This window comes from Providencia sp. PROV114 (assembly GCF_032704305.1).
In the GTDB taxonomy this organism is placed as follows: domain Bacteria; phylum Pseudomonadota; class Gammaproteobacteria; order Enterobacterales; family Enterobacteriaceae; genus Providencia; species Providencia rettgeri.
The window spans coordinates 2,709,938-2,825,280 of the sequence record NZ_CP120528.1 but is presented as its reverse complement, the minus strand read 5'-3'; the positions used below and the strand labels follow the sequence as shown (position 1 = coordinate 2,825,280).

At 39.6% G+C, this 115,343-nt stretch carries 102 protein-coding genes, 4 tRNA genes and 2 pseudogenes (2 of these 108 running past the window's edge); 55 read left to right on the top strand and 53 right to left on the bottom strand.

Annotation, left to right across the window (positions count from 1 at the left end; translation table 11 throughout):
- The 6 genes from P3L37_RS12660 to P3L37_RS12635 form a co-directional block, all read right to left on the bottom strand.
- On the bottom strand, nucleotides 1-1,350 hold the 5' portion of the coding sequence (locus tag P3L37_RS12660; protein ID WP_272573756.1) for an alkaline phosphatase. 297 nt of this gene lie to the left of the window's left edge; only the first 1,350 of its 1,647 coding nucleotides appear in the window; the start codon lies at nucleotides 1,348-1,350; its stop codon lies off the left edge, out of view.
- Nucleotides 1,351-1,583: 233 nt separating this feature from the next.
- Entirely contained in the window at nucleotides 1,584-2,753 is a 1,170-nt protein-coding gene (locus P3L37_RS12655; protein ID WP_272573755.1) for a 5-methyltetrahydropteroyltriglutamate--homocysteine S-methyltransferase, read from the bottom strand.
- 176 nt (nucleotides 2,754-2,929) lie between these two features.
- Nucleotides 2,930-3,880 (bottom strand): spore coat U domain-containing protein, encoded by a 951-nt coding sequence (locus P3L37_RS12650; protein WP_272573754.1) that lies wholly within the window; start codon nucleotides 3,878-3,880, stop codon nucleotides 2,930-2,932.
- A complete protein-coding gene (locus P3L37_RS12645) occupies nucleotides 3,871-6,204 on the bottom strand; it encodes a fimbria/pilus outer membrane usher protein (RefSeq protein WP_272573752.1) in 2,334 nt (777 codons plus the stop codon). The genes P3L37_RS12650 and P3L37_RS12645 overlap by 10 nt, the downstream gene beginning before the upstream one ends.
- A complete protein-coding gene (locus P3L37_RS12640) occupies nucleotides 6,161-6,886 on the bottom strand; it encodes a molecular chaperone (RefSeq protein WP_272573751.1) in 726 nt (241 codons plus the stop codon). Before P3L37_RS12640 ends, P3L37_RS12645 begins: the two co-directional genes overlap by 44 nt.
- Before the next feature lie 75 nt (nucleotides 6,887-6,961).
- Nucleotides 6,962-7,435: a spore coat U domain-containing protein gene (locus P3L37_RS12635; protein WP_272573750.1), complete on the bottom strand. Its 474-nt coding sequence runs from the start codon at nucleotides 7,433-7,435 to the stop codon at nucleotides 6,962-6,964.
- Between the two features lie 786 nt (nucleotides 7,436-8,221).
- Here P3L37_RS12635 and P3L37_RS12630 point away from each other — a divergent pair.
- From P3L37_RS12630 to P3L37_RS12615, 4 genes are all read left to right on the top strand, one after another.
- On the top strand, nucleotides 8,222-8,932 hold the full coding sequence (locus tag P3L37_RS12630; protein ID WP_410479549.1) for a GntR family transcriptional regulator: 711 nt from the start codon (nucleotides 8,222-8,224) through the stop codon (nucleotides 8,930-8,932).
- 207 nt (nucleotides 8,933-9,139) lie between these two features.
- On the top strand, nucleotides 9,140-10,114 hold the full coding sequence (fraB, locus tag P3L37_RS12625) for a 6-phosphofructose-aspartate deglycase (RefSeq protein WP_272573749.1): 975 nt from the start codon (nucleotides 9,140-9,142) through the stop codon (nucleotides 10,112-10,114).
- 55 nt (nucleotides 10,115-10,169) lie between these two features.
- Nucleotides 10,170-11,015, top strand: a complete 846-nt coding sequence (locus P3L37_RS12620) for a fructoselysine 6-kinase (RefSeq protein WP_272573748.1) — start codon at nucleotides 10,170-10,172, stop codon at nucleotides 11,013-11,015.
- 54 nt (nucleotides 11,016-11,069) lie between these two features.
- A complete protein-coding gene (locus P3L37_RS12615; protein WP_272573747.1) occupies nucleotides 11,070-12,389 on the top strand; it encodes an anaerobic C4-dicarboxylate transporter family protein in 1,320 nt (439 codons plus the stop codon).
- Nucleotides 12,390-12,434: 45 nt separating this feature from the next.
- Here the strand turns inward: P3L37_RS12615 and P3L37_RS12610 are convergent, their stop codons facing one another.
- Genes P3L37_RS12610 through dtnK form a run of 3 tightly spaced genes read right to left on the bottom strand, consistent with a single transcriptional unit; the run spans nucleotide 12,435 to nucleotide 15,434 of the window.
- Nucleotides 12,435-13,196, bottom strand: a complete 762-nt coding sequence (locus tag P3L37_RS12610) for a DeoR/GlpR family DNA-binding transcription regulator (protein ID WP_272573745.1) — start codon at nucleotides 13,194-13,196, stop codon at nucleotides 12,435-12,437.
- Between the two features lie 2 nt (nucleotides 13,197-13,198).
- Complete coding sequence (locus tag P3L37_RS12605; protein WP_272573744.1) at nucleotides 13,199-14,185, bottom strand: D-threonate 4-phosphate dehydrogenase; 987 nt, start codon at nucleotides 14,183-14,185, stop codon at nucleotides 13,199-13,201.
- Between the two features lies 1 nt (nucleotide 14,186).
- Entirely contained in the window at nucleotides 14,187-15,434 is a 1,248-nt protein-coding gene (gene dtnK, locus P3L37_RS12600; protein WP_272573743.1) for a D-threonate kinase, read from the bottom strand.
- A gap of 175 nt (nucleotides 15,435-15,609) precedes the next feature.
- On the opposite strand from dtnK, the gene P3L37_RS12595 reads away from it, so the two are divergent.
- The 8 genes from P3L37_RS12595 to P3L37_RS12560 all read left to right on the top strand — a co-directional run bounded on the left by P3L37_RS12595 (nucleotide 15,610) and on the right by P3L37_RS12560 (nucleotide 25,508).
- Nucleotides 15,610-16,758, top strand: coding sequence for an iron-containing alcohol dehydrogenase (locus P3L37_RS12595; RefSeq protein ID WP_272667312.1), 1,149 nt, complete (start codon nucleotides 15,610-15,612; stop codon nucleotides 16,756-16,758).
- Between the two features lie 17 nt (nucleotides 16,759-16,775).
- The gene (locus P3L37_RS12590; RefSeq protein WP_272573741.1) at nucleotides 16,776-17,660 is read left to right on the top strand and encodes a dihydrodipicolinate synthase family protein; all 885 of its coding nucleotides are present in this window, start codon (nucleotides 16,776-16,778) and stop codon (nucleotides 17,658-17,660) included.
- A gap of 91 nt (nucleotides 17,661-17,751) precedes the next feature.
- On the top strand, nucleotides 17,752-18,702 hold the full coding sequence (locus P3L37_RS12585; RefSeq protein ID WP_272573800.1) for a phosphoglycerate dehydrogenase: 951 nt from the start codon (nucleotides 17,752-17,754) through the stop codon (nucleotides 18,700-18,702).
- Between the two features lie 34 nt (nucleotides 18,703-18,736).
- The gene (locus tag P3L37_RS12580) at nucleotides 18,737-20,014 is read left to right on the top strand and encodes an MFS transporter (RefSeq protein ID WP_272573740.1); all 1,278 of its coding nucleotides are present in this window, start codon (nucleotides 18,737-18,739) and stop codon (nucleotides 20,012-20,014) included.
- Between the two features lie 401 nt (nucleotides 20,015-20,415).
- Nucleotides 20,416-21,267, top strand: coding sequence for an ABC transporter ATP-binding protein (locus tag P3L37_RS12575; protein ID WP_272667311.1), 852 nt, complete (start codon nucleotides 20,416-20,418; stop codon nucleotides 21,265-21,267).
- Nucleotides 21,264-22,079 (top strand): ABC transporter ATP-binding protein, encoded by an 816-nt coding sequence (locus tag P3L37_RS12570; RefSeq protein ID WP_272573738.1) that lies wholly within the window; start codon nucleotides 21,264-21,266, stop codon nucleotides 22,077-22,079. The genes P3L37_RS12575 and P3L37_RS12570 overlap by 4 nt, the downstream gene beginning before the upstream one ends.
- 107 nt (nucleotides 22,080-22,186) lie before the next feature.
- Entirely contained in the window at nucleotides 22,187-23,719 is a 1,533-nt protein-coding gene (locus tag P3L37_RS12565; protein WP_272573737.1) for an ABC transporter substrate-binding protein, read from the top strand.
- 13 nt (nucleotides 23,720-23,732) lie between these two features.
- Complete coding sequence (locus P3L37_RS12560) at nucleotides 23,733-25,508, top strand: ABC transporter permease subunit (protein WP_272573736.1); 1,776 nt, start codon at nucleotides 23,733-23,735, stop codon at nucleotides 25,506-25,508.
- A 196-nt stretch (nucleotides 25,509-25,704) separates the two neighbouring features.
- On the opposite strand, the pseudogene P3L37_RS12555 reads toward P3L37_RS12560, so the two are convergent.
- The 3 genes and pseudogenes from P3L37_RS12555 to P3L37_RS12545 form a co-directional block, all read right to left on the bottom strand.
- Nucleotides 25,705-26,369, bottom strand: a pseudogene (locus tag P3L37_RS12555) (IS110 family transposase); the annotation flags it as partial.
- 255 nt (nucleotides 26,370-26,624) lie between these two features.
- Nucleotides 26,625-27,818: a tyrosine-type recombinase/integrase gene (locus P3L37_RS12550; RefSeq protein WP_272573735.1), complete on the bottom strand. Its 1,194-nt coding sequence runs from the start codon at nucleotides 27,816-27,818 to the stop codon at nucleotides 26,625-26,627.
- 513 nt (nucleotides 27,819-28,331) lie between these two features.
- Nucleotides 28,332-28,700, bottom strand: a complete 369-nt coding sequence (locus P3L37_RS12545; RefSeq protein ID WP_109911072.1) for a MerR family transcriptional regulator — start codon at nucleotides 28,698-28,700, stop codon at nucleotides 28,332-28,334.
- 78 nt (nucleotides 28,701-28,778) lie between these two features.
- Here P3L37_RS12545 and P3L37_RS12540 point away from each other — a divergent pair, with 78 nt between their 5' ends.
- From P3L37_RS12540 to P3L37_RS12515, 6 genes are all read left to right on the top strand, one after another.
- Nucleotides 28,779-29,561 (top strand): SDR family NAD(P)-dependent oxidoreductase, encoded by a 783-nt coding sequence (locus tag P3L37_RS12540; RefSeq protein WP_004909680.1) that lies wholly within the window; start codon nucleotides 28,779-28,781, stop codon nucleotides 29,559-29,561.
- 412 nt (nucleotides 29,562-29,973) lie between these two features.
- Nucleotides 29,974-30,657: a hypothetical protein gene (locus P3L37_RS12535; RefSeq protein ID WP_004909682.1), complete on the top strand. Its 684-nt coding sequence runs from the start codon at nucleotides 29,974-29,976 to the stop codon at nucleotides 30,655-30,657.
- A 207-nt stretch (nucleotides 30,658-30,864) separates the two neighbouring features.
- Nucleotides 30,865-31,140 carry a GNAT family N-acetyltransferase gene (locus P3L37_RS12530; RefSeq protein ID WP_164529360.1) on the top strand — a complete coding sequence of 92 codons (276 nt, stop codon included), beginning with the start codon at nucleotides 30,865-30,867 and terminating at the stop codon, nucleotides 31,138-31,140.
- A 27-nt stretch (nucleotides 31,141-31,167) separates the two neighbouring features.
- Nucleotides 31,168-32,061, top strand: a complete 894-nt coding sequence (locus tag P3L37_RS12525; protein ID WP_222959836.1) for a pirin family protein — start codon at nucleotides 31,168-31,170, stop codon at nucleotides 32,059-32,061.
- A 258-nt stretch (nucleotides 32,062-32,319) separates the two neighbouring features.
- Nucleotides 32,320-33,078 (top strand): YnfC family lipoprotein, encoded by a 759-nt coding sequence (locus P3L37_RS12520; RefSeq protein ID WP_004909690.1) that lies wholly within the window; start codon nucleotides 32,320-32,322, stop codon nucleotides 33,076-33,078.
- A 16-nt stretch (nucleotides 33,079-33,094) separates the two neighbouring features.
- Nucleotides 33,095-33,523 (top strand): molybdopterin-binding protein, encoded by a 429-nt coding sequence (locus P3L37_RS12515; protein ID WP_109911076.1) that lies wholly within the window; start codon nucleotides 33,095-33,097, stop codon nucleotides 33,521-33,523.
- 53 nt (nucleotides 33,524-33,576) lie between these two features.
- Here the strand turns inward: P3L37_RS12515 and P3L37_RS12510 are convergent, their stop codons facing one another.
- Nucleotides 33,577-34,257 (bottom strand): Crp/Fnr family transcriptional regulator, encoded by a 681-nt coding sequence (locus tag P3L37_RS12510; RefSeq protein ID WP_162598817.1) that lies wholly within the window; start codon nucleotides 34,255-34,257, stop codon nucleotides 33,577-33,579.
- 133 nt (nucleotides 34,258-34,390) lie between these two features.
- On the opposite strand from P3L37_RS12510, the gene add reads away from it, so the two are divergent.
- Entirely contained in the window at nucleotides 34,391-35,416 is a 1,026-nt protein-coding gene (add, locus tag P3L37_RS12505; RefSeq protein ID WP_196718669.1) for an adenosine deaminase, read from the top strand.
- A 50-nt stretch (nucleotides 35,417-35,466) separates the two neighbouring features.
- On the opposite strand, the gene P3L37_RS12500 is transcribed toward add, so the two are convergent.
- On the bottom strand, nucleotides 35,467-35,910 hold the full coding sequence (locus P3L37_RS12500; RefSeq protein ID WP_110731836.1) for a hypothetical protein: 444 nt from the start codon (nucleotides 35,908-35,910) through the stop codon (nucleotides 35,467-35,469).
- 364 nt (nucleotides 35,911-36,274) lie between these two features.
- On the opposite strand from P3L37_RS12500, the gene P3L37_RS12495 reads away from it, so the two are divergent.
- On the top strand, nucleotides 36,275-36,565 hold the full coding sequence (locus tag P3L37_RS12495; protein ID WP_004909705.1) for a putative quinol monooxygenase: 291 nt from the start codon (nucleotides 36,275-36,277) through the stop codon (nucleotides 36,563-36,565).
- 60 nt (nucleotides 36,566-36,625) lie between these two features.
- Here the strand turns inward: P3L37_RS12495 and P3L37_RS12490 are convergent, their stop codons facing one another.
- Entirely contained in the window at nucleotides 36,626-37,204 is a 579-nt protein-coding gene (locus tag P3L37_RS12490) for an NAD(P)H-dependent oxidoreductase (protein ID WP_004909707.1), read from the bottom strand.
- Nucleotides 37,205-37,582: 378 nt separating this feature from the next.
- On the opposite strand from P3L37_RS12490, the gene dkgB reads away from it, so the two are divergent.
- Nucleotides 37,583-38,386, top strand: a complete 804-nt coding sequence (gene dkgB, locus P3L37_RS12485; RefSeq protein ID WP_109911079.1) for a 2,5-didehydrogluconate reductase DkgB — start codon at nucleotides 37,583-37,585, stop codon at nucleotides 38,384-38,386.
- 34 nt (nucleotides 38,387-38,420) lie between these two features.
- Here the strand turns inward: dkgB and yafC are convergent, their stop codons facing one another.
- Nucleotides 38,421-39,320, bottom strand: coding sequence for a DNA-binding transcriptional regulator YafC (gene yafC, locus P3L37_RS12480; RefSeq protein WP_004909711.1), 900 nt, complete (start codon nucleotides 39,318-39,320; stop codon nucleotides 38,421-38,423).
- 420 nt (nucleotides 39,321-39,740) lie between these two features.
- On the opposite strand from yafC, the gene P3L37_RS12475 reads away from it, so the two are divergent.
- The 4 genes from P3L37_RS12475 to fdnI all read left to right on the top strand — a co-directional run bounded on the left by P3L37_RS12475 (nucleotide 39,741) and on the right by fdnI (nucleotide 45,063).
- Nucleotides 39,741-40,064, top strand: a complete 324-nt coding sequence (locus P3L37_RS12475) for a YnfA family protein (RefSeq protein ID WP_004909715.1) — start codon at nucleotides 39,741-39,743, stop codon at nucleotides 40,062-40,064.
- 404 nt (nucleotides 40,065-40,468) lie between these two features.
- Nucleotides 40,469-43,516 (top strand): formate dehydrogenase-N subunit alpha, encoded by a 3,048-nt coding sequence (fdnG, locus tag P3L37_RS12470; protein ID WP_117162065.1) that lies wholly within the window; start codon nucleotides 40,469-40,471, stop codon nucleotides 43,514-43,516.
- Between the two features lie 10 nt (nucleotides 43,517-43,526).
- Nucleotides 43,527-44,414 carry a formate dehydrogenase subunit beta gene (gene fdxH / locus P3L37_RS12465; protein WP_004909723.1) on the top strand — a complete coding sequence of 296 codons (888 nt, stop codon included), beginning with the start codon at nucleotides 43,527-43,529 and terminating at the stop codon, nucleotides 44,412-44,414.
- Nucleotides 44,407-45,063 (top strand): formate dehydrogenase-N subunit gamma, encoded by a 657-nt coding sequence (fdnI, locus tag P3L37_RS12460; RefSeq protein WP_110732274.1) that lies wholly within the window; start codon nucleotides 44,407-44,409, stop codon nucleotides 45,061-45,063. The genes fdxH and fdnI overlap by 8 nt, the downstream gene beginning before the upstream one ends.
- Nucleotides 45,064-45,306: 243 nt before the next feature.
- On the opposite strand, the gene P3L37_RS12455 is transcribed toward fdnI, so the two are convergent.
- Together P3L37_RS12455 and P3L37_RS12450 are read right to left on the bottom strand one after the other, a co-directional pair.
- Nucleotides 45,307-45,873, bottom strand: coding sequence for a GNAT family N-acetyltransferase (locus P3L37_RS12455; RefSeq protein WP_109911080.1), 567 nt, complete (start codon nucleotides 45,871-45,873; stop codon nucleotides 45,307-45,309).
- Between the two features lie 2 nt (nucleotides 45,874-45,875).
- Nucleotides 45,876-46,316: a GNAT family N-acetyltransferase gene (locus P3L37_RS12450; RefSeq protein WP_004909731.1), complete on the bottom strand. Its 441-nt coding sequence runs from the start codon at nucleotides 46,314-46,316 to the stop codon at nucleotides 45,876-45,878.
- A gap of 220 nt (nucleotides 46,317-46,536) precedes the next feature.
- Here P3L37_RS12450 and agp point away from each other — a divergent pair, with 220 nt between their 5' ends.
- The gene (agp, locus tag P3L37_RS12445) at nucleotides 46,537-47,790 is read left to right on the top strand and encodes a bifunctional glucose-1-phosphatase/inositol phosphatase (RefSeq protein WP_272667310.1); all 1,254 of its coding nucleotides are present in this window, start codon (nucleotides 46,537-46,539) and stop codon (nucleotides 47,788-47,790) included.
- A 108-nt stretch (nucleotides 47,791-47,898) separates the two neighbouring features.
- On the top strand, nucleotides 47,899-48,375 hold the full coding sequence (locus P3L37_RS12440) for a GNAT family N-acetyltransferase (RefSeq protein ID WP_004909737.1): 477 nt from the start codon (nucleotides 47,899-47,901) through the stop codon (nucleotides 48,373-48,375).
- Between the two features lie 195 nt (nucleotides 48,376-48,570).
- On the opposite strand, the gene P3L37_RS12435 is transcribed toward P3L37_RS12440, so the two are convergent.
- The 11 genes from P3L37_RS12435 to ttrS form a co-directional block, all read right to left on the bottom strand.
- Entirely contained in the window at nucleotides 48,571-49,008 is a 438-nt protein-coding gene (locus tag P3L37_RS12435; RefSeq protein ID WP_004909739.1) for a universal stress protein, read from the bottom strand.
- A 199-nt stretch (nucleotides 49,009-49,207) separates the two neighbouring features.
- Complete coding sequence (locus P3L37_RS12430) at nucleotides 49,208-49,777, bottom strand: tetratricopeptide repeat protein (RefSeq protein WP_004255883.1); 570 nt, start codon at nucleotides 49,775-49,777, stop codon at nucleotides 49,208-49,210.
- A 563-nt stretch (nucleotides 49,778-50,340) separates the two neighbouring features.
- A complete protein-coding gene (locus P3L37_RS12425; protein WP_004909747.1) occupies nucleotides 50,341-50,748 on the bottom strand; it encodes an acyl-CoA thioesterase in 408 nt (135 codons plus the stop codon).
- A gap of 224 nt (nucleotides 50,749-50,972) precedes the next feature.
- A complete protein-coding gene (locus tag P3L37_RS12420; RefSeq protein WP_109911084.1) occupies nucleotides 50,973-51,161 on the bottom strand; it encodes a hypothetical protein in 189 nt (62 codons plus the stop codon).
- A gap of 111 nt (nucleotides 51,162-51,272) precedes the next feature.
- Entirely contained in the window at nucleotides 51,273-52,691 is a 1,419-nt protein-coding gene (locus P3L37_RS12415; RefSeq protein WP_004909751.1) for an NAD(P)/FAD-dependent oxidoreductase, read from the bottom strand.
- A gap of 273 nt (nucleotides 52,692-52,964) precedes the next feature.
- Nucleotides 52,965-53,753: a PhzF family phenazine biosynthesis protein gene (locus P3L37_RS12410; RefSeq protein ID WP_004909753.1), complete on the bottom strand. Its 789-nt coding sequence runs from the start codon at nucleotides 53,751-53,753 to the stop codon at nucleotides 52,965-52,967.
- A 157-nt stretch (nucleotides 53,754-53,910) separates the two neighbouring features.
- Nucleotides 53,911-55,440, bottom strand: a complete 1,530-nt coding sequence (locus P3L37_RS12405; protein ID WP_004909757.1) for a peptide MFS transporter — start codon at nucleotides 55,438-55,440, stop codon at nucleotides 53,911-53,913.
- 383 nt (nucleotides 55,441-55,823) lie between these two features.
- Nucleotides 55,824-57,050: a multidrug efflux MFS transporter MdtG gene (gene mdtG, locus P3L37_RS12400; protein WP_004909760.1), complete on the bottom strand. Its 1,227-nt coding sequence runs from the start codon at nucleotides 57,048-57,050 to the stop codon at nucleotides 55,824-55,826.
- A 651-nt stretch (nucleotides 57,051-57,701) separates the two neighbouring features.
- Nucleotides 57,702-58,646, bottom strand: a complete 945-nt coding sequence (locus P3L37_RS12395) for a Kdo(2)-lipid IV(A) acyltransferase (RefSeq protein WP_004909761.1) — start codon at nucleotides 58,644-58,646, stop codon at nucleotides 57,702-57,704.
- Nucleotides 58,647-58,704: 58 nt separating this feature from the next.
- Nucleotides 58,705-59,301, bottom strand: coding sequence for a tetrathionate respiration response regulator TtrR (gene ttrR / locus P3L37_RS12390; RefSeq protein WP_109911086.1), 597 nt, complete (start codon nucleotides 59,299-59,301; stop codon nucleotides 58,705-58,707).
- A 126-nt stretch (nucleotides 59,302-59,427) separates the two neighbouring features.
- Entirely contained in the window at nucleotides 59,428-61,185 is a 1,758-nt protein-coding gene (gene ttrS / locus P3L37_RS12385; protein WP_222959752.1) for a tetrathionate respiration histidine kinase TtrS, read from the bottom strand.
- A 254-nt stretch (nucleotides 61,186-61,439) separates the two neighbouring features.
- On the opposite strand from ttrS, the gene ttrB reads away from it, so the two are divergent.
- Genes ttrB through ttrA form a run of 3 tightly spaced genes read left to right on the top strand, consistent with a single transcriptional unit; the run spans nucleotide 61,440 to nucleotide 66,272 of the window.
- Nucleotides 61,440-62,177, top strand: a complete 738-nt coding sequence (gene ttrB, locus P3L37_RS12380) for a tetrathionate reductase subunit TtrB (RefSeq protein WP_036957869.1) — start codon at nucleotides 61,440-61,442, stop codon at nucleotides 62,175-62,177.
- On the top strand, nucleotides 62,159-63,205 hold the full coding sequence (gene ttrC / locus P3L37_RS12375; RefSeq protein ID WP_110731840.1) for a tetrathionate reductase subunit TtrC: 1,047 nt from the start codon (nucleotides 62,159-62,161) through the stop codon (nucleotides 63,203-63,205). The genes ttrB and ttrC overlap by 19 nt, the downstream gene beginning before the upstream one ends.
- Nucleotides 63,198-66,272 (top strand): tetrathionate reductase subunit TtrA, encoded by a 3,075-nt coding sequence (gene ttrA / locus P3L37_RS12370; protein WP_222959750.1) that lies wholly within the window; start codon nucleotides 63,198-63,200, stop codon nucleotides 66,270-66,272. The genes ttrC and ttrA overlap by 8 nt, the downstream gene beginning before the upstream one ends.
- Nucleotides 66,273-66,440: 168 nt before the next feature.
- On the opposite strand, the gene P3L37_RS12365 is transcribed toward ttrA, so the two are convergent.
- Both P3L37_RS12365 and P3L37_RS12360 read right to left on the bottom strand, forming a co-directional pair.
- Nucleotides 66,441-67,448, bottom strand: coding sequence for a nickel/cobalt transporter (locus tag P3L37_RS12365; RefSeq protein ID WP_272667309.1), 1,008 nt, complete (start codon nucleotides 67,446-67,448; stop codon nucleotides 66,441-66,443).
- Nucleotides 67,439-67,990, bottom strand: coding sequence for a DUF1007 family protein (locus tag P3L37_RS12360; RefSeq protein WP_231136563.1), 552 nt, complete (start codon nucleotides 67,988-67,990; stop codon nucleotides 67,439-67,441). The genes P3L37_RS12365 and P3L37_RS12360 overlap by 10 nt, the downstream gene beginning before the upstream one ends.
- 346 nt (nucleotides 67,991-68,336) lie before the next feature.
- Here P3L37_RS12360 and P3L37_RS12355 point away from each other — a divergent pair, with 346 nt between their 5' ends.
- Nucleotides 68,337-69,383, top strand: a complete 1,047-nt coding sequence (locus P3L37_RS12355; RefSeq protein ID WP_109911091.1) for a rhodanese-related sulfurtransferase — start codon at nucleotides 68,337-68,339, stop codon at nucleotides 69,381-69,383.
- 48 nt (nucleotides 69,384-69,431) lie between these two features.
- Here the strand turns inward: P3L37_RS12355 and P3L37_RS12350 are convergent, their stop codons facing one another.
- From P3L37_RS12350 to P3L37_RS12315, 8 genes are all read right to left on the bottom strand, one after another.
- Entirely contained in the window at nucleotides 69,432-70,025 is a 594-nt protein-coding gene (locus P3L37_RS12350; RefSeq protein ID WP_004909783.1) for a LuxR C-terminal-related transcriptional regulator, read from the bottom strand.
- 209 nt (nucleotides 70,026-70,234) lie between these two features.
- Nucleotides 70,235-70,489: a biofilm formation regulator BssS gene (gene bssS / locus P3L37_RS12345; protein WP_004909784.1), complete on the bottom strand. Its 255-nt coding sequence runs from the start codon at nucleotides 70,487-70,489 to the stop codon at nucleotides 70,235-70,237.
- Between the two features lie 223 nt (nucleotides 70,490-70,712).
- Nucleotides 70,713-71,759 (bottom strand): dihydroorotase, encoded by a 1,047-nt coding sequence (gene pyrC / locus P3L37_RS12340; protein ID WP_272667308.1) that lies wholly within the window; start codon nucleotides 71,757-71,759, stop codon nucleotides 70,713-70,715.
- A 211-nt stretch (nucleotides 71,760-71,970) separates the two neighbouring features.
- Nucleotides 71,971-72,046 (bottom strand) — tRNA-Asn (locus P3L37_RS12335).
- A gap of 256 nt (nucleotides 72,047-72,302) precedes the next feature.
- On the bottom strand, nucleotides 72,303-72,746 hold the full coding sequence (locus tag P3L37_RS12330; protein WP_109911092.1) for a universal stress protein: 444 nt from the start codon (nucleotides 72,744-72,746) through the stop codon (nucleotides 72,303-72,305).
- A gap of 21 nt (nucleotides 72,747-72,767) precedes the next feature.
- Nucleotides 72,768-73,013 carry a hypothetical protein gene (locus P3L37_RS12325; RefSeq protein WP_147318170.1) on the bottom strand — a complete coding sequence of 82 codons (246 nt, stop codon included), beginning with the start codon at nucleotides 73,011-73,013 and terminating at the stop codon, nucleotides 72,768-72,770.
- Nucleotides 73,013-74,071 carry an HlyD family secretion protein gene (locus tag P3L37_RS12320; protein WP_109911093.1) on the bottom strand — a complete coding sequence of 353 codons (1,059 nt, stop codon included), beginning with the start codon at nucleotides 74,069-74,071 and terminating at the stop codon, nucleotides 73,013-73,015. Before P3L37_RS12320 ends, P3L37_RS12325 begins: the two co-directional genes overlap by 1 nt.
- A 23-nt stretch (nucleotides 74,072-74,094) precedes the next feature.
- Entirely contained in the window at nucleotides 74,095-75,636 is a 1,542-nt protein-coding gene (locus P3L37_RS12315) for an MFS transporter (RefSeq protein ID WP_110731842.1), read from the bottom strand.
- 153 nt (nucleotides 75,637-75,789) lie between these two features.
- Here P3L37_RS12315 and P3L37_RS12310 point away from each other — a divergent pair, with 153 nt between their 5' ends.
- Entirely contained in the window at nucleotides 75,790-76,692 is a 903-nt protein-coding gene (locus tag P3L37_RS12310; RefSeq protein WP_109911095.1) for a LysR family transcriptional regulator, read from the top strand.
- Nucleotides 76,693-76,805: 113 nt separating this feature from the next.
- Here the strand turns inward: P3L37_RS12310 and P3L37_RS12305 are convergent.
- The 3 genes from P3L37_RS12305 to P3L37_RS12295 all read right to left on the bottom strand — a co-directional run bounded on the left by P3L37_RS12305 (nucleotide 76,806) and on the right by P3L37_RS12295 (nucleotide 77,855).
- A tRNA-Asn gene (locus tag P3L37_RS12305) sits at nucleotides 76,806-76,881 on the bottom strand.
- Between the two features lie 259 nt (nucleotides 76,882-77,140).
- Nucleotides 77,141-77,216: transfer RNA gene (locus P3L37_RS12300), tRNA-Asn, on the bottom strand.
- A 135-nt stretch (nucleotides 77,217-77,351) separates the two neighbouring features.
- On the bottom strand, nucleotides 77,352-77,855 hold the full coding sequence (locus P3L37_RS12295) for a YlaC family protein (RefSeq protein WP_004909795.1): 504 nt from the start codon (nucleotides 77,853-77,855) through the stop codon (nucleotides 77,352-77,354).
- Nucleotides 77,856-78,334: 479 nt separating this feature from the next.
- Here P3L37_RS12295 and cspE point away from each other — a divergent pair, with 479 nt between their 5' ends.
- The 4 genes from cspE (at nucleotide 78,335) to mgtA (ending at nucleotide 82,789) form a co-directional block, all read left to right on the top strand.
- Nucleotides 78,335-78,547, top strand: coding sequence for a transcription antiterminator/RNA stability regulator CspE (gene cspE, locus P3L37_RS12290; protein ID WP_004909801.1), 213 nt, complete (start codon nucleotides 78,335-78,337; stop codon nucleotides 78,545-78,547).
- A 102-nt stretch (nucleotides 78,548-78,649) separates the two neighbouring features.
- Nucleotides 78,650-78,841, top strand: coding sequence for a protein DsrB (gene dsrB / locus P3L37_RS12285; protein WP_004255792.1), 192 nt, complete (start codon nucleotides 78,650-78,652; stop codon nucleotides 78,839-78,841).
- 397 nt (nucleotides 78,842-79,238) lie between these two features.
- Nucleotides 79,239-79,937: an MgtC family protein gene (locus P3L37_RS12280; protein WP_004255789.1), complete on the top strand. Its 699-nt coding sequence runs from the start codon at nucleotides 79,239-79,241 to the stop codon at nucleotides 79,935-79,937.
- 149 nt (nucleotides 79,938-80,086) lie between these two features.
- Complete coding sequence (gene mgtA, locus P3L37_RS12275; protein WP_109911096.1) at nucleotides 80,087-82,789, top strand: magnesium-translocating P-type ATPase; 2,703 nt, start codon at nucleotides 80,087-80,089, stop codon at nucleotides 82,787-82,789.
- Between the two features lie 114 nt (nucleotides 82,790-82,903).
- On the opposite strand, the gene P3L37_RS12270 is transcribed toward mgtA, so the two are convergent.
- Nucleotides 82,904-83,215, bottom strand: a complete 312-nt coding sequence (locus tag P3L37_RS12270; RefSeq protein WP_004909809.1) for a DUF5339 domain-containing protein — start codon at nucleotides 83,213-83,215, stop codon at nucleotides 82,904-82,906.
- Between the two features lie 1,040 nt (nucleotides 83,216-84,255).
- On the opposite strand from P3L37_RS12270, the gene fliZ reads away from it, so the two are divergent.
- The gene (gene fliZ, locus P3L37_RS12265) at nucleotides 84,256-84,774 is read left to right on the top strand and encodes a flagella biosynthesis regulatory protein FliZ (RefSeq protein ID WP_004255757.1); all 519 of its coding nucleotides are present in this window, start codon (nucleotides 84,256-84,258) and stop codon (nucleotides 84,772-84,774) included.
- Between the two features lie 219 nt (nucleotides 84,775-84,993).
- Here fliZ and putA read toward each other — a convergent pair whose 3' ends face one another.
- Nucleotides 84,994-88,977 (bottom strand): trifunctional transcriptional regulator/proline dehydrogenase/L-glutamate gamma-semialdehyde dehydrogenase, encoded by a 3,984-nt coding sequence (gene putA, locus P3L37_RS12260; protein WP_272667306.1) that lies wholly within the window; start codon nucleotides 88,975-88,977, stop codon nucleotides 84,994-84,996.
- 498 nt (nucleotides 88,978-89,475) lie between these two features.
- On the opposite strand from putA, the gene putP reads away from it, so the two are divergent.
- Nucleotides 89,476-90,960 (top strand): sodium/proline symporter PutP, encoded by a 1,485-nt coding sequence (putP, locus tag P3L37_RS12255; RefSeq protein WP_109911098.1) that lies wholly within the window; start codon nucleotides 89,476-89,478, stop codon nucleotides 90,958-90,960.
- A 69-nt stretch (nucleotides 90,961-91,029) separates the two neighbouring features.
- On the opposite strand, the gene cycA is transcribed toward putP, so the two are convergent.
- Complete coding sequence (gene cycA / locus P3L37_RS12250; protein ID WP_109911099.1) at nucleotides 91,030-92,430, bottom strand: D-serine/D-alanine/glycine transporter; 1,401 nt, start codon at nucleotides 92,428-92,430, stop codon at nucleotides 91,030-91,032.
- Between the two features lie 255 nt (nucleotides 92,431-92,685).
- Between cycA and P3L37_RS12245 the strand changes: the two genes are divergently transcribed.
- Nucleotides 92,686-92,761 (top strand) — tRNA-Lys (locus P3L37_RS12245).
- Between the two features lie 14 nt (nucleotides 92,762-92,775).
- Here P3L37_RS12245 and P3L37_RS12240 read toward each other — a convergent pair.
- The 3 genes and pseudogenes from P3L37_RS12240 to P3L37_RS12230 all read right to left on the bottom strand — a co-directional run.
- Nucleotides 92,776-92,970, bottom strand: a pseudogene (locus tag P3L37_RS12240) (integrase); the annotation flags it as partial.
- A gap of 116 nt (nucleotides 92,971-93,086) precedes the next feature.
- Nucleotides 93,087-94,082, bottom strand: a complete 996-nt coding sequence (locus P3L37_RS12235; RefSeq protein WP_227024184.1) for an acetyltransferase — start codon at nucleotides 94,080-94,082, stop codon at nucleotides 93,087-93,089.
- 482 nt (nucleotides 94,083-94,564) lie between these two features.
- Complete coding sequence (locus P3L37_RS12230; protein WP_004909821.1) at nucleotides 94,565-95,017, bottom strand: hypothetical protein; 453 nt, start codon at nucleotides 95,015-95,017, stop codon at nucleotides 94,565-94,567.
- 1,647 nt (nucleotides 95,018-96,664) lie between these two features.
- Here P3L37_RS12230 and flhD point away from each other — a divergent pair.
- From flhD to P3L37_RS12165, 13 genes are all read left to right on the top strand, one after another.
- Entirely contained in the window at nucleotides 96,665-97,015 is a 351-nt protein-coding gene (gene flhD, locus P3L37_RS12225; protein WP_004909823.1) for a flagellar transcriptional regulator FlhD, read from the top strand.
- Complete coding sequence (flhC, locus tag P3L37_RS12220) at nucleotides 97,012-97,602, top strand: flagellar transcriptional regulator FlhC (protein WP_004909826.1); 591 nt, start codon at nucleotides 97,012-97,014, stop codon at nucleotides 97,600-97,602. The genes flhD and flhC overlap by 4 nt, the downstream gene beginning before the upstream one ends.
- 97 nt (nucleotides 97,603-97,699) lie before the next feature.
- A complete protein-coding gene (gene motA / locus P3L37_RS12215) occupies nucleotides 97,700-98,587 on the top strand; it encodes a flagellar motor stator protein MotA (protein WP_004909829.1) in 888 nt (295 codons plus the stop codon).
- A gap of 7 nt (nucleotides 98,588-98,594) precedes the next feature.
- Entirely contained in the window at nucleotides 98,595-99,512 is a 918-nt protein-coding gene (motB, locus tag P3L37_RS12210; RefSeq protein WP_004909832.1) for a flagellar motor protein MotB, read from the top strand.
- A gap of 103 nt (nucleotides 99,513-99,615) precedes the next feature.
- Nucleotides 99,616-101,685, top strand: coding sequence for a chemotaxis protein CheA (gene cheA / locus P3L37_RS12205; protein ID WP_196723434.1), 2,070 nt, complete (start codon nucleotides 99,616-99,618; stop codon nucleotides 101,683-101,685).
- Between the two features lie 16 nt (nucleotides 101,686-101,701).
- Nucleotides 101,702-102,199, top strand: coding sequence for a chemotaxis protein CheW (gene cheW / locus P3L37_RS12200; protein WP_004909833.1), 498 nt, complete (start codon nucleotides 101,702-101,704; stop codon nucleotides 102,197-102,199).
- Nucleotides 102,200-102,303: 104 nt separating this feature from the next.
- A complete protein-coding gene (locus tag P3L37_RS12195) occupies nucleotides 102,304-103,989 on the top strand; it encodes a methyl-accepting chemotaxis protein (protein ID WP_109911153.1) in 1,686 nt (561 codons plus the stop codon).
- 116 nt (nucleotides 103,990-104,105) lie between these two features.
- Nucleotides 104,106-105,674, top strand: a complete 1,569-nt coding sequence (locus tag P3L37_RS12190) for a methyl-accepting chemotaxis protein (protein ID WP_109911154.1) — start codon at nucleotides 104,106-104,108, stop codon at nucleotides 105,672-105,674.
- Between the two features lie 133 nt (nucleotides 105,675-105,807).
- A complete protein-coding gene (locus P3L37_RS12185; protein WP_004909839.1) occupies nucleotides 105,808-106,644 on the top strand; it encodes a CheR family methyltransferase in 837 nt (278 codons plus the stop codon).
- Nucleotides 106,644-107,711: a chemotaxis response regulator protein-glutamate methylesterase gene (locus P3L37_RS12180; protein WP_004909841.1), complete on the top strand. Its 1,068-nt coding sequence runs from the start codon at nucleotides 106,644-106,646 to the stop codon at nucleotides 107,709-107,711. Before P3L37_RS12185 ends, P3L37_RS12180 begins: the two co-directional genes overlap by 1 nt.
- Before the next feature lie 41 nt (nucleotides 107,712-107,752).
- A complete protein-coding gene (gene cheY / locus P3L37_RS12175) occupies nucleotides 107,753-108,145 on the top strand; it encodes a chemotaxis response regulator CheY (protein ID WP_004909843.1) in 393 nt (130 codons plus the stop codon).
- A gap of 24 nt (nucleotides 108,146-108,169) precedes the next feature.
- On the top strand, nucleotides 108,170-108,808 hold the full coding sequence (locus tag P3L37_RS12170; protein WP_109911155.1) for a protein phosphatase CheZ: 639 nt from the start codon (nucleotides 108,170-108,172) through the stop codon (nucleotides 108,806-108,808).
- 86 nt (nucleotides 108,809-108,894) lie between these two features.
- On the top strand, nucleotides 108,895-109,212 hold the full coding sequence (locus P3L37_RS12165) for a helix-turn-helix transcriptional regulator (protein ID WP_004909849.1): 318 nt from the start codon (nucleotides 108,895-108,897) through the stop codon (nucleotides 109,210-109,212).
- A gap of 51 nt (nucleotides 109,213-109,263) precedes the next feature.
- Here the strand turns inward: P3L37_RS12165 and P3L37_RS12160 are convergent, their stop codons facing one another.
- Together P3L37_RS12160 and P3L37_RS12155 are read right to left on the bottom strand one after the other, a co-directional pair.
- Complete coding sequence (locus P3L37_RS12160; RefSeq protein WP_109911156.1) at nucleotides 109,264-109,821, bottom strand: hypothetical protein; 558 nt, start codon at nucleotides 109,819-109,821, stop codon at nucleotides 109,264-109,266.
- Between the two features lie 15 nt (nucleotides 109,822-109,836).
- Nucleotides 109,837-109,977: a CcdB family protein gene (locus tag P3L37_RS12155; protein WP_227024189.1), complete on the bottom strand. Its 141-nt coding sequence runs from the start codon at nucleotides 109,975-109,977 to the stop codon at nucleotides 109,837-109,839.
- 283 nt (nucleotides 109,978-110,260) lie between these two features.
- On the opposite strand from P3L37_RS12155, the gene flhB reads away from it, so the two are divergent.
- The 3 genes from flhB to P3L37_RS12140 all read left to right on the top strand — a co-directional run bounded on the left by flhB (nucleotide 110,261) and on the right by P3L37_RS12140 (nucleotide 113,887).
- Nucleotides 110,261-111,412: a flagellar biosynthesis protein FlhB gene (gene flhB / locus P3L37_RS12150; RefSeq protein ID WP_109911158.1), complete on the top strand. Its 1,152-nt coding sequence runs from the start codon at nucleotides 110,261-110,263 to the stop codon at nucleotides 111,410-111,412.
- Nucleotides 111,405-113,504, top strand: coding sequence for a flagellar biosynthesis protein FlhA (flhA, locus tag P3L37_RS12145; protein WP_004909858.1), 2,100 nt, complete (start codon nucleotides 111,405-111,407; stop codon nucleotides 113,502-113,504). The genes flhB and flhA overlap by 8 nt, the downstream gene beginning before the upstream one ends.
- A gap of 191 nt (nucleotides 113,505-113,695) precedes the next feature.
- Nucleotides 113,696-113,887: a hypothetical protein gene (locus tag P3L37_RS12140; protein WP_231136804.1), complete on the top strand. Its 192-nt coding sequence runs from the start codon at nucleotides 113,696-113,698 to the stop codon at nucleotides 113,885-113,887.
- 174 nt (nucleotides 113,888-114,061) lie between these two features.
- On the opposite strand, the gene P3L37_RS12135 is transcribed toward P3L37_RS12140, so the two are convergent.
- The 3 genes from P3L37_RS12135 to flgA all read right to left on the bottom strand — a co-directional run.
- On the bottom strand, nucleotides 114,062-114,502 hold the full coding sequence (locus tag P3L37_RS12135) for a flagella synthesis protein FlgN (protein ID WP_110732275.1): 441 nt from the start codon (nucleotides 114,500-114,502) through the stop codon (nucleotides 114,062-114,064).
- Nucleotides 114,503-114,513: 11 nt separating this feature from the next.
- The gene (gene flgM / locus P3L37_RS12130) at nucleotides 114,514-114,816 is read right to left on the bottom strand and encodes a flagellar biosynthesis anti-sigma factor FlgM (RefSeq protein ID WP_004909864.1); all 303 of its coding nucleotides are present in this window, start codon (nucleotides 114,814-114,816) and stop codon (nucleotides 114,514-114,516) included.
- A 369-nt stretch (nucleotides 114,817-115,185) separates the two neighbouring features.
- Nucleotides 115,186-115,343, bottom strand: the final stretch of a protein-coding gene (gene flgA / locus P3L37_RS12125) for a flagellar basal body P-ring formation chaperone FlgA (RefSeq protein WP_110731850.1). 511 nt of this gene lie beyond the right edge of the window; only the last 158 of its 669 coding nucleotides appear in the window; its start codon lies off the right edge, out of view; its stop codon occupies nucleotides 115,186-115,188.

The following is a 115,343-nucleotide window of genomic DNA, read 5'->3' as shown; positions in this document are numbered from 1 at the left end:
GTTATCCATTAAGCCACCCAGTAAACGGCCGCGTGGATCATAGCTATACAGCACCACATCTTCACCCGTGTGACCATTTGTCGTGAAACCAATTTTGGCTCTTTGAGCAAGAATAGGGCCGATAACATAATTGAGTGCACCCGATTTAGCCCCCATGATGCTATTAACTTCTTCATCCGTTAAGTCATCTACGCCCAGCCATTGTGTTGCTAATGCGCGGATCTTTACAGCATCTTGTTTGGCTGACTGACTTTCGAGAATAGCTTCAAAACCTTCGCCAGTGACTTTTGCCTTTTTCAGCGGGTTAATGAAGCGGGTCCAATGGGTTTTATCATAGTTCTCTGAGGTAGAGCGGTCACCAATTGAAATACCCGAGTTACCGTGATCAGTCATCGCGACGATTAAGGTATTTCCATCTTTTTTAGCAAAATCAACCGCTTTAGCGACAGCATCATCGAAAGCTAATACATCACTAATAATACCAACGGGATCATTGGCATGGGCAGCCCAGTCAACTTTAGAGCCTTCAACCATGAGGAAGAATCCATCTGGGTTTTGCGATAATACATCAATGGCCTTCTGAGTCATTTGTGCCAGTGAAGGTTCAAGCGCTGCATCACGATCTAAATCATAGGAAAGCGCGGTGTGTTCATCAGTTTTACCGAAAACGCCAACAAGTTTCTTACCTGAAAACGCATCTAGCTGCTTCGGTGTATTGACAATGTTGTACCCTCGAGATGACAGTATTTTCGCCATATCTTCTTTATCTGCACGATTTTCAGGTTTGAGATATTTAGCCCCACCACCTAAAATAACATCCAGATTATTGTAGACAATTTGTTCTGTTAGATTGTCATAGCTTTTGCGCGAAGGGTCGTGGGCACTAAAGTCAGCGGGGGTTGCATGCATAAATTCACTTGTACTAATTATCCCCACGGAACGGCCACTAAGGCGTGATGCTTCGAGCAATGTAGCGACTGGACGAAGCTCTTCACCTTGACTTGGTGTTTTAACACCAGGCCAATCATATTTCTTACCCGTACTTGCAATATTGCCACTTTGGGACTTCCAGCCTGAAGAAATGGCAGAGCCTGCGGGGGCGGAATCTGCAATAGTCCCATCACCATTCCACGTCGTCATTAAACCGCTTGCTAGAGGATCAAGGGCAAGGGATTCGCCTTTATATAATCGAGCAAGTGTTGTACCAGTGACACTCATCCCATCTGGGATCATGACAATCACATTCTTAACGGTTTGAGGCTTCTCACTGGTATTCGCAGCGGCGGAGAATAGCGGAAAAGTGAGTGAAATTGAAATAGCACTATAAGCAAGTGACTTTAGAAAGCGCATAAATAATTTATTCCCTGTCGAAATAATAAAATTTGTGAGCTTGGAGAATAGGAAATAGATATTTCAGTATTATTAAGATGATTAAAAAAATAAAGATTAAGATTATTCTGATGAGAAGGTAATATATTAATATATGCCTTAAGGCATATAACCGTTATTTACTGATCCTTTGTGTAACAATAAATAGCCGGTTATTGCCTTAATCACATCTATTTAGGATGACCTCGTTACGCTTAATTAGCTGGCCATACTTCTTTGGCAATCTCATTCACTAAGGCTATTTTATCCCATTGCTGTTGCTCTGATAATGCATTCCCTTCTTCTGTAGATGCAAAGCCGCATTGTGTGCTTAAACATAATTGCTCTAATGGAAGGTATTTGGCTGCTTCATAAATACGCGAGATAACTTCTGCTTTCTTTTCTAGCTCCCCTGTTTTTGATGAAATGAGCCCAAGAACAACTTTTTTCCCTTGAGTTACGTGTGCTAAAGGTGAAAAATCGCCGGCGCGGTCAGTATCAAATTCTAGGTAGTAAGCGGAGACATTTTCTCGCCCAAAAAGAACTTCAGCAATGGGTTCATAGCCCCCGCTTGCAGCCCATGTTGAACGGTAATTTCCACGGCAGACATGGGTTGTCAAAACAAGGTCACTTGGTGCATTGAATACAGCTTGGTTATTCAATGTGAGCAAGGTTTCAGCTAAGGCTTTTACATCGTCGCTGATGACCGTTTGGTTCGGATGGCAATCACAGCTTGAATGTGCGGTTTTCTCTGCAATACCAGAATTGTGGTAACGCGAATCAACCATCATGCCCCATGTACAATCATCAAGTTGAAGATTACGGCAACCAGCTTGATATAATTCAATAATGAACGTCTGATATGCCTTAGCAATATCACTCATTAATGTTTCTTGTTCTGGGTAAAATTGCTGTGTACTCTCTCTATTTTCAGGGCGATACAGTTCTTTAAAAAATTGGGCTGGCGCTGGGATCGTTAGGCGAGGAACAATGTTATTTTCAGCAAAAGGCAGTAAAAATTTAAAATGTTCAATAAAAGGGTGGTTTTCACCACTGATTTTACTGGTTAGACGCGCAGTTTCAGGCCGAGTTTCAATTCCATCAAAGGTATATCCTTTTGACAAAATTGATTTTTCAACCCCATTTAGCCCCCACATAAAATCTAAATGCCACCAACTGCGACGGAATTCACCGTCAGTAATCACAGAAAGTCCTGCCGCTTTTTGTTTTTCGATTAATTCAATGATAGCTTTATTTTCAATCAACTCAAATTCATCTGCTAATATATGACCGTTAGCAAAATCACGGCGAGCTGTATGCAAATATTCAGGGCGGAGGTAGCTGCCAACAACATCCGCTTTAAATGGGGGGGTGAAAGTTGCCATGTTAATATCTTTCCTCTCTATTCAATTAAGTCATTCAAGATATCATTAATATATGCATGACATGAGGAATAAAATTCACTGGTAAATGAAATTTATTCAATTTTCTGATGATATTATTACTTAATGAAATCAACTAATACATCCGTAGATAAATGTGATTAATTAAATGATATAACTTAATAAAATAGCGTGACGACAACCGTATCTGTATATTTGCCTGATGGCGGCCATTCTTGAGGGGGAATTGCCCCATAAACAACCACTTGTTGACTTTGTCCATCTGAAGACACTTTATCGACAGTATTGTGGTGAATAGTATCTCCCCAAACTGTTGAATAAGCGGCATCTTGATAGAGTTGGTAGCTAACACAATTTGTGTCAGAACACAATTGGCGGCTGTTTTCTTTAAAGTGTAAGCCTTGGCCTAATCCGAGGGAAAATGCGGTGCCCGTCGGGCAGGTTGCCGATATTCTGGCTGTTGTTTTTGCTGATAACTTTTGGCCACTCACCGGAGATAACGAGCCAAAATTCATGTCGCTAATATTATCTATTTGGCACCCTTGTTTGACATCAGCGGTTGCCGCAGATTGAACTATTCGTATGTTTGTTTCCGGCATCGCTTCACATGACAGCAATTGGGATTCTTGCTGAGCCACCATGTATTTTATGACTGTCATAAAGCCATAGTTGTAATAAGTCCACGCGGCGAGAGACATCTGTTTTGGGGCTATTTTAGCCGCCAAATTAAAATAGGCCTCTTCTGTTGAACCATTCGGCAACCGATAGTCTAGCTGGGCATATTGCGGGGTAGAGCGGCTTAAAGGGATAGACTGGTTATTGAGTGGATAAACATTGAAATAGAGCGTATTTGCTGGGGTGCTATTTGTCCGCATGGCAAGTGGTGCCTCATCTTGCAGGCGCAGGCATGCTCGTATAAAACGGGTATCACCATCATAATTGTTGCAGGTAAAAACTACTTTCCCTGTTGTTGTAGATGTTTGCCCTTGTGTCACTGTGCCAAAATTAAATTGTGTCCCTGAGCCATTCCAGCAATTAGCACTCGCAAATGAAACAGCGGGTAGACTAATTAGTACGCATAAGAGTATATTTTTATTTTTTAGAAACATATAACCTCTTTTTCAACAAATGCTTCAGCGCTATCATTCATTTGAGGTAGAGAAATCTGACATTTTCCTTTCGGCCACACGACATCGATCGATTGCACTGTCTGCCAATTTTCTAAATAGATTTGACTACCATACCCGACGAGGGTTTTTTCTACATCATCATTTGAAGCGTTATTACGGTGAATGGATACCGATGCAGCAAAAGGTATTTCAATGCCGCTGTTTTGCTTCACGTTTAATAATAGTGCATTTGCTCGGTATAAATTAAAGGAGACTAATGTGCCATTTCCTTCACGAGGCACAATGATTTTTTCAGTATCCTTAATACGGTAATCGGCAGATAATGACAAAGCATTAATTCTTATTTTTTGCGGTTCGTATCCATATAAATCATTTAGCAGTAAACGCCCTTGTTTGTCTGTTTTGCCTACCTCAATATTTTGTAAATAAATTGGGATATCAGGCACGCCTGAAGTATCTGCTATTGCAAATGCATTGCCTAATCTTCGCATAAAATAGACATGTTCATCGAGAACACCAATAGCACCATTGCTACTGACATAATAGTTATTATCATTACGGTCGCGGTTATAACCCACTTGCCATTCATTTGATGCACTTCGATTGATAAGATCAATATGAAGATTATTATTTTCGCCAAGCTGTTGTGTTATTCCGCCACCCCAGCCACTCTTGTCAGGCAGTAAGTTATGGCGATATTGAATTTGCTGGTTCACACGCTTATTGTCATAGTTTGTCTGAAGAGAGACATAGTTTTCGGTGGATAGCGGAATACTCACCATTAAATACATTGAGCTATTTTGCCGACTCCCTAGCTCTCTTGCACCATTAATGGATACTGTTAAAAAATTAGTATAGGTTTTTGACCAAGATAGATTGGCATATTGTACTTGAGTCGAAGGGTAATCTCGGGAAATCCAGCCGCCGCCAAGGGTTCCCAATGTCTCAAAGGACCAGCTCATGAAGGCATTATCTGATTTTCGTGGCATTAAATTACCCGTCTGAGTTGCTACATCGGCATAATTATTTTCGCGTTGCTGATGATTGACGGAGAGGCTAAATTGGCTATTATTCCACTGCCAACCTGCGCCCCATTGTGTTCCGGATTGATTTTGGTATTGGCTCCAAGCCATATTACCTTGTATTACCCCTAAATAAGGGGCAACTAGCCAATGGTATCCCGCACCAATATTTTGTAATGCGCTATTGGTTTCATTATGGCCTGTTAGTGTCAAATTATCGGTGACACCGTATCGGCCATCGCCGACAAGCATTAATTTAGAATTATAGCCAAAAGATCGTTCGTTATAATCTTCTCTCAACCAGCCTAAGCTGAGATCCCAAGTATAGAGCCCCTTCGAAATGAGTTGATTTGTATTATAAAGGGAGACATCGATTTTTTGTTGCTGGCCATTAATGTCGGTAATAATAAGTTGAGCATTACCCGCGCCTGAAAAGTGTGGTGCTGTATTGAGTGTAAATTGCCCTGGGTCGACACGTTGTGTACTATTTCTTATACCATCAATATACAGATCAACGGTTGAGGGTAATACCGCTGTATTACTGTAAATCGGTTTTGAGGTAATATTATAATTAGGTTGTACGGTATAATTATGTGATAAATGGACGCCACCAAAACGGACTTGGTTACTCCATGACTGGCCCCCAGTAATCCCATCCCCCAACATGAATGTGTTTAATGTATCGACATTACTCGTTTGCCATGTGGTCATTAACCGATTGAATTTATTATCAGTCGATTGAGGTGTTCGTGATAATTGGTTATTAAATGAGGTTGTTAGGTGGCCGGAGCCGTAGCCAATTAACCGTAATTCAGTAAATGCGCTTATATTCTTACTGTATGTATCATGGCTAGCAAATAGATCATAATTAAGGACGCCACCTTTAATTTCAGGGGCAATTTGGTTTTCAGTCAATAAAAAACCTTGGCCAGGAATATTGGGTTTTTGTGCCCCTGCTAGCCAATGTTCACTCGCCATAATGGATAGAGATTGAGAAAGAGGGTCGTAATCAATCTTTATACCTTGTTGCGGCGTTAATTGTACCCATCCATCTTGCTTAGCTAAATTATCCGTATTTAATGAAAGTGCTTTAATTTCAGATTCAGATAGCCAAAAGGTATCACCTTCTTTTCTAACTTCCACAAAATTAGGCAAAGCGCGCTTGTTAATAGAAACATCGAGGTAAAGCGTTTCAACCGTATTTGCAGTAGCAGGGCATAGGCCAAAAATAAAAAGGCTAACGAGCGCTAATAGAGAATGTTTGTGGTTCAGTATGCTCATTGAGCGTCACTTCTATGTTTTGTCCGGACGAAAGATGAGCAGGTAATGGCCATTCCATTTGGTTATTCGCGAGTACATAGCCTAACAACCCTTTGCTAACAACAACCTTTTTACCTTGATTTGTGATTGAAACATCACTTAGTTTTATATGTTGGTTATTTTCGTTGCTGACTTTTAATAATGCCGGTGTTGTTGATTTATCAATCCAGACATGAATTTTTGCATTATCAACCGGTGTGGATGGCGTATTAATAAATATGGGCAATGAATAACGCAGTAAAAAATTAATCGCGCCCCCATTTTGGGCTTCATCGCTACCAGGTAATTCGTCAATGATTAACCGATAAGATAGCTCTGAATTTGTTGTTTTTTGATTAGGCAAAATAATACGGATCATTTGTTGTTGCCCTGGCGGGATATCTGTCAACGGCGGGCTAACAATAATCTCCCTTGTCTCTATAAGTTTATTTTCACCTGAATCTTGTTGCCACAGAAAAACCCTAATTTGAGCATTAATGGCACTTTTCCCCGCATTCGAGACATAAACAGCTTTGGCTTTCTCATTTTCGGAGAAATCAATATTAACGGGATAAACTTGTAATGTCGCAGCATGGCTTGAAAGCGGCAGCCATAGGGTAATAAAAATCGATATTCGGGTAAAAAAATGGGCGAAATTAAGCATAAATTAACTGTATATTGGGAAAAGGGTCAGATATTGAAAAAAGGAGCCCGTGAGACTCCTTTCTTATAGCGGAATTTAATAATCGACCAGAATAGAAACGGTGTCTTTATATTTTCCAGCTGGAGCTTGTTGTAATGAACTTGCTGCGATTTTACCATAAATCTTTAATTGTTGAGGCGCGCCAGTCCCTGTCTCTGTGGTTCCTGTTGTCATTGGGACTTGACCAGCTTGGTCTGTGTATAATTTATAGGCGACTTTGTTACCATTACCATCATTAAGCACATAATCATGCGCCGCATCAGCGGTTAGTCTATAGTCAGTACCTTGAGTACAAACAACAGAAGCGGTAGCATCCGTCGTTTGATCGCCAGCATTACTGTATTGCTCACCAAAATTCATGTCACTAACCGATACTGTACACGCTTTCAGCACAGTCAGATAAACATTCATATTTCCATTTGCACTTGAAGATGTTGTTGTACTTGCAACGGATGTTACGGCAACACTTAATGCACCGACTAAAACGAGTTGTTGAATTCTATTTAACACACAATATACCTTGAGGAACGAGTCGAGGTTTGGATTCTTCAATACTATGTTTATGACAACGTCGAATTGAGAAACAGTTTATTCTCAGCAATAAATGCATTATCTCTTTATTAATTGTCTGTAAAAAGAGTCATCATATTTGAGATTTTCGATATTTTAAAATATTTTAATAAGAATGCAATAAACTCATGGTAAGAGTTGATTGTTTTTCCATATTCGCCATATAAATATCTTAGGTAGTCAAAAAACAAATATTATTAAGATTAAAAAACTATAAAAACGCAATTATTGTTTACTTTTATCTTAACGGTTAAAATAATTAAAGAATGATACGAAGAGGTTAATAATTTAACGCTAATTATTAACCGGATAGCGGGTATAAAAAAGATTCAGACAGAAATAAATTAGATTAATTACTGTTATTTTTATTAGACTAGCAAAATTAGAATAGCTAGAAATATCTATTTCAAAAAATTTTATAATAAAAAGTTTTTATAAAGAAAATATTTAAATAACGTTAAGTTATCATTTTAAATTTCACTCAACTTTATTACAAATAAAAGGTAATAAAAATGTTATCATTTTAGGTGTTATTTGTTATTTAAAAGTCAAGCTTTCACATCGATTGGATTATACTGTGCAATAAATCATAATTGACTTTTTAAGTTGGAGTCATTGTGCAAACGATACCCAAATTTTTTAGTTATCTGTTCGCTCATGTGAATTAGAGTATATTATAATCTGTAGTGAGTTTTATGATAATACAAAAGGATACTTATCGTGAATATGCCGGATACTTCAAGTGCTAAACCTCTTTACAAGCAACTTGAAGATGCTTTAAGAGAGTCCATTTTGCGAGGGGAATACAAGCAAGGGCAAAAAATTCCGACTGAGAGTGAGTTAAGCGATAGCTGGAAAGTCAGCCGAGTGACAGTTCGAAAAGCGTTGGATGCACTAACGCGAGAAAATATTCTGACAAGAGTCTCTGGTAAGGGCACTTTTGTTTCAGGTGAAAAATTTCAACGCAATATTACGGGGGTGATTAGTTTCAGTGAATTATGTCGCTCACAAGGGCGTACTCCGGGGGCTCGTACAATCAAATCAGTCTTTGAAAATTGTGATAGTGAAACTCACAATAAATTGAATATAAAGAAAAATGAAAAAGCGGTTGTGATAGAACGGATCCGTTATGCTGATGATATTGCCGTCTCTTTAGAGACAGTCTGGTTTGCGCCAAAATTTGCAGATTTATTAAATCAAGATCTTAATAACCAGTCACTTTACGATATCCTACGGGATAAATATCAATTGCACTTTACAAACTCAAAAAAAACAATCGAACTTGTTTATGCAAATTTAGATATTGCCCACTATTTAAGCATTGCAAACCATTATCCTTTAATCTCGATAAAAAGTGATATGCTTGATAGCAAAGGAAAAATCATTTGTATTTCCCACCAATTAATTGTTGGCGACAAGCTTAAATTTACAGTCTAATTTTTATTTTCTTCCTCAATAACTCACTCATCGTTGCTTTATTTTTACGCTTAATCGAGATCTTAATCACGATCTCGATTTTTTTTGCATTCAGCATTTGACCAAATGTATTCTAATGTTATATTTTTAATTGAATACATTTAGATACATTTAGATGCATTATGACATGAGAATGTCATTGCGAAACACAAATGGAAGGGGTATGAGATGAGTATTAAAGAAATAATTAGCACTATTATTGAGAATAAATCTGATGTGGGTGGGTTAACGCATGTTTATTATGTGGCTTGTGGTGGCTCTTACGCCGCATTCTACCCAGCAAAAGCATTTATAGAAAAAGAAGCCACTAAAGTGACGGTTGGTTTATACAATAGTGGCGAATTTATCAATAACCCACCACAGGCATTGGGAGAAAATGCAGTGGTGGTGGTTGCTTCGCATAAGGGGAATACACCCGAAACTATTCAAGCTGCTGAACTCGCACAAAGTCGCGGTGTTCCTGTTATTGGCTTAACATGGGTAACAGATTCACCCCTCGTCAAGCATTGTGACTTTATTGAAACTTATAGCTTTGGTGATGGTAAAGATATTGCAGAAGAAAAAACGCTAAAAGGTTTAATCAGTGCTGTTGAGATCCTTAATCAAACCGAAGGGTATCCGCACTATGACGATTTCCAAGATGGCTTGAGCAAAATTAGCCGTATTGTTTATCGTGGGTTAGAACATCTTGAAAAAAGAGCTCAGACTTTCGCTCAAGAATATAAAAACGATAAGGTCATATACACAGTCGCAAGTGGTGCAGGATATGGTGCAGCATACTTGCAAAGTATTTGTATCTTCATGGAAATGCAATGGATCCACTCCGCGTGTATCCATTCAGGGGAATTTTTCCATGGTCCTTTCGAAATTACAGATGCTAATACACCCTTTTTCTTCCAGCTATCTGAAGGCAGCACTCGGGCTGTCGATGAACGTGCGCTAAACTTTTTGAAAAAATATGGTCAACGGATTGAAGTTGTCGATGCGAAAGAACTGGGGCTTTCAACCATTAAGGCAACAGTAATCGATTATTTTAACCATTCATTATTTAATAATGTTTACCCTGCTTATAATCGTGCGCTTGCTGATGCTCGCCAGCATCCATTAACAACACGGCGCTATATGTGGAAGGTTGAATATTAATTATTGCGGGATCCTATTACTTGGCAGGGAAGCCATATTAATGTAAGGAATAATGATGAATATTTCGGTTATTGGCATTGGCGATAATGTTGTTGATAAATACCTTAATACAGGGGAAATGTATCCCGGTGGAAACTCGCTTAACTTTGCTGTGTATGCGCGTTCTGCTGGGTACAAAAGTGCCTTTTTAGGGGCGTTTGGCAACGATGAAGCGGCTGAACATGTGCAAAATGCACTCAATGAACTTGATATTGATACTCAGCGATGTCGCCATTATGACGGCGAAAATGGATATGCGTGTGTTCAATTAATTAATGGGGATAGGGAGTTTATTTCAAGTAATAAAAATGGTGTGCTGAGAGAAAATCCTTTGCAATTGTCCTGTGAAGATTTGGAGTATATCTCTCAATTTGATTTAGTTCATTCGAGTATCAACGGCTTTTTGGAGCCTGAATTACCTAAAATAAAACAGCATAAAATAATACTTTCTTTTGATTTTTCAAATCGAGGTACAGACAGTTATTTCCAACAAGTATGCCCATGGGTTGATTATGGTTTTGTTTCCTGTGGTCAGCTTTCGGTAGAAGACACCATCACTAAAATTAAAAAATTACGTGACTATGGCTGTAAAAATATTATTGCGACACGTGGGCATGAAAAAGTTTATTACTGTTCAGGTGATAAATTGATTGAATGGCAACCTACTTATGTTGAGCCCATTGATACATTAGGTGCTGGGGATGCTTTTTTAACTGGGTTTATGCTCTCCATACTAACCGGTTCTTGCCAAGCTCCTGAAAATAATGAAGTGATTCGTGCAATGGAAGCGGGCGCGAAAGCCTCAAAATTAGTTTTACAGCATTATGGTGCATTTGGCTTTGGCAAGCCTTTCTCAAAATAACCTCACTCTATAGCAAATAAAATTATAAATTAACTTCATCACCAGGGGGTTTGTATGTTCTGGACAGAATTGTGCTTTATCATTGTTGCCCTTATGTTTGGTGCGCGGATTGGCGGCGCATTTTTAGGTATGGTTGGTGGGTTAGGTGTTGGGTTACTCGTCTTTGGTTTCGGCTTAACACCTTCATCACCGCCTATTGATGTTATTTTAATTATTCTTTCTGTTGTATTAGCCGCATCCTCATTGCAAGCATCGGGTGGGTTGGACTTATTGGTTCAACTTGCAGAGAAAATGCTTCGCCGACACCCTCGTTATATTACTATTCTTGCACCATTTATTTGTTATGTATTTACTTTCATGTCAGGAACAGGGCATGTTGTCTATAGCTTACTGCCTGTTATTTCTGAAGTTGCACGTGATTCCGGCATTCGCCCAGAAAGGCCACTTTCTATCTCAGTGATTGCTTCTCAACAAGCAATTACGGCGAGCCCCATTTCTGCTGCAATGGCCGCGATGATTGGTTTAATGATGCCTCTAGGCATTTCTATTTCCACAATTATGTTAATCTGCGTTCCGGCAACATTAATTGGTGTTGCAGCAGGTGCCATTGCAACCTTTAATAAGGGAAAAGAGCTTAAAGATGACCCTGAATATCAACGCCGTCTAAGTGAAGGGTTACTTAAACCTATCCATACAGAGAAAGAGATTAAAGTTATTGCACCTCGCGCTAAGCTTTCCGTCATTATCTTTTTATCTGGCGCCGTACTGATTGTATTATTAGGGCTGATCCCTGGACTCCGTCCTATGATTGATACGCCAGCTGGACCTAAATTACTGTCAATGTCTGCGTCTATTCAGATTGTGATGTTATCATTTGCCTGCTTTATTGTGCTCTTATGCAAACCACCAGTAGAACAAATTCTCAGTGGCAGTGTTTTTAGAGCTGGTGCTCTTGCTATTGTTTGTGCCTTTGGTTTGGCATGGATGAGTGAAACGTTTGTCAGTGGGCACATTGATTTAATTAAATCGGAAGTTCAGATATTACTGCACGAATACACTTGGTTAATTGCTATCATGATGTTTTTTGTCTCAGCAATGGTGAGCAGCCAAGCCGCAACAACATTAATATTATTACCACTAGGGTTAGCTCTGGGATTACCGGCTTATGCACTTATCGGGTCTTGGCCTGCTGTGAATGGGTACTTTTTTATCCCGGTGGCTGGGCAGTGCCTTGCAGCATTAGCATTCGATGATACAGGGACAACACGTATCGGAAAATATGTCCTCAACCATAGTTTTATGCGACCAGGATTAGTGACTGTTTTTGTTTCAGTTGTGATGGGGTTATTAATTGGTAAGATGGTTCTCGCATAATTTTATATTATCGCCGCCTTCTTCTAGAGGGCGGTTTTATCTTTATTAAGAGGCGAATATTAATTTTGTAGAATATTTAGAGAGTGTTTCTTTGGTGTCATCTTCTAAATATTTATCCGTAATAATGTAAGTGAAACTATCCAAATCACCTACATGAAACAAAGACCATGCCCCATATTTAGAACTATCAGCCAATAATACTTTTGTTTTTGCTTGGTTCATTAAATCTTTTTTAAGTGCTGCTTTTTCTTCTGTTGGTGCCGTAATGCCTTTATCATCATCCCAGCCATTGCAGCTAATAAAAGCGATATCTGGCCAGACACTTTTTAATAAATTGCGCCCATGTTCGCCAATACAAGATTGGCTACTATCATCAATCTTTCCACCTGTTATCGTCACTTCTATTTGCTTAAATTCCGAGAGAAAAAGTGCGATATATAAATCGCTTGTAATAACTCGTAGTGGTAAGTGGGTTAAATTGCGAGCTAATTCCAGGGTAGTTGTACCTGCATCAAGAATAACGGAATCCCCAGGATTAATGAGAGAGGCCGCTTGTCGTGCAATCGCTTGTTTTTCGATAAGATTACGATGTTGCTTTTCATTTGTCGTTGGCTGGTTGGGGATAAATCTGTTGAGAGTTATCCCCCCATGAGCACGGCTGACCACACCTTCTTGATCCAGTTTAATCAAATCCCGGCGAATTGTTGCAGGTGAAGCCCCTGTAATATCCACTAATTGATCAACGGTTACCAAGTTTTGGCTTTTTAGAAAGTCCATTATTCTTTCTAAGCGGTCACGTCCTTTCATGATTAACCTTTTGTAATTTGCATCGCAAGTTCAATTGAAGTCGACATACTCTCAGATTTAGCTTTACCTGTCCAAGCAATATCAAATGCAGTGCCATGATCAGCTGAGGTCCGGATAAATGGTAAACCTGCGGTGATATTAACGCCATCATAAAAGCCCAAAAGTTTTAATGGAATATGGCCTTGGTCATGATACATAGCAACAACGATATCGTACATCCCTTCATGACATTGCATAAAGACCGTGTCTGGAGGGCATGGACCAAATACATTAAATCCTTGTTGTTTCATCTCATTAACTGCTGGGCTGACAATTTTAATTTCTTCATCACCGAATAAACCATTTTCGCCCGCATGAGGGTTAACACCTGCTACGGCTATTCGCGGAGATTGAAAGCCAACGCGTTTTAAAAAGCTATCTGCAATACGGATAACCGTTTTCACACGTTCAGGATTTAAAGTATCGAGAAATTTACGCAGCGCAATATGCGTGGAAACATGGATCACTTTTAACTTATCAGTATAAAGCACCATCGCATAATCTTTGCTGTCAGTGAGGTGAGCGAGTAATTCGGTGTGCCCCGGGTAATTGTGGCCCGCTAAATGAAGCGCTTCTTTGTTCAGTGGTGCGGTTGCTATCGCACTGACTTCCCCTGCCATGGCTAATTCGGTCGCTCGTTTGATACAGCGAAAAGCAAGATCACCCGCTTGGGCTTGCACAACACCCGGCAGTAATGCTTCAGGATCTGAAAGAGGTTCATCAATAATATTTAATACACCCGCAGAGAAAACCGCTTCGTGAGCATGCTTAATCACATTCAGTTTAATGAACGGTGTGATTTTTAAATCGAGAATACGTTCTAATGTCCTAACACAACCAACAACAATCACTGGAGAGCCTGAAAGTTGCTCACTTAATAATGATTTAATGATAATTTCAGGTCCAATTCCCGATGGGTCACCCATAGTGACAGCAATAATATGACTCATTTTACTTCCTCTCAATAAATGTCAAAATTTCAAATAGGGTATCTTCGCTGCCGAAAGCGCCAGCCTTCGTCAGCACTAATTTATTCCATTCACTATGAATAAAGCGGCCATAAGGAACACAATCTGCAATCTGCCCTTGGATATTGAACCCCTCGGCGCCTAAAGCGTTTGCTGCAGCAATGGCAACATCACCACCAGATAAATAAAGTGCTTTTGGCGATGAGTATGAAATAACTTGTTGAGTTAATTCGCCCAGTAATAAGCAAATTTTTTCCCCCAACTGAGTGCGCGTTAAGGCCCATTTTTCACATAGAGCAATAACCTGATGACGGGCTGAATGCTCTAAACTGGTATGAGCAATGCAATGTTGCCCTTGATTTAAAGCTTCACTGATAATTTGTTGATATTTTTGAATGCCATGGGAGAGCATTTCGTCGATATCTAAGTGAACAAAGTGAGTATTAGGGTGCGAAGTCAGTCGATTAATTTGTTTTTGAGCAATTTCGCTCATTGATCCTATCATGGCAAATAAATTACTGTGATTTTTTACGACCTGAGATTCACTAAAAGCTTGGAATAGTCCTGATGAGCCGACCAGTAATGGCAAGGTTTTTGCTTGAGTGGCAACACTGACGACATGCTTTAATTCGTCTTGAGTCTGTGTATCAACAATGATGATTAAATGTTGATTATTTCCATTTTTGTCATGGTGTTTGAATAAATCATTAAGCTGTTGGTGTGTTACATTCACACAACTGATTTTGCTTTGCAGTCTTATAATCTCGGCAATATTCGCGTGCAAAACAGGCGTTTTGGGGTCAGATGCAAATTCCGTTTCAGTAATTAATTTCCCATGAACATAGCAGTTTCCTTTTATAGTGACGCGGCCTGCGTTTGGGTATGCAGGCGCAAGTATGGCAATAGTTCTGCCTGTTGCTTGCATGAGCGCTTCAATTTCACTGCCAATATTACCGCGAAGTGTAGAGTCTATTTTCTTTAATACCCAGTCAGTTTGGCGAATTTTGCCTATTTTACTGACTAAATCGTGAATTTTTTCATTTGCGTGGTTTGCATCCATAGCGCGGCTATCGCTATTGATGATGAGGGCTTGAGCCTTTCCTGAATAGGGCAATTGAAAAACCACATCGGCAACGAGTTCTGCATTCACTAAATTTACACCTGCATCATTAGCACCCGTGAAATCATCAGCCAGAACAATGAGTTTTCTCTTTTTTCTATGTTGAATCATGGCAATCCCATTTTATCATTATGCTCATTATGATTATATTAAATCATAATTGATTATTCGTGAGCAAGATCAATTTAATTAATGAAGTTTTCGCTTATAAAATTAGCATCAAAAAGCTAGAATAGCTCATTATGATTAAATTCAATCATATTGGCAATAAGAGATAGGAGACGACATGACCACAATTAACAGCACCTTGATCAGTGGTTCAGGGGCCATTTTAGGGATTAAATCGCTATTAAGTGATAAGAAAAATATATTATTCGTTACTGATGCCAATATTGTGCGGTTAGCTGATACTCAAACAATAATTAAGTTAGCACAAGAGGAAGGTCGGAACGTTCACATTATCGACAATGTTCCACCTGAGCCGAGCAACCATGATGTTGATGCGATACTTTCTAAACTGCACGATAAATCATCGTATGATTTAGTGATGGGGGTTGGTGGTGGGAGTGTTCTCGATATCGCTAAACTTTTATCTGCACTGTGTGAACCAAATTCACCGGATCTTAGCGCGCTGCTCTTAGGGGAAAAGCCAACGGCGCGCATTGTATCAATGCTGATCCCTGCAACGGCAGGAACAGGCTCAGAGTCAACGCCAAATGCTATTCTTGCCATTCCAGAGCAAAAAACAAAAGTAGGTATTATTTCACCTATTTTGTTACCTGATTATGTTGTATTGCTTCCAGAATTAACCCGTAGCATGCCTGCTCATATTGCATCTTCGACAGGAATTGATGCCTTATGCCATTTAATTGAGTGTTTTACATCAACGATTGCGAATCCTGTGAGTGACAATGTTGCCTTAATGGGGATGTATAAGCTATTTCGCCATCTTGAAATAGCGGTCAATGAGCCAGATAACATGCATTCTAAATTAGAAATGTTATGGGCATCCTATTATGGTGGGGCGGCTATTGCACATGCAGGGACGCATTTAGTTCATGCACTGTCATACCCTTTAGGCGGAACGTATCACTTACCCCATGGCATTGCCAACGCGATTCTTCTCGCACCTTGCATGCGAGTTATCCGTCCTCATTCAGTTGAAAAATTTGCTCAGGTTTGGGATCTCATTCCAAATGCAGATACTTCCCTTACTGCAAATGAAAAATCCCATGCACTTGTCGATTACTTTGCGGCTTTAGTTAAAAGATTGAATTTACCCAATAGCTTGGAAGCGCTCGGTGTGCCTGAAAGTGATATCCCGACACTCAGCGAGGCAGCATTAAATGTCAAACGATTAATGAATAATGCACCCTGTGTAGTTAGTCATGAAGATGTCGCTGCCATATATCAAACACTTTATCCGAATCGTTAATATTAAAGAGGCTAAACATGACAACTAAAATTGAAGGTGTACTTACTGCTATTGTCACGACATTTGATGAAAATGGTGAATTTTGCGCTAAGAGAATGAAAAAGCAAGTTCAGCGCCAAATTAGTCACGGTAATGGTATTTTTTGTAATGGAACGAATGGCGAGTTTTTTGTTTTATCACAAAAAGAAAAGATTATTGTGACTGAAACTTGTGTTAACGAAGTTAATGGTCAAGCTCCGATAGTTGCGCATATTGGTGAAATCTCTACTGAGGAAACAATTAAATTAGGTAAAGAAGTTGCAAAATTAGGGGTGGATGCGGTTTCGGTTATTACGCCGTTCTTTATTCCACTAAACCAAAATGAATTGATTTACCATTATACTAAAATTGCAGATGAGCTAGATGTGCCTGTATTTATGTATAACATTCCAGCAAGGACGGGTAATACCATATTGCCAGAAACCGCGGCAAAATTAGCATTACATCCAAACATTATTGGAATTAAAGATAGTGCGGGAAGTTATGAAAGCCTGAGTGGTTTCTTGAATGCCGTTAAGGGAATTGCGAATTTCAATGTATTAAATGGTCCAGACTCATTAATACATCAAGGATTTGTTGATGGGTGCTCTGCATGTATTTCAGGTTTGGCCAATGTGGCACCAAAAGAAATTAATGCAATTTGGGATAACTTCCATAAAGGTGATATTGAAGCTTCGCGTATAGCACAGGAGAGTGTCACTGGGTTAAGAACAGATCTTTATAAAGTCGCATTTTCGCCAGCTGCGGTGAAAAAAGCGATAACACTGATGGGAGAAGAAGTTGGTGAAAGCCGCTATCCGATTGTTTTCAGTGATCAGGATATTAAAACAATAAAAGCAGTCATTGATAAATATATTTCTTAATAGAAAAACCCTCTTTGGTGTGGCTTTAACAGTCACACCAAATAAATTTAATAATAGAACATCAAAGATTGAAAATAAAAAAGGAATAATTATGAAGGTTATTTCAACATCACCGTCATTTGCCAAATATGATAATTCACCTATTGTTGAATTAGAAAAAAATGGCTTGGAATTTTTATCTTTTCCCGCTGACGTGACCCTCGAAGAGCTTAAGCCACATTTAAATGAAACAGTTGCATTAATTGTCGCATTTACAGATGTAAATGAAGAATTAATTTCTTATTCACCAAATTTAAAAATAGTTTGTAAGCATGGTGTGGGTGTCGATAATATTAATTTAGATGCAACTAAAAAGAAAAATATCTGGGTAACTAATGTCCCGAATGCAAATAAACATGCAGTCGCTGATTTTGCATTTGCTTTATTGCTTAGCGCGGCGAGACAAGTACCACAAGCCTATGAAAAAACGAAACAAGGTGAGTGGCCGAGAATATTCGCAACCGATGTTTATAAAAAAACAATAGGTATCTTTGGCCTTGGCAGTATTGGTAAAGAAGTCGCGATGAGGGCTAAAGGGTTTAATATGGAAGTATTAGCCTATGATCCATACCCTGATGTGGTGTTCGCTGAGCAGCACGGTATTAAATTTTTACCTTTAGATGATGTGATTAAGAATAGTGATTTTATTAGTATTCATATGCCACTAATCGAATCAACAAATAATTTATTTAATGCAGACAAACTTTCAATAATGAAAAAAACAGCATTTATATTAAATTTATCCCGAGGTGGTATTATTAATGAAAGTGATTTATATAACGCATTATCAAATAAATTAATTGCTGGCGCCGCTTCAGATGTCTTTGTTGAAGAACCACTCCAAGCACATCCTTTATTTTCACTCGATAATTTCATTGGTACCTCACATATTGCAGGTTATACAGATGGCGCAGTTCAAGCCATTGGCGAACAGTGTGTTGAAAATATAATTAATTTATTAATTCATCAGAAAAAACCAATTTATGTGATGAACGGCATGTAATTTCGCCATAGATAACTTAATTGAGGTCAATGCTATGCATACAACATTACGAAAAAAGTCCAAGGTTCGTTGGATTGTCGCGGCACTTATGTGGGCCGCTATTGCGATTAATTATTTAGACAGAGCCATTATTGCTGCCGTTAGCCCAACATTGATTACTGAATTTAGCTTAACGGCTGAGGAGATGGGCTGGATAATGTCTGGGTTCTTCTGGACTTATGCATTATTACAAATCCCCGCGGGGTGGTTGGCTGATAAAATTGGTCAGAAAAAAACATTGGGATGGGCTGTTGGCTGGTGGTCTGTAGCAACCGCACTGATGGGGGTTGCTACAGGGTTTAAGTCACTGCTTGCTATGCGTTTTATTTTAGGTGCAGGTGAAGCGGCGGCGTACCCAAGTAATGCGGGTATTGCTTCTCGTTGGTTCCCAGATAAAGAGCGCTCATTTGTTTCAGCATTGTTTGATAGTGCATCCAAGTTTGGTGGTGCAGTCGCAATGCCATTGATAGTTTGGCTTATTGTTTTATTTGATTGGCGTATTACGTTTATTATTTTTGGTTCAATTGGTGTTATTTGGGTTATCTTCTGGTTTTTCTTTTATACGGATACACCAGAAAAACACGGCATGATTAATCAAGAAGAAATTGATTATATTCGAGAAGGACAAGCACAAAAACACGGCATTGATAGCCAACCAAGTATGCGCTGGTACCAATTGCTTCGCTATAAATCAATTTGGGCAATGTGTTTAGGTTTCTTCACCATTAATTATACTTCTTATTTCTTTATTACGTGGTTACCTGCCTATTTAGTTAAAGAAAAAGGCATGGATTTATTAACCATGGGGTTTGTTGCGACATTACCTTTACTTTGTGGAATGGTCGCTGAGATCACCGCGGGGTGGGTTTCAGATAAAATGCATAGTAGTGGTAAGTATTCGCTAACATTTACACGTAAATCTATTTTGTTATTAGGAATGGCATTAGCACTTTGTGTTGGTTTCGCACCACTGACTGACTCGGTTGTTTTGACCATCGTATTACTCTGTATTGCCCGTTCTGGAACAGCGATCGCAGCATCCCAGGTCTGGTCATTGCCGGGCGATGTTGCACCAAATAATATGGTTTCAACGGTTGCAGGCTTACAAAATACCATTTCTAACTTTGGTGGCGCATTTGGCCCAATTATTACCGGGATTATTGTCACAGCAACAGGTAACTTTGCGTGGGCATTAATATTCTCGGCAGTATTATTAGGCTTAGGTATGCTTAATTATGTATTCCTATTAGGTAAAGTAAAACAGATTGCTTAAAGATTAGTTTAATAAGATAAATTAAATTTACTATTGTACTGTAGAAATTGTACTGTGGATAAGCCGCATCTGAATATTATGATATAATTTTTAAGATGCGGCTTGTTTTTTTTAAATAACCAATAAACTGCAATAAATAAGTATGACTAGTCATTAAATCCTCCATTGAAAATAATAGTTCATTCCTAATAATACGAAGATTAAAAAATCAATATTTCCTTATAGCTTTATGAAATTGATATTAAGTCAAATAACCAATTATTTGATAAGTTTATTATCAAGCTTCAAGGTTGCTGATTTAATCATCCATTTTTTCTACAAAATATGACTTGTTCTCTCTGTTGTTGTTATGTTATAACATACTAATTCTTGATGATGACCCTGATTTCATGAGTAATACAATGAGTGACCCAGTTCCAATTCTTAAAGTAAAGCATTTGAGTATATCTATCGGTGGCAATGTTCTTGTCAATGATATTAGCTTTACCCTTTTCGCGTCTGAACGTGTTTGCCTTATTGGTGCTTCGGGATCGGGCAAGTCATTAACAGCGAAAGCCATTACAGGGATACTACCAACAGGTGCCCATGTGGCAGGTCGTATTAAGGTGGATAATGTTGATGTGAGTCAGCTGCATGCATCACGCCGCCGACATAACACTCGAGTTTCTATGGTTTTTCAGGATCCATCAACGGCATTAAACCCATTATTGCCCATTGGAAAACAACTTTCCCTCGCGATGAAAACAGATAGTCGTTTGATAATAAGAGATTTACTTGAAAAACTAAAATTGGGTGATATTCCCGATTTATTAAATCGCTATCCTTCTGAGATTTCGGGCGGCCAACAACAGCGAATTTGTATTGCTCTTGCTTTAATGGGGAATAATCGGCTATTGGTTGCTGATGAGCCGACAACAGCATTGGATGTGATTAGCCAGCAGCAAGTTTTACGCGTTTTAGCGGATAGAAGCCAGCAAACTGGTTTACCAGCCCTATTATTTATTACCCATGATATTGCAGTTGCGGCACAGCTATGCCAGCGGGGGATCGTAATGGAAAATGGCCGGATCGTTGAAAGTGGAGACATGCGGCAGCTTCTAGAAAACCCAACACATTCTTACACGCAGCGACTTGTTTATGCCGCACATCACGCACAGCGTTTGCTCAGAAACGATAAATCACCCACAAAGAGTCTATCACCAGTCAGCAAGACATTACCCTCAATGAATTTATGTGAGGCACAGGCAGAATGAGTGTTTCGCAAAAATCAATATTACAAAGTTTTATCTATGTCGACCGGATTTCTCGTTATCGACCCAGTGCGGCATTTCCTTGGCAAAAGGAAAAGGTGGGTTCGGCTATTCTTCAGAATTTTACCTTAATGCTGAAACAAGGTGAGAGAGTCGGGTTAGTTGGATGCTCCGGCTGTGGAAAATCAACATTACTTAAAGCTATTTTGGCCATTGATCCCGTTGACGGTGGTGCGATTTACTGTGATGGAAGGCCCGTTAAACCAGGCTCAGTTGGCTCACTATTATGGTATCGCCGGCGTGTGCAATACCTTCCTCAAGACCCCGCTAGTTCTCTTCCGCCTTCTCAGCGGGTTGGAGATATTCTCAGTGAACCCCTGAAGCGACTACGAAATATAAATAAATCTAACCTGCATTTGCGCGATGCACTTGAGCAAGTTGAGCTAAGCCAGCAAATCCTGAATAAGCCCATTGGGCACCTTTCTGGGGGGCAAGCTCAGCGGGTTGCTTTAGCTAGGGCCCTGATTATTAAGCCTGATTTTCTATTGGCAGATGAACCGGTTAGCGGCTTAGATTTGCCGTTACGGGAACAAATCAAAACACTGCTTCTGCGGGTCACAAAAGAAAATAAAATGGGGCTATTAATGGTTTCCCACGATATATCCGTGTTAATTGGACTGTGTGACAGAATGCTTGTTATGGAAGATGGCAAAATAATTGAAGATAGGCCGACTCAAGCAATTTTAAGCTCTCCTCACCATTTCCATACTCGGCAGCTATTAGATGCGGTACCTAGTCTTACTGTTGCCTATTGAATTGATAATAAGGGGGGATTCATCAGCAGTATTTTATTGGGCCCTCTGATGATTGAGCCGAATGACTGAAATTTTAGAACAATATTAACTCATTAACGAGGTATATGATGAACATACGCAAGGTATTATGGCCGACTTGCGGGCTTTTTTTCGCCACAACACTGCTGACTGGCTGCTTTAACGAAAGCCATGAAGAGGAGATGAAAGTGACAGATAGCCGAATTAAAATCGCACACCTTCAACCCCCACGCTCAGGTTTGACACCACTTAGTGATGACGCCTTTAAATTGTCACGGTGGAGTACTGCCGAAACGCTGGTTGCGCTTGATAGTGCCGGGGATCCTCAGCCCGTACTAGCCATTAATTGGCAACCTATCAATGAGACAACATGGCGTTTTGAGTTACGACCAAATGTCCACTTTCATGATGGTACTCAGCTAGATGCAAAGGTTGCCGTGAATGCCCTAAATACCGCGGCTCATGCATCGCCAAAGCCGCGAATTCTAGATGGTGTTAAATTGACAGTACAAGCTGATGGGGATGATGCAATCTTCGTTTCAACAGAAAAACCAGACCCTTTATTACCACAACGTTTATCAAGCCCACAATTGGCAGTTTTATCGCTCAATGCCTATAAAGAAAATGGGATAGTCGACCCGATTAACACGGGATCAGGCCCTTTCATTTTGCGTCATGTGAATGGCACCAGCAGTGCATCACTCGATCGTTTTGATGGTTATTGGGGTGAAAAAGCAAAAGCGAGTGGTATTGATGCTAGCTTTGTTTCTGATGGGGCAGCAAGAGCGGCGGCTTTAAGAACAGGGAGTGCTGATATTATCGAAGCAATACCCGTGTCTCAAGCCCCACTTTTAGACCAAACTCTGGTACATGAAGTCCCCATGCCAAGAACGAATACACTCTATCTAAATACCCAAAATGGGGTGATGGCTGATCCCGCAATGCGAGCTGCTGTTCGTGAGGCAGTTAATCGCCAGCAACTCGTTGATAATGTTTATGAAAAACGTGCTGATATTGCGCAAGGTCTGCTAGGGCCAGCATTACCATGGGCAGCGACACTGCGGCAGCCCGTCAGTCACCCAATAGCCGCGGCCAAACCTTCAGGCACGACGATTACATTGGCGACATTTAGCGATCGCACAGAGTTGCCTGAAGTGGCTGTTTATTTAGCTCAGCAGTTAACGGCCGCAGGGTTTAATGTAAAACAAGTTGTTCGTGAATACTCCCAAATTGAATCAGATGCACTCGCGGGGAAATTCGATGCCTTTATTTTATCAAGGGCAACGGTACTGGATTCTGGTGATCCTGTCGCTTATATGTACAGTGATTTTGCCTGCGAAGGATCATTTAATATTGCACAGCTATGCCGCCCTGAGATTGACCAAGCCTTAATGAAAGCCAGTGAAACACCCGCAGGGAATGCTCGTCGCCAAGCTATTATGGCGGCAGAGAACCTTATCCTTGCCAGTGATGCCGCAATTCCAATGTTGCATGAACGCGTGATCCAAGGTGAAAGTGCTCAGTTAAAGCATGCACTACGTGACCCTAGAGAACGGACGTTGGTGAACAGTCATACCCAGATTGTCCCTAAAGACCTGAATTCACCAGCATCACAACAGTAGGATCCTTTGAGCCATGAGCGAATCACTCTATTGCCAATTTCGCACGAAAATTAATCAAGTCAAGTATTTATCTCACGGTGCTTTCATGACTTTCTTCTCACGATTGATAGCGATGAGTGCCGTTGTAATCTTGGTTGGCGTGCTGCCTTGGCTTTCTGGCGCTGATCCTGCATTGTCGCTACTTCGTGCACGTTCAAGTGAACAGGAAGCAACGCCGGAGGCATTAGAGGCGATTCGCCATTCCCTTGGGCTCAATGATGGCCCATGCACATTACTTATAAATTGGTTTGATGGGTTGATTCATGGTGATGCAGGGAATTCATGGGTATCAGGGAGGCCAGTGCTTGAGGGAATGTTACAAGCGGCCCAAGTGTCTTTAACCCTAATGTCACTTTCGGTAATAGTGGCATTCCTGCTAATGTCAATGATTTGCGCCCCGACACTTTATCGTGGGATAAATGGACAAGTTCACCGAACGTCGGGAGTGTTTGCTGCATTTTTTACTGCATTACCTGAATTCCTGCTAGCCTCTTTTTTATTAATTATTGGTGCAGTATGGCTTAAATGGTTTCCGCCTTATGGGTGGGAAGGGTTGCAATATGCAGTATTGCCGGCATTAGCGATGGGGGTGCCTGCTGGTGGCTATCTAGGACGCGTTTTTTCTGATGCATTATCGGCCACATTTACCGAGCATTGGATCATGGCTTGGCGAGTTGCAGGAATAAGTCGCTGGCATATTACTTTCGCTGTGCTCAAACGAACATTATCAACGGTGATACCGTTAATTGGGTTAGTTTTAGTTTCGCTAATCGGCAGTGCCGTTGCAGTAGAGAAAGTCTTTGCAATTCCAGGATTAGGGCGAGCAACATTAGGTGCTGTTGTCGCACAAGATTTACCTGCTTTGCAGCTTGGAGTACTCATTCTGCTTATCACTGCATCTGTTATTGGAATATTGGCTACGGTGATCAGGCATGCCATTTTAGGACGAGCTATCCGCAATTATTCAATACCTTCGTCAAAGGAGCCCGAAGCGAGTCATTCTCGCTACTCGCGCGTAATCCCTTTGATATGCATTTTAGCCCTCGTTTTACTTTTATTGATTGGGTTACCACGTGACCCTTACACCTCAGAATTCTTACGGTTGCAGACGCCTTCTCCCGCCCTTCCGTTTGGTGCGGATGCAATGGGGCGGGACTTGCTGGCTCGGGTCGCTCATGGTGCTCTTTATACTTGTGGGATGGCTTTACTTGTCTCTTTAGTCTGCTTACTGATTGGGCTTGTTATCGGACTATTCCCCCGATTGTGTGTAGGACCGACAGAAATTGCAAATGCGTTGCCTCCTATTATCGCAGGCTTACTTGTTGTTTCGATAATAGGCCCAAGCGCTACGGGCGCAGCCATTGCCATTATGGCTGTTGCTTGGGCTCCGCTTGCAACACACACAGCGGCCTTGGTAACCGAGATTAATGCTAGACCTTATATTCGTATGTTGCCGCTTCTGGGGGTGAATTGGTTCCGCCGTCATCTTTTTTATGTTTTTCCAGCATTGATTGGGCCACTTTTTAGGCATGCGATGTTAAGGCTCCCCGGCATTGCGCTGGCTTTGGCATCATTAGGCTTTCTTGGGCTGGGGGCATCACCACCGACACCAGAGTGGGGGCGAGTTCTTGCGGAAGGGATGCCTTATTTAGAGCGCGGATTCTGGGTTGTCCTCGCCCCTGCAGCGGCTTTAGCATTACTATCGATTATGGCTGTGAGTTTAGCTAATTTGGCACGGAAAAAGCATTAAACTCAAAGAAACGGAGCCTGAAAAAAGGCAAATTTATTGCTAATTTACGAAAAGCTTCAGTAATAATAGTGAATAATGCGAAAATGGGAGGGTATTTGCCGCTATCTTTCAAAAAATAGGAATAGAATGAAATAGAGGGCTGCCTAATGTGTTTCGTTTGCGTTAGATTTATAACATAGGTAACCGTATGAATAAGTAATATTGCCTTAATCAGAACATCCAGCTCAGCGATTTTATCATGTAACTCAAGATAATGTCGGGCAAGAGGCCTTAATGCAATGCGATAACCGTTGGTAACATAACGGTATTCACTGACATTAGGTCTTTAGGATCTCAAAGCCCTGATGAGCTGTAAACGTGTCATATCTCTGAGCTGTTCACGTAATTTATCAGGTGCATAGATAATATTGGAATGGATAATTTGTAGAGCAACTCTACGCACTGAGATAGCTGTTTTACGATAAGTTTTTAGTACTCGTAATTATTCCATCATACCGTTACGTGTTTTGGGGTATAACGGTTCTTATACCCCAAAATGTAGCATGAGTAGCACACTCAGCATCAATCATATCATTTTTGCCCTGTCTGTGTTGCCACACTCTATCTGGAGCAGTCACTTAAAGAAGCTCTAACTCTGCATTCTGACAATAACGAAGCAGTCCTGAGCCGTAGGTGCCTGTGCACTCAACGCTAATTCGCTTTAACGACCCAAATGAGGGCATCCATGCCAACATTTGCCGATAACTTTATCGTGTTGTGAAAAATAATAACTTAATTATTTTGATCTACGGCAGTCGCAACGTACAGATCCTTATGTGTATCTATGCCGCCTATAACTGCGACAGTAACTTTTTCAGCCATGACAGAGCTCCGCTGAGGAAATAGAATTAGATCTCCAAACAGATAATTCGGATAGGACAGTAACAATACAAGCAGCCAGCCCTTTCTTTAGTCACGCACACCGGTGAGGAGATGCCTCGCATTAAGTACTTTCTTGTAACCGACAGATCCAGAGGAAGGCACATTGCTGGTCGTTCAGATTGTGAGTCCGGAAATAAGAAAGTCTTCACTACATCAATGTTCTCACCTATAAGGTAAAATAGTTAGCTCTCAAGTTTAAGGCAGGAGATAATCAGCCCACGCTTGCATCATAGGGCGTCGCTGTTCTAATAAGTCCGTTCGGTGATAAGCCGCTTCCACTTTATTTTTCATTGTATGAGCAAGTGCTCTTTCTGCTAAATCTCGTGGGTAGCTATGTTCAGAACACCAATCTCGAAAGGTGGAACGAAAACCGTGTGCAGTTGCAACGCGATTAGGATTATCGCTGGGTGCTTTTGTCCGCCGTAAGAATGCAGTGAGTACCATATCAGAAAGGACAATTTGTTTTCTAGGGGAAGGAAAAACTAATTCATCATGTAACCCTCTTAGGTTATGGAGTAGCGACATAGCTTGATGAGATAAGGGTACTCGATGCTTCATACCCGCTTTCATTCTGTCCGCAGGAATAGTCCAAATACGTTGCTGAAAATCAATTTCTTCCCATCGCATGGCTCTGGCTTCCCCAGAACGAGAAGCCGTGAGTATCACAAATAAGAGTAAGACACGGGTAACATTATATCGTTCTTCGGTGGAAACATAGGTTGTAATATAAAGAGGGAGAGATTTCCATGGCATTGCAGGTTGATGTTCTGTACGCACGCTGACACTGATTTGTTGTGGTAATAAGTGGGAGACCACATCCACAGGGTTAGCTGTACAGTAACCATGAGCCCATGCCCATTGCATCACTGCATGAATACGTTGCTTGACTCGAGAGGCGGTTTCGGATCGTGTTAACCAAATAGGGCGTAATGCGTTTGCGATATCCGCTGGTGTAAGGGCATCTAATGTTGTTGAGCCGATAAATGGAAAAACGTATTGCTCTAAGGTTGTGATCCATTGTTTACCATGTTTTTCATTTTTCCAGCCAGGAAGTAATTCAGTATGAAGTTTACGGGCAGCATATTCAAAAGAGGGGATTGTTGGTTTCTCGGAAATTGATTTTTTGAACTCAAGGGGATCAATACCTTTGATTATTTGCTCTCGCATTGTTGAAGCAAGATTTGCCGCTTCTGAAATTGTGATTTCAGGGTAACTACCTAAACCTGCATTTCGACGTTTTTGTGTTACAGGGCTCATATAGCGAAGCACCCACTTTCCTCTACCTTTCGTTGATGATGGATGTAGGGTGAGGCCCGTGATACCGCCATGAGGTAATGGTTTATCCTCAGGTTGTATATTCTTAGCTTTTGTATTAGTTAATAAAGGCATGGTGAATTTATCCTACACGTTGGGTATGCCATCTAGTATGCCATTGTTATCAGGCTTTGTATGGAATTTATTGTACGCTCTTGGATGCGATTTAAATTAATTAACTGATATTGTTTGATTAATTGGAATTATCTGGATAGGGTTGGATTCACATTGAGCGGACTCCTCCTCCGCCATCTTCAATTCTAGTAAAGTCTTCCAATCCCAAGTAAATCAAGCATTCCAACTAAATCCCATTATTCCAATGTCTACTAACGTCTATTAAAAACTACCCCCCCTTAGGTGGTACATTTATACTCCATAATTTGAGTGCCCCCAAATGAAGCTAATCATTATACTAGCTGATGCCAGAAGAAAGCGTGATGATGCAAAGAGATTACTGGTGGAGGGAATTGACCCAAACCAACAACCCAAAGAACAAAAGCTGGTGGAATGGGCTAAAAAATAGCAGGGGAATTTATTAAGCACCATAATTCACCATAAGATATGGTGCTTGTGAATTAGCCGTGTAAGTTAATTGGTATTCATTTTTAATTGTTCTTGATAATGCTGAATTTTAAGCTTTAAGTTACTTAAGTGTTCATTTAGAGATAAAATTTGGTTTTCAAGATTAGCGTAGTGTTCAGTAAGCAAATTCATTCTCTCAAATGAAGTTGATGTTCCTATATTTCTTAGTGCCGCGTATTCTTTAATCTTTTTTAAAGGCATGCCAGTTTCTTTTAAACGAGTGATAAACTTAACCCATTCAATATCATCTTCAGAATAGTACCTATGATTGTTTGCTTGTCTGGATGATTTCAATATTCCTTCTTTTTCATAGTATCTAAGGGTGTATATGGTGAATCCGGTTAGTTGTGCAAACTGACTGATTGAATAATTCATGTATTACCTAGAAGTTTCTTGACCTAGAGTTAACTCTATCCTTTACCCTTTTGAAACTTTTGTCAAAGAGGGTATGTCATGAGAAATAAACATTATGCGGTTATTACAGGTGCGAGCTCAGGTATTGGTCGTGCAATTTCAATAAAATTAGCTGAGCGTGGATTTAATATTATTGCTGTGGCAAGGCGAGATTCCTTGTTGAACCAATTGAAAATCGAATTGCGTAAGATTAATCAATACATTGAGGTCGTAACAAAATCATGTGATTTATCTATTACAGATGATGCAATGTCACTTTATGAGGAACTGAAAGCTTTTGATATTCGGGTATGGGTAAATAACGCCGGTGTTGGATATTATGGGGAAGCATTCTCTCAGCCAATAAAAGATGCACAAACTTTATTAAATTTGAATATCAATACACTCGCAGTTCTATCGTTAATGTTCGTGCGTGATAATCAGAATATTGATGATTCACAGTTGGTCAATGTAAGTTCTGCGGGAGGATATACTATCGTACCTACAGCCGTTACCTATTGTGCTTCGAAATTTTTTGTTAGCTCTTTTACTGAGGGATTGGCTCATGAATTATTGAACTTGGATGCTAAGATTAAAGTAAAATTACTGGCTCCTGCAGCGACCAAAACAGATTTTGGTCGAATTGCTAACGGAGTAGAATATTATGATTATGATAAAGTTTTTGGTACATATCATTCTTGCGAGGAACTAGCTGATTTCTTCATTCAGCTATATGACTCAAACAATGTTGTTGGATATATAGATAGAGAGAGCTTTAGCTTTAAATTACTAGATAATAAAATGCCTTACGCAAATAACAATAAATTTAATCAAAAAATATAAATACGAAAAAACCGCCAAAGCATAAGCCGAGGCGGTTATGTATAATTGGCTTTATCAACTAAAGGGCTCACCAAATGAAAAAATCATGGTAATAAAGCCAGTTGTACTAATGCTTATATGATGGTTGCTAGGCAGAATATACGTTAACGAAACGTTAATAATATAAGGTGTTTTTTGTTGATCTAATGGCGTTTTTATTTGTATTTTTTGGCTTAATCAGACATGAGAGTAAATAGCATGCAGTTTTGAGTTACCATCCCACATAACTAAATAATGATTAATACTATGGGTTATAAGTAAATCATCAAGGTTAGTTTCATCAAAAAATTTCAGTGGATAGAAAGATAGTAACTTGTTGAAATTGTTTTATAAATATAATATTTAATATCTTAATGCCATGGATTTTATCAAGATGAATAAATTATTAGTTCCAATTTTTTGTATTGCTTCTTTATCAGGATGTGCGGTGACTGAGTATAATTATGTTCCTGACTCACAAAAAATCAGTGAGCCTAAAATAGGTCAGGTCAACCATATTACAGTAGGGCAACCCTTAGTAAGAGAAGGCAATATTAGTGAAATAGACGGAATTAAAGTATTAAACCCTGTGCAGATAGATTTGGCATACAAAATTATTCCGGGTGTATTCAAAAAAGTGGGCTCAAGTGATAAAGGCGATTTTTATATGCCAGACCAAATAATTGACTCTGGTTCGGTCGTTGTTGAGGTTTTAGGGCAACCTTGGAATTCACTTTTAATTAAAAAAGGGTCTAGTCCTAATGAAATTTGTATCGTAACGGATGTCAATGTTGCTGTTTGTAGCGATAAAGCACAAATCGAACAGGTAAAATTAAATAATTCTGATGGTAATTCATTTGAACAAGCCTTAATTTTCAATGGGATAAATGACCAGGTTGTCGATATTAGTTATCAGAAAATAGGTTCGAATATTGAGAACCAAGGATTTGGCGATACGATTCAGTATAATCTTAAAAACAGCGACATTATTTCTTATCGAAATGTAAAATTAAAAGTTATTGATAGCTCAGAAAATTCATTAACCTATACAGTGATAAGCAATTTTTCTGACAATTAATGTATGTCGCATTAATTAACCAATTGAAAAACAGCGTTAAACTAAATTTAATCTCTAGTTAAGCGCTGTCTCGGCATCTTTTCTCGTGTTGTTATCTTGCTAACTTCAAAATATTTGGATCACATCGACAATTGTATAATATTGTCTTTTTAGTATACGTCACATACTCTAAGTTAAATTGATTTAACTTAGAGGGTGTTATTTATGATGAATATCCAATCTGACCACAATAGCTTTTTTATTTTATCCGATGACAAGCAAACTCGTCTTGCCGAGATAACCTTTGTTTATACTGGCGATGAACTGGTGATTATTGACCACACCGTGGTTGATGAAAGCTTAAAAGGACAGGGCATTGCAAAGTTATTAGTTGCTAAGGTTGTTGAGCGAATGAGAAATGAAGGCCGAAAAATTATTCCATTATGCCCTTTTGCAAAAGCAATATTCGATAGAACACCTGAATACAGTGATATCCGCCAATAACATTTGCTAATTACTGATGAGGTAAGTATGAGTATTCAATTTAATGATAAAATACCTGATTTACAGTTGATTACCGCACGTTCGAAGGATGTTGGTGGGCTTCCTGTTGCACGAGTTTTGCCTACAAGGGAGCGTAGGTTAATAGGAGCTTGGTGTTTTCTTGACCACGCGGGCCCGACGGTTTTTAAAGGCGACTCAGAGGGAATGAAGGTATCACCTCATCCTCATACTGCTTTACAAACATTCACTTGGATGATTGAAGGTGAAGTATTGCATCGAGATAGCCTTGGCTATGAACAGGTTATTCGACCAGGGCAGGTTAATTTAATGACAGCAGGTTATGGGATCAGTCATTCTGAAGATACCTATGGAGAGAGCCGCCAGTTACATGCTGTGCAACTGTGGATTGCTTTACCCGAAGCAGTTAAAGATATTTCCCCACGCTTTGACCATTATCCTACATTACCTCGTTGGGCTGAAGGCGAGATCCATTTCCATTTATTAGTTGGGGAATATGGCACTTATAAAGCACCAACATTGACATTTTCACCGTTGATCGGGCTTGATATTATTGCGAAGAAAACAGCCCGACAAGTTTTAACTTTACGACCTGAATTTGAATACGGTATTTTTGCCATAAGTGGAAGTGCTACTATTGAAGGACAGCAAATTAAGAGTAATGAATTAGTTTATTTAGGCAAAAATATAACAGAAATTTCTATAGAGCTAGCTTCAGATAGCCACATTTTATTACTTGGTGGTGAGCCTTTAAATGAGTCAGTACTAATGTGGTGGAATTTTATTGGTCGAACTAAAGCCGATATTCATGCCGCAGTTGAGGAATGGAACCAAGGAAACCCACGTTTTGGTCGTGTTTTTAACGATGAGCGCGAGCTAACACCAGCTCCAATTATGCCATAATCAATTTAAGTAACTCCTTTGTCCTTATTTTATAAAAAAGGAGTTACAGCCATTGCTATTCTCTATTATTTTTTCATATTTATATTTATATTTATATTTGTCTTTAGCCGAAAATGGCTTTGGATTTAATTTAAGACTCATTTTTATACTCATATTATGGGTTCATAACCTGACTTTTATCGAAAAACTGATAATATGTATAAAAAAGGCTATTTTTAAGTCAAAGCAAGCCGTAGCTGTTAGAGGTGGACGATAGAAATGAGTAAAAAATACCCATTGGGAATCGTTTTTTTAAGTTTATTCCCTATTTCTTTTGTATCATTAGCGTTTCAAGAACAGCAATATAACCCAGTCGTGTTTAATCTGGCTCAACTTTATGATTTCAATCCTGTTAGAGGTGCTGTTAAGCAAATAAAATCAGTTGTTTATAATGAAGATAAATCAATTAATTATGAATCAATGTTAAAAATTGGCCATGATGGTTGTGTGGAAAGTTTTACTTTTGATCAAAAGAAAGATGAGTATTTAAATGGTGCTCATAACTATCTTTTTGTAAAACGAGTTAAAAATAAATTGATTGGTAGGGATGTTAGTGGTCCTGTCGAAATGGTGATAGGTGATAACTGTCAAATAATATCTAAAAAAGATTCAAATGGTGAATTAATCTACCAATATAACAAAGATGGCATTATTGCTGGCTCATTGCTTGCTGACACGAAAAAACAATATAGCAAAAATGATTATAATGAATTTAAACTTCCAACAACGATAAAATATTTTAAAGATAATGCACTCATCTCAGAGACTATAGTCACTTATGGGAAAGATATGAGTAAGCCGTTTGATCATACAATGGATATCCGTGCATTGGGACAAACGATATTATTAGTCAATTCTAAGTGCGATTATAATACTAAAAATATTGCCTATAAATGCAACTTTACTTTAAATCTTAATTCGAATGGTAATAATATTAAATTACTAAAAAATAGTATTACTGAAGTCGATTTTTATTAAATATAGGAGATGTTTAATGGCTATTTCTGCAAGAAATCAACTTACAGGTGTTGTTGAGTCGGTTGTTATCGGCTCAGTAAATGATGAAATTATTTTAAATTTAGGTAATGGAGAAAGCATTGCTGCAATCATCACTAAAAACAGCACTAAACAGTTAGGGTTAGAAAAAGGTAAACAAGTAGTTGCGGTGATTAAAGCACCTTGGGTTGTTCTTGTTTCTGATGCACAAGAGTACCAATTTTCAGCACGTAACCAATTCGATGGCAAAGTAGAGTCTATTGAAAAAGGCAGTGTAAACTCAGTCGTTAATGTAAAAACGGATGCAGGAACATTATTATCAGCAGTAGTAACGAATAACAGTACAATTGAAATGGGGTTAGCAGTGAACAGTAAAGTAACTGCCATAGTTAAAGCCTCTTCGGTTATTTTAGCAACCAAAAAGTAATGGTGTTCTTATTTTATAAAAAGCGGCCATTGTAAATGAAGTGGCCGCCTTTTCTATTTCCGACATGAAATTAAGAGCTGACTAGTATCTAATATCTTAATTTTCTTGCCTTTTTTTTCAATCAATTTATCACTGACAAGTTTAGATAGTGTTCGATTTAATTGCCTAACGGAGACTCCTAGCATTGCGGCTAAAGAGTCACGCTTTTCTAATTGAAAACTTTCTCCATTCTGCTTTTCAGCAAAAGTAAGATAGCGTCTTAATTTATATTCAACTGAATATGATGCACTGGAGTGTAACTGTGATGTGTTATAAAGCTTTTTACTAAGGTGCTGACAGATAAATTGCAAAAATAATGGTGAGTAAATTTCTTTTTTTCGGATCATAGATAAAGGTAGCGCAAGTAAGTCTGCATCTGTAACTGCTTGGATCGTATTATAGATACGGTCATTTTCAAGATTGCTTTGAAAAAGTTCTAAATCACCAATTATAGAAAATGTATTTTCAAATGAAAAAATGACTTTGCAACCGTTAGTTTCATAACGTTCAATTTGCAGTTTCCCGTTAACAAGGAAGTAAAGGTGACTGATTTGGCTATCTTGAAATATTAAATATTCTTTGGCCTTTATGTGGATAAGTTTTGTATTTTTGAGAGTTTCGTCAGAAATGATTTTATCAAGTTGATGATGAGTAATAAATTCTGCACGCTTTATTGTAGAGTTTATTGCTTTCATTGTTATAACCATTTTTCGCTTGAAATTATACTTAAATCATACTCGTTTTTTTCATTTAAAAAAGGACATATGTCCTTTTTTAAATGGTAATAACCTTGCTAGCTTATTAAAAAATAACTCGCAGGATATTAACATGAAAGTCCCTTTAAAACCGTCAAGCGTATTTACTAAAAGCATAAAAGCAGCAATTAACATAATGCCAAAAGTTGAACTACACGTACATTTAGATACATGTTTAAGTTTTTCTTATGTTAAACAAACCATTCCAATACTAACGTTTAATGAGTTTAAACAAGGCTTTATTGCACCAGAAAGATGCGAAGATCTTGGCGATTTTCTACGTTGCATTGAACCGCAACTTAATATATTACAGACAAAATCTGCTATTGGGCTAGCAGTTGATGATTTGTTTGAGCAATTAAAAATGGATAATGTAATTTATACAGAAATTCGGTTTGCTCCTTTATTACATACTCAACATGGTCTTTCAAGCCGAGAGGTTGTCGATATAACATTAGATGCGATGAATTCGGCAGTTGTAAAGTACGAAATAGAAGCTGGCTTGATTTTGTGTACTTTGAGGCATTTTACTGCCTCTCAAAGTCTTGAAACGGCAAAATTAGTTGTAGAATATCAATCTCGTGGTGTTGTAGCACTAGATTTAGCTGCCGATGAGGCTCGCTTTTCATTAGACAATCATGAAATTGCATTTAACTATGTCAGAGAGCATGGCGGCAATGTTATCGCACATGCTGGAGAGGCTTTAGGCTATGAAAGTGTGATTGAAACATTAGATAAATTAAAAGTTTCTCGTATAGGACATGGGGTTAGAAGTATTGAAAATTCAAATACGATTGAAAAGCTCAAAGCGTTAAATGTATTACTTGAAGTTTGCCCAAGTTGCAATTTGGTGTGCAATGTCTTTGATAGTATCGAAAACCACCCTATTAATAAGTTGAAACAGCAGGGCGTTAAATTAAGCATAAATACAGATGCGCGAACAGTTGCGGATGTAACATTAAATAAAGAGTACCAATTATTGCATGATATATTTGGTTGGAGTATTGCTGACTTTACTGAGTGTAATGTAAATGCATTACTGGCGAGTTTTATTGCAGAAGAAAAAAGAGCATTGTTAATGAAAGAGCTACTAAATTAATAGAGTTGATAGAAAAAGAAGGAGGTCTTTATCCTCCTTCGCTATTGTGGTTAATTATATGTAATACCATGCAAACTCCAATGATGAGTAATCTCTCTAATGATTAATAAAAAAGCACTGAATTCGCTATTTGTCGGCAATTGTGTTGAATGAATGGGGCTGCCATTAATCACATCGACCAATTCATTAAAAGCGTCTTCAATCTGCGATGTCGTGATAAAGTTACCATTAATATGCCTACTTTCTATCAGTAAATTTAATTTTTTATCATGACTAAAAAGCAATATTTCTCCTGTAGGGAGCTGTTTTTTTATCGGAATAATTGCATTTTCGATATGTTCAATTGCCATTTCAGCTTCATAAGCTGTAATAGGGGAATGCTGAAACGTAAAGCCATTAAAATTCTTAATGCCAATAGGTAAAATTTTTTTATCCGATAGGTAAGATAAAATGGCTTCATTGTCTTGAATATCCAATTGAATATGATTTTTCATTGTGGCCTCATTCATATATGATGATTTCATCATGCTACGCTGGTTAGTATTATCTGTATAGTAAATCCATTAATGTGAATGAATTGTTAATATGTTGCACAACATGGTAATGAGTATAAATTGAAAATTCCCATCTCATGACGTGCTAAAATTCAGCCTTTTCTCGTCAGGAAAAATAAGATGTAATGAAACGATAAAATTGATTGTATTATATTTTGAAGTTACACTATTTTTGCAATATAACAACATGATTAAAGTTAGAAAAGTGTTTTCTAATTTATAGAATAATAAAAGTTAAATTCTAACTTCGAGTTATGATATAAATAGATGAGTTAAAATTATCTATTTATAACAGGGTGAGCTTATGTCAGAAATAAGAATTGTTGCAACAGTAATTGCAAAAGATAATGAAGTTGATTTTGTGAAAGCAGCAACTAAATCAATTGTTGAGCCAAGCAATAAGGATGAAGGTTGTCTTCAGTATGAATTACATCAAGACAATGCTAATCCAAACATTTTTATTTTCTTTGAGATTTGGAAGGACCAAAAATCATTAGATAAACATAATGGAACACAACATTTGAAAGATTTCATTGAGAAGATAGAAGATAAAATTGATTCATTAGATGTGAAATTAATAAGCAAAATTGCATAATATTAATTAATAATGGCTAAATAACAAAAAGGAATACAAATGTATTCCTTTTTAATTTGATTACCCGAAAATTTCGGTGAGATGTGTTTTATAATCGTTGATATATTTTTTAATATTGGGTTCTTTGATCACGTCGTTTACCATAAAGGTTGGGAATTTTTTCAATCCGAGAAATTGTTGTGATTTATGAAAGGCAAAATAGACACCATCAACACCTCGACCATCAAAAAAATTATCAAACTCATCAAATGCATCAAGAGGGGCATTCCAAGTCACCGAAAGCATATATTTTCTTCCATGAAGTAGGCCTCCAGTACCATATTGTTTGCTTGGATCTTGGCGAGTACGACCATCGCTTGTATATAAATGACCATGACCGAGGGTATAAACCTCGTCCATATATTTTTTTACCATCCAAGGCATCATCATCCACCAACCAGGCATTTGGTAAATAATCGTATCGGCCCAAAGAAATTTTTTAACTTCATTATCGATATCGTAGCCCGACTCGATATGGGTTTCTTGCATAGTGTGCCCTAACTCATTTAGCGTGGTTTTGGCTACATCATGTAATGTACGATTAAGCTGGCCTGCCGAGTGAGCAAATGTTTGTCCGCCATTGAGAAGAAGAATTTTCATTTGTATTGCCTTATTCGTTAATTGCTAAGTTATATTTAGGCTAACAAACTAAAATAAAGATAAAAAGTAGAGTAATAAAACAGAGTTTGTTACTTTAATGGATTTTTTGTCTATATTTATGATTTGATTAGGCGAAGTTTAGTCAAATATCACTATAAAGACTATTTTTATAGTTAAAACTATTAATAATAGAGATTATTGATTTTTTAGCAAAAGTCTATTGAGCTTACGGCTATTTTTCTCTGCATTATCCCATCGTATTCTTTGTCGTATTCAAATTGTCGCAGTAATTATGGGTTAGTTCGTAGCGAATGAACATGGACTATCCAGATAATTACCCGTGAAGCTTAATGTAAAAAATTTAAGAAAGGTAACATAATGACGATTCCTGTAATTGGTGTGGGTACATTCCGTTTAAAAGATGATGTCGTGATTGCTTCAGTAAAAAATGCATTAGATGTTGGGTACCGCGCTGTTGATACAGCACAAATTTATGAGAATGAAGCTGCGGTTGGGCAGGCTATTGCAGAAAGTGGCGTTGAGCGCAGCGAGCTTTATATCACAACAAAAATTTGGATTGAGAATTTAAGTAAAGATAAACTTATCCCAAGTCTTAAACAAAGTTTAAGTGATTTGCAAATGGATTATGTGGACTTAACACTAGTGCATTGGCCATCTCCAAATGATGCGGTTTCTGTTGAAGAGTTCATGCAAGCATTATTGGAAGCCAAAAAACAAGGGTTAACACGTGAAATTGGTATTTCTAATTTCACTATTCCATTAATGGAAAAAGCAATCGCGGCAGTCGGTGTTGAAAATATTGCGACAAACCAAATAGAGCTTTCACCTTATCTGCAAAACAAAAAAGTTGTAGAGTGGGCAAAACAACATAATATCCATATTACCTCTTATATGACATTAGCGTATGGCAAAGCATTAAAGGATGAGGTTATTGCGAGTATTGCACAGAAACACAATGCAACATCCGCTCAGGTTATTTTAGCGTGGGCGATTGGTGAAGGGTATTCTGTTATTCCATCATCAACAAAACGTGAAAATTTATTAAGTAACTTGCAAGCAACTCAATTACAATTAGATAGTGACGATAAAGCGGCGATTGCAGCATTAGATTGTAATGATCGCTTAGTTAGCCCAGAAGGTTTAGCGCCAAACTGGGACTAATTGATTATTCTATATGCTCAGAGGCTAGGATTTGTTATGGCCTCTGAATTTCTGCAAGATATTGAGTTAAGCTATCAATAAAAACCCGAATACGCTGGCTGACAACGCGGTCACTGTAATATACGGCATGGAATGGTAAAGGAACAGGCTGCAATTCATCCTTTAATACTTCGACAAATTGGCCATTTTGAATATATTTATTCACCATAAAGTCAGACAAACATGCAATCCCATTTCCAGCTAAACAAAGCTGTCTTAGTGTCTCCCCGCTATTTGATGATATCCCTGCAGTAACTTCCATTAGTTGCCCATCAATGCCTTTAACTGGCCACATATTTAATGATGCAGGTTCAGTAAAGGTCAGGCATGTATGATGCAAAAGATCTTGAGGAGATTTAGGTTCATCATGTTGTTCCAGATAATTTGGCGACGCAATAATCTTGCGATAACTCTTAAATAATGGGCGAGCACGTAAGCTGGAGTCGGTGAGATGCCCTGCCCGAATAGCAACATCAACTTTCCGTTCAATTAAATTAACAAAGGTTTCCGATGAAACTAACGACAAGTGAATGTCTGGATATTGTTTGCGAAAAATAGCAACAAAAGGAATTAATATATGCAATACAATCGGTGTTGCTGCATCAATTCGTAATAGGCCTTTTGGAGAGCTTTGTGTGTCATATAATTCATCTTCTGCCGCTTGCATTTCTTGCAAGATAATTTTCATGCGTTGAAAATAAATTTCGCCCTCTGCAGTTAGGTCAATTTGCCTGGTGGTACGGTTAAGTAAATTGACCCCCAGTTTTTCTTCCAATTTTTTGACTATTCGGCTCACTGCTGAATTTGCTAAATTAAGTTTATCAGCCGCTTTACTAAAGCTTTTTTGTTCTACCACTTCTATAAATACACGGGCTTCTTCAGATGTTGCTCTCATAATAATTTTATTAGCCAATAAGATGATAGAAAAGGTGACTATTATAGTAACAGCAATAGGTCTTAAAATTTAAACTAAAAGTTTAAGAGAATGGAGTTTTATTAGCTTAAAAGCTAATCATATTGAATCATAACCTATCGCTTTTCTTAAAAGAATTTTTAGTGCTTCAGTGTAATTTTCCTTGTGAATTGCATGTTTCGCTAATTAGCACGATAAAAGCCTTAGCCTTTACTAGGGACGTGTTTTCTCCTTGATTGAGTTAGTGGATGCTTCCTTGGATGATTGCGCTGCAGAATGTATTTTTTGTCTTACCGATTGCAAGACGTATTTCACTGATATTAGTGAAAACCACATAACAGTGTTGATGAAATTTGCTAATATCAAGGTGAAATTTATGGGGACTATTTTGAATGGGTTTTTATGTCGATAAAAATTATTGCTTTATTCTTTATCACTGCGTTGGCTGAAATTGCAGGCTGTTACTTTCCTTATCTTTGGATGAAAAAGCAAGGTGGGGCTTGGCTATTGATCCCTGCGGCGTTAAGTTTAATGCTATTTGTCTGGTTATTGACATTGCATCCGGAAGCAAGTGGCCGAATTTATGCTACTTATGGCGGGATATATATTGCAACCGCATTAGTTTGGCTGAAAGTGGTTGATGGTGTGTCTCTTACCGTGACTGACTGGGTAGGTGCTCTAGTTGTGCTCCTTGGAGCAGGGATCATAATTAGTGGTTGGAAATAGACGATAGTGTTATCACGTCACCTTGAAAAAAAATATTTGTTTATTTTAAGATGACGTGCATTTAAGGCGATCACAAAATGATTCCTTTATGTTTATTTCATCAGATAAGTACTAAATCTATATTTAAATTAAATTTAAAATTTATTTTTTCTAAAAAATAGACGTATTCTCTTTTACGAAATGTTAATTGAAATGGAATTTAACTAAAATAGTTTAAATGTAACATTTGATCTAAATCAATTTAACAATAAATACTCTATTGGTAGTAATTTTAATTGATGTTTAACTACTCAGTTAATATTAATTAAACTTTTATTTTCACTTTCATTGATTTTAGGCAATATCTAATCATATTAGGCTGCTATTCTCTCACCGATTTATACAAAAAATATAAAGAGGTAGCAATGAACGTTAGTCGCAGAAAGTTTTTTAAAATCTGCGCTGGCGGGATGGCAGGTACAACTGTAGCTGCGTTAGGTTTTATGCCTGGAATGGCAATAGCTAATGTACGTGAATATAAATTACTTCGCTCTAAAGAGACGCGTAATACTTGTACCTACTGTTCTGTCGGTTGTGGATTACTAATATATAGCATGGGCGATGGCGCCATGAATGCTAAATCCGCGATATTCCATGTCGAAGGTGACTCAGACCACCCGGTAAACCGTGGTGCTTTATGCCCTAAAGGGGCTGGTCTGCTCGATTATATCCAAAGCGAAAATCGTTTACGTTATCCTGAATATAGAGCACCAGGCTCTGATAAATGGGAGCGCATTAGTTGGGATGATGCCTTCACACGCATTGCACGCTTAATGAAAGATGACCGCGATGCGAATTTCATCGAAAAAAATGCTGAAGGAACAACAGTAAACCGTTGGTTATCAACAGGGATGCTTTGCGCATCAGCTGCCAGTAACGAAACGGGAATGTTGACACAAAAATTCGCCAGATCGCTAGGAATGCTAGCGGTTGACAACCAAGCGCGTGTCTGACACGGACCAACGGTAGCAAGTCTTGCTCCAACATTTGGTCGCGGTGCGATGACCAACCACTGGGTTGATATCAAAAATGCCGATGTTGTCGTCGTTATGGGCGGTAATGCTGCGGAAGCACACCCTGTTGGGTTCCGTTGGGCAATTGAAGCGAAAAATAATAATGATGCCACACTGATTGTCATAGACCCGCGTTTTACGCGTACCGCATCAGTTGCTGACCATTATGTCCCAATTCGTTCAGGTACCGATATTACCTTTTTATCGGGCGTTTTGCTGTACCTGATTGAAAATCAAAAAATCAATGCTGAATATGTTCAGAACTATACCAATGCATCATTGATTGTTAGAGACGATTTTGACTTTAACGATGGCTTATTTAGTGGCTATGACGCTGATAAGCGTAGTTATGACAAAACCAGTTGGAACTATAAGTTTGATGAAAATGGTCACGCATTACGCGATGACACTTTACAAGACCCACGTTGCGTGTGGAATTTACTTCACAAACACGTATCACGCTATACGCCTGATATCGTTGAGCAAATTTGTGGAACACCAAAAGCCGATTTCTTGAAAGTTTGTGAGATTTTAGCCACAACAAGCGCGGCAGATAAAGCCGGGACTTTCCTGTATGCGTTAGGTTGGACACAACATACTGTTGGTGCACAAAATATTCGTACCATGGCCATGATCCAGTTACTGCTAGGTAACATGGGGGTTGCTGGTGGTGGCGTGAACGCGTTACGTGGGCACTCGAATATTCAAGGCTTAACAGATTTAGGGTTACTATCAACCAGTTTACCGGGTTACTTGACACTACCTTCTGAAAAACATCAGAACATTGATAGCTACCTTACTGCGAATACGCCAAAAGCGACATTGCCAAATCAGGTAAATTTCTGGAGCAACTATCCTAAGTTCTTTGTGAGTTTGATGAAGTCTTTCTATGGGGATTCCGCTCAAGCTGAGAACCAATGGGGTTATGACTGGTTACCTAAATGGGACCAAGCTTATGATGTGATGAAGTATTTTGACATGATGAGCAAAGACCAAGTGACTGGCTATATCTGTCAAGGGTTTAACCCAGTAGCGTCATTCCCTGATAAAAATAAAGTGGTTAGCTGCCTTAGTAAGTTGAAATACCTGATTGTTGTCGACCCGTTAGTCACTGAAACGGCTAATTTCTGGCAAAATCATGGTGAGATGAATGACGTTGATACAGCTTCGATTCAAACCGAAGTGTTCCGTTTACCATCCACTTGTTTTGCGGAAGAAGATGGTTCGATAGCCAACTCAGGCCGTTGGTTACAATGGCACTGGCAAGCGGCAGATGCTCCAGGTGAAGCGCGTAATGATGGCCAAATATTGACCGGTATTCTGTATAAAATCCGTGAACTGTATGAGAAAGAAGGCGGCCAAGGCCAAGATCCTCTGATGCAAATGAAATGGAATTATAAACAACAATTCCATCCGGAATCAGAAGAAGTGGCGAAAGAAAACAACGGTGTTGCACTGGTTGATCTTTATGATGCCGATGGCAATTTACAAGCGAAAAAAGGCGAACTACTCAGCTCATTTGCTTTATTGCGTGCAGATGGTTCAACGGCATCTTCTTGCTGGATTTACACTGGTAGCTGGACTGAGAAAGGCAACCAGATGGCAAATCGTGATAATAGCGACCCATCCGGTATCGGTAATACACTTGGTTGGGCATGGGCATGGCCTCTGAACCGCCGTGTGATTTATAACCGTGCTTCTTGTGACACCCAAGGTAAACCGTGGAATAAAGACCGCGTGCTTATCGAGTGGAATGGTAAAAAATGGGTCGGTAATGATATTCCTGACTTCAATGCTTCTGCTCCTGAAGTCGGAACTGGGCCATTCATCATGCAACCAGAAGGTTTAGGTCGTTTATTTGCCATCGATAAGATGGCTGAAGGGCCATTCCCTGAGCACTATGAGCCATTTGAAACACCACTTGGCACTAACCCGTTGCACCCGAATGTGGTTTCTAACCCAGCGGCGCGGATTTTTGATGAAGACAAGAAACGTCTTGGCGACCACAAAGATTTCCCTTATGTCGGAACCACATACCGTTTAACAGAGCATTTCCATACGTGGACTAAGCATGCTCGCTTGAACGCAATTGCTCAGCCTGAGCAATTTGTTGAGATCAGCGAAACATTAGCAAAAGCCAAAGGAATTGCGTTAGGCGATAAGGTCAAAGTCAGCAGTAAACGTGGGTTTATCAAGGCTGTTGCAGTTGTCACTCCTAGATTACAAACGCTGATGGTGGATGGCAAACCAATTGAAACAGTTGGACTACCTATTCACTGGGGCTTTGAAGGCGCGACTCAAAAAGGGTTTATCACCAATACGTTAACGCCGTCTGTCGGCGATGCTAACTCTCAGACACCTGAGTATAAGGCATTCTTAGTTAACATTGAGAAGGCGTAAGGGAGGGAACATGTCCATGCAATCTCAAGACATTATTAAACGTTCCGCGACCAATAGCATTACGCCTCCGCCACAAGCGCGTGATGATAAGCTTGAAGTCTGTAAGCTCATTGATGTGTCATCTTGTATCGGCTGTAAAGCTTGTCAAGTGGCATGTTCTGAGTGGAATGATATCCGTGACGAAGTTGGTCATTGCGTTGGGGTTTATGATAACCCAACGGATTTAAGCGCAAAATCGTGGACGGTGATGCGTTTTAGCGAAACCACTGAAATGGGTAAGCTAGAATGGTTGATCCGTAAAGATGGCTGTATGCACTGTACCGACCCTGGATGTTTGAAATCTTGCCCATCAGCTGGAGCAATCATTCAGTACGCAAATGGTATTGTGGATTTCCAATCAGAGCACTGTATTGGTTGTGGTTATTGTATCGCGGGTTGCCCATTCAACATTCCTCGATTAAACCCGAAAGACAATCGAGTGTACAAGTGTACCTTGTGCGTTGATAGGGTGAGTGTTGGTCAAGAGCCAGCATGTGTGAAAACTTGTCCAACGGGGGCTATCCGTTTCGGCACGAAAAAAGAGATGTTGGAATACGGTGCAGAGCGCGTAACTAAATTGCAAAATCGGGGGTATGCGCAAGCGGGAATTTATGATCCTGAAGGTGTGGGTGGTACGCATGTTGTTTATGTGCTTCACCATGCTGACAAACCTGAACTGTATCATGGCCTGCCTAAAGACCCACAAATTGATACGCCAATTAATCTGTGGCAGGGCATCTTGAAACCACTTTCTGTCGTTGGATTTATCGCGACCTTTGCAGGGTTGATTTTCCACTATGTGGGAATTGGTCCAAACAAAGAAGTGAGTGATGAAGAGGAGAAAGATGACCATGAGTAAGAAAAGCAAAATGATTGTGCGGACAAAGTTTATTGACCGCGCGTGTCACTGGACGGTTGTCATCAGCTTCTTCTTGGTTGCTTTGTCGGGGATCGCGTTATTTTTCCCAACATTGAAATGGTTGACGGAAACCTTTGGTACACCGCAAATGGGACGGATTTTACATCCCTTCTTTGGTGTGTTGATTTTCGTTGTGCTGATGTTTATGTTTGTTCGCTTTGTGAAACACAATATTCCAGATAAGAAAGACTTACCTTGGATTAAAAATATTGTCGAAGTATTGAAGGGTAATGAACATGAAGTGGCTGATGTAGGTAAATATAACGCCGGTCAAAAAATGATGTTCTGGAGCATCATGAGCCTGATTTTTGTGCTCTTGATAACTGGTATTATCATTTGGCGCCCTTATTTTGCACATTTATTCCCAATGTGGGTTGTGCGGTGGGGGTTGTTGATTCATGCCGTTGCTGCGATTGTATTGATCCATGCCATTTTAATTCATATGTACATGGCATTCTGGGTTAAAGGTTCAATCAACGGAATGATCGAAGGGAAAGTTAGCCGCCGTTGGGCGCGAAAACATCACCCTCGTTGGTACCGTGACGTAGAAGCGAAAGAAGCCAAAGCCGAAGCTGAAAGTAAAAAATAATTTACGCAGTAGGTGCTAAATAACATTAAGCCATCACATTGTGATGGCTTAGGTTGTTGACAAAGCGGGATAAAAGCGTGGTTTTTCCCACTTTGTGTTATCAGCCGAAAATCAATAAATTGATTTTCCTAATTTATTTTCAAAACCTATTAGATTTGCAGCTAAACATAATATGTTTGGCTGCAAATCTGAGCCATCACATTGTGATGGCTTTTTTGTGGGTATTTGGGCTTATATGGTTTCTTATTGATGAGATTTGTTTAAAAAGTCACTGGCCTTGATGCGATACAACACATGCTCTTGCAACCAATGGCCATCAGGGAGTGCTGGGTGATAAAAGTTATTTAGTTGTTTTATCATTCCTAGTCTTTTCATTACGGATTCTGATGGTGAATTAACCACTGCCGTAAATGCAACCAGTTCGGGCAGATTTAGTTTATCAAAAGCATATTCGATGACACGACTCGCTCCTTCAGTGGCATAGCCGTGGTGCCAATATTCCGGTAACAGACGCCAACTTAATTCGATACAAGGGGAAAAAGGTAAATTAGAGGCGGGAATATTTAAACCAATAAACCCAATGAATTGTCTATTGGATTTTAATTCAACAGCCCATAATCCCCATCCTCCTTGTTGAGCAAATTTATCTATGATGGCTTGCATAAATTGTGCATTTTGCTGCTCATTAAGCACAGAAGGAAAATAATGCATGACATCGGGATGGCTATTCATTTGGTAAAATGACTGTTTATCTTCTTCTTGCCACCCACGTAGCCGTAAACGTATTGTTTCTAACTCAATGATTTTCATGGCTACTTTTTATTAAGACGCATATGAAGAATAGGGAATGGATTACCTTCGCCGTCTAATTCAGAACGTGCATATTGTGTAAAACCCATATGTTGATAGAACCCGATAGCTTGAGGATTTTGTTCGTTAACATCCAACTCAGTAATGCCTAAGGTATCAATGGCATATTGAAGCAGTTTTTTCCCTGTACCTTGGCCTCTACTTTCTTGGGAAATAAACAACATTTCAAGGCGGTGTTTATCGCACCCTAGAAAACCGGTCATATTGCCTGCGCTATTGAATGTCACAAAAACAGCTAAATACGGCAAATAAATATCTTTGATAGCAATTTTTAGTTCAGCAATTTTTTCTTCAGTTAAAAAATGGTGAGTTGCTCTCACTGAAGACTCCCAAACACGAATAATATCATCATCGTGTGCACGTGTTGCGCTTTGGACTATCATTATATTATCTCCGTGTATTGATTGGAAAATCTTAACTGCTGGTTTTCTTCTGTCAATCGTTTGTTTTTAATTTACCTTAAGATTGTTTTTGAGATATTTATCGCAGAAAAAAAAGTCAACTTCGTCATTATTAGATAAGTTGCGGTGTGATTTTTCGCTAAGTTCTTTATATAGCGATGAACGTATTTTTCTTTGTTGCTTTAATTGTAGGGGTATATTAATGAAATATAAATTGCTAACTCTCTGTTTATCTACGGCATTATTAACACCTATTGCGCCTGTATTAGCGAGTACAGATAGCAAAACAGATATGGTTTTAGATCAAGTTTTAGTCCTTAGCCGCCATAATTTACGTACACCTATCGTAAATACCGGTATTCTTACTGAAGTGACTGATAAAAAATGGCCTGCATGGGATGCACAAAGTGGTTATCTCACTACTAAAGGCGGCGCACTTGAAGTCTACATGGGGCATTATTTTAGGGAGTGGATAGACCAAAACAAATTACTTGCAGATGAACTGTGTCCAACAAGTAATGAGGATGTATACCTTTATACAAATAGTCTCCAAAGAACGATAGCAACTGCCCAATTCTTTGCTGCAGGCGCATTTCCAGGATGCAAGGTAAGTATTCATCATCAGCCTGAAATTGGTAAAATGGACCCTGTTTTTAACCCAATTATTACCAATGCTTCCCCTGAATTTAAACAGCAGGCACTCGCTGAGATGGAACAATATTTTAAAGGGTTATCACTGACTGCGGGTTATGACGAATTAGATAGTGTTCTGAATATTAAAGATTCTCAGAAATGTAAAACAGACAAATTATGTAATTTAAATAACCAAAAAAACAGCTTTATTATTGAAGCTGAAAAAGAACCAGGCGTCAGTGGTCCATTAAAAATTGCGAATTCAGCGGTGGATGCGATAGACCTTCAATATTATGAAGGTTTTCCTGCTAATGAAGTGGCTTGGGGGCTTGTGAATACCCCTGAAAAATGGAAAAAACTGAATACGCTAAAAAATGCTTACCAAGAAACGTTATTTACGCCAAAAATCATTGCAAAAAATGTCGCACATCCAATACTCAATTATATCGATAAAGGCTTTGTTTCGGTCGATAAAGGAGAAACAGCAAAATTTATATTCTTAGTCGGTCATGACTCGAATATTGCGTCACTCATGTCAGCAATGGATTTTAAACCGTATCAATTACCAGAGCAGTATGAACATACCCCGATTGGAGGTAAATTAGTGTTCCAACGCTGGACAGATAAGCAAGCGAATAAAGATTTTATGAAAGTCGAATATGTTTACCAAACTGCAGACCAGCTTAGAGATAATACGTATTTATCATTACAAACACCGCCTAAACATGTCACATTAGAGCTAAAAGGGTGTCCAATTGATAAAAGCGGCTATTGTTCTTGGGAAGATTTTCAAAAAGCCATGGCGACAGCCTTAGAACAGTAATCACGGTATATTGATGCCCTACAAACTTGAGCGGGGCATCATTTTTTGGGAAGATAGCCAAATTATATATTGGGTTTATTAATATCTTATGTGGACAAAATAGTCACTATGCCTATTCAGTTTTTTCAGCTAAATCAAATTGCTACCGCAGATCTTATCGCATTAAATACTCATCCAGCTGTACTTGAACATATGCCTCTAGGCAGCAGCCATTTCGATGAACAGGCCTGCCAGCAGTGGGTTTCAGGAAAAGAGCTGCATTGGGAGCAACATGACTATGGAGTATGGGCCATTATGATTGATGACCAATTTGCCGGCTGGGGAGGGTTACAAAATGAAGCGGGTGATGCAGATTTAGCTTTAGTGTTACATCCTAAGTTTTGGGGAAAGGGAAAATCTATTGTTAAGAATATTATTAATAAAGCTTTTACATCACTGAAGGTTGAGTCAGTTACAATACATTTACCGTTAACACGCAAGAAAGTATCCGCGATTTTACGTTATGGTTTTACTGAAGAACGCATTGTTGATTTTGATGGTATTCCTTTTAAACGCTTTAGATTAAGCCATTCATCAGTTTTATAGCATAAAAAAACCCCGCTAAAAAAGCAGGGCGTGAAAATCACGAAAATGTTTATGAGCCTTTAATTTACCCTAAATGAACACATAAATAGCCCTATAAAGTGTATGTCTTTGCTGTTTTTTGTAACAATCATTAAGGCTAAACCTTTTGTTTGTAAAATGTGTTTGCTTAAGCTCCAAATAGCACTTTAGTCTTTATTATCTAACCACTAATACACTAGTTTTTGCATAACGAACTACTGAGGCGGCATTAGAGCCCAGCAAATAGGTTGACATACTCGGGCGGCGTGAACCTAATAGAATAATATCGGCGTTGATATCTTCTGCGGTTGCCAAAATTTCGTCTTTAACAGAACCAACGGTTGCTTTCGCCTTTATTTTATCTGCAGGGATATCAAATAGTTTAATTTTTTCTTTTAATTCTGTAAGGATAATTTCAGCTTGTTTTTCGTCGTCAGGGAAGTCTCCTGGTAAGATGGTGCCACCATAGCGTAAATAGTTTGAAATTGGTGCGGTTACGGCAAGAAAGTGCACTGTTGCATCATTCAATTTTTGTAGCGAATTAACATGAGGAACTAATAAGTTAGTGAGAGCATCTTCGGTTACATCGATCGGAACTAAGATTGTATTGTACATAATATCTCCCTTTCTCTTTTATATTATAAGTTTAGAACAATATCATACATTGTGAAATTGATTATTAATAGTAATGAATTTATTGGTGGAAGGGTGTGAGCAAGTAGCCGTAATAAGATTTTTCATCAAAAAAAGAGGGGAGCCTGATGCCATTATAATGAATAACATCAGGTAAAATGCAGGAAATATTGGGGTAGATTTATTTTTTTACGCAAGCTTCTTTTAAGCCAGCTTTGCAGGCTTGAGCTAGATATTCAGCTGCAGATTTTTCATTGATTTCAATTCCCTCTCCACTTTCTAGCATTTTACCGACTTGGTATTGTGCGGGTGGAAATTTTTTATCAGCAGATTTTTTGAACCACTCAAAAGCCGTAATATAATTTTGTTTTACACCAATACCTTGATAGTAAAACTGGCCCATATAATTTTGGGCTTCAACATTGCCTTTATTGGCTGATTTTTCGAATAGATCCATGGCTGTTTCAAGGTTGGCCTCAACCCCATTACCATTTAAATACATGTCCCCTAAAAACAACTGAGCATCAGAATTGCCCTTATTCGATGCCATCGTTAACCATTTTTTTGCTTTACCATAGTCCTGTTTAAGCTCGTTACCAAGGTAATAGCCAATTCCTAACATGACTTGCGCTTTTATATCGCCTTTTTGCGCTTCTTGCTCGATACGTTTGATAGTTTCTTTGGGAACCGCAGCGACACTTAGGTTAATTGAAAAGGCACATAAAATAATAAATGAAAGAATTCTAAGCATAATTTGATATCTTATTTTAGCGTTGTTTATTTCTATTTTTAATAAAATGTCTCAATGAGATTTATTACCAACAAAGTATATTACATAAAGAAAAGTTTACATCAAAATACGTAATATAAAATAAGCTATAAGCCTGAGGACTTTACGCATTTTTAGAGTTATTGGCATCATCTATACTCTACGATTTTAATTTAAAAATATCAATATATAATAAAAATATACAATATATTAGGGCATGGAATTTCCTATCTTTTAGCCATGTTATGTGTTTGTTGTAACAAGATATTAATAAGAGAAATGATTAAGAAGTCATGCCAGGCAGATGAAAAGATAAGGGAATGGAATATTAATTGATATTTTAAGTGTGGTTTAAGGCGTTAGGGTGATTATTTTATAAAAACATTTAATACGAATAAATTTTCGATATAAAACACATCAGAAGTGAGAAAAGTGAATTAAATAAGGGCGGCTGATGTGTTATTAGAAAGGTGTGAATTAAAGTTTACAGAATTCGCACCTTTAGCAATATAAACAAAACCTTTATGTTGATGGCTTAAAAAAGCTTATGACTCAAATAGTGGGGTAGGTTTACCATTGTCATCAATTGCAACAAAATTAAACTGGCCATGTATCACTTCTTCACGACCTTCTGAATACATATCTTCTAAAAAAATCGATACATTGACCGTCAAACTGGTTCTTCCAACTCGAATGACTTTACCCACCAACTCAACAATGGTTCCTGAAGGGATTGGATGAGTAAAATTAATTTTTTCAGTGGAGACCGTAACAAGGCGCTTACGGCTAAAACGTGTTGCGGTAATAAAAGAAACTTCATCCATCCAAGCGAGAGCAGTACCGCCAAATAGGGTGCTGTGGTGGTTAGTTGTTGTTGGAAATACCACTTTAGATACGCGAGAAATGGATTGCTCAATTTTTTGTGTGATGACATCGTCAGCGATGGAACTCATGGTCTACCTTACAATTGTTACTTAGTATGCTAGTAATTGTTAAAAGCAATAATGTTAAAAGCTAAGTGTAATACTCATTTCAAACTAATTCAGCAATAAATGTGAAGTGAATCGTTCCGGCAGGGAAATTTTTGAGAATGTCAGCTGTAGATAAAATCAGAAGAGGGAATATTAAAGGCCCAGAGTTCAAATTATGAGCTTTTAAATTCTAATGAGGCATGGAATTAATTATCTAAATACTCTGCACTCATACGAACAGCTTTTGCGATAGAACCATCTAAAACAGGGGCTGCAATTTGTGGTTTGTTGTTATCAGCAATCATGTCCTCTAATTGCCCTACGGTGCAACTTTTTTCAGCGAAAGCTGTGGCACTTAACAGTGAAATTGCTATTGCCAATAGTGATTTATTCATAATCACTCCATTTGATTTAAGTTTCGAATATTAAGCAATAGAGCCACAATAGGTAATAAAAAAACCCTTCATATTGAAGGGTTTTTTGTGAGCAAATTTTACAAACAAGTATTAACTAAATCTGTATAGACTAAATGGTTTCACATTCAGTGAGGGTTCTTTGCCTAATAACAAGTCAGCGGTGAGCTCGGAAGAAACAGGACTTTCTGTCATTCCCCAGCCTGTCGCAGTATTGATAACTAGACCTGGGTATTCATTGACTTGAGAAATGATTGGGTGCTCATCTGGTGCGATGGCCATAGCACCACTCCATTGGTCAATCAATTTAGAATCCTTAAATGCAGGGAATTCTGTTTTTAATTTTTCAAATGATGCATTCAGCTCAGGCAAGTCAGGTAATGCAGTCATATTTCTGTGTTTTTCGAATGGTGAAACTTCATCCATTTTCCAGCTTGTTGGTTCAGTAAATGAATTAATTAACTGTTCATTTAATGAAATATGGACAGGGAAATCTGGCATCGACAGCAGTGGAATGTATTTGTAGCCATAGACGAAGGAATCTTTAACAACCGGAGCAACAATCACGCGAGGAGATGTTGCGTAGGTACCATCCGCTTGTTCACGGAAGAAAATATTGCCTGGTAAAGCAACGTTACCACCTGGCGCAGTTGGTGAACCGGTGATCAGTTGCTGAGATTGATAAGCTGGTAATGTTGGGACATCAACGCCTAAGTTTTGCATAAACAGTCTTGACCAGACACCACCTGCAACAACAACACGCGAGGTTTTAATAGGCCCTTTCTCGGTGACGACATCAGAAATAACGCCTGCTTGTGTTTCTAAGCCTCTAGCAGCACAGTTAGTGTAAATTTTGATACCTAATTTTTTCGCGTAATCTGCCATGACGAAGGTCGCAATTTCAGCATCTAAGCTACCGGAGTCTTCTTCAAAACCTGCGATAGTCCATTTAGATTGTGCACCATTTAAGCGCTGGTTGAGTTCTGCGCCTTCAATGATGCGTGTTTTGAATGGAATATCTGAACCGACGTTTTTACTGCGAGTATCAATCCATTCTCTAACATTAACAAGATCTTCTTCATCGAACGGTACTTCAACGCGCCCTTGAGTACGATAGCTTGTATCTGCACCGACTTTCGCGTTCATCTCTCTCCAACGTTGTTTGCCTAAGTGGTGGAGTAAGAAGGTTTCATCTGGCATTTTATAAGTGATGACTTGGCCATAGAAGCGGGATGATTGTTCGCCTGCAATATTACCTTTTTCAACAATAACAACATCTAAACCGCGCCCAACCAGCTCAATTGCTGTCATAATTCCTAGAATTCCAGCACCAATAACAACGACGTCAGCTTGCTGTGGTAGAGGACCTTCTGTTCCTGCGACAAAACCATGTCGCGGTTTACCAGGAACAAATCGACCTTCACGAGTTAACATTGGAGTTAAAATTCCGGCCCCTGCAGCAACGGCAACAACGCCACCACCAATCAAAAATTTTCTTCTAGTAATAGCCATCTTATAAAGTTCCTTATATCGAATGAGTTTTTCACTATTGACCAAAGCTTCAATTAGAAATATTTATAATTGTAATTATATCTTTAATAATGATTATGATTGTAAACTAAATTGAGTTGGAATTAAAATTTTTAGTTAAATGTTAAAAAAAATTTTTTTCTAATATGAAATGGGCGCCAATATTTCAAGAAAAATAATGGCGCTGGCGGAATTGAAGTAGGAGAAACAGGCAGGAAAAAATGGCTTTTATTCTAGTTTATTGATTTATAAAACTTAAATTAGGATTTGGCCTGTTAGAAACAAAACGGCGTTACCTGTTAGTTTTACTCGACCAGAGGCTAGCTCGCAATGAACTACTCCTCCGCGTGATGATATTTGATGGCCAACTAACTGCACTTTATTTAGCCGATTTGCCCATATTGGTGCAATAGCACAATGTGAAGTGCCTGTTACAGGGTCTTCATCAACCCCTTTTGCAGGGGCAAAATAACGAGAAACAAAGTCATAATCGCTATTAGCACTTTCTGCTGTAATTGTTAATCCAGGTAGAGAAAGCTGTGAAAGTTTTAGCATATCCGGCTGGCAGTTTTGAACGAGTTCTGCACCTTCAAGAAAACACAGGTAACGGTCTTTCGCTATCCAAAGCTCTTTGATTTTGATTCCAAGGATGTCAGCGAGGTGTGGGTATTGGTCTGGATGACTTTGTACAGATTCAATAATTGGAAAATCGAGTGTAAATCCTTGGGCATTTTGTGTCACAACCAACTCACCTGATAAAGAGCTAAATGTTAAAGGATGAATGTTTTGTTGGAGCACATGGTTTAACACAAAGGCTGCGGCAAGTGTTGCATGACCACATAATTTTACTTCGACTTTAGGGGTGAACCATCGAATATGGCGGCCGACTAAAAATGCGGTTTCTGACAAGTTAATTTCTGCGGCAATTGCAATTAGCTGTTCATCTGATAACCAATTATCGAGTAATACAACCGCTGCGGGATTACCGTGAAAAAGGGTATCTGTAAAAGCATCAACATAGTAAATGGGAGCAGAAAGGCTCATTATAGGGTTTCCAAGAGTCATTATGGGATGATGAAAGGCCAGTATAACGCCTATTTTATGAAATATAATAGGCAAATTATTAATAGGCTAATGAAGCTGGGGGGAGATCCGGTAGCGTGTGGGTTGCTACCGGATAAAAGACAATTAATCCGCGTTATTAAGCATTTGCTTCATTTTTGTCTGCATTTTTGAGCATTTTCCTGACAGGGATAATCAACGCTGCCAATACGACCGCACAGATGACCAGCGCAATAGAGACATGGGAGAATAGCTCAGGCATTGAATCCAATTGGTCTTTACGGATGTTACCACCCATGATACCTGCGGCAAGGTTACCCAACGCACTCGCACAGAACCATAACCCCATCACTTGACCACGCATTTTTTGTGGTGCGAGCAAAGTCATTGTTGCCAAGCCGATAGGGCTCAAGCACAGTTCTCCTAATGTCAGTAATAAGATACTGCCAACTAGCCAGAAAGGGGAAACGCCACTTTGTGTTGCAAGCACTTGGTTTGCTGCCACCATCATGATAGCAAAGCCACCTGCAGCAAATAAGATACCAATCACGAACTTGGTCATGCTGCTTGGGTTCATATTACGTTTAGCCAGAGAAGGCCAGAACCAGCTAAATACTGGGGCTAACAATATAATAAACAACGCATTAATTGATTGGAACCAAATGGTTGGGATTTCAAAACTGCCCATTTGGCGGTCAGTATAGTCGCGAGCAAAGATATTAAATGAAGTCGGTTTTTGCTCAAAAGCGGACCAGAAGAATGCGGCTGCAATCAGTAAAATTAAGCAAGCCAGTAAGCGAGAACGCTCGCTACTGTTTAAACCGCCAAGGAAGAACATAAATAAGAAATAGATGCCCACACAGGTCGAGATAACATAAGCAGAGCTTTTCGCGATGATTGAGGCATTAAATGGAATCGTACCATTATCAATCAAGACAACCAGTATGGCCAATAATACCATGGCAAAGGTTACCCATTTCCCCACGTTTTTGCGCTCAACTGTTGGGCGGTTCCATGTGGAATCAAGGCCAACTTCTTTATCATAGCGGCGCATTTGAGGAATGGCGTAAAAACGGAAAATTAACAGGGCAATTAGCATTCCTAAGCCACCAAGGCCAAAACCTAAATGCCAGCCATATTTTTCATGAAGTGGACCAATAATTAACGGGGCAATAAATGAACCCATGTTAATACCCATATAGAACAGAGAGAAACCGCCATCACGACGTGTATCTTCTTTCTTATACAGCGTTCCTACCATCACAGTAATACAGGTTTTAAATAACCCTGTACCTAATACGATGAGTAATAAACCAACGAAAAAGAAGGTATTTGATAAAAAGGCAGACATTGCGATGGATAAATGGCCAAACGCAATAATTAATGAGCCGTACCAAACCGCGCGGCGCTGGCCTAACCAGTTATCGGCTAACCAACCACCCGGCAACGAGGTGATATAAACCCCACCAGCGAAAATACCGACAATAGCGGAAGCTTGTTCAATAGGTAATTCCATTCCACCTTGTAATAATGCCGCACTCATAAATAGAATAAGTAACGGTCTAACTCCGTAAAAAGAGAAGCGTTCCCACATTTCTGTGAGGAAAAGCGAACTCAATGGGTATGGATGCCCAAAAAAAGTTTTTGTTTTAGTCGCAGAATTGTTCATCTGTGAACTCCCATAAATACTCTCTTGAGAGGTTGTGCATGATATAAAACACCAAGCCGTGCGCTTGAATGTCAATTGTTATTGATATGTTAACACAAGCGTGTGAAACATATTTTTAACATACATTATTATAGAATCACCTATATACAGAATGAATTTATTGTAAAAGGTGTGCTTTTAAGGTGAAAAGTCGATATAACTCTCATTTCTCACGATAAGCTAGGGGAAGATACAGGATTTTAGTTGACAATAAAAGAAAGAATTTTGAATCGATTAAATTGTTTAAAATCAATTACTTGAGGTTATAAAATTTTAATTTTAAGCAAAGTGAGACAATAAAGCGTATAAATCATCAGGTTTTTGTACAAAAAATAGCAAGGGGGTTATTGGTCGGACGGGGAAGCGCGTAGACCATCGGATTGGCGCCGGATAACTAACCATGAATAAATTAAGTTGAAGAGAACTAACGCCGCAGTGAAAAAGAATACGGCTCTGAAACCATAGGTGGCAGCGACAAAGGAGCCCATTAAAGGCCCTGTCACGTTTCCAACATCGCGTAATGCTTGGTTATAGCTGAAAATACGCCCAGTCACTTGGTGAGAAATATTATAGATAATTAACGTTTGTACCGCAGGTAATAGTGCAGCATTTAGTGCCCCAAGCATAAATCGGAGAAAGCCTAACTCCCAATAACTACTTACCAACCCCATTGGGAATAATACAAAAATAGATGCGCCCAGCACGGCGAGTAAAACTTTTTCAGGGCCTATTCGGTCACTGAGTTTACCTAACATGGGCGCACTGATTAAAGCCGCAACACCGGGAATGGAGGCTATTACACCACTGACAAAGGCGAGGTTTTCTAAAGAATCAGATAGATCCCGAACATAGAGGGTGATCACGGGGTTGATTGACCCCATCGCAGCTTGAATGATCATCGTGGTGAAAAACAAGCTAATGACTAAATTCTTATTGCGTAGTGAGGCAAATACTTGCTTGCTGGACAATGCATCTTTGCGCGAAACCGGCGTGAAGCGTTCTCTAACATAAAAGAGCGTGACAAAAAAGCAAATAAACAGCACCGTTGCTGTAATAAAAAAGACGGGGCGTAAGCCATATTGGTCAGCAAGAAAACCGCCGATTAATGGGCCAATAAGTGCGCCACTGACCGCACCAGTCGCAAGGACGCCCATAGCCCAGCCGCTTTTTTTCACGGGAATTTGAGTTGCAATCAACGCGTTAGCATTAGGAACAAAGCCACCCAATAAACCTAATATGGCTCTTAAGGCTAATAATTGCCAAATATTCTGCGCAAAGCCGATTAACACCATGACAATCGCCATGCCCAGCGCGGATCGCAATAGCATTAATTTTCGCCCTTTGCGATCGGATAATCTCCCCCAAAATGGAGCGGCAATGGCAGAAAATAAAAAGGTGATACTAAAAACGGCACCAGTCCATAAATTCAACGAAGCATGGTCTTTGACACCAAGTTCTTCAATATATAACGGGAGAAAAGGCATGATCAGGCTAAAGGCGGCACCTGTTAAAAAACAGCCGAACCACACGACGTATAGGTTACGTTTCCAATACTCTGTTTTTCCCGTCATAATTTTCCCGTTATATTCAGTTCTACAGCGTTGTTGGCCTCATTCAGCTACCCAAGTCACTTTTCCCGTCATATTCAGTTCTACAGCGTTGTTGGCCTCATTCAGCTACCCAAGTCACTTTTCCCGTCATATTCAGTTCTACAGCGTTGTTGGCCTCATTCAGCTACCCAAGTCACTTTTCCCGTCATATTCAGTTCTACAGCGTTGTTAGCTTCATTCAGCTACCCGAGTCACATACTTATGTATGCTCCTCGGGATATCTTCATTTTGCCGCCTAGCTGTAGACCCGACTATTTAGGGAAAACAGTATGAAAAACAACAAGAAAAGCATCATAAAAAACAGTTGAAAAATCACGCCATATAGAGAGAACAGTATAAAAAACAGCAAGAAAAACATCATAAAAAATAGTTGAAAAATCACGCCATATAGAGAGAACAGTATAAAAAACAGCAAGAAAAGCATCATAAAAAACAGTTGAAAAATCACGCCATATTTAGAGAAAACAGCATAAAAAATAGCAAGAAAAACATCATAAAAAGCAGTTGAAAAATCACGCCATATTTAGAGAAAACAGTATAAAAAACAGCAAGAAAAGCATCATAAAAAATAGTTGAAAAATCACGCCATAATTTATCTGATTACGTTAATCATTAATGATGGATTTTGTCTAAATCCCCGTATAACGAAGGTTCCCCTTCAGGGCGTGTTTTAAAACGGCGGTGTAGCCACATATATTGTTCTGGCGCCCTGAGGATTTCTTTTTCGATAATTTGGTTCATCATGGTTGCGGTAGCCACATTATCTTCAATTGGGAAATCATCAATGGCAGGTTGAATGATCAATTCATAACCTTTACCGTTAGGTAAACGCCTTGGGGTAAAAGGCACCACTAAAGGGGAAGCCAGGCGTAAAATAATTTGTGAACCATTGGTTGTCGCTGCATTTTCTACAGCGAATAAAGGTGCAAATGTACTATTGCGTGGGCCGTAATCATGGTCGGGGGCATACCATAAAATTTCCCCATTTTTTAAGTCGCGTACCATGCCTTTCATATCTTTGCGATCCAACATATATTTATTGGAACGTAACCGCCCACGGGTTTGTAACCAATCAAGCAGGTCATTATCATTGGCGCGATACACACCAATACCCGGGTTTAACATACCAAAGGCACGCGCACCTATTTCCAAGGTTAGAAAATGAACGCCGAGCGCGATAATCCCTCTGCCGGTTTGGCGGGCTGCAACGGCATTTTCTTCCCCAATGACTTTGACCCAGCGACGAACGCGCCAATCAGGCCAAAACCAAGCCATACCCGTTTCAAATAAGCCCATGCCGACAGATTCAAAGTTTTTGTCTATGCAACGCTGCCGTTCCTGCTCACTCATCTCTGGAAAGCATAATTGCAAATTTCGTTCTGCGACTTTCACCCGCTTTTTCAAAAAGCGCTTGGAAAACAAACCTAAACGAGTTCCCATCCAATAAATGACAGGATAAGGCAATAAAACAAGAAGATATAATACGCCAATACCTAGCCAAGTTAGCCAGTAACGAGGATGGAGGAACCGTTTTTGAAATTTTGGAGCTAGTATCATTATTATCCGAATATATTAGTCATAAATTAATAAAAAGGCATGATTAAACTATATCAAATTATTCGTTTAAAGCGTTAACTGCCTGCATGGTGCTCATTAACTCAGCTAAGTTGCGAACAGCCATTTTCTCCATGACACGAGACCGATGAACTTCAACGGTGCGCACAGAAACACAGGCTGCCTCAGCAATTTCACGGTTAATTAAGCCTTGCAACACATAGCCACAGATATCTTTTTCACGAGGCGTGAGCGTTTCATAGCGCTGTTTAATTAAATACCCTTCAGTGGCTTTCGTGGTTTGTGAGCGAGCTTGCTCTAAGGTCTTAGCAAGCTGTTGGCTATCAATGGGTTTTTGTAGAAAATCAACGGCACCCAGTTTCACTTGTTCTACCGCCATCGGGATATCCCCATGGCCAGACAAAAAGATCACGGCTAATGTGCTGTGTTGTTCCCTCAGGTATTGGTGAACTTGTCGCCCGTCTAATTTAGGCATGCGCATATCCAATAACACCACACCTTCTTGGTGTAATGCCGCATTTTGGATAAATGCTTCACTGTCATTCCAAACGGTAACGCTATAGCCCAATGTTTCTAGTAAGAATTGGCAGGCATCCGTCACATCGGGGTCATCATCCACGAGATGGATCACTGGCATACATATACCTCGTCGTGTAGAGGGTGACAAAATAGGGTGCTTTATGTAATGAGCATTGATTATCGTAATAAAGCCATTGTCACATATAGTTAATGTGAATGTTATCAATTACGTGGCAAAACATGCTCAATCCACGATTTTATTGTGATAATTGAAAATGAGAGTGACCATTAGGCCATGTAATCCATCATCACTCAGGTTATTTTCGATACGAATATCGCCACCTTGGCTTTGGATCAAACGCTGGCAAATCACTAAACCTAACCCTAAACCTTCTTTTTTAGTCGTAGTAAATGGTGTGATACCTTGCTCTAATTGACCCGCAGGCATACCTCCGGCATTGTCCTGCAAGACAAGTAAAAAATGCTGCTGTGAAAAATGAAACTCGAAACGCAGTAGGGTTGCCCCTGCTTGTAAACTGTTGCTAATTAAATTGGAAAGTAATTGCTCAAGTAACGTATCAGGCAACATCAGGGAGATGTCAGGCGTTTCAGGTAAAATTAACTTTGAATTGGGGTAGTGTTGGTCTGCACGCAATAATTGCCAAATATGATTAATGGCCTGTTTAACGGATTGTTGGCTCAATGTGACTGCCGGATCAAGACTTGGTTTACCCGCCCAGAGGCGTAAATTACGAATGATATCGGCACCACGTTGAGCTTGGTCATCGATTTTCGTTAATGCGTTAATTAGTGGGTGGCTTTCAGACTCTTTAGTTAGGCGTAGAATACACCCTTGGGCATAGTGGCGAATTGCAGACAGGGGCTGATTCAATTCATGCGCAAATCCAGAAGCCATTTCCCCCAAAATATTTAACCGCTGTGCCTTTTGTAAATTGGCTTCTTGTTCTCGTAAGCGGTTATGCGCTTCTTCTAATTGGCGGCTACGGCGTCTAACCAAAAAGGCAATCCAAACATGATTAACGCCAAGTAACACAAAAAATAACGCGACAAGACTAAGAGTGATTTGGTTTTGAATGGTCCAACTGACGATATCTTGCCAGATTTGACGCTGTTGCGGGTGTTGATTAACGTCCCTGAGCAAGGTTTCAACTTGAGTCACCGAGGCCGGAGCTCCCCAACGCATGGCGGCTTTATCGGTTGATAATAATGTCTTAGTGACTTTGTCGACTAAATTGTCCGGTACTTCACTTAAGGCAGCAAAAGACCAGTTTGGATACAGTTCTGTGCTGGTTAAACAAGAGAGTGAACTAGCGTGCTGAATTAATGGACGAAACTGGTTTTTATCGATTAACCCTTCGCTATGCATGTTTTCTAATAAACAGACAGGAACAATTGCCGCAGATAATGAATCATCACGCAGTGCATATAATAATGCATCTGCAGGAAAGCCTAAAAATTGCATCTTAAAGTCTTTAGCTGCATCGTAGCCCATATCCCTTAACACTTTGTAACCTAATAAATAGCCACCAAAAGCATCCGGCGAGATAGCGCCGACTTTTTTGCCAATCAGGTTTTTAACTTCTGAAATATCACTGTCTTTGCGAACTAATATTAAGCTGCCAATAACATTACGCGTCGTGCTGTTGGGCTCCACATCAGAACGAAGGGAGAGCAGCCAACGTAAATGATAGCGGTTATCTAACTGAATAAATTGGGCAGGATTCGTCAGTAAAAAATCAATCTTACGGTTGGAAATTGCTTCTTTCATTTCATCTAAATTGAGTGGTTGTAACGTAAAACGTTCCCCAGGAATCGACTCATTGAGTGTGTCAATAAGTGGTTGCCAATGAGATTGGGTGGAGCTTGGTCCACGCAAGGCTAATACCCCGATAGTCCATTGTGCCGAAATCGCAGGCAAAGACCACGTCAGTAGCATGATTAATAGTATGTGATACAACGGCCTAGGCGATTTTTTTAACATATTTGAGTTATTCGTTGCGTTAGATCAATTTAGCTACGGGTATGTGGTAAACCACAATAGGGCGGCGGCTCCACACTTCTTACAATGGCACTACACGTTTTATCAAGATAACTCATTTGGTTTAAAGAGAAATAACAATTCCACTAGTTATCTTAATGAGACTGTACCCATTGTCAATAACGCATGCAATACAAATAACATATTGATTAATAACTCTTATTTTCGCATTAGCAATGTCAGTACTGGAGCCAATTATGGATCTGAGTAAACGAAAATTTCTACAACAAATTGGGGCGGTGACTGCGGGAGCTTCGTTAATTCCTATCGCAGAAGCCGGGCTCAATTTTTCCCCGACGCGCCGAGAAGGCAACCCAGAAAAACGTTATGGAATGTTGATTGATTTACGCCGTTGTATTGGTTGCCAATCTTGCACAGTAAGCTGCTCGGTTGAAAACCAAACCCCGCAAGGCCAATTTAGAACGACAGTGAATCAATATCAAGTTGCAGTGAAGGGCGAAGAAGGCTTTACCAACGTATTATTACCTCGTCTATGTAACCACTGTGATAACCCTCCTTGCGTACCGGTATGTCCAGTTCAAGCGACTTTCCAACGTGAAGACGGCATTGTTGTCGTTGATAATGAACGCTGTGTTGGCTGTGCTTACTGCGTGCAAGCGTGCCCATACGATGCTCGCTTTATCAACCACTCTACGCAAACCGCCGATAAATGCACATTCTGTGCTCATCGCTTAGAAGTGGGATTATTGCCAGCGTGTGTTGAGTCCTGTGTAGGTGGCGCGCGCATTATTGGGGATTTAAAAGACCCGAACAGTACTATTCGTAAAATGCTGACAGAGCACGAAGCTGAAATCAAAGTCCTCAAACCGGAAAGTGGCACATTACCACAAGTTTTCTATATCGGTTTAGATGACGCATTCGTGCAGCCGCTACAAGGCAAAGGGCAGCCCGCATTATGGCAGGAGGTGTTCTGATGAATGGCCAAGTAACTTATATTTCAGAAGTCATGGCTCAGCCACAAGAATTCTTTTGGCTCCCTTGGGCGGTACAATATTTCTTCTTCATTGGGATTGCGTCTTGTGCGGTACTGTACGCTTGTTATCTTCATTGGAGAAACAAGCCTGAAAACAGTCGCTTAGAGATGATTGCTGTATTTATTGCTATCACGATGGGCATTACTGCGCCATTAGCATTAACCGCAGATTTACACCAAACCGCAAGGGTATGGCATTTCTATGCGCATCCAACAATATGGTCTTGGATGTGGTGGGGGTCTGTGTTACTGCCATTATTTACCACATTTATTGGTTTATATTTTGTCGCATTAGTGGTGAAACTGATTTGGAAAAAAGAGTTTAAAGCAACGCGTTGGGTGGCTTTGTTGGCCGCACTTTCAGCGATAGGATTATTGTTATATACCGGCCGTGAAGCCTCAGTATTAAATGCACGTCCAATTTGGTATAGCTGGTGGATACCAGTATTGATGTTCCTCAGTGCGCTACAAGTATTACCTGCATTGATTAGCTTAGGAGCACGCCGTGAACCTCAATATCAAAACCGCTTAGCACGCTTCCAAGTTGTGACATTATTGCTGTTCGCCGTTTGTTTTGCGCTATGGCTCTCAGGTGATACCACCTCAGGTATTGCAGTACGACAACAGTTAGATACAGCAAGCCCTGGGTGGTGGATGTTGATGGGAGTTTGTGCATTGTGGGTAATCACTTTTGCGATGTCCGTCAGTAATTTAAAAGCGATTCGCTCGGTTGCATATATCACTGTTCTCGCTTTAATTTCAATGGCTTTTGCTTGGACGATACGTTGGGTTTTCCTGATGGAAGTTCAAGCGGTACCAAAATATAACATTATCGCTAACCCATACCATTTCCCATTGGGAACAGACGGATTACTGGCTATTGTCGGCACATTCGGTTTATGGATTGCATTAACAATTATTGTTCGTGAAGGTGTTCGCTGGTTTGCGAGGAGAGTGCAACATGGCTAAATTCTCAAGACGTCAATGGCTTAAAGGTGGTTTGGTTGTCGGTGGTATCGCATTATTTGGTGCAAGTTACCGTGATGTGGCCAAACGTGCAGTCGATGGTCTGGTTAATGGCACTTCCGGTAAAGTCACTCTTGATAGGCTCAATGGTAACTCTTTACGTCCTGAAGGACAGGCACTGAAAGGTTGGCAAGAAAACCCAGAACAAGTGGTTGCGATGACGCAATGTTTTGGTTGTTGGACTCAGTGTGGTATTCGTGCTCGCGTTGATACAGCGAAAAATGAAGTATTGCGTATCGCGGGGAACCCTTATCATCCATTGTCCCACGAAGAGCATTTTCCTTATGGTATGCCGCTGAAAACGGCATTTAACAAAATGAGTGGGGAATCAGGCCTTGAACACCGTTCGACTGCCTGTGCTCGTGGTGCGACGTTAATGGAAGGCTTAACAAGCCCATTGCGTATTCTCGAACCGATGAAACGTGTTGGTAAACGCGGAGAAGGTAAATGGGAGCGCATCAGTTTTGAACAATTAATAAAAGAAGTGGTTGAAGGGGGCGATTTATTTGGTGAAGGGCATGTGGATGGCTTACGGGCGATCCGTGACTTAGAAACGCCTTTAGACCCATCCCAACCAAAACTGGGACCAAAAGCCAACCAATTATTAGTGACCAATGCAGGTGACGACGGCCGTGATGGTTTTATCCGTCGCTTTGCACAAAATGCCTTTGGTAGTAAAAACTTTGGAGCTCACGGTTCGTATTGTGGATTGGCTTATCGTGCCGGTTCCGGTGCATTGATGGATGATTTGGACAAAAACGCCCACGTCAAACCCGATTGGGATAATGTTCGTTTCGCACTGTTCTTAGGCACATCGCCTGCGCAATCAGGTAACCCATTTAAGCGCCAAGGCCGTCAATTGGCGACTGCGCGTTTACGTGATTCATTTAACTATGTGGTGGTTTCGCCTGCATTACCATTAACAACGACTTTAGCAAATGACCACGGCCACTGGGTTCCAGTACAGCCGGGTACTGACGCTGCGTTAGTGATGGGGATGATCCGTTGGATCATTGAAAATGAGCGTTACAATGCCAAATACCTCAGTGTGCCAAGTGAAAAATCCATGGAAGCGATGGGGGAGAAAAGCTGGACTAACTCAACACATTTAGTCATTACAGATGACAACCACCCATTAGCTGGCAAATTGTTAATTTCTTCTTATATCACAGGAGAAGGTGACGATGAGAAAGCCTATTTAGTACAAGATGCCTCTGGCGAATTAAAACTGGCAAACGAAGTTCCAACTGCTGAATTGTTTGTGACACGCCAAGTGACTTTGCACGATGGCAGTGAAGTGACGGTTAAATCCAGCTTCCAGTGTCTTAAAGAAGCCGCAAATCGCATGACTTTGGAAGAATATAGCCAGCGCTGTCATGTCCCAGTAAAAACCATTGAATCACTGGGTAAAGCATTGACTTCTTATGATAGAAAAGCCGCAGTTATTTCCCATGGCGGTATGATGGGCGGTAATGGTTTCTACACTGCATGGTCAGTTATCATGCTTAACGCATTGATTGGTAACTTAAACTTGAAAGGTGGTGTTTCTGTTGGTGGTGGTAAATTCAACGGGGAAAACGATGGGCCGCGTTACAAAATTGCCAGCTATAAAGGTAAAGTGAAACCTAAAGGTGTGGTGTTATCTCGCAGCAATGAAGTGTATGAAAAATCAGATGAATTCAAAGCGCGCCAGGCGGCAGGTGAGAACCCATATCCTGCAAAAGCCCCTTGGTATCCGTTTGCCAAAGGCCAACTAACAGAACAGTTAGCATCCGCCTTGATGGGATATCCTTATGCACTGAAAGCGTGGATCACCAATATGACTAACCCTGTATATGGTATCGCAGGTATTCGTCAGGTGATGGAAGAAAAACTGAAAGACCCTAAACACCTGCCACTGATTATTGGTATTGATGCCTTTATGAATGAAACCACGGCATTGGCAGATTACATTGTGCCGGATACCCATAATTTTGAAAGTTGGGGGTTCAGTGCACCATGGTCTGGTGTGCAGGTCAAAGCCAGTACGGCACGTTGGCCGATTGTTGAGTCACGCACGGCTAAAACAGCAGATGGCCAGCCAGTTTCGATGGAGAGTTTCTGTATCGCTGTAGCAAAAGAACTTAATTTACCAGGCTTCGGTGATAACGTGATTGAAGATATGGATGGCAACATGCATTCACTCAATACAGCGGAAGACTATTACTTAAGAGTTGCTGCAAATATGGCATGGTTAGGGGAAAAACCAGTTCCTGAAGCTGCAACAGAAGATATTCAAATCAGTGGCGTGGAGCGAATTTTACCAGCGATTACACGTACATTAAAACCAGAAGAAGTTCGTCGTGTTGCCTATATTTTCACACGAGGAGGCCGTTTTGCTCCGTATGAAAAAGCATGGAATGGCGATGCAACAGGCCCTCAATGGAAAAAAGGCTTACAAATTTGGAACCCAACAGTGGCAATTAATCGACACGCCATAACGGGTGAACGTTATAGTGGTTGCCCAACCTACTATCCACCACGTATGGCAAATGGCGATGATGTGAATACGGTATTCCCAGAACAAGAGTGGCCGTTGAAACTGATGTCATTTAAATCCCATGTCATGAGCAGTTCAACGACAGTCATTGAACGTCTACGCCATGTGAAACCAACGAATCTTGTTGCTTTGCATCCCGATGATGCAGCAAAAATGGGTGTCAAACATGGCGATTGGATCCGGATCACCACACCGGGTGGCCATGCTGAAGCCCAAGTGAGTGTTCTTGATGGTGTAATGCCTGGGGTACTTGCGATTGAGCATGGTTATGGGCACACCGAAATGGGGGCGAAACAGCATTATCTGGATGGCCAACCAATGCCAATGAATGAGGCAAATGGTTCAGGAATTAACTTAAATGACCTTGGGTTTGCTGACCCAACACGTGAAGTCGCCAACACGTGGTTAGACTGGGTTTCGGGGGCATCGGTACGCCAAGGATTACCTGCTCGCATTGAGTTAATTGGTTAAACGAAGTAGTAAGGATGGTTAGTGATGGGGACCTGCATAGCTTCATTATTAACCATCTGGTTGTTGGCAATATGTAGTAAGCAGTTGACATTGCGCATAAAACGGTGTGCTACCACACCGTGACTTCGGCAAATGCCTGGGAGGGGGAGCCCTCCCTTTTTTAATGGTTTATCGCAACAGTGGGGAAACCGATTGTTCCAAACCGATGCTTTGAAGCATCAAAACACCCATCAAAATAAATAAAATACCTGCCAAAATTTTTAGTGAGATTGCCCAATAAGGGGAAAATGATTTTCCTTTTAATTGTGATACGCGAACCGCATTATCACGCATTAAATGAACAAAAATGGCAATTAAACAAATGGTTAATGCAGTACCCATTGCCATTGCTAAGGCAGCGATAACTCCCCATGTATATACTTCTATCACATAAGAAAACAGCAATACGAGAATTGCTCCAGAACAAGGACGAATCCCCATTGATAGAATAATCAATAGTTTACTTTTAAAACTGGATTGCAATTGATGAGACTGGATAACGTGTTGGTGGCCACAACCACAGCTGTCCGAGTGGCTATGGGCTTTTGTTTTAATTATTGCTTTCGTTGAAGAATTCAATGGCTGAATGCTTTTTATCGTGAGTGGGGTTAAGTATTTTGATTTGCGGATTAACCAGCCACGACGTAATGCGCTGAGACATAAATAGCTACCCAGTAAAATAACAAATAGATAACTGATTTGTTCTGCATATAAACTGGCTTGGTTGAGATGTTTAGTAGAGAGTTGGAATAGGATCAATACTAAGGAAACTAAAGTAATCGCAACAAGCCCTTGTAAGAGTGATGCTAGTAAGCTAATGATAACACTCTGCTTTAAATGAGTCGCTTGGGTGGCAATATAGGTGGTAATAATTAATTTGCCATGACCCGGTCCAAGGGCATGCAAAAAACCATAAGCAAAGCTGGCAATCACCAGTAACCCACCTGCATACCATGGGCGAGAGGTGGTTTCTTGCAATAAGTTAGATAACCCTTGGTTTAACTGTTTTTGCCAAGCTAGGCTAAGTTGTAACCATGATCCCCAGTGAATGTATAGCTGCCAAGTGACATAGGTAATAAGTCCCACAAACAGCGCAGTAATTATTAATTTTTGCGTACGTAAAGGCATTATGGACATTGTATATCAACCCGTTGTGCAAACTGTTTGCCAAGTGCTAAATCCTCTTCTGGATTATCACTTTTGTCTAAAGAGAAAGCGTAGGCGCGCATTGAATCGGTCACATTTGCTTCTTGTAATTCCATCTGGCAATTTGCAGCAATATCCAACGGTAGGTTAATTTGTTGTTTATTTTGGTAAGTCATACTGACATAGAAAGTTGGGTCATAAGTTTGAATTTCCACATGGGAACCTGCTATAGGCAGGGGTTGCATAAATGAAGCGGTAAAGAAGAAAACTAAAGAAAAGCCATCTTTTTCTAAATGGTAGCTATCTGGAATTCGTTTAAAGCTCACTTTCTTCCCCTGATAATAAAAATCAGTGAAATAATCTTGCACCAACACATTTGCCATAATAATAGCTTCTTGCTGTTTCCAACGAGGATCATCCGGTTTAATGCCTTTTAATTCATAGGCAATATCCGCTGATGTCATGGGGTCCATTTTCCAAACATAGCTAATCCCTGTGTATTTATCTTGTTTATTTTCAAGGGAAATTTGCATCTCAATAAAACTGTGAGGGTGTGCCGCTACTAGTGGAGCAACTATGAACAGAAATAAAAAATAGAAAGGAAAAAATCGCATCATTCAGTCAGCTAAATTGGCTTATCAAATAAATGTTATAACATAACGAACTGCAAACTAAAAAGAAAAATATTTCGGAATGATTTAAAAATCAACTTAAAACGAGTCGTTAATACTTCTATCACAATAACCTTTCAAATAAAGGGTTTTTTATTAACAAAATAACAGCGATAATATTTGATAATAATCAGATGTGGACATTTCGTGAACACCACATGATTTTAAGCTTTAAATATTAACTAGTTACAAAGGAAAAGAGAACACCATGCCAGTGTTACATAACCAAATTTCAAATAAAATCTTAAAAGAGCGCATGTTGGCTGAGGTCGAGCCGCGCACCACTATCTCTTTTTACAAGTATTTTAATATCCAAGACCCAAACGAATTTCGTAATCAATGGTACCAACAATTTAAAGCATTGAGTGTTTTTGGGCGCGTTTATATTGCCAAAGAAGGTATTAATGCACAAATCAGTGTGCCTGAATCCAATGTGAGCGCATTACGCGAACTCATTTATGCAACAGATCCCGCATTAGAAAACCTACGTTTAAATATTGCGATTGATGATGACGGTAAATCATTTTGGGTGCTGCGTATGAAAGTCCGTGAGCGTGTAGTGGCTGATGGTATTGATGACGAAACATTTAACCCAGCAAATACGGGGCAATATCTAAAAGCTCACGAAGTTAATGAGATGATTGATGACCCAAATACTGTTTTCGTTGATATGCGAAATCATTATGAGTATGAAGTGGGGCGTTTTGATAATGCGATTGAAATACCATCAGATACATTTAGAGAGCAACTGCCAATGGCGGTTGAAATGCTGCAAGAGCAAAAAGACAAAAATGTTGTGATGTATTGTACTGGTGGGATCCGTTGTGAAAAAGCCAGTGCTTATATGCTGCATAATGGTTTTAAAAATGTCTACCATGTTGAAGGTGGGATTATTGAATACGCACGTAAGGCGAAGGAGCAGGGCCTACCTTTACGGTTTAAAGGGAAAAACTTTGTTTTTGACAACCGCATGGGTGAGCGCATTACAGAGGACACATTAGCACAATGCCACCAATGTGGCGCGCCTTGTGATGCACATACCAATTGCCGTAACGATGGCTGCCACTTATTGTTTATCCAATGCCCTAGTTGTGCAGAAAAGTATGAAGGCTGCTGCAGTTCGTCTTGCACAGAAGAAATGAAACTTCCCGAGCAAGAGCAACGCGCACGCCGTGCAGGCCGTGAGGTCAGTAATAAAATCTTTAATAAATCACGTCACCGTTTATCCGATGGGTTATTAAATAAAGACAACTAGTCATTAATGTTATCTATAATAAGAAAGCCCTGCAATTAGGGCTTTTTTTTAATATAAATATTTAAACACATTATATATAAAAAATAACTCTATTCTGTTTTTGACGAAAACTTTAGAGGTAATATGCCTTTTTTGTGAGTAAACAGTACTATTGCTAATTCCTAGTTTTCGAGAAATAATATGATTAGGTGTTTCATTCATCCAATTGTTAATAATATTTTGTTCTTTAATTGTGAAAATAGATGACTCAATATTATTAGCAAGCTTGGTAATTTTCTCTATTTGTTCATAGTCACGAATAACCTTATCAAGAGTTTGAATAATAATATCTTTTGATAGAATGAAATAATTATCCTTTAATAACAATGGATTGCTTGTCTGTGGGTACGGGGCATTTATATAAATATAAAACCGTGTATTATTGGTATTGTTTAATAATTGCTGTAGCGTAGGACAGTAATTAGAGTAATTACAATAATACGTTAAATTCACCAGTATAATGCTTGGCGTGTTTATATTTATAAAACCAATAGCTTCTTTTATGCATCCTGTACTAATAAATTCGAGTTTTTTATTTTTGGATAAATATTCTGTAATGCCAAGACGTGTATAATAACATTCATCAATAACTAATATTCGCATTGGAACATCCTTGTTCAAGAAGGTGCCTTACAATAAATTGGAACTGATAGTGAAGTCAACCAAGGATTAATAAAAACAATAAATAGTGTTCTTATTTTAAATTGCGAATTAGTAATTAATTAATAAGGTAATTATATAAAAATATATAATTACCTGTATGAATGAATAAATTAAATGGATATTAGTGACCCTAATATCCATTTATTTCCCTAGTGTGTTTTAAAACCAAGCTCAACATATTCCCCAGATTCTATCTTGTCTACACCTGCTTGAAGAATATGAATGAGTTGTTTAGCCACATCAGTCGTTAGCCACATGGTTTTATCCACAATAGCGTCACCTGTGTGTTTATCTTGCTCGGGGAGGTAGTGCAAACGCAACATCATAGCGTCGTAATCATCGACTGTACTGATGTCCCAGCCAACTACTGGGTGGGTTTGAATGACATCATTTTTTTTATTCATATAAACCTCCTAATCAAACATCGTGATAAATAATAAATATCTATAACTGACTAAGAGCAATGACCTCGTGATGAGTCCACTTTTAGTATAAGGAGATTTCGCCAATAAGAAAGCAAATAAAACATTTTTTTTGTCTATATGGCAGAAAATGCATAAAACGAATAACAAGCATTGTAAAAATAGAATGGGAAGTATTTTGAACTTCCCATCGGCGTGTAAACGACTAACTCAGAGAGACTGTCCAGCGTGCATCTTCCCCTGCTAAGAAAGGAACTAATTTATCATTACAGCAGTCAATGGATTCACAAATTATATTTTGTTCTTTAGTTAGCGTAATTGTCCCTTCATTCACAGGTAAGTTATAGAATTTAGGGCCATTTAGGGAACAAAAAGCTTCGAAATGCGCCAAGGCACCGAGCTCTTCAAAAACACTTGCGTAAGCCGCTAATGCGGTGGGAGCATTAAAGACCCCAGCACAACCACAGGAAGATTCTTTACGTGATTGTATATGTGGTGCGGTGTCGGTACCAAGGAAGAAACGGTCACAACCTGAAGCAACCGCTGTACGTAATGCTTCTTGGTGCACATTACGCTTCAAAATAGGTAAGCAAAATAAATGCGGTCTTATACCACCAACTAACATATGGTTACGATTAAACATCAAATGTTGAGGTGTTAAAGTTGCAGCTGTAAATTCATTCGCTTCTTGGACATATTGAGCCGCTTCTTTGGTGGTGATGTGTTCAAAAACGACTTTTAGTTTTGGAAACTGTGCCCGTAGTGGCAACATAACTTGCTCAATAAATAAGGCTTCTCGGTCAAAAATATCGATATGACTTGCGGTGACTTCACCATGGATAAGCAGTGGCATTCCTGCTTGTTCCATCGCAGCTAATACGGGGTAAATCTTTTTAATATCGGATACGCCATGGCTAGAGTTAGTTGTTGCATTGGCCGGGTAGAGTTTACAGGCAGTAAATACCCCCTCGTTAAAGCCGCGAACGACTTCAGTAGGATCTGTGCTATCAGTAAGGTAGCAGGTCATTAAAGGGGTAAATTGATGTCCTTGTGGAACCGCTTTTAGAATACGCTCGCGGTAAGCTTTTGCGGCTTCAATCGTTGTGACTGGTGGCACTAAATTCGGCATGACAATCGCGCGGCCAAAGAATTCACTGGTATAGGGAACGACCGTTTTTAACATATCATCATCGCGAAAATGAACATGCCAATCATCAGGGCGGCGGATCGTTAGGGTAGTTACAGTTGTCATTAAACCGGCTCCATAGGGGAAGAGTGAATGATGAGCGAGTGCTCAAGCCGGAATAGAATGATAAAGGTAAAGTGAAAAAATAGCTATGAGAAATCGCGATTATAGCTTATTTCAAAGGTAGATTATGTAAATGACGTAAATAGCTAACTTATTCAGGCATGCAATAGCAAAAAACCTGCTTAAGTTTCCTTAAGCAGGTTTCTCTAAATTTTGGCTCCTCCAGCTGGACTCGAACCAGCGACATACGGATTAACAGTCCGCCGTTCTACCGACTGAACTATGGAGGAACTCCTTGGTACGCAGAGGATATTAGCTTTCTCTTACTGTATTGTCAAAGGAGAATAGCGAAAAATATGTTTGTTTGCCTGTTATCTGTGCGAACTGTTGGAAGTTTGATCGAAAATTAGGTAATGGTGATTAATCAAGACCATACACAAACAAAAAGACGGTAACAAACTTAAGTCGATGGGCGATATATTATTTCAAATTTAGTGGTTAACTGCAGTTAACCACTAATTGATGAATGTAACTTACAGAAATTATCTACAGCGGAATAACGAGAACTGGTTGGGCGATATCGTCGAGTAAACTACGAGTCACTGAGGTATTAAGCCAGCGTCCAAGTGAAGAAAGATGGCGATGAGAAATAATTAATAATTCGCAGTTATATTTTTCCATTTTTTTGGGGATGGTATCGATAGGGGTACCTGCAGCGAGTAGTCCTTGGGCTTTAAACCCCATGCTATTTAAGGCGCTGGTGACCTCTTTTAATTGTTTTTGTGCCAAAGCTTCTTCTTTTTGCGCGGCAGGGTATTCATCCCACTCATCGCTATCTTTACTTAACCCAGTGCGGCTTAGTGCAAAGGTATTATCGACAACAGTCAATACAATCACATTGCTGACACAGCCAGTCATACGCTGCATAAAACTAAGTGCATTACTGCTATTCTCAAAGCTGTCGACGGCTAACAACACATTATTAATCATGATTAGTTCCTGATAGGCGAACTAAATAGCGCCTTTAAAGTTAGCTCCCCTTTTTTCCAATACTTTTTGTAAAATGGAAAGGTTTTTGGGGATCATACGTTGATCGATAAATGAAAAATAACCCACCATTCGGTGGGCAAAGTCGCTGTGTTTTGCGTGGCTACCCAGTTGTCTGGGAGTGTGGCTTACAGTGGAGTGAAATCTTGCCCAATGGCTTAGTAGCTGATAAGTTTTTAACAAAACCAGTGTGATCACAGTTTTGTTCATCAGCGGCTCCCATCGAGTGTATTAATGGTGACATCTGCAGACATACCCACACGCAGCGCATTCATCATCTGGGCATGCTCGGTGTTGCTATCAAAAACAATTTTTACAGGTATGCGCTGTACAATTTTAGTAAAATTACCCGTCGCATTTTCCGGGGCAACGGGTGAGAAACTTACGCCAGACGCGGGAGCAATACTATCGACATAGCCTTTTAATATTTGCCCTGGGAAGGTGTCGATACTAATATCAACGACTTGGCCATGAGTAATATTTTCCAATTGAGTTTCTTGATAATTCGCGATGATGTAGAGCTTATTTTGGGGAACAATAGCCATTAAAGCATCGCCTGGCTTAACAAACTCACCGACGCGCAAACTTTTTTTACCAATTACCCCACCAATTGGGGCAGTAATGCGGGTGTAAGAGAGGTTAAGTTCAGCCATTGCTTTTTTGGCTTGAGCTAATGTCAATTCAGCATTGCTATCAGCCTGTTTGGCTTCTAAAACTTGCAACATATTTTTGGCTGCTTTTAATGATGCTTCGGCTTGTGCAACACTTGCCGTCATGGTTTGCACTCGTGTAGTTGCTTGTTGTGCCGCTTGTTGTGAGCCTGCGCCAGTATTTGCCATTTTGTGGTAACGAGTTTTTTCTTGGTACGCAAATTGGAGTTCTGCTTTTGCAGATTGCAGTTGGGCTTCTGCCGCAGCGATTAAGGCCTGTTGACGCGTTAAATTGGCTTTTGCATCATCTTGCCGTGCGCGAGCAGATTGCTCTTGTGCAGCAGCCTGAGAAAGTGCAACTGTAAATTCTCTGGGATCAATGACTGCTAATAATTCACCTTCTTTAACCCATTGGTTATCTTGCACAAGGACTTCGGTCACCACACCTGAAATCTGTGGTGATATACGTGAAATATCCGCTCGGATATAAGCATCATTGGTGTTTTGAGCATTTTTTTTAATGGCGAATTTATTAATTAATAATCCTCCCATCAAAACAACAATAGCGATGATAGCCAGAGCGACATTTTTATTAATTTTTAATTTGATCTTACTCATTCTAATTTCCTGATAATCAATAACTAAGCTGCGGCAACAGACCGCGGTGGGTAAATACGAGTTGGCATCACTAAAATCAGCCCAGTTAATAACAGTGCTAAACCAGAAACCAACAGATATAGGTCAGAGCTAGCTAAAACATGTCCTTGGCTTGAAGCGAGCTGTGTGAGCTCACCGATAGTATTCGTCGCCGTATCGCGATAAGTACTGCCGTAGCTGTCAGCAATGACGCCCGAATGAAAATCACCTCGCTGGCGGCTTAATAGGGCAATTGCTCCCCCGGCAGCCGTTGCTGCAAATCCTTTAACCGCATTAAACCAAGCAGCAGCAAATGGACCATCAGTGGGCAGTAATCCGCCCGTTGCCATCATCAATAGCGGAATAACGGCCATGGGTTGTGCAACAGCTTGTAAGAGAGAAATCATTCTAAAATTGTCACCATTCCAATCAGGGGTCAGTTGTGATGCGAGAAAACAAGCGGCTGTCATCAAAAGTAAACTAATGGCGAGCACCCAACGGCAATCAACTTTGGGGGTATTACAAATAATGGCTATGATAGGGAGCGTGATGAGTTGTGGGAGTGACACCCATAGCATCATGTCGGAGGTTTGTTCTAAGCGATACCCTTGAATAGACGATAAATAGCCAGAGGTAATATTTACCAAAGAAACCATAATCAACAACACGCCACCAAGGGTGATTAATGAGAACGATAGATTCCGTTTGCTAAGTAACTGCAAGTTGAAAAAGGGTAATGGGTGATACCACTCGTTTATTAAAAACAGGGCTAATAAACCAAGTCCACCAATCAATAAAACATAAATTAGTGATGAATTTAGCCAATCAAGGCGTTCTCCTTGAGAAATACCTACGGTGAGCATAGCAAGTGCACTTCCCCCCAGAAGTAAACCTCGCCAGTTAAACTGTTTCAGTCGTTCTAAGCGTAAAGGGTCTTGTGGCAAACCAAAGCCAATGCAGATGGTGGCTATCGCCATTAGTGGTAAGTTCCAATAAAAATACCCACTCCACCCCCAGTGGAAGGCAAACGCGGCCGCAGTGGCACCAAAAGTAGCACTCCATGCAGAAACCCAGCCATAAGCTCCTAAACCTAATACTTTAATCAGTGGAGGCATAAAACGCAGCACTACCGTCATTAACATCGGTGGGAGAGCTCCGCCAGCAAAGCCCTGTAAACTACGTATTGTCAATAGAAAGGCATAATGATCTCCTAGCCATGGTGTAATTAATCCTCCAATCAGATAAATAGAACACATAACGAGCGCAACACGACGTAGTGAGAATGTTGGCCAAAAGCAAGGAGTAAATCCTGAACCAATTACAAAACCAGTTACATAACAGGTGATTAACCAACTGCCAGTATCAATATTTAATGCCATTGCCCCCTGAATATCGCCTAGGGCGAATTTACTGGCGTTTTCTCCCACGCCACTCGCCATTACTGCTAAAAAAATACCAAATAGACCCATCCATGTGCGGCCATTAATTTCACTCGCACTGGCTATCCATTTGTTTTTTTTAGGTTGTATGATAGACGCATCAACCATTTCAAACTCCTGCTATTTAAAAATTTGCTCTGTCATTTTTTAGCAGTAGTATCTAAACTTTATTTAATTGTTTAAAATGAAATGATGTAATTAAATTATTGCATGAAACGCAATCCACTAATGAGGAGGGCTGCAAAGGGGCGAGGAGGAAAAATGCCACAAAAAATCGACTTTAATTTGATTTATGCGTTGAATTTATTATTGGAGGAAGGAAGTGTAGGAGGAGCCGCCGAAAAAATGAACCTGAGTGCTCCTGCTATGAGCCGAATTCTAGGGCGAATTCGTGAGCAATTTAATGATCCCATTTTAGTCAGGGCAGGGCGTAAATTAGTACCAACTCCCAGAGCATTAGAATTAAAAGAACAACTTAGCCATATTATTGCTCAAGCAGAAGCGTTAATTAATCCTGATGAATTATTCAATCCAAAAACATTAGAAAGAACATTTGTTATTCGGGCGAATGATATTTTTATTGGCGCCTTAGGTGGTGGGTTGTTAGAAAAACTCAGGGAATTAGCTCCCCAAAGTAGCTTAATTTTTATCGCAGAAAGTGATACTGAAGATGATTCTTTGCGTAGCGGTAAAGTCGATTTGGTTATTGGTTCTTCTCGAGATTGGCACCCTGAAATTAAGGCTCAGAGCTTATTTACTAGTACTTTTCAGGCGTTGGTTCGCCCAGGGCATCCGATTATTGGACAAGTGACACCTGAGAGTTTAACGCATTACCCGCATATTAGCGTATCGCGGCGGGGGCGTACATTGGGACCAATTGATGACGCGTTACGTGACCTTCAATTAGAGCGTAATGTTGCGTTGACTTTGCCTAGCTTTCATTCAGCTATGATGCTAACGATGAACTCTGATTATATTTTGCCGCTCCCTCGCCATGTACTGCAAGGGGTAAAGAGTGTTAATTTGCCGTTAATTGAAATTGAACTCCCTTTGGAATTGGAATCTATATTTATCGTGCAAGCATGGCATCCAAGGTTGGATAGAGATCCTGCGCATCAATGGTTACGCCAGACAATTAAACAATTTTTTCTGGAGAAAGAGTAGCTATTCATTCTATGGTGCGGGTCTTTGCGGTTGCTTAGTTAGTAGCTGAATATTCAGAAGGGTAACTTTCAGAAAGATAGCAAAAAGCCCGCATTAAGCGGGCTTTTTAAATTTGGCTCCTCCAGCTGGACTTGAACCAGCGACATACGGATTAACAGTCCGCCGTTCTACCGACTGAACTATGGAGGAATTGCTTTGTTCCTGAGAACGAGGCGCATATTACCCATCCTGTTCACCGTTGTAAAGCATAAAAACGAAAAAAATAGCCAAGTGAGTGTTAAGTAATCGATTTGATGATTATCTACTCCAATAAGTGGTGTCGTTGTCTATAGTATGCGGCTTATAGGAGATGCAGAGGGAACTGATAATAGAGGTGAATAATTCATGAGTAGCAGAACATAACAAACAGATAGCAAAAAGCCCGCATTAAGCGGGCTTTTTTTAAATTTGGCTCCTCCAGCTGGACTTGAACCAGCGACATACGGATTAACAGTCCGCCGTTCTACCGACTGAACTATGGAGGAATTGCTTGTTCCTGAGAACGAGGCGAATATTAACGACATCATCTCAGGCTGTCAATCATAAAAACAGAAAAAATATCTAACTGCTCATTCACTGCACATTCTGACGAAGTTTTGCTCTAGTTAATTGATATTGAATTAATTTTGAGCTGCAAGTGTACCAGGTAATTGCGTAGAAACTTCAGGATAAGCAACATGATAGATATCATAAAACGATATCATTCCTTTTAATGCAATTAAACGCGATATTTCTTGCTTTATTGCAGAGCTAACATCTTGTGAATCAATGATTTTACTTATCGCATTATCAGAAACGGGTTCAGTGACAAACCATTCTCCGTTATAACAAACGCGTAAATCTAACACACCAATATCTTCAAAATGATAGACAGGTTTAATGTCAAAAAGTAGCACACTTGCTAGTATAATAAAGAGAATAGTGATACCCAGAGCCCAATAAGGGCCAAAATAAGGGGCATACCAAAGAATAATGGCTAGGGGGACATAAGCCGCAACCATGCCAACACATAAATAAGGGTGGTTGGCGAGAAACTGGCTATTAAAGTAAGGTTTCCCATCTCGGTTTTCACGTTTATTGATGGCATCCAAGTCTTCGACGAGTATTTGTTTGATAATATCCATGTGTATAACTCTCTGTCAGATATCTATACTAGGAGGGTATCACGAGCCGTTGAGATTGTTATATATCAGTTAAAAAAAATATTTACACAGATTGTCATCGTATCAGATAATTCTTACTGACATTTATTGGGTTGTTGGCTTTTTAAATTAAAGTTTTCTTTAAACTATCAACTAAATGCAGCATTTTTGTTAACGTTATAGTCGATAAAAGTGACGCAATCGAAAAAACGACATATTTTTGAAGTTTACCCGTATAAAATAGTTGCTATTATCTTTAAGTCATGAGTTAATGAGTGTCGGCCTGTTTAGCAGTCCTATTTGATGTATGATTACTGAGTTAGTGTGTTCTAAAGAAGAAAGTTATCACAGATAGCCTTTGACCGTGACGCTGCATCTTGGTGTTTCCCTGATTAAATAGTTGACTCTGGCCCGTATATGCCAAAAGGCAAGTTTTTTTGATGTTATATAGGAAAAGTCAAATGTCCGACAAAATGAAAGGTCAAGTTAAGTGGTTCAACGAGTCTAAAGGCTTCGGTTTCATCACTCCAGCTGATGGTAGCAAAGACGTTTTCGTCCACTTCTCTGCCATTCAGGGCAATGGTTTCAAAACTCTGGCTGAAGGTCAGCAAGTTGAATTCACCATTGAAAACGGTGCAAAAGGCCCAGCAGCTGCTAACGTAACTGCTATCTAAGCTAATTGCTTAACTGATTTTCTAAAGCCCGTCATTTTTAATGACGGGCTTTTTCGTATGCGCTACATTTATGGTTAATATATTTTGTTGGAAAAGACTGTTATGAATATTAATGACCGTGTTTATGTAAAAACAGACGGGGAAGAGCGTCGTGAAGGCACTATTTTACTTATTGAGCCCTTCAATGAAGGGGTAATGTACTTAATCGCATTACCAGATTACCCGGAAGGTATTTGGTTTTTTAATGAAAAAGAGGGTGATGAAGGGATTTTTGTTACACCAATTGAAAGATAAGTTTCAAGTTAATGAACACTTTGTTCTTTACTTAATAATTTTCCCCACTTATACTCCTGCCATCTTTTACTTAGGAGATTATTACTTGGACAGTCAGAGTTGGAATAAAAACTTAATTTAATGGCAAGCCAGTAATCATCTTTTCTTTTCACTGCTTGCCACAATGGCGGGCGGTGTCTGATGTTTCCTCATCATACTACTCCCTTATAATTGTATTTAATTAGATAGCATATTATAGCTGTATTGAGTGTGTATCATGTTGGTCTATATTTATTCTCTATTTCCTCCAGGCAATAGCTAATGGTTTTTGAGTAATTTATTTTACTCAAAATATATGGCTATATGCTTTTTATTAGGCATATAAATCATTATCCAAGTTATTTTTGGAGGGATTATCATGCTTTTTTCCCCTGATATTTTAAATTTACTGTCTGCTATGTGTTTTGGTGCATTAATCGGTGCTGAGCGCCAGTGGCGTCAACGAATGGCGGGCTTGAGAACCAATGCACTGGTTGCAACAGGTGCTGCGGTGTTTATTTTAAGTTCTGTAACAACATCTCCTGATAGCCCTGGGCGTATTGCTGCCCAAGTGGTGTCTGGAATTGGTTTCCTCGGGGCGGGTGTAATTATGCGTGAAGGCATGAACATTCGAGGTCTAAATACTGCGGCAACGCTTTGGTGTTCTGCGGGGATCGGTGTTTTATGTGGATTAGGGCAGTACTCTTTGGCATTGATGGCGACGTTATTAATTTTATGCGCCAACATTTTATTAAGAGAAGCAGCTTCACGAATTAATAAACAACCACAGCAGCAAGCGCTTGATGTAGAACAGCGCTATAAGATCCGTGTAATGTGCCATCAAACGGATGAAATTTTAGTAAGAACACTTATTTTACAAGCAATTAACGGGCTTCATATTCGATTGCAATCGTTAAGTAGTGCCGACACATTAAAGCCTGAACAGCTGGAAGTGTGTGCTGAATTCCTTGCAACACCCGCCGAGCAAAAGGAAATTGAAGCATTGGTATGCAGAATAAGTCTTGAGCAAAGTGTTAGTGCTATCAATTGGAAAGTCGCATCAGAGCTACCTGCCTGATGACTTTAAATTAACTCACTATAGGAGCTGAAATGGACGACCACCCTCCGTCATGGAGTCGTAAGCTGGAGCTATCTAACTGATAATAAACTAATTTTATTTCAGTTGGATAGCGTTAAAATCACGAGTGTTGTATTCGAGACAACGTTATGACTGAAATAAGAGAACCGCGTAAAAGCGTCAAAGCGGCTGCACGCCAAAAATATATTGTTGGCGAACAAGCGAGTAAAAATATTGAGCAAGTGCTCAATGAATATCAAACAAATCTATTAGGCTTATCTGAGAATGAGGCGATGGATCGCCTAGTGACTGAAGGTGAGAATGAAGTTGCTCATGAAAAAGCCCCTCCAGCATGGAAGCAACTACTCACTTCCTTTAAAAATCCATTTATATTCGTACTGATTATATTAGCAGTTGTTAGTTTTTTTACGGATTATGTTATTCCCGAACGTCAAGGTGAAGAAACAGACTTAACCGGGGTGATTATTATTGTCACTATGGTTTTACTGAGTGGATTTTTGCGTTTTTGGCAAGAATATCGTACCAATAAAGCTGCGGAAGCATTGAAATCCTTAGTTCGAACGACAGCTACGGTATTTCGTCGCGACAATAAAACGGGACGTTCAGTTCGAAAAGAGGTGCCGATTAAATGCTTAGTACCTGGGGATATTGTGTTGTTATCCGCAGGAGATATGGTTCCTGCTGATTTAAAGCTAGTCGAATCAAGAGATTTGTTTATCAGCCAAGCGATTCTAACAGGGGAGTCTATACCCGTTGAAAAATATGACACATTGGGTGACGTTTCAGCCAAAAGTTTAGATCCCGTATCGCCAACAGAAAATGAATTATTAGAGATTTCAAATATTTGTTTAATGGGAACCAATGTTACCAGCGGTACAGCACGTGGAATTGTGGTGGCAACCGGCGGAAAAACCTATTTAGGCTCGTTGGCTAAATCCATTGTGGGGAGCCGTGCGCAAACATCATTTGATCGTGGTGTGAATAGCGTAAGTTGGTTATTGATTCGTTTTATGTTAGTCATGGTACCAATTGTCTTACTTATCAATGGGTTTACAAAAGGTGATTGGTTCGAAGCAACATTATTCTCACTGGCGGTTGCTGTGGGGTTAACACCCGAAATGTTACCGATGATTGTTAGCTCCAATTTAGCCAAAGGTGCAATTGCCATGTCAAAACACAAGGTGATTGTCAAAAGATTAAATGCTATCCAAAACTTTGGTGCAATGGATATGCTGTGTACCGATAAAACGGGAACTTTAACGCAAGATCGTATTATTTTAGAACATTATTTAGACAGTAATGGGCAGAAAAATAGTAAAATCTTGCAACTGGCTTGGCTAAATAGCTTCCATCAAAGTGGCGCTAAGAACATGATGGATCAGGCAATTATTCGTCGTGGTAGAGGGAACAGTGAAGTTGAGAAGCTAAAAGGATTTCAAAAAATTGATGAATTACCCTTTGATTTTATTCGGCGTAAATTGTCAGTGACAGTACGAACACCAGAAGGCGAAGCCCTACTTATTTGTAAAGGCGCCGCTGAGGAAATGTTAGCTGTTTGCCAAAGCTATCAACAAGATGGTGAGCTTCATTTACTTGATAACCAAGCAAGAGCAACAATTACTGAGCTAGTGAGTGACTATAACAGACAAGGATTTCGTGTATTACTACTCGCAACTCGCCGTTTGAATGATGCTGAAGCCAGCTTACCGCTTTCAACTCAAGCTGAGCATCAGTTAGAACTACAAGGCATTTTAACTTTTCTTGACCCAGCAAAAGAAAGCGCAATTTCAGCCATTGCAGCGCTACGTGAAAATGGTGTTACGGTGAAGGTGTTGACGGGTGATAATGCGATTATTACCGAAAAAATTTGTCGTGATGTTGGTCTAAATATCAGTGAAATCATGACTGGTCTGGAAATTGAGGCTTTGACGGACGAAGAGCTCGGTCAGAAAGTTGAGCAGGTTTCAGTTTTTTGTAAATTAACACCTTTGCAAAAATCCCGTATTTTAAAGCGGTTACAAGCAAATGGGCATACAGTTGGCTTTCTTGGTGATGGGATTAACGATGCACCGGCATTACGTGATGCTGATGTGGGAATTTCAGTTGATACAGGGACGGACATTGCTAAGGAATCTGCGGATATTATCTTACTTGAAAAAGATTTAATGGTATTAGAGCAGGGGGTGATTAAAGGACGTGAAACTTTCGGCAATATTATTAAATACTTAAATATGACAGCGAGCTCTAACTTCGGTAACGTATTTTCTGTATTAATTGCCAGTGCATTTATTCCCTTCCTACCGATGTTAGCCATTCATTTGCTCGTTCAAAACTTGCTGTATGATATTTCCCAGCTTGCATTACCCTGGGATAAAATGGATAAAGAGTTTTTAAAACGACCTCGTAAATGGGATGCAAAAAATATTGGCCGCTTTATGCTTTGGATTGGGCCAACGTCATCTATTTTTGATATCACGACTTTTGCGCTAATGTGGTACGTGTTCCAAGCAAATAGTGTTGCTCATGAAGCGTTGTTCCAATCCGGTTGGTTTGTGGAAGGATTACTCTCTCAGACGCTAGTTGTTCATATGTTAAGAACACAAAAAATACCCTTTATACAAAGCACAGCTGCGCTACCTGTTATGTTAACGACAGGGTTAATTATGGCTCTCGGGCTATATATTCCATTTTCTTCATTTGGTGAAATGATAGGATTACAACCGTTGCCAATAGAATATTTCCCATGGCTAGCTCTGACATTAGTGAGCTATTGTGTTGTCGCTCAACTGATGAAGCAGTTTTATATTAAACGTTTTGGCACATGGCTATAATATATTGTTAAGTCAGGAAAAAGAAAAACCAAGGATGGTTCTTCTTTTCTGTGCGCAATAAAAAGAGCCACCAGTGTGGCTCTTGTTGATCTACAGAATAAAGAAGAATAGGGCTTATTGCAGGCCTAAAGCAGCTTTCATCTGTTTCATTGCATCAATACCTTGTTGGCAAGCTTTATCTTGCTGATCCTTAGGCAGTGCAGCAACTTGTTTTTTACCTTCTTCCAGCTGACCTTTCATTGCATCTAACTGAGTTTTTGCTTGCGGGTTTTCTGAAGCTTTAGCAATTAAGCTATCAACTTCAGCGAAGTAAGCGTTACAAGTTTCAGTTGCACCAGCAACTTCGCCTTTTTTCTCTTCTTCCGAACAAGCAGTGATTGTCAGTGCCAATAAACCCATACCACAAGCTAAAATCAACTTTTTCATAATCAACCTTATTAAAATTATTTATTTATATAGCAAATTGAGTATATAAGAGATGTTTTTAATATCAAACGTGACAAATCCTAAAATAATATCTTAGCTAATTAATTAAGTTTCAATTTAATTAGGCTATCATATTTCATTTCAGGATGTTTACATTACATAATTTTGTAACTATAACTAAATTGTTTTTTATCATGTTGTTATGGGATGCCTTTGACTATTTTACGCTTATCTAGGGTGATTAATAGACGGATGAAGTGATTGAAGCTTGAGATAAGAAGTTAAAGGTTTATTAGGAGAAGGAAAAATGGTTGTCTAATTTTAATAAACATATTTTTTGACGATAATTATGTTTCAACTCGCAAGATAGAATAATGCGTTATGCGTGAATTTACCTATATAAGATTTTGAAATATTGTTATAACATTTTTTTATACACAATTAAAATTATTAAAAAATCGTTTATTTGTAACAAAATATTTACGGTTGAATGATAAATTTTTACTATGAAATATTTATAGAATTAATGGCTGTTCATTTAAGATGCAATTATAGATGTGAAAAGTGAGCTACTTCACAAATTTAAGAAGAAAACCTTTGTATCAGTATAAGTTTGATTTTTAAATTAAATTTTCTTTGTACGAAGATGAAATTATCAGGTAAAGTCTTTGTTTTTAAGCGAACTAATAAGTAAATATCGCTTAACTTATGGTTAATGATAGGTGTACAGGGTTAACGACAATTAAGTTAATTTTGTTGACGCTAACTCAAATTCATACCAAAATTGATTCACCGTAGAAATTCGCCAAAGAGCGAGAGACGGGTTAGAATGTTTTTAACAAAGGGCGATACCTTTTCTTACTGTACATTTTTAGAATGATTAGTTCTCTAAAGGTAAAGTAAGAATATATGATATGGGTTCACCATATCGCAATGCAACATAGCAAATAATATATTAATGCTATGGGCATACAATGTATGTAACCTGATTTATTTGGTTACAATTTTATATTTAGACTTACACACAGGGCTTTACCATTATGTCTGCTTCTATTGTAAAGAAACGGCCTCTGAGTCGTTACATCAAAGATTTTAAACACAGCCAAACTCATTGTGCACATTGTCACAAGACCCTTGATCGCATCTCTTTAGTTTTCAACGATGACATCTTAAATAAAGAAGCTATCGCTGATATGACTGAATTGGTTGATGAAGGTACCTGGGGGGAGCTGCAAGATAAATTTACTGCACTTTGTCGTTTTTGTAGTGAAATTTATTGCAATAGTAATACTGATTATTTTGATATTATGTCATTTAAACAGTATTTATTCTTACAGACTGAGATGAGCCATAGTACTGTTCGTGAATATGTTGTTCGTTTACGACGTTTAGATGAGCTGTTATCTTCTTCTAATTTTTCTATGAAAGAATTTACTGCAAGTAAAGTTCAAGAAGAGTTAAGTGAAAAAATGACAGACTCTGCATTTAGCAATTACAATATTGCATTACGTAAATATGAACAATATTTATTCTGGGAATCTGAAAAGTGCAATAATTAGAATGACATACTGAAAATAAGCATCGTTATTTTCATTGTTGTTTTTAAACAATGGTGTCCTCGTGGGCACCTTTTATGTTTCTAGCAGTAAATATATGAGATAGCACTTATCTGATAGGAACCGCGACTGTTATTCTTATGAGATAAGTGTATTTTTAAATAAACACATTGTGATGGATGGCCTGATCCTCATAAACTGCGAGGTCAGGCCTTTTGTTTATTACCCGATCGTCATTAAGCTAGCATTACCACCTGCAGCCGCGGTATTGACACTCAATGAGCGCTCATGAAGTAAGCGTTCAGTCAGCAGATTAGTTTCACCTCGTTCAAAGCCTTGTACTGAAATAATAGGCCCTTTACGTTGTGCAACCGCTGCACAAACCTCTTTTAACTGATCGCTGTCACCATGGTAAATAACCCCTTCGATTGGCTCTTTAGATTCTATCCAGTTTTTAGTTAGCGATATGGTTTTTCTCACTTTTTCAGGTAGTGACTTAAATAGCTTCTGATGAAGTTCGCTATCTGGCCATAACACCTGACAACCCGCAGAAAGCACCGCTGTTAACTGAGTTAAACAATCTTGTTCATTATCGCTAAGGCATAAAATCAAACCACGTGGGCGCAAGGTATAGGTATTCCTTTCTCCCGTTGGACCGGGCAACACACGAGTGGTTCCTGTCTGACTATGGCGTGTAAATAGCTCAATAACGGAGGGGGGAATAACCGAATTTTGTTTTTCAGACCATTGAGTAAGTGCTTCAAATGGCTCGAGTAATACGGTTCGGGCACTGGCATCCATCGGTAAATGGCTATCTTGTCTCTCTAAAGTATTTGAAACCGCGTTATCTGGGCGTTCGCTTAATAAACGATAGAGGTATAGTGGCCCGCCTGCTTTAGGCCCAGTTCCAGATAAACCTTCACCACCAAAAGGTTGCACACCAACAACGGCACCAACCATATTTCGGTTTACGTACAGATTACCTACTTTAGCTTTTGAAACAACTTGGTTGATAGTTTCATCGATACGAGTGTGAACACCAAGTGTCAGCCCATAACCCGCAGCGTTAATTTGTTCAACGAGTGCTTCTAGCTCATCTCGTTTAAAACGTACAACGTGCAGAACAGGGCCAAAAATCTCTTTTTTCAGCTCACTAACATCATCAAGTTCTATCAATGTCGGCTTAACATAGGTTCCTTCCATTTGTTCTTGTTGATCATCATGATTTTCAAATGCGGCTTGGAAGACGACTTTCCCTTTGCTGCGCATTTTTTGAATATGTTGATCGATATTTTCTTTTGCTTCACGGTCAATCACCGGGCCAATATCAGTTGATAAATGTTCTGGATTCCCCATGCGGCACTCTTCCATTGCGCCTTTTAACATACGAATTGTTCTATCTGCGACATCTTCTTGGATACATAGAATGCGCAGTGCTGAACAACGCTGACCTGCGCTATCGAATGCAGATGCGACAACATCAGTGACAACCTGTTCTGTTAATGCAGAAGAATCAACGATCATTGCATTTAATCCGCCCGTTTCTGCAATCAGCGGGGTTGGTCGGCCCTGTGCATCTAAGCGTCCAGCGATATTACGTTGAAGTAATCCTGCAACTTCAGTTGACCCCGTAAACATGACTCCACGAACACGGCTATCACCAACGAGTTGGGCACCAATCGTTTCACCTTTACCCGGTAAAAATTGCAGTACATCGCGTGGAATACCCGCTTGATGCAAAATGGAAACCGCAATAGCACCGATTAATGGTGTTTGTTCTGCCGGCTTCGCGAGTACGGTATTTCCTGCCGCGAGAGCAGCTGCAATTTGGCCTGAAAATATTGCTAACGGGAAGTTCCATGGACTAATACAGACCACAGGCCCTAAAGGACGGTGCGTATTGTTATCAAAATCATTCTTGACTTGAGTTGCATAGTAATTAAGAAAATCTACCGCTTCTCTAACTTCCGCAATTGCATTGTTGTAGGTCTTACCCGCTTCACGAACTAAAATATCTAATAGTGGCTGTAACTGTTGCTCCATAAGGTCAGCGGCTCGTAATAAGATAGCTGCTCGTTCAGAAGGCGGAGTTGCGAACCAGATAGTACCCGCATCGTTAGCGGTATTTAATGCATGTTCAGCTTCTTGCTCTGTTGTTTCACGAACATGGCCAACAATATCTTTATTACAGGCAGGGTTTATAATTGGTGTTGCTTCAGGTAACGTTTGCGAAGCTTGGAAATTGCTCCCTAACAGCGGTTCTGCTATTTTTTGCTGCATACCCGCACTCAGTAGGGCACTTGATAAAGAAGCGAGTCGATGTTCGTTTGATAGGTCAAGCCCCATCGAATTTACTCGTTCTTGGCCGTATAAATCACGTGGTAACGGAATTTTTGGATGCGGTAAGCCAATTTGACCTTCAGTTTTAGACAGTTCTAAGACATCTTTAACTGGGTCAGCAACTAATTCATCTAGCGGAATAGTGGCATCAGCAATACGGTTTACAAATGAAGTATTTGCACCATTCTCTAATAATCGACGCACCAGATAGGCAAGTAGTGTTTCGTGAGTACCGACAGGTGCATAAATACGGCAAGGGCGGTTTAGTTTGCCATCAGCGACTTTACCAACCACCTGTTCATAAAGTGGTTCACCCATTCCATGTAGACATTGGAATTCATATTGGCCTGGGTAGTAGTTTTTACCTGCAATTTGGTAGATAGCAGAGAGAGTATGTGCGTTGTGCGTTGCAAACTGCGGGTAAATTAAATTGGGAACCGACAACAGTTTTCGTGCACAGGCAATGTAAGAAACGTCAGTATACACTTTACGCGTGTAAACTGGGTAACCTTCTAGCCCATCCATTTGCGCGCGCTTGATTTCACTGTCCCAATAAGCCCCTTTTACCAGACGGATCATTAAACGACGTTGGCTGCGTTCAGCTAAATTTATGATTGAGTCAATCACAAATGGGCAGCGTTTTTGATAGGCCTGGATAACAAAGCCAATCCCATTCCACCCCGCGAGTTGTGGTTCAAAACAGAGTTTTTCTAGTAAATCTAAAGAGATTTCTAAGCGGTCGGCTTCTTCTGCGTCAATATTAATCCCTATATCGTATTGATGCGCTTGTAATACTAGGGATAACAGGCGTGGATAAAGCTCTTCCATTACGCGAGAGTATTGTGCACGGCTATAACGTGGATGTAATGCTGATAGCTTAATTGAAATACCAGGGCCTTCATAAATACCGCGGCCATTTGATGCTTTACCAATCGCGTGGATAGCTTGTTGGTAAGACACCATGTAATCTTGTGCATCTTTTTCCGTTAATGCGGCTTCGCCCAGCATGTCGTAGGAATAGCGGAAGCCTTTATCTTCGAGTTTTCGTGCGTTAGCGAGCGCTTGGGAAATAGTTTCGCCAGTAACAAATTGCTCTCCCATAAGGCGCATCGCCATATCAACGCCTTTGCGTACCAGCGGTTCACCACTTTTACTAATGATGCGATTAAGTGAGGTTGAGAGTTTAGCTTCATTATGCGTAGAAACTAGCTTACCCGTAAATAGCAGACCCCAAGTCGCGGCATTGACAAACATTGAGCTACTTTGGCCAAGGTGTGATTGCCAATTCCCATTGCTAATTTTATCGCGGATGAGCGCATCTCGAGTTGCTTTATCAGGAATGCGCAGTAAGGCCTCTGCGAGACACATTAATGCGACACCTTCTTGAGATGAAAGTGAAAATTCTTGGAGTAGACCTTGAACTAAACCTGAGCGGCCGATGCCATTTTTTTGATTGCGTAGTTTTTCAGCTATTGAATAAGCTAATTTATGAGCGGCTTCAGCTTGTTCTGTAGGGAGCTGTGCTTGCTGTAACAACATTGGCACGGCTTGTGTTTCAGGAATTCGGTAAGCAGAAGTAATTGCAGAGCGTTTTACAGATTGTGGTAAAATGTGCTCTGCGAAATCTAAGAATGGTTGATAGTTAGATTCAACGGTGGTGTCTTCATCAGAAGTTTGATTTTCTTTTACATCGATACCCGGTGAGAGCTCTGGAAAGGCTTGGCCATTATCGAGTTGTTCTAGGTAATTATAAATAGCTTGTTTGATAAGCCAATGTGATGTGCGGTCAAGACGCTGAGCGGCATTTTTAATGCGTTCACGAGTTGCTTCATCAAGTCTCACACCCATAGTTGTAGTGCTACTCATCTTAATTCCTCTAGGTCACGAGTCATTTTAATCAAAAAGTTACACCACATTATCTTAATGTTGCAACTTTGTGCAACATTGTTACGTGTGATTTCTGAAAGAAATGTGAAACATATCGAGTTTTTTGAGTTCTAATAATTTCAATTAAATTGGTATTCATTTATTTGTTATATTTTACATGTAGTTATATTTATCATCTTTAGATGAGGCGATTAAACATCTGATTGTGAATTTAAGTTTAAATTTTAACATTTGTGATATGGATTCTATTTATGCAATAAAAAATAGTTAATTTCTTGTTAATTTAATACGACTCTGTCTAGGATGTGGCAGTTAAGATATTAAGTTAGTGCAACACAAACAATCACAACCTATTTGGTGTTTGCGCAGATAAATTAAATATGTGCAATAAAGTGCAACACCATGAAGTTACAAGTTATCAGCGGTCACTTATAAAGATAACTAATAATTTTAAAGCTACTCAATGGAGAAAACAGGATGACTGTAAGCACTCCGATGATCATTATGTTCGTCGTATACATTACTGGCATGTTATTAATTGGTTATATGGCCTATCGCTCAACGAAAAACTTTGACGACTATATTCTGGGTGGGAGAAGTTTAGGCAGTGTTGTAACTGCATTGTCTGCTGGTGCCTCAGATATGAGCGGTTGGTTACTCATGGGGTTACCAGGTGCGATTTTCTTGGCCGGGATTTCTGAAAGTTGGATTGCTATCGGTTTGAGTCTCGGTGCATATCTTAACTGGTTATTTGTTGCTGGGCGTTTACGTGTCCAAACAGAAAAAAATAATAATGCGTTAACATTACCGGACTACTTTACTAGCCGTTTTGAGGATAACAGTAAGATTTTACGTATTATTTCTGCTGTTGTTATTTTAGTTTTCTTTACGATTTATTGTGCGTCAGGTGTGGTCGCAGGTGGCTTGTTATTTGAAAGCACATTTAATATGAGCTATGAGAAAGCGATGTGGTTAGGTGCACTCGCGACGATTGCTTACACGTTTTTAGGTGGTTTCTTAGCTGTGAGTTGGACCGATACTGTTCAAGCTTCATTAATGATCTTCGCATTGATTCTTACACCTATTGTTGTGATCCTTTCTTTAGGGGGAATTGATACCTCTATTGAAGTGATTAAAGCTAAGAATCCTGAATATCTTGATATGTTTAAAGACATGAATATCATCGCAATTCTGTCATTATTAGGTTGGGGATTAGGCTATTTTGGGCAACCTCACATTTTAGCGCGTTTTATGGCAGCAGACTCTGCTCGTACTATTCGTTCTGCTCGACGTATTAGTATGACATGGATGGTATTATGCCTAGGTGGAACGATTGCGGTTGGTTTCTTTGGTATCGCTTATTTTGAAAATAATCCGGCTTTAGCGGGTTCGGTCATGCAAAATAATGAGCGTATATTCATGGAGTTAACGGGGATTTTGTTTAACCCATGGATCGCTGGTATTTTATTATCAGCCATACTAGCCGCGGTAATGAGTACGTTAAGTTGCCAATTATTAGTTTGTGCGAGTGCGCTAACGGAAGACTTGTATAAGCCTTTTATTCGTAAGAGTGCTAGCCAAAAAGAGTTAGTATGGGTCGGGCGTTTTATGGTGTTGTTAGTCGCTGCAATTGCCATTTACATTGCTCGTGATCCAAATAATAAAGTTTTGGCATTAGTGAGTAATGCATGGGCTGGTTTCGGTGCAGCGTTTGGTCCTGTTGTTTTAATCTCTGTAATGTGGAAACGAATGACGCGTACGGGCGCACTCGCAGGAATGTTAGTTGGTGCAGTGACAGTACTCGTTTGGATAAAATACAAATGGTTTGATTTGTACGAGATCATCCCAGGTTTCTTATTAGCAACAATCGCGATTGTTGTTGTCAGCTTGATAACTAAAGCACCAAGTGCAGCTGCGCAGGCTCGTTTTGATGAAGCCGAGGCAGAATATAAAGCAAGTTAATCGAGCGAGTTTATAAACTAAAAAGGCCGAGTAACAATACTGTTATTCGGCCTTTTTGCTTATTTTTCATTAATGGTTCTTTTTGCGCTTAGCGAATTGGTAACCAATGAAGAGCAAAATAAACCAAACTGGTGTTGCTATTAAGGCTTGTCTTGTATCGTGCTGAAATGCCAATAAAACAACCATAAAGGCAAAAAAGGCGAGGCTTAACCACGACATCACAATACCCGCAGGCATTTTATAATGGGATGCTTTGTGCATCTCAGGTCGCTTTTTACGGAAATTTAAATAGCTATATAAAATCATGCTCCAAATAAACATGAAAAGAATTGCAGACACGGTTGTGACTAGTGTGAATGCATGCATGATATCAGGAATAAAATAGATCAGAACAATACCAAAACTGAGGCAGATACAGGTAAAAATCAACCCAGTAGCGGGTACGGCTTTTTTCGATAATTGGCTGAACTGTTTTGGTGCATCCCCTTCTTTTGAAAGCCCAAAAAGCATTCGACTGGTGGAAAATACACCACTATTTGCAGAAGAAGCTGCAGAAGTTAAAACGACAAAGTTAACAATACTTGCTGCTGCAGGTAAGCTTATCAGGACAAACATTTCTACAAATGGGCTTTTATCGGCCAATATGGTTCGCCATGGGGTAACTGCCATAATCACAATTAAAGATAACACATAGAATGCAATGATCCGGATAGGTATCGCGTTGATAGCTTTCGGTAAAGATTTTTCTGGATCGCGTGTTTCAGCGGCTGCCGTTCCGACTAATTCAATCCCAACAAACGCAAAAATAGCAATTTGGAAGCCAGCAAAGAAGCCGCTGATCCCCATCGGAAACATTCCACCATCATTCCAGATGTTGCTTAAAGATGCCGTATGACCCGCAGGGGATTGAAAATTCATGGCAATTAGTGTGCCACCTACTGCAATGAGAGCCACTATGGCAACAATCTTTATCATAGCGAACCAAAATTCGAGCTCACCGAAAAGCCTGACAGAAACCAGGTTGAGTGTTAATAAGGTGACTACGCAGATAAATGAGGTTACCCATTCAGGAAAATCAGGAACCCAAAAGCTCACATAGGCTGTTATGGCAATGATATCGGCAATACCTGTGATAACCCAGCAAAACCAGTATGTCCAACCGACAAAAAAACCTGCCCATGGGCCGATAAGGTCAGCAGAAAAATCACTGAATGATTTGTAGTCCAGATTAGAAAGTAGCAGTTCACCCATTGCGCGCATCACAAAAAATAGCACAAAGCCGATTATCATATACACAAAGATAATTGATGGGCCCGCAAGTGAAATGGTTTTACCAGAACCCATAAATAAGCCTGTACCAATTGCGCCACCAATAGCAATAAGTTGTATATGGCGGTTACTAAGACTACGTTTTAGCTGATTACGATCAGCGTTGGGTTGTGTTGATAGTGAATTCGCATTTTCTTCCATACTAAAGATGTCCGTAGTGGTTTGTGATAATTAGCCACAGTCTTTTTTATAATTTTGTGGTTATGTTTGCGTGAAATATTGTGACACAAATCTCAATTAGAGTAAGGAAAAGTTATCTTGTTAGAAACGAAGTGATGTTTATTCAAGCGATAGTTTTCTTAAATTTTACATTCGTAACTTTAAATTAACTTAGATAATAAAAATAGCAGAATCATATTGACTGTAGCAATTGTTAGGCGTTAAATAATTTGTATCGGGTTGTTAGCTCAGTTGGCAGAGTAGGTGACTCTTAATCATTAGGTCGGGGGTTCGAGCCCCCCACAACCCACCAAGATTTTCAATGAGTTATGAGCATGCTGCGGAACCTATACTGACTGTATGGGACGTATTTGGGACGCAAGCATTAAATATTGCATCAATTTGCTTAGCATGTTTGGCTAAGTGATCTGGGGCTCAGTGAGCATATCGCAGAACTATCTCAATACTTTCCTAGCCGCCCATTTCTTGAAGATCAGACAGCGGGACGCCGGATTGAACTAACTAGGATTGCAAGGAATTTAAACAGCGTTTCAAACTAACCTGCTGAGGTGATTTTTTATCTTTTTTAATTAGTATTCAAATAGCATTGATTGTTTATGAGTTAGGCTTTTACCTAATTATTTCAATTTATTAGAGTAAAAAATAGGATCTATAAACCAATGAATAATTGGAATTGATGCTAATAAAAGTGCTATACAAATGGTTAGTAGAGTAAATGTTATTATTAATAATAAATTAAGCTCTATACCTAAAAAAACTAATGTTTGTAATATAATAAAACAAATAATTGGGTGGATTAAATAAACACCTAAAGCATTGTTTGATGTTTTCGCATATTTATCAGTTGATAAGGCAAAGTAAATAATGCTTGACCCTAACACTAGACTTATAGAAAAATTTAAAATATGAATAATAAATTCGTTGAAGAATAAATAGGAGTTGATACCGCTGAGCATTTCACTTAAGAAAGCATCTCGATAATGAAGGAATAAAATAGCTGAAATTGTAATACAAAAAATTACCATGGTAGGTTTTTTTCTTAACGAAGATATACTTTTATTATTAATAAAATAAGCGATGACAAAAAATGGAAAATATAGAATAATTGAGAAGAAACTAGAAAATGGCATAAGGTAAGTTTTTGTTATATAAGAAATTATCAATGATAATGTTAAAATTATAGAGAGGTAGAATTTATTTAATTTAAAGCTTTTCGGTAATAATAAAAAAATAGCTTGCCAGATAGGCGTTGCTAAGAAAAACCAAACTCCGTATTGAGGAGAAAGTAAATAGGTTCTTAAAGTTAACTCACCGGTGAAATAAAGTGGGATCATATCGATTGTTTGGAACGTAAAATAAATGATAACAGCAGGAAGAAGATGAGATTGTAACCCTTTCCATGTCGTATTTTTTGTTATAAATGCAACTATAAATACAAACATAGGGATTAATGTTAATTCAAAAGTATTAATAAGCAACGCATATTTGTTTTTATCAACTAAATTTAAATAAAAATCAAAAACAATTAATGAACTCAATATAAGCTTTAGTGTAGGCCAGTATGGTTGGTTATTATCTTTTATATTCGAGATTAAGTGATTTTCATTTTTCATACATATACCCTATATAAAAACTCACTTATTGTACCTCATTGAGATTTTTATTTAAAATAAATTATTTTAGGGATTATGAAAGGGAAGGTAATACGTCAAATATTGATGAGTCTTATTAAGTTAAATGTTACTATTAATTCGAGTTAGCTCATGATTTAGTAACCGGATATAAGGCTACAATATCCTTTATTCATCATTTAAGAGTACGATAAAAATCACAGATGCTTAAGACATGAAACGTGATAGACACCCCAAGGAATCTGTATTGGGTTGGAAAAGTATGATTTGGTTGAATTGCGAACAATTTAAAGAGACTATTTTTTAATATGGAATGTACCTAAGAAGTGATTGCAATTACAGGGTTTGAGACATGAGGAAAATAAAATTAACTCAAGTCTCTGCCATTTCATCAACGCCTAACAATCAGTATAGGTAAATAAAGGTGTTTCAGGCTATTTCGGCGCTATTCTTATCAATGATGATCAGTTCATGCTGTTATCAACCAATTTTTGGGTGATTGTAATTGAAGCTTCAACGCCTAATATATATAAAGCCTGCTCTAAAAGTTCAATTTTAGATGCGTAATGAATATCGAGTAAGCGTTCTATCTGTTGTGCATTGATGTTCAGCCTGCGAGCGAGGTCGATGCGTTGTGTTGCAGAATTGAGAATCGCGTTATGCAAGGCAATTTTTAAGCAGCAGATTATGGGTAAATAAACAGTAAAGGTTGCTTCACTTTTTGTTTGTGTTGCTAATGGAATAGGTTTTCTGAGTTCAATTAGTTCAGCAAAAGAAGCGAGCAAAATTTCTTGGGCTTCTAACTCAACATCTTCTTTACAATAGCTAACGCCCTGTAGCCCAGAAAAATCACTAAAGTTGATTTCATATACGTTTTCTTCCTCAATGAAGTCTACAGTTGCTTGATAATTGAACATGCTTTTCCTTAAAATTATATTTTAGTGTGCTCAGTGTTGCATTGGTGCATGAGGAAAACAAGTTTATCACTTCACTGGCCTTGTCATTTTTTCATCATTTTGTCTATATTGATCCTACATACGACTTAGAGAGCATTGTAAGCAATATTAATGTGATCTTCTTAACATAAATATATCAATGAGAGTATCGTTTTATTCGGAAATTATTGAGAAACAAAGAAAACAAGTGTGAAGACTGTCGCAAATTGGAGAATATTTTTGCTCATAAAAAGCACAATAAATTTGTTTGTTTTATAAGCAAGCTTCTCACTGAATTATTTTAACTAAAAGTCATTTTTTTCTATTCCTTCATTATTGGATTAAGCAATTTTACTTAAGTTAGGATGATGATTAGGGTATTTTGTTAAAATAAAAGTATATAGTAATCAAAGGTTACTATAACCTTGGTTAATCAAATTTGTTGTCATTGCGTGAAAACAGCTAGAACGGATAAGCATGAAGACATGTAATAATACGCTTAGTCGTTTTTATTTTAAGTGCCAATCGAATGTTTTAAAAGTGATATGAAAAATATATAGAAAATGGAATGTTCTTAATTGAAACCTTCATTTTTCACCCTTAACACAAAAGTGATTGGTTAACGTAGGTTGATCTTTTTATTAAAAAAAATGAAATCTCAGCTACTTTATATAAAAAAACAAATATTAATTAATCAAAAAAAATTACTTTAATGAATTAATAACAAAGTGATTACTTAAAATATTAAAAAAACAAAAATAACCAGTAAAAGTATTTAAGCTAAATAGTTTTTTATTATTGGTAATTTATTTAAATTTTATTAATTTTATTAATATTACGAGATGATGACATTATAATCATTGTTTAATTAATCTAATGAGAATTGAGGGCGGATACTTAATATGTATGACAATATAGTGAGAGTTTGTATGATAACTACGATTGAATAATTTTGAACGATGGTTGTAATGTAGATTAAACTTATTGAAAATTAATGATTAAGTTTTATTCCAATAGTGCCGATAACGGCTTATTACAGACATGGGTAACTCAGTTTCTTAATACTAAAAATTGATTTGGATCAATATGTTGTTTTTGATGTTGTGCTTGGTTTTTTTCGCTTGGTAATCACATGTAAAGAGTGAATGCTTTGATTAAAATCCTGCCATTTTGCTTAAGGTGACTAAAAATGTTGTGGATATTTAGGATAAAGTAATAGAAGATAAAGAGATAATGAAGATTATTTAATGAATTAAGGGGTAATCATCCCATTGGTATAAAAAGAAACATAAGTACCTTGAATAGTTAATTTAGTGGTGCATAATAATTAGCGACTAATAATGACATCAGCCATTTCTGATTTTTACGGGAACCGCTAATTTTTTAGTCATTCTTTATTGTTGTAGGTATTCAGGAAATATCTTTAATTTAAGTTTGGAAATTTGTGTGTTTATACTCCAAATTGGGTACTTTTGAATGGATGACATGGGAAAATTAATGGAATTGTATTTACCCAATTTAATTACTTTTTAAATTTAATAATTTGATTACACAATACTTTCAAATTTATATTTGTTCTTTTTGCATACAGATCGCACAGATGTTGATAATTTTCGGAAAGGAAAAAAAATGAGCTCGACGACAGATTTTCTGAAGCATATATACGATATTAACCTCTCATATTTGCTATTAGCCCAAAAACTCATCTCCCAAGAGAAAGCCTCTGCGATGTTTCGTTTAGGTATCTCTGATGCAATGGCAACTACTTTAGCAGACCTTACACTCCCTCAATTAGTCAAATTAGCAGAGACAAACCAGCTAATCTGCCAGTTTAGATTTGATAATAGTGACACAATTGAAAAGCTAACCCGTGATTCAAGAGTTGATGAATTGCAACAAATTCATACAGGTATCTTACTTTCGACCCGATTATTGCAAACGCATAATGAGGGCGACACAGAAATAGCGAGAAAAAGATGAGTACCGCAGCTGAAAAAAGTATAGTCCAAGAAGCGAATGATATTCGATTAGCCATGGAACTAATCTCTTTAGGCGCTCGCCTTCAAATGTTAGAAAGTGAAACTCAAATTAGTCGTGGTCGTTTAGTTCGTTTATATAAAGAGCTAAGAGGCTGCCCACCACCAAAAGGCATGCTACCTTTTTCTACAGATTGGTTTATGACGTGGGAACAGAATATTCATTCATCCATGTTCTATAATGCTTATCAATTTTTACTTAAAAGTGGTCAATGTCGTGGTGTGGATGCCATATTAAAAGCCTACAGGTTATACCTTGAACAGTGCATTCCAGAACCTGGTGAGGAGCCTTTGTTAGCTTTAACACGCGCTTGGACATTAGTCCGTTTTGTGGAAAGTGGCATGTTACAAAGTTCACAATGTAGCTGTTGCCATGGTTCTTTTATTACTTACGCACATATTCCTGAAAATAGCTTTACTTGTAGTTTATGCCAACCGCCATCACGTGCAATAAAAAAACGTAAACTTTCCGAGCATCTAGCCGATATTACGGTATATCGACAGGATGGCATTACTAAAGCGGTAATGTAATTGGATTGATTTGGTTAACAGGCAAAGGTTTTTGCCTGTCACTCCTAATATTCCCTTTGACTGCCATCTGTTAACCAACGGAGTGAAAGGGAATATTGTGTTAATACTCATCGGGTATATCATTGTTACAGTTGCGGTTATAGGCGGATACTTAATGGTCGGTGGCCATTTGGGTGCGCTTTATCAACCTGCTGAATTTGTTATTATTTTAGGTGCAGGTTTAGGTGCCTTTGTTGTTGGTAACAGTGGCAAATCCATCGTCGCCTTGTGTAAAGTATTACCAAAACTCTTTCGTCGTTCCTCTTACAATAAAACAATGTCAATGGACTTAATGGCGTTGTTATTTCAATTACTTAATAAATCACGCCAGCAAGGGTTACTTGCACTTGAAAAAGATATTGATAACCCAAGTGAAAGTGAAATTTTTTCCCAGTATCCCCGTATTTTAAAAGACGAATCCACCATGATGTTCATCGTGGACTACTTACGTTTGATGGTAAGCAGTAACTTACAAAGCCATGAAATTGAAGCATTAATGGACGAAGAGTTAGAAACTTTTCGCCAAGAAAATGAAGTACCGGCTTCGGGGTTAAATATGGTCGGTGACTCTATGCCTGCATTTGGGATCGTTGCGGCCGTTTTGGGTGTCGTAAATGCCTTGGGCTCAGCGGATCGTCCTGCTGGTGAATTGGGTGCTTTAATTGCTCATGCTATGGTGGGAACATTTCTAGGTATTTTAGTGGCTTATGGCTTCATTTTACCTTTGGCTGCACTAATAAGACTACGCAGTAGTGAGCAATTGAAAATGATGGAATGCATTAAAGTGACTTTCCTTTCAGCATTGCAAGGCTATGCCCCTCAAATTGCAGTGGAATTTGGCCGCAAGGTGTTATTCAGTGCAGATAGGCCTTCATTTGTTGAACTTGAAGATAAAGTTCGAGAAGTGAAAGTTGGTGCCCGCTCACAAGAAACAACTGAGGAGTAACTAACGGATGGCAGCCAATACACCGCATGTTATTCGGGTTAAAAAACGCAGTTCGCATCAGCAAAACGGGCATGGCGGTTCATGGAAAATTGCTTATGCCGATTTTATGACGGCGATGATGGCATTTTTTTTAGTGATGTGGCTAATCTCAATTTCAAGTCCTCAAGAATTAACTCAAATTGCCGAGTATTTTCGTACTCCCTTAAGTACAGCTATCAACCCAGGAAGTAAAAGTGGAGATGCCACAAACCCTATTCCAGGTGGTGGTAAAGACCCTATTTTCCGTGATGGGGATGTGATGCCAGAACCTAATAATATTATTGATGGAAATGCAAACTATCGTTTTGAAAAATTAAAAGAGTCACTTGAGCAGGCCATTTTAAAAGACCCACGTTTGAATGAATTAAAGCCACATTTACTGATTGATATGATCAACGATGGGCTACGAATTCAAATTGTAGATAGTGAAAATCGCCCAATGTTTAAAGTTGGTTCGGCAATGGTTGAACCGTATATGCGTGATATTTTGCGAGCAATAGCACCACTTCTTAATGATGTTCCCAATCGAATTAGTATCTCCGGTCATACTGATGACCTCGCTTATGCCAACGGAGCCAATTACAGCAACTGGGAGCTTTCATCTGATCGCGCGAATGCTTCACGCCGTGAATTGATTCGCGGTGGAATGGATGAAAATAAAGTCTTACGCGTGGTTGGAATGGCATCAGCTATTCATTTAGACAAAGATGATGGCTTTGCTCCGATCAACCGCCGGATAAGTATCATTGTTTTAAATGATGAAGAAACAAAGCAGATCCTCCGTGAATATGATGGCGCAAAGCCGATCAATGATGTGCTGAATAAACCGCAAAAGCCCACACCAGAAACGTCCGTGGGTGTTGTCGCTGCGGTGAAAATACCGTGATGAATTGCTGTTATTTGAATTTATTACATAACATGTTTAGTTGCCTGCCGGAATGTCCGGCAGTCAGCGTTAAGTGAAACTTAAGCGAAATTGGATAAAAACCATGGATATTACCGAGTTTTATCAAACATTTTTCGATGAAGCTGATGAGTTGCTCAGGGATATGGAACAACATTTACTTGAGCTTGATCCTTTTGACCCGGATAGCGAGCAGCTAAATGCCATCTTCCGCAGTGCCCATTCAATAAAAGGAGGGGCTGCAACCTTTGGTTTCACTCAGTTGCAGAATACGACTCACACATTGGAAAACCTTTTAGATAAGGCGCGTCATGATGAATTAACACTCACACCTGACATTATTGATGTTTTTCTTGATGCTAAGGATGTCATGGCATCACAGTTAGATGCCTATAAAAATGATTCTTTGCCGGATGAAGAGACCTTTAAGCGCATTTGTGAGGTGCTTAGCCGGGTTGAAAATAGAGCAGAAGAGGTCACTGAAACAACGGCTGCGTTACCTGAGACTAAAGTTGAAGTTGCGGTTGTTGAAGAAGCTCCCGCAGAGCAAGGTGAATATTCACACTACTTTATGATCTCGTTAAATCAGCTCAAAGAAAATGAAGTTGATTTACTGGCAGATGAGCTCAGTTTATTTGGGCACTTGTATCATACTGAAAAAACAGCAAATAGTTTGCAAGCATGGCTTGGTACAAACACTGATATTGATGATATTAGTGGCGTATTATGTTTTGTGGTGGATGAATCACAGATTGCTCACCAAGTCGTATCATTTGCGGATTGCCTCGCCTTATCTCCTGAAGAAGTCATCACGGATGGCTCCGATGGCACAATCGAAATTAAGATTCCTGAGCCGGAGAAAGAAGCAAAACCTGTAACTGTTTCACCAGCGGTAGCTGCGCCTGCAAATACATCGAAAAAACCTGCAATCGCTAAACCGAAAGGGGATTCGAGCAGTATTCGTGTGGCTGTAGAGAAAGTTGACCAGTTGATCAACTTAGTCGGGGAGTTGGTCATTATTCAATCAATGCTGACCCAACATAGTCAGCATGTCGATCAAAATGAATACAGTGATTTATTAAGCTCAATCGTACAGTTGGAGCGTAATTCTCGCGCCTTGCAAGAATCCGTTATGTCAATTCGCATGATGCCAATGGATTACGTATTTAGTCGTTTCCCACGCATGGTACGGGATATAGCATCGAAATTAGGTAAAAAAATCGAGCTGAAAGTGGAAGGAAGTTCAACTGAACTCGATAAAAGCTTGATTGAGCGCATCGTCGATCCCCTGAATCACCTTGTTCGTAATAGCCTCGACCATGGGATTGAAAAGCCAGAAGTTCGCGTGGCAAATGGTAAGCCAGAAGCTGGCACATTGACCTTAGCGGCAGCACATCAAAGTGGCAATATTTGCATTGAAGTTCGTGATGATGGCGCAGGGCTAAACCGTGAACGTATTTTGGCAAAAGCGAAGTCACAAGGCATGAACGTGCATGATGGTATGAGCAATGATGAAGTTGCGATGCTGATTATGGCTCCAGGATTTTCAACCGCAGAGGTAGTGACAGACGTTTCGGGACGCGGTGTTGGAATGGATGTGGTGAAAAGAAATATCCAAGACATGGGCGGTCGTATTCAAATCGGTTTTACCGAAGGCAAAGGCACCATTATCCGCATCTTATTACCGCTCACTTTAGCGATTTTGGATGGGATGTCGGTGAAAGTAGCGGAAGATGTCTTTATCGTGCCATTGAGTGCAATTATCAGCACGTTGCAGCCTCGACAAGAGGATATTTATCGCTTGGCTGGAGAGGAAAAAATGCTGCTTGTGCGAGGTGAATATCTACCGCTTGTTGAATTACACCACGTATTTTCCATCGAAGAAGCCGAACGAAATTTAGATAACAGTATTGTGCTGATTATTCAGAATGCAGGTCATCGTTTTGCATTGTTGGTCGACAAATTAGTTGGGCAGCAGCAAGTGGTGGTGAAAAACATTGAAAGTAATTATCGCAAGATCCCCGGTATTTCCGCAGCAACGATTATGGGTGATGGTTCTGTTGCATTGATTTTAGATGTGGCTGAACTACAAAAAATGAATAACAGCATTTTGATTAAAAAGAAACAGCAGGTTTCTCAACCTGTCGTGCACTAAATAGAGGCCATACACCATGTCTATGTTAGATGATGATTTAAATAAACACGAAGAAGAAAAAAACGGCGAAGGCTACCTCATTTTTACCTTGGGTGAAGAAGAGTATGGCATTGAGATCTTAAAAGTGCAGGAAATTCGTGGTTACGAACAAGTGACTCGTATCGCGAATACCCCTGATTTTATCAAAGGAGTGACTAACTTACGTGGGGTCATCATTCCGATTATTGATTTACGGGTGAAATTCTCCCATGAAAACGTGGTGTATAACGATAACACGGTCGTTATCGTAGTGAATTTAAAAGATCGCGTCGTTGGTATTGTCGTCGATGGAGTTTCGGATGTACTGGTCTTGAATGAAGAACAAATTGCACCACCACCTGATTTTGCCGTGACATTATCAACACAATATCTGACAGGGCTCGGAACATTAAACGACCGTATGTTGATTTTAGTCGATATCGAAAAATTATTAACAAGCGATGAAATGGCGCTGATTGACAGCATGGCTGAGTAATTCTCAGCCCCAACAATTGTTCAAATAATAATAAGTCATTAACTAAAGTTTTTGGTTGGATGACCGATATCCAAAATACAACAAAATTATGTTAGTAAAACGTCATGTACAGTCGAATTAAAATCGTATCGGGACTTTTGTCCGTCATTTTTATCTTTATTTTGCTGCAACTGGTATCCAGTGGGTTGATGTTTACCAAACTGGGTGATAACAGCGACAGCATCAGTTATTTGAATTCATTACAACGCCAAAGACAAGTATTAACGGAAAGCTGGGTCAATTTGTTACAAGCTCGAGCTAACTTAAACCGCTCTATCAATGCCTATTTACTTGAAGGTCGTAAAATTCAAGACGATGCAACGACAGAAGATTTGATTAAAGCCGCTAAACGTAACTTTAAATCAGCGGATGATGCCTATGCACGTTATAACAAGCTGATGCAAAGTTCGGATTATGATAAGGCCAAATTTGAAAAACTATTTAGCACCTATGAAACCTATCGTGATGCGTTAATCAAGCTAGGTGAATTCGCTGAAAAAGGTGACCTTGAAGGCTTTTATGCACACAGAACCTCAGGGCACCAAGTAAAATTTGAAGAGCAATTTAACGCTTATTTTGCGGATATCTCAGCAGATTTTCAAGCCGAAGTCGTTAACGCAGATAATAACTATCGCCAATCTTTATATATGTTGGTGACGCTATTTATCTTACTCGCCTTAATTGGCTTCTTTAGTTATCGCTATGTTCGTAAAGGCATTATTGAACCACTCGGTATCTTAATTGAGCGTATTAAAGTCTTTGCTTCAGGCGATTTAACACCGAATGTGACAACAATTGCCAAGAATGAAATTGGTGAGTTGGCCAATGGTGTTCAACATATGCAGCAGGAATTGATTAATACCGTTCGTGGTGTGCTAGATGGTAGCGAAACTATTTACCAAGGTACAACCGAAATTGCAGCAGGTAACAATGACTTATCTGCACGAACTGAGCAGCAAGTTGCTTGCTTAGAAGAAACCTCAGCCAGTATGAGTGAGCTGACTGCAACCGTAAAACAAAATACGGAATACGCCCACCAAGCGAGTGAATTTGCAAACCAAGCTTCAGTGATAGCAAAAGAGGGTGGCAAAGTGGTATCGAATGTGGTCAGTACCATGCTGAACATTGCCGATAGCTCACAGAAAATCTCTGATATTACTGCGGTTATCGATAGCATCGCCTTCCAAACCAACATCTTAGCGCTAAACGCAGCGGTTGAAGCGGCACGAGCAGGTGAGCATGGTCGTGGTTTTGCTGTGGTGGCTGATGAAGTGCGTAATTTAGCACAACGCAGTGCTGATGCGGCTAAAGAGATTAAAACGTTAATTGAAGATTCAGTGTCAAGAACTGGGACAGGCGCTCGCCAAGCAGAAGATGCGGGCGAAACAATGACCAAGATTGTCGAGTCTGTCACACGTGTCACTGACATTATGACGCACATTGCAACTGCATCAGACGAGCAAAGTAAAGGAATTGCACAGGTCAGCATCGCTGTTGCAGAAATGGATAAGGTTACACAGCAAAATGCGTCGCTGGTTGAGCAGTCTGCGGTTGCAGCCAATGTATTGGAAGAACAAGTGGCAAAACTGTCGCAATTGATTTCCATCTTCCGTTTACCACCATTAAAACAAAGCGAAATACGCAATATTCAGCCGGCAGCAAGAACGGTTTCAAATATCGTTAAAACGCCGGATCTGACAAAACTGTCATCGAAAGAACATAAAGATGATGACAATTGGGAAACTTTCTAACGGTTAAGCTCAGTCTTTCGCTGCAAGGCTTTGGTTTTGCAGCGTTTCTGTGCATTAGAAAACAAGGCAATGTTTCAGAGGTTCAGTTCTCTTAGCTGGCACAAGTGGGGATTTCTATGTTTGGTAAAAATATCCGAATTTCGGTGAGTTTGTATCTACTTCTCATTTTATTTTGTGGGATGCAGATTGTGTCTAGCGGGGTTTCTGTCGGGATTGTTGTAAGTGAATTAAAATCTTTAGAGCGTATTGATTTGGGGTCTGATAAGCGAGCGATGCTTGAAGAAACCAGTAAACACCTAATGCAAGCACGCAACAGCTTAACGCAAATTGCTTTGCTGCATAAAGTGGGTGGTAACGAACCGTTGATTGAAGAAACGAGAGTAACTTTTGATAAATTACTCGAAGAAGCTGAGAAAGATTACACCACGTTTAAAAACCAGCCTCTTTTGAGTGAGAAAGAAAATCTCGCCGCTCTTGAGGCTCGGTATCAAGCCTTTGTATTGACACTCAAAGCATTAAAAACACATTTAGATAATAAAGATATTGCAGCCTATATTGAACTTCCTGCCCAAGAAAACCAGGATCAGTTGGAGCAAGTTGTCGAGGAATACCTTGAATTACTGAATGCTGAAAATGATGAATCTCTTGCAGCAGCAAGAATGTATAACACGTTTGCGTGGAGTTCATTCGCTTCAGTGATTGTTATTATCCTTGCCGTTATTGTTTTTGTTAACTACTGGATGAAACGTAAAGTGATTAACCCATTGAAAAGTATGGGAGAGCACTTTGCATTAGTGGCTGATGGTAAACTCAATCAGAAAATTGAAGTCACTACCCGTGATGAAATTGGTGAAGTGTTTGGTAAGTTAAAAGACATGCAGGAGTCTCTAGCGACTTCAGTAACAGCGCTACGTTCAAATACGGACCAAATGTACACTGGTATCCGTGAAATCGCGTTAGGAAATAATAATTTATCTTCACGTACTGAACAGCAAGCGGCATCACTTGAAGAAACCGCAGCCAGTATGGAAGAGTTAACCGCTACGGTTAAGCAGAATGCGGATAACGCGCGCCAAGCCAGTGAACTTGCTGTTAGCGCATCGAAAACCGCAACGAAAGGCGGAGAGATCACCGAAGACGTGATTGACACCATGACTTCCATTTCCAATAGCTCACAAAAAATCAGTGCCATTATTAGTGTGATTGATGGCATCGCCTTCCAAACCAATATTTTAGCATTGAATGCTGCTGTTGAAGCTGCTCGAGCGGGTGAACAGGGGCGCGGTTTCTCTGTGGTTGCTGGTGAGGTTAGAGCATTAGCTCAGCGTAGTGCGGAAGCGGCAAAAGAAATTAAAACCTTGATTGATGAATCTGTTGGCAGAGTCAGCCAAGGTTCTCAATTAGTTAATGAAGCAGGTGCAACTATGAGTGAATTGGTTGCTGCAGTTAACCAAGTTACTGAATTAATGGGTAATATTGCCTCTGCATCCAATGAGCAAAGCCGTGGTATTGAGCAAGTCGCAACAGCAGTAAGCCAAATGGACTTAGTCACACAACAAAATGCGGCGTTAGTTGAGCAATCGACCAGTGCGACGGCAGCGCTAGAAGATCAAGCGAACAACTTAGTTGATACGGTTGCATTCTTTGAATTACCTGAAAGTCAATTAAATCGTAATCGGCGTTAAGTGTTGTGAAAACTCGTTTTTGAGTTTTCGGTGGATAATCGTAACTGGTTATTTTTTCTTAGGTTATCCATCCTAAAAGGCAGCCAAATAACTGGCTGCCTCTGGGTTTTTATTGAATAGGACGACAAGTACGATGCTTTTTGTACCACAGGTAGAACCACTGACTGATGATGAGTTTGGTCGGGTTTGTCGATTTATTCATAAAAAATCAGGCATTGTCCTCACCATGAATAAAAAAAATATGGTCTATAACCGGCTGTTAAAGCGGTTGCGTGATTGTAATATCGACAATTTTTCCGATTATTTACGGATGTTAGAGCGTGAGCCTCACCATGCAGAATGGCAAGCTTTCGTGAATGCTCTGACGACAAATTTAACCGCATTTTTTCGTGAACCGCACCACTTTGTGACGCTAGCAGACTTTGTTCGCACACGTAAAAATAGCGCGATTAATATTTGGTGCGCTGCATCTTCAACAGGAGAAGAGCCATATTCGATAGCCATGACATTGAGTGATGTGCTTGGGCCAAACGCAATTAATGCCAAAGTCATTGCCAGTGACATTGACACGGAAGTGCTAGAAAAAGCGAAACAAGGCGTGTATCGCATAGAAGAGCTGAAGTCTTTAACGGCATTACAGAGACAACGCTATTTTATGAAAGGCGTTGGCGAGTTTGATGGCTATGCGCGAGTCAAGCCAGCATTACGCCAAATGATTGAATTTCGTTATTTAAATTTGAGTGACCATGATTGGCAAATGCAACATCGATTTGATGCGATTTTTTGTCGTAACGTCATGATTTATTTTGATAAAGAGATGCAGATAAAAATGCTGGAGCGTTTTGCTCCATTGCTTAAGCCAGATGGTTTGTTATTTATTGGGCATTCTGAAAATTTATCGCAGTTATCACAAAGTTTCGTTATTAAAGGGCAAACCGTCTACAGCTTGCAAGCGGCGAGGAGGGGGTAATGAAAAAAATTAAAGTGCTATGTGTGGATGACTCAGCACTGATGCGCCAATTAATGCGCGAAATTATTAATAGCCATGATGACATGATAGTGGTTGATACCGCACCAGACCCTTATGTTGCTCGTGATTTAATCAAGCAATATGAGCCGGATGTGATTACGTTAGATGTGGAAATGCCACGAATGGATGGTATTGATTTCTTAGAGAAATTAATGCGCTTACACCCAATGCCTGTGGTCATGGTTTCAACATTAACGTCGAAAGGTTCTGAAGTGACATTAAAGGCGCTGGAATTAGGTGCTGTGGATTTTGTCACGAAACCGCAAATTGGTATTCGTGAAACCATGATGAGTTATCGCGATATTATTGGTGAAAAAATTCGCGCAGCAGCTATGTCAAAAATTACTCAGCGCAGCCGTTTTGCTCGTCCGGACAAAAAGGTCAGTGAGCCAGTTTCTCAAGCCAAAGCGCTCTCTCCCTATGTTTGTAACAGCCGTGTGATTGCGGTTGGCGCATCGACAGGTGGAACAGAGGCGATACGTCAATTTCTGGAAATGTTACCTCATGAATGCCCACCTGTCGTGATCACTCAGCATATGCCTGCGGGTTTTACGCGTTCTTTTGCTGATCGCTTAAATAAGCTGTGTGTATTGACCGTAAAAGAAGCTGAACACAACGAGCTATTACAAAAAGGCCATGCATATATCGCACCAGGCGATTCGCATATGTTGATTGCCGATAAAGGCAAGGGATTTCAAGTCATTTTACAGCAAAGCGAACCTGTTAACCGGCACCGTCCTTCTGTTGATGTGTTGTTCGATTCAGTAGCTCAATGTGTTGGGCGAAAATGCATTGGTATTTTATTGACGGGAATGGGGATGGATGGAGCGAAAGGACTATTAAATTTACGTAAGCAGGGGGCAATCACTTACGCACAAAACGAAAGTAGTTGTGTGGTATTTGGTATGCCGCGTGCTGCGATTGAAATGGGAGCTGCGGATGAAGTGCAAGATATTCTCAAGATTGCCCCAAGTGTTTTAGCAAGACTTTCTTCTGTCACGGTTTAACCCGGGGCAGGAATTCACAATTGTATTTTGAAGGAGTGGTTATGGCCGCTAAAGATCTCAGTTTTTTGGTTGTTGATGATTTTTCTACTATGCGCCGCATCGTCCGTAACTTATTAAAAGAGCTCGGATTTAATAAAATAGAAGAAGCGGAAGACGGTGTTGATGCCTTAGAGAAAATTCGTGCAGGCAGCATCGATTTTGTGGTTGCCGATTGGAATATGCCAAATATGGATGGTTTAGAACTGCTCAAAACTATTCGCGGTGATGATGCATTAAAGCACATCCCAGTTTTGATGGTGACGGCTGAAGCGAAAAAAGAAAATATTATTGCGGCTGCACAAGCGGGTGCGAGTGGTTACGTAGTTAAGCCGTTCACTGCCGCTATTTTAGAAGAAAAATTGAATAAAGTATTCGAAAAAATGGGTCTGCAATAACAGTGCGTGCCAAAGGAGATTTTCATGACTGAACAAGTGGGTATGGAAGGTATTCGCAATGGTAATGATGATTTAAAACAAGTCATTACACGCATTGGTACGCTAATGAGAACCCTGCGTGAAAGTATGCGCGAATTGGGCCTAGAAAAAAGCGTTCAACAAGCCGTGGCGAGTATTCCAGACGGAAAAGACAGGCTGCGTTATATCGCACAAATGACGGCGCAAGCGGCAGAAAAAACCTTAAATGGCATTGATGTCATCAAACCACTGCAAGTGGAAATGAATAAAAATGCGCAGGTGCTGCAACAGCAGTGGCAAGAAACTGCCGAAGATGCGGTTCCTGCACAATTGCGTGAGTCAACAGAAGCCTTTTTAGGACAGGTGATCCAAGACAGCGAAACGACTAAAGCAGAGTTGTTGGAAATCATGATGGCACAAGATTTCCAAGATTTAACAGGACAAGTCATCAAAAAAATGATGGAAGTGGTTGAAGAAGCTGAAAAACAACTGCTTGCATTATTAATGGAAAATACGCCACCTGAAATGCGTGCGAAAACGCAAAACGAAAGTTTGCTCAATGGCCCGCAAATCAATAAAGAAGGCGTTAATGTCATGGCATCACAGTCTCAGGTTGATGATTTACTTGATGAGCTAGGTTTCTAATTACCGACATTTTTTTAATTAAACTACTCTAATTACATAGGATTAGGGTAGTTTTATTGTACTTGCGTTACAAGGAAGGGATTGCAATGATAAATAACGATTTAATTTCTACTTTCGTGATTAAAGAACAAAAAGAACAAGCTGATATCGTTCAAGAAAATAACGGGGATGTTGATGAGTGCTCTTCAGAATTACAAATGAGGCAAGCGTTAATCAATCAACTTAAAAAAGCGCGTTTAGCCAATAACTTAACCCAGATGCAAATTGCAGAAAAAATGCAAACTCAAAAGCAAAACGTGTCGCGTTTGGAAAAAGCGCAATTCGACCCGAAATTAGGCACATTATTAAAATATGCGGAAGCGGTTGGCTTGAGCCTTACCTTGGATTTTCCTTCTAAGCCCTGAATTATATAGTGTATAAGTAAATCTATATGTATTCAGGTGAGTATTTAATCGCTAATCATGTTGATAGACTGCGATGATCTTACTGCCAAGTATTTGTGCAAATAGCTCAATAAAATCATCGCGGACATCCCAATTATGAAAACTAAAACCTAAATTACCGAATGCCCATTGCGGATCAAATTGCCACGCATTAAGTGGACCATGAAAATCGCAACAAAAACAAGCGAGGTTTTCTGGTTTTCCCTCATACCAATCAGATACCGTATCGCTCCATGCATGGCTCTGTTCGCTTTGTTCACTGGCACATTGTGGGCAGTAAATACCGAGGCCATTGCCACCTGCGTGAAAAACCGTGTGTTCAGTTACGATAGACAGGTAATTTTTTAGCATATCTTCCGGGAGTTGGGTTGGGACGATTTCATCATTAATGACGTACAAAATGGGTTCTTTGTGAGCGGGTGTAGGGCGATAAATGACTTCACCATATTCAACGCCTTGGAAATGTGGGTCAATAATGCCTTGTTCTTTTAGCCAGTCAAGCATGTGCTGGGCATGTTTGGGGGCATCTTCTAAGGAAATATCTGGGGCAACAAGGTGGCAAGTATCCATAATAACCCTTTATTGTTAAAAGCCATTAATAAGTAAGTCGATTGCGTGTTTAATGGTGTCTCGTTGGCAACTTAAGTCAACGATTTTTTTCCCTAATAATGAATGAGGGACGCAAGCCATTTGATGAGTCATTAAAATGAAAACCTGCCCGTTGATTGATAATTGTGGATTTAGGCGTACAGATAATGTTTTTTTAACAAGCCTTGCTTGCTCATAAAGTTCAGGCGCGATAGTGACACTGGCGTTTTTTTCATGCTTTGAGTCATTGTACTCATGGTATCTCCTTAATTACACGTGTTCAGGCATGTGTAATTAAGCATGCTTATTGCTCAATAGCCAAATAACCCCCTTGAACTACGTCTATTTTCCACCATTGATTTTTTTACACTCTGTCATGCTATAGCGATAACTCGTATTTTCATTAAATTTTGGAATCACGGTGTCCGACGAGAGTGATGTAGAAAAAACAGAAGAGCCCACCCCCCATAAAAAGCAAAAAGCCAAAGATGATGGGCAAATCGTTCGTTCAAAAGAATTGAGTTCGCTAATGATGATGTTAGCTGGCGTGAGCTTGCTATGGTTAAGTGGCGGACATTTGGCGGCACAACTGCGGCAAATAGCTCGTCAGGGTTTTATTTTTGATGGTCATTACTTACAAAACACAGGCTTGATGATCAGCTATTTAGGACGTGTTGTCAGTGAGGCTTTATTTGCCTTATTACCCGTGATTGGTGGGTTAGCTTTGGTGGGGATTTCTGCGTCATCGTTAGTGGGTGGGCTCGTTTTTAATAGCAAGTTGATTAAATTTGATTTGAAAAAGTTAAATCCAATCAAAGGGCTAAAGCGTATTTTTTCGATGAATGCGTTATCTGAGTTATTTAAAGCAATTTTAAAATCGTTATTTGTGGGTTTAGGGGCGTTTATTTTTCTTTGGCAAAGTTGGCCATCATTACTGCATTTAGTGATGGAATCACCGGTTACGGCGCTAAGTAATGCACTACAGAAAGTCATTTTTGCCGGGTATTTAATTGTGTTTTTGCTGATCCCGATGGTGGCTTTTGATGTTTTCTATCAGTTTCGCTCCCATTTAAAAAAATTGCGCATGAGTCGTCAGGAAATTAAAGATGAATTCAAGCAGCAAGAGGGTGACCCGCAGATTAAAGCCAAAATTCGCCAACAACAGCGTGCGATTGCGCGTAACCGAATGATGGCGGATGTCCCAAGTGCGGATGTCATCGTCACTAACCCGACACACTATGCGGTTGCCCTTAAATATGACGACAAAAAAATGGGGGCGCCAAAAGTATTAGCGAAAGGTGCGGGCGTATTGGCTCAGCGCATCAAGGAAATTGGTGAAGAGCACCGAATATTACAGTTAGAAGCACCGCCGCTTGCTCGTGCGCTATATCGCCATGCGGAGATAGGCCAAAGCATTCCTGTTGCCTTATATGCGGCGGTTGCAGAAGTTTTAGCATGGGTTTACCAATTGCGCCGCTGGCGCCGTGAAGGTGGGCTCAGACCAAAAAAACCGAAAAATTTGCCAGTGCCACCGACGCTGGACTTTGCTGGAGATAACAATCGCGATGGCTAATTTGGCTTCATTATTAAAATTGCCGAAAAATTTACAGGGAACGCAGTGGCAAATACTTGCTGGACCGGTTCTTATCTTATTGATTTTGTCGATGATGGTACTGCCATTGCCGGCATTTTTATTGGATTTACTGTTTACCTTCAATATTGCACTTTCTATTATGGTGCTATTAGTGGCGATGTTCACTAAGCGCACATTAGACTTTGCTGCATTTCCAACCATTTTGCTATTTGCAACCTTATTGCGCCTTTCTTTGAATATCGCCTCAACGCGAATTATTTTGTTAGATGGCCATACAGGGCCAGATGCAGCTGGACGAGTTGTCGAAGCTTTTGGTCACTTTTTGGTGGGCGGTAACTTTGCCATCGGTATTGTGGTGTTCATTATTCTTGTACTGATTAACTTTATGGTTATCACTAAGGGAGCAGGGCGTATTGCGGAAGTGGGCGCTCGCTTTGTGTTAGATGGTATGCCGGGTAAACAGATGGCCATCGATGCCGACTTGAACGCAGGTATCATTACGGATGATGAAGCGAAAAAACGCCGTGCGGAAGTGACTCAAGAAGCGGATTTTTACGGTTCAATGGATGGTGCGAGTAAGTTCGTGCGTGGGGATGCGATTGCGGGGATCATGATTATGGTGATCAACGTGGTTGGCGGGTTAATTATCGGTGTTGGTCAACACAATATGTCATTGGGTGAGGCGACAAGTGCGTATACCTTGCTGACCATCGGTGATGGCCTTGTGGCGCAAATTCCTGCTTTGATTATTTCAACGGCTGCTGGGGTTATTGTCACTCGAGTGGCAACCGATGAAGATGTGGGTGAGCAGATGGTCACCCAGCTATTTAATAACCCGCGAGTGATGTGGTTGAGCGCAGGCGTTTTAGGCCTAATCGGTTTGATTCCGGGTATGCCTAACTTTGTTTTTTTGCTATTTACTGCTGCACTGGCTGCCCTTGGTTGGTATTTAGTGCGTAAATCGCAACAACCCGAAAGTGCCACGGGAGATAATAGCCAATCGCAGCATTTCCAAGAAGCAAATAAAGTGGTTGAAGCCACGTGGGATGACGTGCAACTAGAAGATTTGTTGGCGATGGAAGTGGGGTATCGGTTGATTCCCTTAGTTGATAATGACCAGCAAGGTGAATTATTAGGGCGACTGCGTGGTTTACGTAAGAAATTTGCTCAAGAAGTGGGGTATTTACCACCTGTCGTACATATTTGCGATAACTTGGCGCTTTCCCCCTGTGAATATCGAATTCTGATCAAAGGTGCAGAAGTTGGGCGGGGAGAAGCACAGCCTGGTCGTAGCCTGGCTATTGACCCAGGTAATGCCGCCGGGTCGTTACAAGGCGACGTCACCAAAGAGCCTGCATTTGGTTTACCTGCAATCTGGATTGATGATGATTTACGTGAGCAAGCGCAAATACAAGGGTATACCGTGGTATCTGCGAGTACCGCAGTGGCAACTCATTTTAATCAAATTTTGTTGCAAAACTCCAGCACCTTATTTGGCCGCCAAGAAGCACAAATGTTGTATGATCGTGTGAAAAAAGAGATGCCAAAATTGGCAGATGACCTGATCCCAGATACCATTTCGTTAACCATTTTGCACCGTGTACTACAAAATTTATTAATGGAAGATGTGGTAATCCGCGATATGCGTACCATCATTGAAACCTTAGCTGAAATGGCGGGGGAAAATGGTGAGAATAAAGATACGGATTACCTGACGTCACAAGTGAGAATTGCGTTAGGTCGGGCTATCACCCAGCAATGGTTTGGTAATGCAGAAGAAATTCAAGTTATTGGTTTAGAAGCTAGTCTTGAACAAATCTTACTGCAAGCCGCTAAAAATGGCGGTGGTTTAGAGCCAAACTTGGCGCAGTTTATTCAAACCCAAGCAGAGCAAGCCGTGGCACACCAAGAGGCGATGGGAGCCCCAACGGTATTATTAGTTAACCATGGCTTACGCCTAATTTTGTCGCGTTTCTTGCGGCGCAGCCTGCCACAGCTAGTGGTCATGTCGAATTTAGAAATGACTGACCACCGTAAGATCAGAATGACGTCAATGATCAGCGGCAGTTAATTCTATCGGTATTATTTGCCATTTAGCTACAGTATTAAAAAGAGGAAAATTGCCAATAGGATACGGTAATTTTCCTCTTTTTTTATTCCAAGACTTTGCTTAATTAGCATATTTTCTTCCTTAACCATGATAATTTTTACTATAGTAAAAATTATAGTGAGTTGAAGCTAACCTGTTGGTGGGGATTCATTATGAATAATAAAATAAATGAGTTACTGAAATTTGCTCAAGAAATGAAAGCAATTGGTGGTGCTGATGGCACCGCGGCTTGCCGTATCGAGGCGCGGATAAAAACACAAGAGCTTAAGAAAAAATTCACCAACCCTAAGTCTATGACAGGAGAAGACATTAAACGTATTTGTGAGCAAAATAATATTTCTTAATCTTCTCTCGCTTCGATATTAAATATGACCAAGGAAAGTGTTTCTAAATGGGAAAGAGGGGAGATTAAACCAAATGGTGCAGCATTAAGGCTACTCAAACTAATTGATGAAAAGGTGTTTATTATCTAGTACATGAAAGGGTAATCCTTTTTAGTTTAAAAATACAAAACAACCTTAAATTGAAATTTTCTTACCTAATACAGGGCGCTTTGACTCTAAGCCATCAGCACCATAAGTAGACTGGTTATTATGCTTTTTCACAAAGTTTAGGCGCTGAGCATTTAGCTCAATATGCAATTGCAGCATCTGGTGATTACGATAATTCAGCTCTTTTAGGTTGGTGGTTAAGGTTTTAATGGCTTCCCATACCCCAGCTAGTGCGTCATTGTTCTCATAAGGTGCACTAACCTCCGCTTGTGCTTCTAATGCCAAGCGGTTTGTTTCACCATGACCAATTGCGGCAACCAGAAACCGTTTTTGTTCAGTGGTTTCTTGAAAAGGCGAAGGTGGTACACGGTGATAACCTAATAATAACTCTTCATTTTTCATTACTATCTGTAATGATTGCAAGTGAGAGAGTTGTTGCTCGAGTAATATCAGTAATTCGTCAGTCATGATGGCTATTTTTATTTCATTGATAACATGCATTCATGGGCATCACGTAAAATGCCATCGGCAATTTTTTCAGCGTCCATTTTTAAGGTGCCATCTTTGATAGCTTGTTTGATTTGCTCAACTTTAGCACTGTTAATATCGCTAGCTTGAGGTTGCAATAATTTTTTTTGTAACTCACTTGGCGCAAAAGAACTCTCTTGAACGACTTCATTGCTGGATACTTTTTTGTCGCGCATCGGGGCAGCCGCATCTTGTGGGTCGCGGTTTGTCACCTGAGTCAGCGCAGAAATTGCAGATGTTTGCTCAATAGCCATAATGTATTTTCCTATTCCCGATTTTTGTCATATGTCAGTTATCGGCTTATATTGATGAATCTTTAGTGTCTATAGTGTTACAAAATATTGCATCATTCACCAGCTATACTCGTCATACTTGAAGTTGCAGCGTTGTTGACTGCACTCAGCTAGCCGAATCACATACTCATGTATGCTCATCGGTCTATCTTCACTTGTCGCCTAGCTGCAACTCGAATTATTTAGAGTATATACTCGTATTACTGCAAGTTGCAGCGTTGTTGACTGCACTCAGCTAGCCGAATCATAGACTCATGTATGTTCATCGGTCTATCTTCACTTGTCGCCTAGCTGCAACTCGAATTATTTAGCGTATCAATGGGGTTATCTTTACCTCAATACCACTTGGACACTGCCATTTTCTAACGCTTCCCCATTCACCACTTGCCCATTTAACAAGCGTACTCGGGTATTTTGGCCGGCAGTGGCATTATTAATGGCACGACCTTCATATTTCACTGAAAAATTATCACCATTGGCGAACACAA

What these genes read in the sequence shown, in the direction of transcription:
- P3L37_RS12655 (WP_272573755.1), bottom strand. Translation starts at nt 2,753, where the DNA reads ATGGCAACTTTCACCCCCCCATTTAAAGCGGATGTTGTTGGCAGCTAC.
- P3L37_RS12650 (WP_272573754.1), bottom strand. Translation starts at nt 3,880, where the DNA reads ATGTTTCTAAAAAATAAAAATATACTCTTATGCGTACTAATTAGTCTA.
- P3L37_RS12645 (WP_272573752.1), bottom strand. Translation starts at nt 6,204, where the DNA reads ATGAGCATACTGAACCACAAACATTCTCTATTAGCGCTCGTTAGCCTT.
- P3L37_RS12640 (WP_272573751.1), bottom strand. Translation starts at nt 6,886, where the DNA reads ATGCTTAATTTCGCCCATTTTTTTACCCGAATATCGATTTTTATTACC.
- P3L37_RS12630 (WP_410479549.1), top strand. Translation starts at nt 8,222, where the DNA reads ATGCCGGATACTTCAAGTGCTAAACCTCTTTACAAGCAACTTGAAGAT.
- fraB (WP_272573749.1), top strand. Translation starts at nt 9,140, where the DNA reads ATGAGTATTAAAGAAATAATTAGCACTATTATTGAGAATAAATCTGAT.
- P3L37_RS12620 (WP_272573748.1), top strand. Translation starts at nt 10,170, where the DNA reads ATGAATATTTCGGTTATTGGCATTGGCGATAATGTTGTTGATAAATAC.
- P3L37_RS12615 (WP_272573747.1), top strand. Translation starts at nt 11,070, where the DNA reads ATGTTCTGGACAGAATTGTGCTTTATCATTGTTGCCCTTATGTTTGGT.
- P3L37_RS12610 (WP_272573745.1), bottom strand. Translation starts at nt 13,196, where the DNA reads ATGAAAGGACGTGACCGCTTAGAAAGAATAATGGACTTTCTAAAAAGC.
- P3L37_RS12605 (WP_272573744.1), bottom strand. Translation starts at nt 14,185, where the DNA reads ATGAGTCATATTATTGCTGTCACTATGGGTGACCCATCGGGAATTGGA.
- dtnK (WP_272573743.1), bottom strand. Translation starts at nt 15,434, where the DNA reads ATGATTCAACATAGAAAAAAGAGAAAACTCATTGTTCTGGCTGATGAT.
- P3L37_RS12595 (WP_272667312.1), top strand. Translation starts at nt 15,610, where the DNA reads ATGACCACAATTAACAGCACCTTGATCAGTGGTTCAGGGGCCATTTTA.
- P3L37_RS12590 (WP_272573741.1), top strand. Translation starts at nt 16,776, where the DNA reads ATGACAACTAAAATTGAAGGTGTACTTACTGCTATTGTCACGACATTT.
- P3L37_RS12585 (WP_272573800.1), top strand. Translation starts at nt 17,752, where the DNA reads ATGAAGGTTATTTCAACATCACCGTCATTTGCCAAATATGATAATTCA.
- P3L37_RS12580 (WP_272573740.1), top strand. Translation starts at nt 18,737, where the DNA reads ATGCATACAACATTACGAAAAAAGTCCAAGGTTCGTTGGATTGTCGCG.
- P3L37_RS12575 (WP_272667311.1), top strand. Translation starts at nt 20,416, where the DNA reads ATGAGTGACCCAGTTCCAATTCTTAAAGTAAAGCATTTGAGTATATCT.
- P3L37_RS12570 (WP_272573738.1), top strand. Translation starts at nt 21,264, where the DNA reads ATGAGTGTTTCGCAAAAATCAATATTACAAAGTTTTATCTATGTCGAC.
- P3L37_RS12565 (WP_272573737.1), top strand. Translation starts at nt 22,187, where the DNA reads ATGAACATACGCAAGGTATTATGGCCGACTTGCGGGCTTTTTTTCGCC.
- P3L37_RS12560 (WP_272573736.1), top strand. Translation starts at nt 23,733, where the DNA reads ATGAGCGAATCACTCTATTGCCAATTTCGCACGAAAATTAATCAAGTC.
- P3L37_RS12550 (WP_272573735.1), bottom strand. Translation starts at nt 27,818, where the DNA reads ATGCCTTTATTAACTAATACAAAAGCTAAGAATATACAACCTGAGGAT.
- P3L37_RS12545 (WP_109911072.1), bottom strand. Translation starts at nt 28,700, where the DNA reads ATGAATTATTCAATCAGTCAGTTTGCACAACTAACCGGATTCACCATA.
- P3L37_RS12540 (WP_004909680.1), top strand. Translation starts at nt 28,779, where the DNA reads ATGAGAAATAAACATTATGCGGTTATTACAGGTGCGAGCTCAGGTATT.
- P3L37_RS12535 (WP_004909682.1), top strand. Translation starts at nt 29,974, where the DNA reads ATGAATAAATTATTAGTTCCAATTTTTTGTATTGCTTCTTTATCAGGA.
- P3L37_RS12530 (WP_164529360.1), top strand. Translation starts at nt 30,865, where the DNA reads ATGAATATCCAATCTGACCACAATAGCTTTTTTATTTTATCCGATGAC.
- P3L37_RS12525 (WP_222959836.1), top strand. Translation starts at nt 31,168, where the DNA reads ATGAGTATTCAATTTAATGATAAAATACCTGATTTACAGTTGATTACC.
- P3L37_RS12520 (WP_004909690.1), top strand. Translation starts at nt 32,320, where the DNA reads ATGAGTAAAAAATACCCATTGGGAATCGTTTTTTTAAGTTTATTCCCT.
- P3L37_RS12515 (WP_109911076.1), top strand. Translation starts at nt 33,095, where the DNA reads ATGGCTATTTCTGCAAGAAATCAACTTACAGGTGTTGTTGAGTCGGTT.
- P3L37_RS12510 (WP_162598817.1), bottom strand. Translation starts at nt 34,257, where the DNA reads ATGAAAGCAATAAACTCTACAATAAAGCGTGCAGAATTTATTACTCAT.
- add (WP_196718669.1), top strand. Translation starts at nt 34,391, where the DNA reads ATGAAAGTCCCTTTAAAACCGTCAAGCGTATTTACTAAAAGCATAAAA.
- P3L37_RS12500 (WP_110731836.1), bottom strand. Translation starts at nt 35,910, where the DNA reads ATGAAAAATCATATTCAATTGGATATTCAAGACAATGAAGCCATTTTA.
- P3L37_RS12495 (WP_004909705.1), top strand. Translation starts at nt 36,275, where the DNA reads ATGTCAGAAATAAGAATTGTTGCAACAGTAATTGCAAAAGATAATGAA.
- P3L37_RS12490 (WP_004909707.1), bottom strand. Translation starts at nt 37,204, where the DNA reads ATGAAAATTCTTCTTCTCAATGGCGGACAAACATTTGCTCACTCGGCA.
- dkgB (WP_109911079.1), top strand. Translation starts at nt 37,583, where the DNA reads ATGACGATTCCTGTAATTGGTGTGGGTACATTCCGTTTAAAAGATGAT.
- yafC (WP_004909711.1), bottom strand. Translation starts at nt 39,320, where the DNA reads ATGAGAGCAACATCTGAAGAAGCCCGTGTATTTATAGAAGTGGTAGAA.
- P3L37_RS12475 (WP_004909715.1), top strand. Translation starts at nt 39,741, where the DNA reads ATGTCGATAAAAATTATTGCTTTATTCTTTATCACTGCGTTGGCTGAA.
- fdxH (WP_004909723.1), top strand. Translation starts at nt 43,527, where the DNA reads ATGTCCATGCAATCTCAAGACATTATTAAACGTTCCGCGACCAATAGC.
- fdnI (WP_110732274.1), top strand. Translation starts at nt 44,407, where the DNA reads ATGAGTAAGAAAAGCAAAATGATTGTGCGGACAAAGTTTATTGACCGC.
- P3L37_RS12455 (WP_109911080.1), bottom strand. Translation starts at nt 45,873, where the DNA reads ATGAAAATCATTGAGTTAGAAACAATACGTTTACGGCTACGTGGGTGG.
- P3L37_RS12450 (WP_004909731.1), bottom strand. Translation starts at nt 46,316, where the DNA reads ATGATAGTCCAAAGCGCAACACGTGCACACGATGATGATATTATTCGT.
- agp (WP_272667310.1), top strand. Translation starts at nt 46,537, where the DNA reads ATGAAATATAAATTGCTAACTCTCTGTTTATCTACGGCATTATTAACA.
- P3L37_RS12440 (WP_004909737.1), top strand. Translation starts at nt 47,899, where the DNA reads ATGCCTATTCAGTTTTTTCAGCTAAATCAAATTGCTACCGCAGATCTT.
- P3L37_RS12435 (WP_004909739.1), bottom strand. Translation starts at nt 49,008, where the DNA reads ATGTACAATACAATCTTAGTTCCGATCGATGTAACCGAAGATGCTCTC.
- P3L37_RS12430 (WP_004255883.1), bottom strand. Translation starts at nt 49,777, where the DNA reads ATGCTTAGAATTCTTTCATTTATTATTTTATGTGCCTTTTCAATTAAC.
- P3L37_RS12425 (WP_004909747.1), bottom strand. Translation starts at nt 50,748, where the DNA reads ATGAGTTCCATCGCTGACGATGTCATCACACAAAAAATTGAGCAATCC.
- P3L37_RS12420 (WP_109911084.1), bottom strand. Translation starts at nt 51,161, where the DNA reads ATGAATAAATCACTATTGGCAATAGCAATTTCACTGTTAAGTGCCACA.
- P3L37_RS12415 (WP_004909751.1), bottom strand. Translation starts at nt 52,691, where the DNA reads ATGGCTATTACTAGAAGAAAATTTTTGATTGGTGGTGGCGTTGTTGCC.
- P3L37_RS12410 (WP_004909753.1), bottom strand. Translation starts at nt 53,753, where the DNA reads ATGAGCCTTTCTGCTCCCATTTACTATGTTGATGCTTTTACAGATACC.
- P3L37_RS12405 (WP_004909757.1), bottom strand. Translation starts at nt 55,440, where the DNA reads ATGAACAATTCTGCGACTAAAACAAAAACTTTTTTTGGGCATCCATAC.
- mdtG (WP_004909760.1), bottom strand. Translation starts at nt 57,050, where the DNA reads ATGACGGGAAAAACAGAGTATTGGAAACGTAACCTATACGTCGTGTGG.
- P3L37_RS12395 (WP_004909761.1), bottom strand. Translation starts at nt 58,646, where the DNA reads ATGATACTAGCTCCAAAATTTCAAAAACGGTTCCTCCATCCTCGTTAC.
- ttrR (WP_109911086.1), bottom strand. Translation starts at nt 59,301, where the DNA reads ATGCCAGTGATCCATCTCGTGGATGATGACCCCGATGTGACGGATGCC.
- ttrS (WP_222959752.1), bottom strand. Translation starts at nt 61,185, where the DNA reads ATGTTAAAAAAATCGCCTAGGCCGTTGTATCACATACTATTAATCATG.
- ttrB (WP_036957869.1), top strand. Translation starts at nt 61,440, where the DNA reads ATGGATCTGAGTAAACGAAAATTTCTACAACAAATTGGGGCGGTGACT.
- ttrC (WP_110731840.1), top strand. Translation starts at nt 62,159, where the DNA reads ATGGCAGGAGGTGTTCTGATGAATGGCCAAGTAACTTATATTTCAGAA.
- ttrA (WP_222959750.1), top strand. Translation starts at nt 63,198, where the DNA reads ATGGCTAAATTCTCAAGACGTCAATGGCTTAAAGGTGGTTTGGTTGTC.
- P3L37_RS12365 (WP_272667309.1), bottom strand. Translation starts at nt 67,448, where the DNA reads ATGTCCATAATGCCTTTACGTACGCAAAAATTAATAATTACTGCGCTG.
- P3L37_RS12360 (WP_231136563.1), bottom strand. Translation starts at nt 67,990, where the DNA reads ATGCAAATTTCCCTTGAAAATAAACAAGATAAATACACAGGGATTAGC.
- P3L37_RS12355 (WP_109911091.1), top strand. Translation starts at nt 68,337, where the DNA reads ATGCCAGTGTTACATAACCAAATTTCAAATAAAATCTTAAAAGAGCGC.
- P3L37_RS12350 (WP_004909783.1), bottom strand. Translation starts at nt 70,025, where the DNA reads ATGCGAATATTAGTTATTGATGAATGTTATTATACACGTCTTGGCATT.
- bssS (WP_004909784.1), bottom strand. Translation starts at nt 70,489, where the DNA reads ATGAATAAAAAAAATGATGTCATTCAAACCCACCCAGTAGTTGGCTGG.
- pyrC (WP_272667308.1), bottom strand. Translation starts at nt 71,759, where the DNA reads ATGACAACTGTAACTACCCTAACGATCCGCCGCCCTGATGATTGGCAT.
- P3L37_RS12330 (WP_109911092.1), bottom strand. Translation starts at nt 72,746, where the DNA reads ATGATTAATAATGTGTTGTTAGCCGTCGACAGCTTTGAGAATAGCAGT.
- P3L37_RS12325 (WP_147318170.1), bottom strand. Translation starts at nt 73,013, where the DNA reads ATGAACAAAACTGTGATCACACTGGTTTTGTTAAAAACTTATCAGCTA.
- P3L37_RS12320 (WP_109911093.1), bottom strand. Translation starts at nt 74,071, where the DNA reads ATGAGTAAGATCAAATTAAAAATTAATAAAAATGTCGCTCTGGCTATC.
- P3L37_RS12315 (WP_110731842.1), bottom strand. Translation starts at nt 75,636, where the DNA reads ATGGTTGATGCGTCTATCATACAACCTAAAAAAAACAAATGGATAGCC.
- P3L37_RS12310 (WP_109911095.1), top strand. Translation starts at nt 75,790, where the DNA reads ATGCCACAAAAAATCGACTTTAATTTGATTTATGCGTTGAATTTATTA.
- P3L37_RS12295 (WP_004909795.1), bottom strand. Translation starts at nt 77,855, where the DNA reads ATGGATATTATCAAACAAATACTCGTCGAAGACTTGGATGCCATCAAT.
- cspE (WP_004909801.1), top strand. Translation starts at nt 78,335, where the DNA reads ATGTCCGACAAAATGAAAGGTCAAGTTAAGTGGTTCAACGAGTCTAAA.
- dsrB (WP_004255792.1), top strand. Translation starts at nt 78,650, where the DNA reads ATGAATATTAATGACCGTGTTTATGTAAAAACAGACGGGGAAGAGCGT.
- P3L37_RS12280 (WP_004255789.1), top strand. Translation starts at nt 79,239, where the DNA reads ATGCTTTTTTCCCCTGATATTTTAAATTTACTGTCTGCTATGTGTTTT.
- mgtA (WP_109911096.1), top strand. Translation starts at nt 80,087, where the DNA reads ATGACTGAAATAAGAGAACCGCGTAAAAGCGTCAAAGCGGCTGCACGC.
- P3L37_RS12270 (WP_004909809.1), bottom strand. Translation starts at nt 83,215, where the DNA reads ATGAAAAAGTTGATTTTAGCTTGTGGTATGGGTTTATTGGCACTGACA.
- fliZ (WP_004255757.1), top strand. Translation starts at nt 84,256, where the DNA reads ATGTCTGCTTCTATTGTAAAGAAACGGCCTCTGAGTCGTTACATCAAA.
- putA (WP_272667306.1), bottom strand. Translation starts at nt 88,977, where the DNA reads ATGAGTAGCACTACAACTATGGGTGTGAGACTTGATGAAGCAACTCGT.
- putP (WP_109911098.1), top strand. Translation starts at nt 89,476, where the DNA reads ATGACTGTAAGCACTCCGATGATCATTATGTTCGTCGTATACATTACT.
- cycA (WP_109911099.1), bottom strand. Translation starts at nt 92,430, where the DNA reads ATGGAAGAAAATGCGAATTCACTATCAACACAACCCAACGCTGATCGT.
- P3L37_RS12235 (WP_227024184.1), bottom strand. Translation starts at nt 94,082, where the DNA reads ATGAAAAATGAAAATCACTTAATCTCGAATATAAAAGATAATAACCAA.
- P3L37_RS12230 (WP_004909821.1), bottom strand. Translation starts at nt 95,017, where the DNA reads ATGTTCAATTATCAAGCAACTGTAGACTTCATTGAGGAAGAAAACGTA.
- flhD (WP_004909823.1), top strand. Translation starts at nt 96,665, where the DNA reads ATGAGCTCGACGACAGATTTTCTGAAGCATATATACGATATTAACCTC.
- flhC (WP_004909826.1), top strand. Translation starts at nt 97,012, where the DNA reads ATGAGTACCGCAGCTGAAAAAAGTATAGTCCAAGAAGCGAATGATATT.
- motB (WP_004909832.1), top strand. Translation starts at nt 98,595, where the DNA reads ATGGCAGCCAATACACCGCATGTTATTCGGGTTAAAAAACGCAGTTCG.
- cheA (WP_196723434.1), top strand. Translation starts at nt 99,616, where the DNA reads ATGGATATTACCGAGTTTTATCAAACATTTTTCGATGAAGCTGATGAG.
- cheW (WP_004909833.1), top strand. Translation starts at nt 101,702, where the DNA reads ATGTCTATGTTAGATGATGATTTAAATAAACACGAAGAAGAAAAAAAC.
- P3L37_RS12195 (WP_109911153.1), top strand. Translation starts at nt 102,304, where the DNA reads ATGTACAGTCGAATTAAAATCGTATCGGGACTTTTGTCCGTCATTTTT.
- P3L37_RS12190 (WP_109911154.1), top strand. Translation starts at nt 104,106, where the DNA reads ATGTTTGGTAAAAATATCCGAATTTCGGTGAGTTTGTATCTACTTCTC.
- P3L37_RS12185 (WP_004909839.1), top strand. Translation starts at nt 105,808, where the DNA reads ATGCTTTTTGTACCACAGGTAGAACCACTGACTGATGATGAGTTTGGT.
- P3L37_RS12180 (WP_004909841.1), top strand. Translation starts at nt 106,644, where the DNA reads ATGAAAAAAATTAAAGTGCTATGTGTGGATGACTCAGCACTGATGCGC.
- cheY (WP_004909843.1), top strand. Translation starts at nt 107,753, where the DNA reads ATGGCCGCTAAAGATCTCAGTTTTTTGGTTGTTGATGATTTTTCTACT.
- P3L37_RS12170 (WP_109911155.1), top strand. Translation starts at nt 108,170, where the DNA reads ATGACTGAACAAGTGGGTATGGAAGGTATTCGCAATGGTAATGATGAT.
- P3L37_RS12165 (WP_004909849.1), top strand. Translation starts at nt 108,895, where the DNA reads ATGATAAATAACGATTTAATTTCTACTTTCGTGATTAAAGAACAAAAA.
- P3L37_RS12160 (WP_109911156.1), bottom strand. Translation starts at nt 109,821, where the DNA reads ATGGATACTTGCCACCTTGTTGCCCCAGATATTTCCTTAGAAGATGCC.
- flhA (WP_004909858.1), top strand. Translation starts at nt 111,405, where the DNA reads ATGGCTAATTTGGCTTCATTATTAAAATTGCCGAAAAATTTACAGGGA.
- P3L37_RS12140 (WP_231136804.1), top strand. Translation starts at nt 113,696, where the DNA reads ATGAATAATAAAATAAATGAGTTACTGAAATTTGCTCAAGAAATGAAA.
- P3L37_RS12135 (WP_110732275.1), bottom strand. Translation starts at nt 114,502, where the DNA reads ATGACTGACGAATTACTGATATTACTCGAGCAACAACTCTCTCACTTG.
- flgM (WP_004909864.1), bottom strand. Translation starts at nt 114,816, where the DNA reads ATGGCTATTGAGCAAACATCTGCAATTTCTGCGCTGACTCAGGTGACA.